This is a genomic window from Amycolatopsis xylanica (genome assembly GCF_900107045.1).
Taxonomy (GTDB): domain Bacteria; phylum Actinomycetota; class Actinomycetes; order Mycobacteriales; family Pseudonocardiaceae; genus Amycolatopsis; species Amycolatopsis xylanica.
The window spans coordinates 629949-745291 of the sequence record NZ_FNON01000005.1 but is presented as its reverse complement, the minus strand read 5'-3'; the positions used below and the strand labels follow the sequence as shown (position 1 = coordinate 745291).

The following is a 115343-nucleotide window of genomic DNA, read 5'->3' as shown; positions in this document are numbered from 1 at the left end:
GGGCTTGTCCGGGTCGAGCCGCAGCTTGGGGAACCGGGTGACCAGCTTGGAGAAGTACGTCTGCCCCTCGATCCGCGCCAGCGCGGCGCCGATGCAGAAGTGGATCCCGAAGCCGTAGCCGAGCTGCCCGTTCGGCTCGCGGGTGATGTCAAGCCGCTCCGGGTCGGGGAACCGCGCCGGGTCCCGGTTGGCCGCGCCGACGACCGGGTACAGCAGCTGGTCCTTCTTGATCAGCTGACCGCCGATGACCACGTCCTCGACCGCCTGCTGCGGGGTCATGATCGGGGCCGGTCCGTCATAGCGCAGCAATTCCTCGGCCGCGTTCGGCGCGAGCCCCGGGTTTTCCCGCAGCAACCGCATCTGGTCCGGATTACCGAATAATGCAAACGTTCCATTGGCGAGGTAATTCGCGGTGGTCTCCAGCCCCGCGTTGAGCATCGCCATGCAATTGAGGATCAGTTCCTCGTCGGTCAGTTTCCCGTCCGGACCGGTCAAGGTGACCAAGGTCGAGAGCAGGTCGTCCTTCGGCTCCCGCCGCCGCTCGCCGATGATCTCGATCAGCCGCTCGTTGAACTCGTTGAGCCCGACGTGCGCGGCCGAAGCGATGGCGGGCGCGTCCTTCGCGTACTGGGCGCCGAGCAGCTGCATCATCTCGGTGGACAGGTGCGTCATCCTGGCGTGGTCCTCGCGGGGGACGCCGATGAACTCCATGATCACCGTGGACGGCAGCGGGTAGGCGATCGCGGTCATCAGGTCACCGCCGCCGTCGGCCTCGATCCGGTCGAGCAGCCGGTCGGTGACCGCCTCCACCTGCGGCCGGTAGGACTCGATCAGCTTGGGGGTGAACGCCTTGCTCATCAGCCTGCGCACCCGCGTGTGGTACGGCGGGTTCGCGAACGGCAGCATCAGCCCGAGCTGCCGCTCGAAGTTCGCCATCCGGTCGCGCATCACCTGCGGCACGGAGGCGAACAGGTAGTCGGTCACCGGCGGCCGCAGGATCGCGTGGTTGCGCAGCAGCTTCGACACGTCGTCGTAGCGCGTGAAGATCCAGCCGCCGACGGTGTCCTCGTAGTGGATCGGCGCGCTCTCCCGCAGCGCGCGGTAGAACGGGTACGGGTCGTTGAGGAACGCCGGGTCGAGCGGGTTGAACGCGATCGTCGTCTCGGCTTTCGACCGGGCGGATTCGGCCTGGATCAACGTGTTCGCGCTGCGGCGCTCCTCATCGGACAGTGCGGTGTGGACGGCCGCGGCCACCTTCTCGTCGTTGGGCTCGACGAACATGGTGAAGTGGTCGCCGGGGATCTCGACGAGGTCCAGCTCGCCCAGTTCGACCTCTTCCCAGCCGTTGGCGGGCAGGTCGAGCTTGAGCGCGGTGTTGCGGTGCGGCTTCATCACCGGCGGGAAGCCGTCCATGGCCTTGAGCAGCGTGACCTTGAGATCGGACGGCCGGGGCTGGTACTTGACGTTGGCCTCGATGTTCGCCTGGTACACGCGGAGCATGTTGCCGATGTGCTCCTCGACCGGCAGTGAGCCGTTCGCGCCGAGGAACCGGCCGAGCCGCTCTTTCTGTTCCGACACGGCCAGTTCCGGGTCGATCTCGACGCCGGCAGGGCCGCCCGACTTGAACGCGAGCCGGTTCATGGTGAGCAGCTCTTCGATGGCGGCCGCGTCGTCCTCGGGCGGCAGCGGCTGGCCGGGGATCGGCACGTACGAGTCGAGCAGCACGATCCGCGTGACCTCTTCGCCCGCCTCGCGCAGCTGGCGGCCCATCTCGTAGGCGACCACGCCGCCGAACGAGTGCCCGCCGAGCAGGTACGGGCCGTACGGCTGGACCAGCCTGATCGACTCGATGTACCGCGCGGCCAGCTCCTCGACCGTGTCGAGCGGGTCCTCGCTGCCGTCGTACCCGGGTGCGCGCACACCGTAGAACGGCCGCGCCGAGCCGACATCCCTGGCCAGCTGCAGCAGGTAGTACGCCGCCCCGAGCGCGCCGCCGACGCAGAAGAACGGCCGCGCCGCGGTCAGTCCTAACAGGAGGGTGGAGTTCGTGGTCGTCGTGCTCTCGGCGGGTTCTTCCTTGACCGCCAGGTGCCGCGCGATCGAGTCGATGGTCGGGTGCTCGAGGAACAACGTGTGCGGGATCCGGAACCCGAGCCAGTCCGACAGCCCCGACTGCAGCGCGGCGACCGACATGGACTCCAGCGCGAACCGGTCCAGCCGGACCGTCGCGCCCACCTGGTCCGCGGGCAGCCGCAGCTCGGCGGCGACGTTCTCGATCAGCCAGTCGCGCAGAGCGTCCACAGTGGGCTCAGGCCGGTTGAGCAGCACCGGCTGTTCCGTAGGCGCGGCAAGGAAATGCCCGAAGACGTCGTCGCCGCCGTCGAAGTGCTCGCGCACGAGTTTCCGGCTGTACGCGACCGTGCACTCGACCAGCTCATAGGCGGGCAGGCTGCCCGCGTGGAACGTGTGCCGCTGACCCTGCAGGTGCTCGATCCGGTCGTACACGCCGTCGAGGATGTCCTCGCTGCCGAAATGCGGCAGGAATCGCCAGCGCCGCTGGGTGTGCACCTCGACGAGTTCGCCGCCCATGCGCTCGACGTTCTCGCGCAGCTTGATGACGATGTCGTCGCCGTCGAGCCCTGGCTCGCCATAGGAATAGCAGGCGTAGACGTCCTGGTCGGGATAGCGGTGATGGAACGCGACGGCGTGCCCGCGCGCGGCCGATGGCCGAGTGTGCTGATCGACCAGGTAGAACGCGGACCTGGGCAGGCCGGTCGCGGTGATGACCGTGGTGTAGTAGTCCATCACGCGCACGCGCCCGGCGAGGTCGCGCTCCTCCGGGGTCGCGTCGAGCACCGGCAGCAGCTGGTCGAGCGGGACGGTCAGCACGAGGTCGTCGGCCGTCACCACGCCCTGGTCGGTCGTGATCCGCACGCCCCCGGTCCCCGCGTCGAGGTCACGGTCGATCGCGGAAATCGTTGTCCCGCAACGGACATCGCTGAGCTGCGCGGCGACCTTCTCCCACAGGCCCTTGAACCCGCCGAGGATGGTGAAGCTGCCGGTGTGCCCGAGCAGCTCCGGCTTGGCCGACAGCAGGCCGGTCATCTCGGCGTACTTCACGAAGTAGAGCGCGGGCAGATCACCGGCGAGGTAGCCGTACCCTGCCGAGGTGTAGCCGATGCCGAGCGACTCGGCCAGCGACTCGAGGCCCTGCTCGGTGAGCCACTGTGAGACGGGCTGCGCCAGCGACCGCGCCGAGTGCGCGAGGCCCGGTTCGGCGATCTGCGGGAACAGCCGGTCGCGCAGCTCCGCGTACTTGCCGAACGTCTCGCGCCGGAAGAAGGCCGTGCTCTGCGGCTTCGCCTCGCCGTCGTCGAGGTCGTAGACCCGGTGCGGGGTGGTGTCCTCGGTCGGCATGCCGAGCTCGGCCGCGAGCTGGGCGACGTTGGCGTACTGGGTGGTGCAGACATGCCCGCCGAGGTCGTACGCGCGGTCGTCGATGTCGACCGACTCGCATTTGCCACCGACCTCGGGCAGGGCCTCCAGCACGATCGCGCGGTGCCCGGCGCGTTCCAGTTCCCTCGCCGCGCTCAGCCCGGCAGGACCGGCGCCGATCACCGCGATGGTCCGCTTAGGACTGTCCTCTGTGGAGTGACCGGAGAACGGGCAGCCGATCATCTTCGGCGCCGGCTCGGCCGGTTCTTCCAGGCGCGCGGCCGCGCTGAGGCTGTACAGCAGCACGCGCAAGTGGTTCAGCGAGGCGTTCTCGTACGGCGAGGTCGCGAGCACACTGCCGAGCGACTCGGGCGCGACCGCCGGGCTGAAGCGCAGGCCCTCGATCTTCGCGTTGGTGACCAGCGAGTCGAGCTGCAGGGTCGCGAGGTCGATCCACGGCAGGTCCCATGGCCGCATGCAGTCGAGCGCGAGTTCGTTCTCCTCGTCCGACTCGGTGACCGGGTGCAGCTGGACCTGCAGGGTCCCGCCGATCGGGCCGCCTTCGAGGATCCGCTCCCGCAGTTCGAGGTGCAGGAAGTTCTTGGGCCTCGGGTCGTCGATGTCGCCGGGGTCACGCGGGTTCTCCGCCGGCGGCTCGGGCGGCAGGCCGCGGCCCTCGAAGTCGACGTGCCCGGTGTCGGGCGCGCCGGTCGCGGGCAGCAGCCGGTAGCGCACGAGGTACTGGGTGCCGTCCGCCGCGATATAGCCGGTCGGCGCCTGCGAGTAGTAGTGGTAGTCGGCGAAAGTGCTGGCATAGCGGTAAAGCCGCCAGCCGTTCCGCTTGAAGTCCGGCACCTCGCGGTCGATGTCGTCGGCCTCGCCGTTGGAGTACCGCAGGAACATGTCCGCGGTGCGCAGGAAGAACAGTTCGCCCGTGTTGAGCGACAGGTCGAGCAGGCCCTCCTCGGTGCCGGGATCGCGCAGCCGGAGCGTGATCCCGCGGATCGACGGCGCGATGTCGTCGCTCTCGACCCCGTTGCTGTACCGGGCGAGCACGTCGAATTCCCGGCCCGGGCGCAGGAAATCATGCGCGGGCAGGTCGAGCGTCTCGTTGAGCTTGAGCGTGCCCGCCGCTGTGGTCGCGTTCTTGTGGAACGTCCGCGCGCGCGTCATCCGGGCGGCGTCGACCAGCGGCGACAGGCCGTCGAGCACCGCCTGGAAGTCCGCGTCGACCTCGAGTAGACGCGGGTCGCCGACCCCGTTCGAAAACCGCATCACGCCTCCACACTCTGCTGAACCGAAACCCGGATCGTGGCGGGCGAGGAGGTGATCTCCCCGCTGACGAAAGCCTGCTTGCAGGCGAGCCGCCGCACCTTGCCGCTGGTCGTCTTGCGCACCGTGCCCGCCTTGCCGACCACGACCGCGTGACACGCGAGCTGATGGTCGTCGTAGACCTGACGCCGGACCGCTTCGACGATCCCGTCGACGTCGGCCGCGGTCACCTTCTCCTGCTTGGTCTCCACGAACAGCACGAGCTGCTCGCCCTGCTCGTGGTCAACGGCGAACGCCGCGACCCCGCCGGGGCGCACGAGCGGGTGCACGTCGCGGACGCAGTCCTCGATGTCGGACGGGTAGAGGTTGCGGCCACGCACGATGATCAGGTCCTTGAGGCGCCCGGTGATGAACAGTTCGTCCTCGTGGAAGAAACCGAGGTCGCCGGTGCGCAGGTAGTCGCCGTCCTCGCCGTCGACGCGGGCGTGGAACGTCTCGCCGGACTCCATGCCCCAGTAGCCGAGTCCCTTGGTCGGCGAGTCGACCCAGATCTCGCCGACTTCGTCCTCCCGGCACGGGACACCGGTCGCGGGGTCGACGATCCGGACCGCGCCCGGCTTGGTGATCCGGCCGCACCCGAGATAGGTGACACCGTCCGGCGCGGCGACCACCTTGCCACTCTCCAAAGAGGACTTGTCGACCGTCAGCACGGCGCGTCCGCCCATCGACACACTGACCGAGGTTTCCGCCAGCCCGTAGGCGGGATAGAAGACCTCGCGCTTGAGCCCGGTGTCCGCGAACGCGGTGAAGAACGCGTCCACAGTGGAGGGACGGATCGGCTCGGCCGCCGACATGACCACCCGCAGCGAGCCGAGGTCCCAGGCCGCGCGCTGCGCCGGGGTCGTCTTGCGGACCGCGAGTTCGAACGCGAAGTTCGGCGCGGCGGTGTGCGTGGCGCGGACGCGCGCCATCACGTCGAACCAGACGGACGGGCGCTGCAGGAACGTCATCGGTGACATCAGCGTGGTCCGCCCGTTGCCCGCGATGGTCGAGCAGATCACGCTGATCAGTCCGAGGTCGTGGTACTGCGGCACCCAGAACACCCCGCGCGTGTCCGGGCCGAGCCCGAGATCGGCGGCGTTCGCGGTGACCTCGTGGGCGAGGTTGCCGTGGGTCAGGATCACGCCCTTGGGCGTCGCGGTCGACCCGGAGGTGTACTGCAGGAACGCCGGATCACCGAGGCCGGGATCGTGCCAGGTCACCGGGCCGGACACGGTCTTCTTCTTGTCCGTGCGGTACCAGCCGAGACTCGGCCAGCTCGGCGCGTCCTTGCTGAAGAAGCTGGTCACCGTGCCCGCGGTGCGCGAGCGGTCGTAGAAACTGTTGGTGAGCACGCCACGGGCGCCGCAGTTGTCCACAATGGCCGTGAAGGTGGCGAGGTCCTTCTTGAGCTTGAACGGGTTCGGCGGGTAGACAGGCACCGGCAGCACCCCGGCCGCCAGGCAGCCGAGGAACGCGCCGACGAAGTCGAGCGAGGGCGGGTAGACCAGGATCGCCCGGTCGCCGGGCTGGAATCCCCACTCCCGCACCGCTTCCACGACGCGATCGGCCGCGTCGCCGAGTTCACGCACGGTCAAGCTGGCCTCGGGCTGGCCTTTCTCGTCGACGAAACTGAACAGGCGACGATCCGGATCGGTGGCGCGCAGCCTCTGGAACGCGGCGAGGATGTGCTCGGTCACGGGAGCCTCCGGGGGATGGGTCAACTGCGGACGGTCACGGCTTCGGGGCGTTGCTCCAGCTCAACGCGGTACGGGGTGCCCGCCACATGCGCGACGAGCAGGTCTTCACTGAGGTCGACGGCGGACGGGTGCACCCGCGCCTGGCGTGCCACGTGGTCGCGCACGGCGATCTGCGCGAGGTGGTCACGGCCGCGCGCGGCGGGCGGCAGGCCGTAGACCTGGGCGACCGTGCCGACGAGCCAGTCGCACTGCTCGACGTCGGACCGGGTGAGCGTGGTGCTGCCCGCCTTGGTGCGCGAGAGGCCGAGACCGTCCACATAGGTCCGATCGCGGAGGAAGGCGCGGCGGTGCTCCGGCGCGGCGGTGCCGAAGGATCCGGTCGGCATGAGCACTTCGACCAGCCGCATCGCGACCAGCACCCGGCCCGCCCTGATCAGCTGCAGGTCGATGATCGGGAACCGGCCGTCGAGCCCGGCGAACCTGGCCTCGACTTCGATCTCGCCGCTGTCGGGCAGCGGCTCGAACTGCTCGAACCGGCTGATCCGGCACGGATACGCGACCTGACCGCTCGGAATCGAACTTACCCATTGCCACAGGCTGTCGTGCGGGATGACATGCGTCGCCGCGTCCAGCAGGCCCTGGTTCAACCGTCCACGGGGGACACTTCCCAGGCTCGCGTCCAGTACGCCGGACGCGCCGTTCGACCCGCGCCGCAACGACTTCAGGTACTGGAAGGCGGGACCGTGGAACAGCGACCCCGAGGCGTAGAAGCCGGTCACCGTTTCGACGTTCGCGAGCGGGGCAAGCGTTTGCGGCCGAGACCCGGGCGTTCCGATGGTCGCCGTCGCCACCGGTTCGAAGCGGGACAACGCCGGAGTGGTCGCGTCGCGCCACGCCAGCACTGTCGACTTCTCGCCGTCCTTTTCGGACTTGAGCCGGATCGGCCCGGTCGCGGGAATCCACCGCCGGAGTTCGATGTCCTCCAGCACGAACGCGTCCTCGGCAGGCGCGAGACGGTCCACGACGGACATCATCGGCAGCGCCGGGACCGTCCACGTCGGACGGTGGTCACCGAGCCAGGTGTCGGCGCGCACGTCGAGCACCTCTTCACCGGCGGGCTCACCTTCGACCACCCGCACACCGAGGTCGACCGCGCTGTAGATGCGCTTGCCGTCGACCCACAGCCAGGCCTTCGCGCGGGCGTGGTTCCCGCCGAACTCGGTGATCTCCAGCTCGGTGCCGATCACGCCGTGCGCGGGAACGACCTGGCCACGGTATTTCCAGACCAGCGGCCGCTGTCCGGTCAGCACCTCGAACCTCGGCGCGGTCATGCCCGCGCCGGCGCCGCGCTCGATCAAGTAGAACTGCAGGAGCTGGTACATCGCCTCGATGCCGAGCGAGCCGGGCTGGACGGGGTCCTGGAAGAAGTGGGCCTTGAAGAACCACTCCCCCGCGTCGACGTCCTTCTCCGCGGTGAGCCGCCCGAGCCCCGCCTCACCACCGGCCGGGTCGTATCCGGTGACCCGGTCGAGCATGAGCAGCATCGGACCGGCGAGCCGCAGCGGCCCGGCGCAGTACTTCGCCGGGCGCGTGGTCAGGTCGGTCACCGGCCCCGGCGGCGCGGCGATCGCGGCCCGTTCCGCGTCGGACGCGCGCAGGCCCTGCTGGTCCTCGAAGGCCGATTTCGGGAAGAAACCGAAAACGGTGTCCATGGTGAACACGGTCGTGTCATCGGCGAAACACTCGACGGCGAACGAAACAATGATCATCGTCCCGGTCACCGAGATGTCCCGGAGAGTGGCATGTGTGCGGATCACCTTTGTCTCTGGCGTGATGTAGCCGGAGACTATGCCTTCACCGTCGAGATTTCGGAAGAGCAGATCGTCGGCTATTTCCACGGCGCAGCCCACGAAGGAGGCGAGCCAGCCACAGGGTTGCAGCGCGACCTCCATCAGCACGGCGAGCGGCATCGTGCCCTTGTTCTCGTCGAAATACCAGACCCGATCGGGCACTTCGTAGTCGGCGACGACGGAACTGCCGACTTCCATACCCCCCAATTTACCGGTGGTTTCGGTAATCCGCGTCATGAAGTGGTAGGGCGGTCCCGGCAAACGGGCCACCCGGCGATGCCCGTCGAATCGGGAATACAGCTCGCCGAACGCACCGGACGGTTTTCCCCAAGCACAGGAAAGCAACGATTCATAACCGAACCGGACACCGTCCACCTCGGCGACCAGGCCGGTCTCGGGCTCGGTCTCGGCGAGCAGCCGGTCACGCCACTGCTCGAGCGGCCAGTCCGGCACCAGCCGCAGGCCCACCCGCTTGGCGTGGAACGCCTTCACACCATCCACAGTGCAAAGTACGTCGGCGAAGACGGTCGGGTTCGGTCCGGCGGAAAGTTCGGTAACGAAGACCTCGTAGGCGAGGTTCTTGCTGGCAGGGGTCACCTGGCCGCGGCACCGGAGGTCGTAGGCCGCGCCGGGCACCGGCTCGAACCGCCACGCGTCGTTGCCGAGGGTGAAGCCGCACGCCGCGAGGTAGAACGCCATGGCTTGCAGGCAGCCCTGGAACATCAGCGTGCCCGGCATGCACGGGTCGTTCTTGAAGTGACCCTCGAAGAACCAGTCGTCCGGAGTGATCGGAGTCTCGGCGCGCAGGTAGCCACGGCGCCACGGTCCGCCCGCCGGCTCGAAGTCGGTGACCTCACGCAGGAACAGCAGGTCACCTTCGTCGATCCGGGGCGTCCGGCTGTGCGACCGGGTGATGTCCCAGGCCTTGCCGAAGCAGTCGGCCGGGCGGCCTTCGGCGAACGCTCGTATGGCATCGGCGTCGTAGCGGCGGGGCGCGCCGGTGATCGCGGGCGGGTCGAGCTGCCCGGCGGGCGGCTCTTCCCGGCCCGGGTCCCAGATGACCCCGGCGCTCGCCGCCAGCTCTTGATCGGTGAAGAACCCGGCTTGCCCTTTTCGGACGGACAGCCGCAGCTCGCCGTCGACGTGGCAGTCGTAGTGGAAGAAGAACAGCCGGACGCCGCCCAGTTCGGCGTGGTCGTCGATGTGGATCTCGTACTCGAGCTTCTCGCCGGGCTTCGGCGGGCTGCCGTGGAAAGTCAGCTCGCAGCCGAGCAGGCGGTAGACGCGCTCGCCGCGGTTGAGCAGGTCGGCGCCGAGCCAGCTGATCAGCAGCAGGTCGGCCTGGCCCGCCTCGACCAGGATGCCCGGCGGCATGCGGCCGGTGCTGTCGAGATACCAGCTGCCCGGCTCGACGTCGGTCTCGGTCCGGATGGTGCCGGTGCCCATCGACCCTGCGACGGCGTCGATGTCGATCACCCGGTCGGCCAGCAGCATGGGCGGTGACGGCATCCGGGTCTGCCTGGCGTACCCGTCCTGCGCGGCGAACAGCTCGCCGAACAGCTCCGAGATCTTGCCGACGGCGAGCTGTTCGAGCTGCTTCCGGTCGAACAGCGGACCCTTTGTGTCCACTATGGACAACACGGATGGTAGGTGTGGCGCACGCGCCATGGTGGTCTCGGGCACCTTGATCTCCGGGAGGTGAGCGGGCAGCGTGACGACGCGGTCCGGTTCGCGGTCGGCGGGCAGCGACGCGGCGAGCCGGTCGAAAAGTGCTTGACTGTCAACGGAAACTCCGGCCGCGACGAGTTCGGCCGCGACCCGGGACAGCTGCCGGACACTGCGGCCGTCCTGCGCGTCGAGTGGGATGGCGAGGTGCTCGCGGTCGCCGAGGGTCCGGCGGATCCAGTCGGTGCACAGCGTTTTCGGGCCGTGCTCGATGAAGATCCGCACGCCGTCGTCCCAGGCCCGTTCGACGGTCCCGGCGAAATCCATGGTCCCGACGGCCTGCGCGGTCAGCGCGTCGGCAGCACGTTCCGCGGTCGGGAGGTAGGAACCCGTGGTGGCGCAGCTGTAGAAGCGGACGCCGTCCGGCGGCGTGGCGGGCCGGTTGTGCAGCCGCCACCACTGCCCGCGCACCTCGCCCAGTTCCGGGGTGTGCACGGCGAGTTCGTACGGGATCGGCAGTGTGTACGAGGGATCGAGCCGTGCGAGCACCCGCTCGCACGCGGGCACGTCGCCGCCGATGAGGCAGGAATCGGGCGAGTTGATCGCGATCAGGTGCGCGGCGACCTCACCGTCGAGCGCCTTGCGCGCGAGGTCGGGTTCGATGCCGACCAGGTAGTTCTTCCAGCGCGTGCCCGCGATCCCGGCGCGCGCCCACGCGCGGCGGATCGCCGCGAACTCGCCCGCGACCTCCCGCGTGAACATGCCGGAAGCGTTCATCTCGGCGATCAGCGCGCGCATGTCGGTCCAGACGCCGAGCGCGACGAGCGCGTTCGACTCACCCGCCGAGTAGCCCAGCGCCGCGCTGGGTTCGAGTCCGAGCAGGTCACGGCTGATCGCGGCGTGCACCTGGCTGAGCAGCGCGGTGCCCCAGATCTGGTCGAGCACGGTGCGCGGCGCGCTGTCCGGGCCGTCGAACGCCCAGGCCGCCGCCTCGCGCACGGAACCGGACCTGGCCTCGATCTCCTCGATCAGGTCGGGGAACGCGAGCAACAGCTCCCGGCCCATGCCGGGGTACGCGGAGATCCCGCCGGTGAAGACGAACCCGATCTCACCGGTCAGCGGGGTCTCGCGAAAGGCGACGCCCTCGGGTTTCGGGCCGCCGTGGGTGAGCCAGTGCTTGGCCGGTTCTTCGTCACCAAGGAGTACGAGTCGGGCTGGGCCCGTGTCGGACTCGCGACCGGCTTCGAGTGCTTGGATCACGCCTCGCTTGTCGGCGCCGGAGTAGACGCGGAGCTTGGCGGAGTGCTCGGCGACCCACGGCCTAGAGGTGCACGCTTTGACCAGCACGCGCTTTTCCTTGCCCGCCAGAGGTTTAACGGCAACCTCTGCCGCGCACACGTCGAACGCGGGGTCCGCGGGCGCACCGGCTCGCGGGATCGCCCGGTGGCGCAGTGCCAGCGCGGCCGTGGCGACGGCGAGCAGACCTTTGGCGGCGTGCGGGTTGCCGAACAGCTCTCCCGGATCGAAATCCAGATCATCGCTCTCACTGGTCACGTCGTCCAGCAGCGCGATAACGTCACTTTTGTCTACATCAGACAGTCTCTTGAGGACGAGCACGATCGCGGCGTCGCCGGGTTCCCTGTCCAGCCCGAGATCTTTGAGGGCTTGCCTATGTACCGGCTCGTGGGACAGATCGACCGCGCCGACGACGGCGGCGTCCGCCTCACCGGCGCCGATCGCACGTGCTGCGATCTCCAGCGCAACGAGGCCCGACGCCTCTTCTGCCGACACCGTGAAGCTGGGACCGGCGAGGTCGAGGTGGGAGTTGAGCCGGTTGGCGACGATGTTCGGCATGGTCCCGACGACACCCGCGCTGGTGAGGACCGGCGTGAACTCATCGCCGTCCTCCGCGCGCCAGCGTGCGCCGTAGCGGGCGACCTCGGGGTCGCAGCCCATGCCGACGAGCACCATCGTGCGTTCACGGGACAGCTCCAAGCCTTCGACGGCTTCACGAGCGGCCTCCAGGACCAGCAGCTGCTGGGCGAGAGTCCGCTTCAAGTCCAGCGGCGGGACACGCAGACCCGTGAGCTTGACGTCGACGGTCTCGCGTCGAGCCGAGTCACCGGCACCGCTGAACAAGGCCTTGCGCAAGTCGTGGCTGTTCTCGCCGTTGCCAACCCTCGCGCCGATCGCCACGATCGCGACCGGCTCGGACCGCTTGGGCGGCAACGGATCCACCGCCCCGCACAGGTCCACATTGTCCACGACCAGGTGGGCGTTGTTCCCGCCGAACCCGAACGCGCTGATCGCCGCACGCCGCGGGCCGTCCCACGGTTCAGCCTCCTGCAACAGCCGCAACGGGGTGCCATCAAGCGCGTCGATCGGGCTGTCCGCGTGCAGGGTCGCCGGGCGGACACCGGCCCGCATCGCGCCGATCACCTTGAGCAGCCCCGCCACTCCCGCCGCGGTGATCAAATGGCCCACATTGGACTTCGCCGAGCCCACTGCCAGTCCTTTGTGGTCAGCGAAGATCTTGGCCGCGCTCCGCACCTCGACGGCGTCACCGACCGGCGTGCCGGTCGCGTGACATTCGAGCAGCGACACGGTCTCCGGCGCGATCCCCGCCATCTCGTAGGCGAGCCGCATCGCCCGCTGCTGGCCTTCCTCGGCGGGCACGAGGAACCCCGCGCCGCGCCCGTCGTTAGACAGCCCGACCCCGCGGATCACGCCGAACACGTCCTGGTCGGTCACGTCGGAAAGCCGCATCAGCGCGACGAAAGCGGCGCCCTCGGCCGGGACGAGCCCGTCGGCTCCCCGGTGGAACGGTCGGCTCTGCCCTGTCCGGCTGAGCGCGGACAGCGCCGAAAACCCGACATGGATGAACAGGTCATCGGCGCAGTTGACCGCACCGGCCACCATCAGGTCGGCGCCGCGGTCGTGCAGCCGATCGCAGGCGAGCTTGATCGCGTAGAGCGAGGACGCGCACGCCGCGTCCAGCGAAAACGCGCCGGCGCCGAGCCCGAGCGCCTGCGCCGCGAGGTGCGCGGGCAGGCCGGACATGAACCGATTGCGGGCGTCTGAGCGCGGGGCGCCGCGCCAGACCTGCTCGGCGTACGCGGCCATTCCCGCGGTCGGGAAGGACAGGTTGCCCAGCACGAGCCCGGCCCTGGGCGCGGGGCCTTCTTGCCCGGCCTCGCGCAACGCCGCCCTGACACCATGCAGCACCCACTCGACCTGCGGATCGAGCCCGCGGACGTCGATCGCGAGCCCGGCCGGGTCGAACTCGAAGCCCCGGACGTACCCGCCGATGTCGCTCCAGGTGCCGTCCTCCGGCGCGTCCGGCGTGGTCATCATCCGCTCCCGCGGCACCCGCCACCGGCCCTCGGGCGCGGGCCCGAGGCTGGTGCGGCCGTGCGCGAGGTTCGCCCAGAACGCGTCCGGGCCGAGCGCGCCGGGCAGCACGGCTCCCCGCCCGACGATCGCGATCGGTTCGAAGCGCATGCCCACTCCCCTACGGCCGCTTGACCAGCGAAACACCGACCAATTCGGCCCGCACGTCACCGCTGTCGTCGACGAAGACGAGGTCACACTCGGCACCGTCGGCGTGCACCGCACGTGCCGTGAGAACACACCGGACCGGCCCGTCGGCGAGCCCCTTCCGGTACGTCCGGCACTCGGCGACCCCCATCGGCAGGCTCGCGCCGAGCACCTGTTCGGCCCAGAGCAGCGCGAGCTGCAACCCGCCGTCGATCACCGCGGGGTCGGTGTGCCAGATCCCGCCGGGCCACCCCAGCTCCCGTGCTCCGGCGAGAATCGCGGTGCCGCCGTCCGTGCCGAGCCACGGAACCTCTTGGATGGCTTGAAAACTCGGCCCATGGAAGAGCGTGTGCCCGTCGTAGACGTCGGCCTTGGCAGGCTTCAGTCCATCAGGGACAGTCGGCTGCGACGGCTTGTGCGTGATGCGTGCCGCCTTCGCCCGGTAGTACTTACCCTCGATCTCAAGGGTTTCGCCGTCTTTGCGCACGGTGACCGTGTCATCGCCGGTGAGGGCGATCTTGCGCAGCACGCTGAGATCCTTGATCACCGGCGCTCCGGTGGCAGCGAACCATTCCAGCACCATCGCCATCGGCACCACTGCCGAGCCTCCGATGGCGTGATCGTCCAGAAAGGACCGCCGCGGAAGCCGGACGTCTCCTTTCGTCGCCGGTTCCGGCGCGAACGCACCGGCGGAGATCACGACATGAGGCTCGCGCCGCCCGGTCAACTCGGCGACGAAGGCCCGCGCTCCCTGGCCGACCTCGATCAGCGGCACCCCTTGGGCCGCGAAGTGCTCGGCCAGCGCCGGGCTGACCATCCCGCCGTCCCACGGCCCCCAAGCGATCGACCGCACCACGCAGTCCGGCCGCTTCGCCTGCTCGGCACACGCGACCTGGTTGAGCACCTCGTTGGCCATCGCGTAGTCGCTCTGGCCCGGATTCCCTACATGCGCGGAGATCGACGAGAAGACACAAAGGACGGTCAGCGGATCCTGTTCGGTGACGGCGAGCAACGCCCTCAGCCCGTCCACTTTGGTCCCGTAGACCCGATCGAACTGCTCGTCGGTCTTCTCGGCGATCCGTTTGTCCGCCAGCACTCCGGCCCCGTGCACGATCCCCGTGATCGGCCCCCACTGTCCCCGCACATCGTCGAGCGCCTCACCGAGCGCCCGCCTGTCACGCACGTCGACGTCCAGGTACCGCACCTGGGACCCCGCGGCGCGGATGGCGTCCAAGGTCGCCCGGATCTCCCGAGCGCCGAGCACGGCCTTGACCCGCTCGTTGATCTTCGCCGGGGTGGGCTGGTCGGTGTGCTGCATGACCAGCCGCTTCAACTGGGCTTCGTCACTGATCCCGTTGAGGTAATCGGGTTCCTCGGTCAACGGCGTCCGTCCCAAAAGGACCAGCCGCGGCCGATATGTCTTGGCGAGTTCCTTGAGCGCCTCCGCCGTCACGCCACGGGCACCACCGGTCGCGACGATCACGGACTCTTCGGTGATCGCACCCTTCCCGGCCTCCACGGTGCTGGCCGTGGCTTCGACGGTCACCCGCGTCCCATCGGCACGCAGCCCGACGTCCACAGTAGACCCACCGGTCAGCAGCTCCTTGACGATCGCACCCGCGACGGCCGACGGAGTCCGGCTCCCCCGTTCACAGTCGATCGCCTTCACCGACGCATCCGGCCACTCCCGCGCGGCGGTCCGCGCCAGCCCGGCAACCCCGCCGTACCAGGCGCGCTCCGAGCCACCGTGCCCGAAGTCGCCCCCGGTGTCCTGAACGGTGACGAACACCCGGCACCCGTCCGCGACGACCCGCGCGGCCCGGAACGCCTCGCGCTGCACCTCATCCGGGTCGCCATCGCTCAGCCCGCCGAGGTGGATGAGCCCGTACGTCCCCTCGGCCGCCACCCCGACCTCGGCCTGCACGCCTTGGGCTTTGAGCCGCGAGACCACATGCGCCGCGATACCCCGGCCATCCCCGGTGACAACGATCTTTCCGCCCCACAGCCCGGAAAGCGCAAGCCCCGAAGCTTCCGCCGGAACCACCCGCACCGCACGCCGCGCCAGCCCATCCTCAGGCTTCGGCCTGCTGACGATGGCCGTGTCGGCGGACGCACGCAGCCAGTCGATGATGTCCCCCAGCGACCGCAGCCCACTCAGCGCGACAGGATCCACCTCGGGCAGCTCGATCTTCCCGGCCTGAATGGCCGACATGATCGCCACCCGCTTAACCGAGTCGATCCCCAAGTCCCCCGCGAGATCCATATACCCGGCCAGCGTCTCAACGGCATACCCGGTCTTCTCGGCCACAACCTTCAACACCAGCCGCTCAACATCAGTCTCCGGCTCAATAGCCCCCTCAACCCTCGTGAGTGTTCCGACCGGTTCTAACCGGCCCAAACACTCACGACCCCTCAGCCGCTCAACAATCTCCCCCAGCGAACGCAGCTTCCCCAACTCCACCGGATCCACCTCCGGCAGCTCCGGCTCAGCCCGCCGCACCGCCGACAGAATCTCCACCCGCTTGATCGAATCAATCCCCAAATCCGCCTCAAGATCCATGGCCGAGTTGAGCATCTCCACCGGATACCCAGTCTTCTCAGCCACCACCCCAAGCATCACCCGCTCCAGATCAGCCAGGCTCGTGAGCGTTGCGGGCGGTTCTAACCGCCCGCAACGCTCACGACCCCTAAGCCGCTCAACAATCTCCCCCAGCGAACACAACTTCCCCAACTCAACGGGATCCACCTCAGGCAGATCCGGGATCGCCCGCCGCACCGCCGACAGAATCTCCACCCGCTTGATCGAGTCGATGCCCAGGTCCGCCTCGAGATCCATGGTGGGGCTGAGCATCTCCACGGGGTAGCCGGTCTTGTCGGCCACCACGTCGAGCATGACGCGCTCTAGGTCGGAGGGGGTCGTGAGTGGTACGGCCGGTTCTAACCGGCCTAAACACTCACGACCCCTAAGCCGCTCAACAATCTCCCCCAAGGAGCGCAGCTTGCCCAACTCGACGGGATCCACCTCGGGCAAGTCGGGAGTAGCCCGACGCACCGCCGAGAGAATCTCTACGCGCTTGATGGAGTCGATGCCCAGGTCTGACTCGAGGTCCATGGTCGGGCTGAGCATCTCCACCGGGTAGCCGGTCTTCTCGGCAACCACCTCGAGCATCACCCGCTCTAGGTCGGACGGGGTCGTGAGCGTTGCGGGCGGTTCTAACCGCCCGCAACGCTCACGACCCCTAAGCCGATCGACGATCTCGCCTAGCGAACGGAGCTTGCCCAACTCGACGGGGTCGACCTCGGGGAGGTCGGGGGTGGCGCGGCGCACGGCCGACAGGATCTCCACGCGCTTGATCGAATCGATGCCCAGATCCGCCTCAAGATCCATGGTGGGGCTGAGCATCTCCACCGGGTAGCCGGTCTTGTCGGCCACCACCTCGAGCATCACGCGCTCCAGGTCGGACGGGGTCGTGAGCGTTGCGGGCGGTTCTAACCGCCCGCAACGCTCACGAGCCCCTAGCCGCTCGACGATCTCGCCCAAGGAGCGCAGCTTGCCCAACTCGACGGGATCGACCTCGGGCAGGTCGGGGGTAGCACGGCGCACGGCCGACAGGATCTCCACGCGCTTGATCGAATCGATACCCAGGTCCGACTCGAGGTCCATGGTCGGGCTGAGCATCTCCACGGGGTACCCAGTCTTCTCAGCCACCACCTCGAGCATTACGCGCTCTAGGTCGGAGGGGGTCGTGAGTGGTACGGCCGGTTCTAACCGGCCTAAACACTCACGACCCCTCAGCCGGGCGACGATCTCGCCCAAGGAGCGCAGCTTGCCCAGCTCGACGGGGTCGACCTCGGGCAGGTCCGGGGTGGCTCGGCGCACGGCCGAGAGGATCTCTACGCGCTTGATGGAGTCGATGCCCAGGTCTGACTCGAGGTCCATGGTTGGGTTGAGCATCTCGACCGGGTAGCCGGTTTTGTCGGCGACCACGTCGAGCATTACGCGCTCTAGGTCGGAGGGGGCGGTCTCCACTACTAGGCAGTGGCCTTGTACGTCTTCTTCGGGGGTGGGGGCGGGGATGCGGGCGGCAGCGGGGGGTGGGTAGGGCTTGCCGTAGTTGGCGCCTGAGAGCTTCTTGGTCATGCGGGGCTTCACGTCGGCCTCGGCGGGCGGGGCGTTGTGCTCCCAGAGGGCTTCGAAGTCGGCGGTGATGCCGTTGACCGCGAGCCTGCCCAGTGCCTCGTAGAGCGCCGTGACGCCGTGGCGGCCCTTGCGGTCGAGGCTGACCGCGAGGTGCGGGCGTCCGGACAGGATCTTGCCGACCAGGCCGGTGAGCGTCGCGCCCGCGCCGACCTCGACGAAGGTGCGGACGCCCGCCGCGTACATCGACTCGATCTCGTCGACGAAACGGACCGGGGCGGCGAGGTGGTCGGCGATGCGCGCGCGGATCTCCGGGACGGTGACCGGGTAGATGCCGGCGTCGGTGTTGGCGAAGACGTCAATGCGGGGTGTCGCGATCTCGACCGAGTCCAAATAGGAGCGCAGGACGTCCGCGGCCGGGGCCACGAGTGGCGAGTGGAACGCGGTCGCCGTTTCGAGACGGCGGGTGTCGAGACCTGCCGAGGCGAACTTGCGTTCTGCAGCAGCGATTCCAGCAAGAGAACCCGAGACGACGACCTGGGATGGGGCGTTGTGGTTCGCGACCCACACGCCTTCCGGCAGCAGCGGTGTGACGACATCAAACCCAGCCGAGACCGCGAGCATGGCGCCGGAGACGGAGGCTGCGTCACGCATCGCCTCGCCGCGCTTGCGGGCCAGGCGGACCAGGGTCGCGGCGTCGAACGCGCCGGCCGTGTGCAGGGCGACGAGCTCGCCGAAACTGTGGCCCGCGACCGCGTCCGGGGAGATCTTCAGCGCGTCGAGGAGGCTGATCTGCGCCAGTGACTGGACCGCGAGCGCGGGCTGGGCCCACTCGGTCGCGGTCAGCGCTGCCTGCTGGGCGTCGCGTTCCTCGTCCGTGAAGACCGGGACGGGGAACACGACAGTCTGGAGTGGACGGTCACCGATGCCGAGACCGGCCGCGGAGTCCCACACCTCACGCGCGGCGGGGAACTCCATGGCCAGGTCGCCGCCCATGCCGACGTACTGGCTGCCCTGCCCGGAGAACAGGAACCCCACCCGGCCCGAAGCGACCACGCCGAACTCGTACATCACGCCGGTCGGGGTGGTGAACGGCTTCTCCGGCGCCATCGTCACGAAAGCGCAAGCCTGCTTGAGTTTCGACGCGAGATCGTCCACAGAGGACGCCACGACCGCCAGTCGCGCGGTGTCGGTCGGCACGAACTCGCTCTGCGATTCGCGGGCGAGATCGGCCAACGGCACCGAGGAGTCGACTCGCTCGGCCTTGGCCAGCAGCTCGTTGGACGTCGCCGCACTCAGCAGCACCAGCTCGGACGGCGCGGTGTGCGAGCGCCAAGCAGGCCGCGCGTGACCTTCCCCAGGCATGTATTCCTCCAGCGTCAGGTGGAAGTTGCTGCCGCCGAACCCGAAACTCGACACCGAGGCGCGGCGGGGATGACTGGTGTCGCGGATCCACGGGCGGGCCTGCGTGTTCAGGTACAGCGGGCTTTCGGCGAGCCCCAGCTTCGGGTTCGGGCGGTCGACCTTGATCGTGGGCGGCAGGACTTTGTGGTGCAGCGCCAGCACGGCCTTGAGCATCCCGGCCGCGCCCGCCGCGGACTTCGTGTGGCCGATCTGCGACTTCACCGAGCCGAGCGCGCACCACTGGCTGTCCGCGCGGCCGCTCTCGGCGAACACCGTGCGCAGCGCCGTGAACTCCGCGAGGTCACCCGCGGTCGTGCCAGTGCCGTGCGCTTCGACGAGTTCGACCGTGTCGGGGCCGTAGCCCGCCGACTCGTACGCCCGGCGCAGCGCCCGCGACTGACCGTCGGCCAGCGGCGCGTAGATCGCGGTGCTGCGGCCGTCGGACGCGGTGCCCAGGCCACGCAGCACCGCGTAGACCTTGTCGCCGTCACGCTCGGCGTCGGCCAGCCGCTTCAAGGCGAACATGACCAGGCCCTCGCCGAGGATCGTGCCGTCGGCGGTGTCGGAGAACGGCTTGCAGTCGCCGGTCGGCGACAGCGCGGGCGTCTTCGAGAAGCACATGTACATGACGATGTCGTTGAGCGTGTCGACGCCGCCGGTGATCACCATGTCGGCCTGGCCGAGCGCGAGTTCGTTGACACCGGCCGAAAGCGCCGCCAGCGAGCTCGCGCAGGCCGCGTCGGTCGTGCAGTTCGTCCCGTGCAGGTCGAACTTGTTCGCGATGCGTCCGGCGACCACATTGGACAGCAGGCCGGGGAACGACGCCTCCTGCCATGGCACGTAGTTCCCGGCGATCGAATCGCACACCGCCTGCGCCGACGACTCCGGGATCCCGTTCTCCCGCAACGCCTTCAGCCACACGGGACGCTGGAGGCGGCTGGCCATGGTCGCGAGCAGTTCGAGCGGCGCGGTGCCCAGTATGACACTGACCTTGTCGCGGTCTATTTCGGACTGACCGCCGACGTCGGCGAGCACCCGGTCCGCGACCATCAGGCTCAGCAGCTGCGTGGTGTCGGTCGCTTCGAGCTGGTTCGGCGGGATGCCGTACGCCATCGGGTCGAAGTCGACGGGATCCAGGAAAGCCCCACGCTTCCCATAGGTCTTGTCCGGGGCCGACGGGTCGGGGTCGTAGTAGTCCTCGATGAGCCAGTGCGACTCCGGCACGTCCTTGATCAGGTCACGGCCACCGAGCACGGACCGCCAGAAACCGTCCACATCGGACGAACCGGGTAGCAGCGCGGAGACACCGACAACAGCGATGGGCAGCTGGGACATCTTGTCACCTCAGGTCAGTGGGCGCGGCGCGAACGCGAACGCCCGCGCGGGAACGGGAACTCCATACGTGCGAAGCTGGTGCGCGCGCGTGACGACGGCGGCACCCTCCAGCAGGTTCAAGGCGACCTCGACGACCGTGCGCCTGGCCGGTTCGGCGAGGAAGGTGCCCTCGGTCCACCGGTTGAACGCGCCCATCGCCGGGCCGCACCAGATCTGATAGTCGAACCGGCGCGCGGCGTCACCGTCGATCGCCCACCGGCTCGCCTTGCCCAGGTAGGACCGGAAAACAAGCGCCATCTTGTGTTTCGGATCCGCTTCCGCCTTGTCCACTTCGGACGGATCACGGTCACGCCAGAATGCCGCGGTCGACGCCCATGCCTCCTCGACCGTCGCCTGCAGGATGTCGCGCTCCAGCCGGGTGCGCGCGGCCGCAGGGATTTCGTCAAAGCTCCCGTACGACCGGTACATCTCGTAGAGCTGACCGGCGCGCGGCGCGAACATCGTGCCCCGCCGCAGCACTTGCAGCTTCACGCCCTGCTCGAACATGTCCGCCGCGGGCGCCATGATCACGTCGGCGACTTCGGCCTTGGCCAGCATCTCCTTGGCCGCCAAGGAAAGCCCGGACTCCACACAGGACTGGTTCACCGAGCCGGTGACCACATAGGCCGCGCCGAGCGCGAACGCCGCCGCCACCGCCTCTGGCGTGCCGAGCCCGCCCGCCGCGCCGACCCGGACCGGCCGCTCATAGCCGCCGGCCAGCTCGTCACGCAGGGAAAGAATCGTCGGCAGCAAGGCCATCAGCGGCCGGTTGTCGGTGTGCCCGCCACTGTCGGACTCGACCGTGATGTCCTCCGCGACCGGGATCCGTGCGGCCAAAGCGGCTTCCTCGGCCGTGATCTGCCCACGATCGAGCAGCACCCGCAGCAGCGAAGCCGGTGCTGGCGCCATGAACTTCGCGGCGACCTCGGTCCGCGACACCTTCGCGAACACCCGCCGCGCCCGCACGACCTGGCCGGACTCCAGCCGCAGCCCGGCCACCGCGCACCGCACGACGGCCGGGGTGAGATCCATGAACGCCGACGCCGACACGATCGGCACCCTGCGCTCGATCAGCAACTCCGCGACCCGGTCCTCGATCGCGCTCTCGTTCGGCGAGTGGATCAGATTGACACCCCAGTTGGGCAGCCCGTCCAGCGCGCGGACCAGCTCGTCGACACCCGCCTCGACCCTCGACGGCGCGAGCCCGCCCGCGCCGTAGAACCCGAGCATCTCCGCGCGCGCCATCGCGATGACCATCGCCGGGGTGGCGATCCCGTTCGCCATCTCCCCGGCGACATAAGGGAACCGCACCCCGTGCGTTTCGCAGAACGACCGGTCGCCGAGCCACTCCGGGTACAGCGGCGGCAAGGTTCCCAGTAGCCGGTAACCCTCACCGCTGTCGGTCAGCACGCCACCCAGCGCGGCGCCGACACCATGATCGTGCCCGGAGATCACGAAAACCGGTTCACGGACCTCACCGGTCACCCGGGCGACGGCATCCGCGCCGAACGCGGGCGGCGCCGCGCCGGGAATCCAGGAGGCGACCGGGTGGTGGACCCGGCGTAGGGGAATCACCTCGGCGGTGGACATAGGGCGAGCACCCTTCGGAAGGACGGTTTCCCTGATCTACGTCCTCAGATCGGTCGAGGTTCGCCCTCGGAAGGTATTTTTTCGCACGCTCCGTCGTACTGTCGGTGCGTACCGCAACACTGTTCAAGGAGGCCGACCTGTCCACCAGCGCCCGACCCGGCCTGCCGGTCGTCATGTGGTTGCTGCATCTGGCACTGCCGATGCTCGGGTTGTGGCTGCTCATCGCCCGTCCCGAGTTCGATCTGCACTGGGAGGACCACCTTTCCCACCTGTGGCTGGTCGCCGGGGTCGCGGCCGTCGGCTTCGCGCTCGCGGTGCGGATCAACCAGCAGGCACGGACCCGGTCGGACGCCAGGCTGGTGCTCGTCTCGCTCGCGTTCATGGCGGCGGCCGGGTTCCTGGCGGTGCACGCGGTCGCCACCCCCGGCGTGCTGGTGCACGGCACGAACCTCGGGTTCGCGATGTCCGCCCCGATCGGGTTATTCGTCGCCAGCGGCGTGGCGGCGTTGTCGGCGATCGACTTCTCGCAGACCGGCGCGGAACGCGTGCTGCGCGCGCAGGCCGCCGCACGCGTCACCTTGATCGTCCTGCTGGCCGCGACCGGCTGGGCGGGAATCGCCGTCCACACGCATTCCGCGACGGAAGCCCATGGGCCACTCGTGCTAGTGGCTTCCGCCGGATCACTGCTGTACGCGGTCGCCGCGCTCCGATTCTTCCTGATCCACCGCCGCCGCCCGGCCGCGATCCTGCTGAGCGTCATCACCTCGTACGTCCTGCTCGCCGAATCACTCATCGCGATGGCGTACGCGCGCAACTGGGCGGTGTCCTGGTGGGAATGGCATCTGCTGATGCTCACCGCGTTCGGCTTCGTCGCGTACAGCGCGCACATCCACTATCAGCGCGAGGGATCCCGCTCCGGGCTGTTCAACAGCGTCGCGCTCGAACAGACACTCGACGACGTCCGCCGCGAGCACACGGCCGCGCTGGAAGCGCTCACCGAGACGATGCTCGCCTCCCCCGACAGCGCCGCGGCCGGCCGGGTGACCGCCCGCCTCGCCGCGGAATTCGGCCTCACCGAACGCCAGGCCGAGGTGCTGGAACAGGGCGCCGTCGCCGTCGCGCGCGAACGTGAGCAGACACGGCGCCTCGGCGCGCTCGTGGACGTCGGCCTGCTGGCGCGGGTGAGCCTCGCCGAAGCGCCGCTGCTCACGTCCATCGCGGACCTGGTGCGCGGCGCGTTCGGCGGCGACCAGGTGCGGATCCGGATTGTCCGCAATGGACGGTTGCAGACCGCGGCGGGCGCGATGGAGTTCGACGAGGAGCACCTCGCGCAGAGCGTGCTCGCGTCGCGTGAGCCCGCCGAACCGGACGGGCGCGGCCTGATCGTGTTGCCGCTGACCGTGAAGGACCACGCGTCCGGCGTGCTCGAGGTGTACCGGCCACAGGGAACTTTCTCGCCCCACGACCGATTCGTGCTGCGCTCACTCGCCGGGCAGCTCTCACTCGCGCTCGAGAACGCGCGGCTGTACCAGCATCTCGACGGCCTGTTCCGCTCCTACCTTTCCCCCGACGTCGCGGGCGCGCTGATCGCCGACCCGGCGCAGGCGGCGCTCGGCGGCGAGACGGCCGAAGTCACCGTGCTCATCGCCGATCTCGCCGGGTTCACTGCCTTTTCGGAGCGTTCGGATCCGTCGGACGTCGTGACGATGCTCAATACCTATTACGGCGCGGTCGTTCCGTGTGTGCTCGCCGAGGGCGGGACCATCACCCAGTTCGTCGGCGACGCGGTGGTCGCGTTGTTCAACGCCCCGGTCCGCCAGTACGACCACGCTTTACGTGCCGCACGGGCGGGTTTGGCTTTGCAGGAGGCGGCGGGCGAGATCGCCGAAGACGGCTGGCCCGCGTTCCGGGTCGGCATCAACACCGGTCCCGCGCTGGTCGGCAACATCGGCAGCGAGGCGATGCGGCACTTCACCGCCATCGGCGACACGGTCAACCTCGCCGCCAGGCTGGAAAGCACGGCGCCGACCGGCGGGGTCGTGCTCAGCGCGGCGACCCGAGGCAGGCTGCCCGCGTCCGCGCGCGCCGAGCGGCTCGGCGCGATCACCGTCAAAGGCAAGAGCGAACAGGTCGAGGCGTACCTGCTCAAGGAGATCGAAGGGGGCCACGGTGCCGGAGTCCGTGACTGAGGTGCTCACCGCGCTGGCCGTGCTGGCGGCCGAGACCGGGCCGTCGCTGGCCCCGGTCGGGCTGGACGAGCAGCTCGCGGCGGTCGTCGCGACCGCGCAGCACCTGACCGGCGCGACCGCGGGCTCGGTCGCGCTCGTCGACGGCGGCGAGCTCGTGTTCCGGGTGGCGACCGGGCCTGGCGCCGAGCGCATCACCGGGGTGCGGATCCCGGTCGGGCGCGGGATCGCGGGCTGGGCGGTCAGTTCCGGCCAGGCGGTCGCGCTCGACGACGTGAGCCAGGACCCGCGGTTCGCGCGCGACGTCGCCGAGGCGATCGGCTATGTGCCGCGCGGGATCGTGGCCGTCCCGCTCGACACCGACGACGAGATACTCGGCGTGCTCGAACTGCTCGATCCCGCGCCGGGCAGGCTGGCGCTGTCGGCGCTCTCGCTGCTGGCCAGGCAGGCGGCGTTGTCGGTGGTGACCACGCGGGCGTTCACCGACTTCGGGCGGCTGCTGTTCACCGCGGCCGCCACCGCCGTCGACGGCACCGATCTCGCGCGGGCGCTCAGGGCCGCCGCCGCGCAGGCACCCGCCGGGCGCGCGGAACCCGCTTCGCTCGCCGCCGACCTCGCCGCGCTGAGCAGGCTCGGCGCGGAGGAACGCGAGACCGCGCACGCGCTGCTGCGCACCTTCCTCGGCTACGCGGCAGGGCGCGACCGATGAAGCCCGCGTGGTCCTGGCAGTTCGACCGGCCGTCGGCCGCGCCGGCCACGCGCCTGCCCGGCGAGATCACCCGCGACTGGGCGTGGGGATCGAGCACGGGGGCCGGTGTGAAGGTCGCGGTGGTCGACAGCGGGATCGACACCACGGCGGTCGGCCCGATCGCCGGTGGCGTCGCGGTGGAAGTCGTCGATGGCAAGCCGGTGCTGCTCGACGGCGATCACGAAGACCTGTTCGGCCACGGCACAGCCTGCGCTGGCATCATCCGCCGGGCGGCGCCGGAGGCGGCGCTGTACAGCGTGCGGGTGCTGAGCACGACGCTCAGCGGGACCGGCGTGGCGCTGCTCGCGGGCCTGCGCTGGGCGCTCGACCACGGCATCGGCGTGATCAACCTGAGCCTGAGCACCAAGCGCCGTGAGCATTTCGCCGCGCTGCACGAGATCGCCGACCGCGCCTACTTCCGCAACACGGTCCTGATCGCGGCGGTCAACAACGTGCCCGCGGTGAGCTACCCGGCCGAGTTCGCGTCGGTGTTCTCGGTCGCCGCGTGTGAGGGGACCGGGCCGTTCGTGTTGCGCTACAACCCTTCCCCGCCGGTCGAGTTCGGCGCGCCCGGCATCGCGGTCGAAGTGCCGTGGGCGGGCGGCGGCACGGTCACCGCGACCGGCAACAGCTTCGCGGCCGCGCACGTGACCGGCCTGGTCGCGCGCGTCCTGGGCAAACACCCCGGCATGACGCCGTTCCAGCTCAAGACGATCCTGCACGCCGTGGCCGACTGACCGTCGCCATCTCGATCAGCGGCGGCATGCCGCCCAGTCAACACCCGAAACTCGTGGCAAGCTGTCCACCGTGACACTCGCCCTGCTCGACTCCGCGAGCCTGTACTTCCGTTCGTTCTACGCGCTGCCGGAGTCCATGACCGCACCGGACGGCACGCCCGTCAACGCCGTGCGCGGCTTCACCGACACGATCGCGCGCATCCTCACCGACCGCAGGCCGACGCGGCTCGTCGCCTGCCTCGACGCGGACTGGCGGCCGAAGTTCCGCACGGACCTGCTGCCGAGCTACAAGGCGCAGCGCGTCGCCGAGGACGTCACCGACGGCTCGGAGGAGGTGCCCGACACGCTGACCCCGCAGGTCCCGATCATCCTCGACCTGCTGGAGGCGTTCGGGCTGGCCACCGCCGAGGCCGCTGGCTACGAGGCCGACGACGTCATCGGCGCGCTCGCGCACCGCGAGAAGAAGGACCCGGTCGAGGTCATCTCGGGTGACCGCGACCTGTTCCAGATCGTGCGCGAGGAGCCGACCACCGCCCGGGTCATCTACGTCGGCAAAGGCTGGGCGAAGGCCGAGGTGCTCGGCCCGCCGGAGATCGCCGAGCGCTACGGCGTGCCGGTCGAGCAGGCCGGTCCGCTCTACGCCGACATGGCCGCGCTGCGCGGCGACCCCTCCGACGGGCTCCCCGGCGTCGCGGGCATCGGCGACAAGACGGCCGCGAAGCTGATCACCCAGTTCGGCTCGCTCGCCGCGCTGGTCGAGGCCGCGAACACCCAGGACAGCCGCCTGCCGCTCAAGATGCGCCTCAAACTGCAGGACGCGGCGGACTACCTCGCGGTCGCGCCGACGGTCGTGCGCGTCGCGGTCGACGCGCCGGTCGAGCAGTCCCGTCCGGACACCGTGCCCTCGGCTCCCGCCGACCCGGACCGGGTCGCGGAACTCGCCGAGCGCTGGAACCTCGGCACCTCGGTCACCCGCCTGCTGAAAGCCCTCCCCAGCGCCTGACGTCGTGAGTGGTATGGCCGGTTCTAACCGGCCGGAACACTCACGACCCGGCTACGGGGTCTTGCGGAAGAACGTGGTCGGCTTCATGACGCCCGCCGGGTCGCGGGCGTAGTCGGGGACGGTGGCGACCTCGGTCCAGCCGGTGGCGCGGTAGAGCCGCTCGGCTGGGCTGCCGGTTTCGGTGTCCAGCAGCAGAAGCGTGATGCCGAGGTCGCGGGCGGCGTGCTCGGCCGTCGACAGCAGGACACGGCCGAGCCCGCGGCCGCGTGCCTTGCGGTGCACCACGAGCTTCGACAATTCCGCGCGGTGTAAGGCATTGGGGAGCGTCGCGCGTCGCAATTGGACGGTGCCGACGATCTCGTCGTCCTCACGGGCGGCGAAGACGATCACGTGACCGGCCTCGGTTCCCGGCACCAGGTCCTGCCACCAGGCGACCAGCTCGAGGTGCCCGGCCGGGTCGAGGAAGCCGATCGACGCGCCGTCTTCGACCGCGTCGACCAGCAACGCGGCGAGTCCGTCCACCGAGGCCGCGAGCTGGGCCGCGGTCAGTCGCTTGATCGTCGTCATCAGAAGTGCGTCCCGCACCACGGCTCGGCGGCCGTCTGGAAGAGCGCGTCCAGCCGGGCGGGCGCCTCGGCGTCGAAGACCTCGATCCGGCCCGCCCGGGCCAGCAGGCTCGGGCGCCAGCCACCGAGGTACAGCATCCCGAGCGTTTCGATGTCCAGCCGGACGTCGGCGGGCGCGTCGGTGCGGGACGCGCCGTCCGGGGTGACGCGGTAGGCGCCCGAGTTCGCGATCAGGTGACGGTCGGCGACCTCGATGACCACCGGCTCGGCCTGGCCGTAGGCGCGCGCGTCCAACGCGGCCGGCACGTCGAGCAGGCGCAGCCAGAGTTCGTCTTCGATGGCGGTCGTGCGGCAGGCGCGCGGGTCTTCGAGCATCGCGGGCAGCGTGTCGTCCATCGGCCTGACGTTCGCGTAGGCGGTCTGGACCAGGTCGACGCTCAGCAGGAATCGCCACAGCCCGGCCAGCGCGGCCGGATTCGCCGCGTGCAGCTCGCGCACCTGCATCGTCGTGCGCCACTCGGCCAGCACGGGCGCGCGCTCGGTGGCGGTGACGAACGTGGCGAACCCGTCGGCGCCGTCCCTGCCGTAGTGGACGGCCACCCGGTGGCCGTCGAGGACGCGTGTGTCGTGGTCGTTGAGCCACCAGTGATCGGGCCTGGCGATGTTGCCCGGCCTGAGCGAACCGATCGAGCGGAACAAAGCGGGCACGATCGTCAGCGCGTCGGCGTCACCGAGCAGCCGGACCCGGCCGGGCCGCGGCGCGTCCGCGCGCCAGCGCACCTTGGCGCGATCGATCGCGAAGATCTGCCCGCGCGCGGCCGCGCCATAACCGTATCGGCCGTAGATCGTGGCCTCGCTCGCGTGCAAGCCGGCCAGCACCTGCCCGCGGCCGACGAAGTCGGTCAGCTGCGCGGCCATCAGCTCGGTCAGCACCCCGCGCCGCGTCCAGTCCGCGCGCACGCCCACGCCGTCGACCGCCGCGAAGGGCAACCGGCGCCCGCCCGGCACGAGCATCTCGGTGGTGAACGAGCTGGTCACCCCGATCGGCTCGTCGCCGTCGAAGGCCGCGAACTTGCCTTCGGCGGTCCACGCCGGAGCGATCCGCGCCCAGTGCTCGTCACTGACCGGCGGGCGATGCAACGCGCGGCCCAGTACATCGCGGGTCGCCCGCTCTTCGCCTTCGGCCACCGCGCGCACCACGTACTCGCTCATACAGCCGATCTTGCCAAGGAAATCCGGGCGCGCCCACCCGTTTACTTCACGGGAGCGCCGACCTCGTAGTTGCCGTCGGTGCCCTTCACCGTGATCGGCACCCGCTTCGGCGCACCGCCGACGCTCGCCTCGCAGTCGAAGATCCGGCCGTCCTTGACTTCGAGGTCCGCCGGGCAGGTCACCTCGGCGACATCGGAGACCTTGTACGACTCGGTGAGGATCTGCTTGACCGAGCGTTCCATCGCGACGTGGTCGAACACCTTCGTCCGCGGTGTCGTCTCGACCGGCACCGACGCCAGCGAGGAGGCCGGAGCCGTGACCGTCGTCGTGGTGACCACCGGCGCCGGATCGCCACCGGAACAGGCCGTGAGCAGGACCACGCCCGACAGCCCGGTCAGGACCGTCCGCAGCACCAACCCGGAACCTCCCTGGCAGACAAGGCGGACAAGATCGCCCAAGTCAGAAGAAAGTACCGCACCAGGCCGCCACCCGCGTACTGAACAGCAGGTCCGCCGCTTCCGCCGCTCCCGGTTCGAGCACTTCGACCCGCCCCGCGGTCGCCAGCGCGGACGCCTGCCTGGCGCCGAAGTACAGCATCGCGAGCGCGACGACGTCCAGGCGCAGCGCGGCGGGTTCGTCAGTACGCGCGACGCCGTCCTCGCCGATCCGGTAGCGGCCGGAATTGGCAGGAAGGAAGGCATCGACCACCTCGAGCACGAGCGGCGGGCCGGTGTAGGTGCGCGCCGCCAGCGCCGCTTCGACGTCGACCAGGCGCGTCCAGCACTCCTCCTCGTACCGCGTGACCGTGCACTGGCGCGGGTCGGTGAGCAGCAGCTCGGCCGGTTCGTCGACGGGCCGGAACAGCGTCCTGATCTCGTCGACCAGGTCGACACCGAGCAGGTACCGCCACAGCCCCGCGAACGCGCCGGGGTTCGTGTATTCCAGCGCTTCGATACTGAGCACGGCCGGGTCCGGCCACCGGCGGCGCACGGAGTAGACCGCGAACCCGTCCGGCCCGTCTTCGCCGCGGTGGACCACGGTGATCATCGGGTCGTCGGACTGACGGCACATCTGCCCGAACCCCGCCCACCAGTAGGAGGTCCGCGTCATCATGCCCGCGCGCGTGTGCGGCATCGCCTCGTACAGCTTCGGCAGCTGTTCGAGCGCGGTTTCGAGCGGCAACCTGGTGATCTCGCCGCTAGCGGGCACGCCGTCATGCAGCTGGGCGCGGCGGGTGTTGATCGAGTAGCTCTTGGAGAGCGTGCTGATCCCGTAGCCGAACCGGCTGTAGATCAAGCCTTCGGAGGCGTAGAGGGTCGCGGCGACCACACCGCGTTCGGCGAAGTCGGCGAACTGCGCGCGCATGAGTTCGGTCATCAGGCCACGCCTGGTCCGATCGGACCGTACGCCGACACTGGTCACCCCGGCGAGCGGGACGCGGCGGCCGCCAGGCACGGTCAGCTCGGCATCGAGCGAGCGCAGCGTGCCGACCAGTTCGCCGTCGAACGCGCCGATCGACCGTCCAGGCTGGTAGCTCCCCCTGCCCCGCTCGGCCTCCTCGTCGGTGAGGTCCTTGAGGTGCAGCGTGCCGCGGAACAGGTCGGCCGCGGCGCGGTGCTCGGCGGGGTCCAGCGTCCGGATCTCGTACTCGCTCATGGAACGCATGATGGCCTGCCCGAAACCGGGCAGGCCATCCATTTAGCGCGTGTCACTACTTGGCGGGGATGCCGACCTCGTAGTTGCCGTCGGTGCCCTTCACCGTGATGGGCACCTTCTGGTCCTTGCCGTTGATGGTGGCGGTGCAGGTGAAGCTGCCGCCGTCCTTGACCTCCTGCTCGGCGGGGCAGGAGACCTTGGTGACGCCTTCGAGCTTGTACGTGCCGGTGAGGATCTTCTGCACGTCGTTCTGCATGGCGTTGTTGTCGAACACCTTGGTGTTGAAGAACCCGGGCGCGACGAAGCCGAGCACCAGCACGGCGGCGACCACGACGAGCGCCGCGCCGATGCCGATGAACAGGCCCTTCTTGGACTTCTTCTCCGCGGCGGGCGGCGCGGCCGGGTACCCCGGCTGCTGGCCGTACTGACCAGGCTGGCCGTACTGGATCTGCTGCGGCCCGCTCTGCGGGTACGCGCCGCCAGGCTGCTGCTGGGCCCATTGCGACGGGTCGTGCGCGCCGGTCTGCCCGGGCTGCTGCTGGGCCCACTGCTGCGGGTCGTGCGCGCCCGTCTGGCCCGGCTGCTGCTGCGGGGCCCACTGCTGCTGGGTCTGGTCCGGCTGCGCCCACTGCTGAGGCTGTTGCTGCTGCGGGTAGCCGGGCTGCTGACCGTAGGCGGGCGGCTGCTGGCCCCACTGTTGCTGCTGCTGAGCGGGGTCCTGGCCATAGCCGGGCTGCTGCTGCGGCCCGCTCGGCGGCGGCGGGTACGCGCCACTCGGCTCCTGCCCGTGCTGGGGCTGCTGACCCCACTGTTGCGGGTCGTTGCCGCCGTACGGCGTGCTCATCTGTTCGCCTCCGCCAAAGTCACCATGGATTACCGGATCGATCCAACCACAAGGTCCAAGCCCACACACGCACCATTCGGCCTAGGCACCACCCGCGGCGACCACGCCGCGTCGCAGCGCGCGCACCGCGTCGGCCGCGGCGGCGCCGATCGGATCGGACTTGCCGAGCACCTCCTTGATCTGGTCGAGCAGGTCGATGACCTGCCGTGACCAGCGCACGAAGTCGCCAGCGGAGAGTTCCTGGCCGTTCGCCTCGGCCGCGGTGAGCACCTTCTCCAGCGACTCGCCGCGCGCCCACCGGTACACCGGCCAGGCGAACCCGGCGTCCGGCTCGCGGGTGCGTTCGAGCTTGTGACGCCGCTCATCGTCGGCGATGTCGGCCCACAGCCGCATCATCTCGTCCCACGCTTCGGGAACCGCGCCCTGCGGCAGCCGCGCCTCCCCCGCGATGTCGCGGCGCGCCTCGAAGACCAGCGTCGACACGACCGCGGCCAGCTCGGGCGGCTTGAGGCCCTCCCACACGCCGTGGCGGATGCACTCGGCGGCGAGCAGGTCGGACTCGCTGTAGAGCCGCATGAGCCGCTTGCCGTCCTCGGTGACGTGCTCGCCGTCGGCCGCCTTCTTCACGGGCGTGAGGTAGCCGCGCTCGGTCAGCAGCGCGCGGATCCGGTCGAAGGCACGCGCCAGCGAGTGCGTGGTCGCGGCGACCTTGCGCTCCAGCTGCTCGGTCTCGGCGGACAGTCGCTGGTAGCGCTCGACCCAGCGCAGGTTCGCCTCACGTTCGGCGAGCCCGTGGCACGGGTGCGCGCGCAACGCGCGGCGCAGCGCGGCCAGCTCGCCGTCCTCGTTCGCGCCGGACCGCCGCTTTTCCCTGCCTGGCAAGGAAATCCCGGCGTTGCGCAGGCTGGACGCGATGTCGCGGCGGCTCTTCGGCGAGCGCAGTTCGACGTGCTTCGGCAGCCGGATGTGCCCCAGCGGCTCGACCGGCGACGAGAAGTCCGACGCCGACAGCGGGCCGGACCAGCGGTCCTCGGTGACCACCACGGGCCGCGGCTCGCGGATCGGGTCGAGCCCGGGGTCGACGACCACGGCGAGCCCCGACCGGCGGCCCGCCGGTACCGCGATCACGTCGCCCTTGCGGAGTTTCTCCAGCGAGGCGGCGGTTTCGGCGCGGCGGCTCGATGTGTTCTGCCGCGACAGCGTCTTCTCCCGCGCGGAGATCTTGGCGCGCAGCTCGACGTACTCGAGCAGCTCGTCGAAATCGCCGGTGGTGGCCTTCTTGTACCCGGCGAGCGCCTCCCGGTTGCGGTCGATCCGCCGCGCGGTGCCGACCACCGACCGGTCGGCCTGGAACTGCGCGAACGACAGTTCCAGCAGGTCACGGGCCTCGTCGGCGCCGAGCTGGGCGACCAGGTTGACGGCCATGTTGTAGCCGGGCCGGAACGACGAGCGCAGCGGATAGGTGCGCGTGGACGCGAGCCCGGCGACCTGCTTCGGGTCGACACCCGGCTGCCACGCGACGACCGCGTGGCCCTCGACGTCGATGCCCCGGCGCCCGGCCCGCCCGGTGAGCTGGGTGTACTCGCCCGGCGTGAGGTCGACGTGCGCCTCGCCGTTGTACTTGACCAGCCGCTCCAGCACGACCGTGCGCGCGGGCATGTTGATGCCCAGCGCGAGCGTCTCGGTCGCGAAGACGACCTTGACCAGGCCCAGCAGGAACAGCTGCTCGACGGTCTCCTTGAACGCGGGCAGCAGCCCGGCGTGGTGCGCGGCGACGCCCCGCTCCAGCGCGTCGCGCCACTCCCAGTACCCGAGCACCTCGAGGTCGCCCTCGGGCAGCCCGGCGGTGCGCTCGGCGACGATCCGGCGGACCTGCTCGACCTCGTCCGGCCCGTTGAGCCGCAGCCCGGAGCGCACGACCTGGCCGACGGCCGCGTCACAGCCCGCGCGCGAGAAGATGAAGTCGATCGCGGGCAGCAGCCCGGCCCGGTCGAGCCGCTCGACCATGTCCGCCCGCTGCGGCGGGCGGAACCGCGGCCCGCGCGGCGGCGGGTTGCGGCGGCCACGCGGCCCGCGCAGCCCCGGTCCGCCCTGGTAGCGGTGGTTCTCCTCAACCTTGCGCAGCAGCGTCGGGTTCATCCGCAGCTCGGTCTCGCCGTGCTCCTGGCCCGCGAACAGGTCGAGCAGCTGGTTGCCGACCAGCATGTGCTGCCACAGCGGCACCGGGCGATGCTCGTCGACCACGACCGTGGTGTCGCCGCGCACCTCGACCAGCCACTCGCCGAACTCCTCGGCGTTGCTGACCGTGGCGGACAGGCCGACCACCTTGACGTGCTCGGGCAGGTGCAGGATGACCTCCTCCCACACCGGGCCGCGGAACCGGTCGGCGAGGTAGTGCACCTCGTCCATGACCACGTACGCGAGCTCGTCGACGGTGGAGGACCCCGCGTACAGCATGTTGCGGAGCACCTCGGTGGTCATCACGACCACCTGGGCGCCGCCGTTGATCGAGGTGTCGCCGGTCAGCAGGCCGACCTTGTCCGCGCCGTAGCGGCCGACCAGGTCGGTGAACTTCTGGTTCGACAACGCCTTGATCGGCGTGGTGTAGAAGCATTTGCGGCCTTCGGCGAGCGCCAGGTGCACCGCGAACTCGCCGACAACGGTCTTGCCGGCGCCGGTCGGGGCGCAGACGAGCACGCCGTGCCCGCCCTCCAGCGCCTCGCAACCGCGGACCTGGAAGTCGTCGAACTCGAACGACGCCTCCGCCGCGAAGCGGGTCAGCTGCGGGTACTTGCCGCGGCGCTGTGAGGACGCATAGGCCTCGGCCGGTGATTGAGAAGGGCTATTGGCCACCTGATCAGGGTTCCACATGGCACCGACAGTTCGCACGCGGGAACCTGACGGCGGCCCGCGGGGTCTCAGTGCCGTACCGGGACGGAAGGAGAGGGTGAGCCGTGAACATCGCTTGTCCGCAGTGCGCGCAGGTCGACCAGGTGCAGAGCGTCCCGGCGGTCCACCAGGGCGGTTCGGTCACGCACAGCGTGGTCGGCGGCGCGATCCCGGTCTCCTACGGCGACGGGAATGTCACCTATCTGCAGGGCAACTACCGGGGCACGTCGATGTCGGCGCTCGCCCGCGAGCTGGACCCGACCCCGCCGCTGCGGGGCGGCGGCTGTTTCCTGGCGCTGGCGATGGTGCTGCTCATCCCGGCCGTCTTCATGACGATCATCGGCTTCCTGGTGCTCGGCGACCACCACCCCGAGATGGCCGAGTCGCCGATCATCTCGACGATCACCGTGTTCGCCCCGGCGGGCCTGCTGCTGGCGATGGTCGCGCTGTTCGCCGGGCTGTACGGCACGCGCGTCAAGAAGAACCGCCATCTGCGGCAGGGCACGCCGGAGTCGCGGGAGCTCTGGGCCGGCGCCTGGTACTGCCACCGCTGCGGTGGCGTCTTCCTGCCGGAGCAGACCCGGCACGCGGTCCCGGCGCGGCAGCTGATGTCCCCGTCGACCTTCCGTTCCTACGTCTGGCGGGCGGGCGGCTACCCGGCCGCTTAGGCGGCTGACCACCGGCGATATAGGGTAGGCATACCTTAGATCACCGTGGACAAGCGAGAAGACCTGTGCGAGCCAGAGCGACCCCGCTGACGGCATGGCTGCTGGTAGCGGCGGCGGCCGTGGTGTTCGCCGCGCTGCTGAGCATCTCCGTCGGCACCCGTGAGCTGTCCTTCGCGACCGTGCTCGACGCGCTGGTCCACTTCGACGCGGCCAATCCCGATCACCTCGTCGTGCGCGAGCTGCGCCTGCCCCGCACGCTCGCCGGGCTGCTGGCCGGGGTCGCGCTCGGCCTGTCCGGCGCGGTCATCCAGGGCGCCACGCGCAACCCGCTGGCCGATCCCGGGCTGCTCGGCGTCAACTCGGGCGCCGCGTTGTTCGTCGTGCTCGGCATCGGGACGTTCGGGATCAGCAGCGTCGGCGGGTACGTGTGGTTCGGCTTCGCGGGCGCGGCGGTCGCGGGCGGGGTCGTCTACGGGATCAGCTCGCTCGGACGGGCGGGCGCGACGCCGGTCAAGCTCGCGCTCGCCGGAGCCGCGGTCTCGGCCGCGCTGGCCTCGGTGACCAGCGCGCTGCTGCTGACCGACACGACCACGTTCGACCAGTACCGGTTCTGGCAGGTCGGCTCGCTGACCGGGCGCGACGCGGCCACCATCGCGGGCGCGGTGCCGTTCATCGTCGCGGGCGTAGTGCTGACGGTGATCGCGGCCCGCATGCTGAACGCGCTCGCGCTCGGTGAGGACGTCGCGCGGTCGCTGGGCCAGAACGTCGGGCTCGCCAGGGCCGTCTGCGCGCTGGCCGTGATCGTCCTTTGTGGAGCGGCGACGGCGATCGCCGGGCCGATCGCGTTCGTCGGGCTGACCGTCCCGCACGTCGCGCGGATGCTCACCGGGCCGGATCATCGCTGGCTGCTGCCGTTCTCGGCGCTGCTCGCGCCGTTGCTGCTGCTCTTGTCGGATGTCGTCGGCCGGGTGGTCGCGCGGCCCGCGGAGGTGCAGGTCGGGATCATCACGGCGTTGCTGGGCGCGCCGGTGTTCGTCTGGCTCGTGCGCCGCAAGAAGCCGGTGGCGGTATGAGCGCGCTCGCCGAAACCGTCGGCGTCATCCGGGCGGTGCGAAGGCGTGGTTTCGTCCGAAGCCGTTCCGTCTCAGTGGTTTTGCTACTGGCGGTCGCCGCGATCCTCGCGGCGGCGCTCGCCGTCGGGGATTTCGAGGTCCCGCTGGGTGATCTACCGGGCATCCTGCTCGGCGACGGCTCCGGGCGCGGCGCGCATGTCGTGCTGGAGTTGCGGCTGCCACGCGCGCTGACCGGGCTCCTGGTCGGGATCGCGTTCGGCATGGGCGGCGCGCTTTTCCAGCGCCTGCTGCGTAATCCGCTCGCCAGCCCGGACGTCATCGGCGTGACGCAGGGCGCGAGCGCGGCCGCGGTGACCGCGATCGTGCTGTTCGGCGCGTCGGGTGCGCTCGTGTCGGCCGCCGCGCTGGCGGGAGCGCTGCTCGCGGGCCTGACGATCTATCTGCTCGCGCGGCGGGGCGGGGTGAGCGGCTACCGGCTGGTGCTGATCGGCGTGGGCGTGGGCGCGGTGCTGAGCAGTGTCATCTCGTACCTCATGACCTGGGCGGACACTACGCTGGCGCAGCAGGCCCTGGTGTGGCTGACCGGCAATCTCAACGGCCGGAGCTGGGAGCACGTCGGGCCGCTCGCCGTCGCGCTGGCGGTGCTGGTGCCCGCCGCGCTGCTGGCGAGCCGAGCGCTGACCGGGCTGCAGCTGGGCGACGACACCGCCGCCGGGCTTGGCCTGCGTGTCGAACGGACCCGCTTGCTGTTGCTGCTGATCGCGGTCGCGCTGGCCGCGTTCGCCACCGCGGCGGCCGGGCCCGTGGTGTTCGTCGCGTTCGTCGCCGACCCGATCGCGAGCAGGCTGACCGGCGCGCGCGGCGGTCTCGTGCCCGCGGCATTGACCGGGGCGCTCGTGGTGCTGCTGGCCGATTTCACGGCCCAGCACCTGCTCGGGCCGCAGCTGCCGGTCGGCGTGGTGACCGGCGCGGTCGGCGCGCCATACCTGCTGTGGTTGCTCGCGACGGCCAACCGGGCCGGGCGGATCTGATGGGGAAAGCCGTGACACCGACGCTGCACACCGAAGACCTCGAACTCGGCTACGGGCCGCTGCGGGTGGTCAAGGACCTCTCGGTCCGCATCCCCGACGGCAAGGTCACCATGATCGTCGGCACCAACGCGTGCGGGAAGTCGACGCTGCTGCGCGGTCTCGCCCGCCTGCTCACCCCGACGGCGGGCGCGGTGTTCCTCGACGGCAAGGGCATCACCACCTTGCGCAGTAAGGACGTCGCGACCGTGCTCGGCATGCTGCCGCAGTCGCCGACCGCGCCGGAGGGCATCACGGTCGCCGATCTCGTCGGCCGCGGGCGGCATCCGCACCAGGGCATGTTCCGGCGCTGGAGCGAGGAGGACGACGCGGCCGTCGCCCGCGCGATGCTCGCCACCGACACCGTCCAGCTCGCGTCGCGCCCGGTCGACGAGCTGTCGGGCGGTCAGCGGCAGCGGGTGTGGATCGCGATGGCGCTCGCGCAGCAGACCCCGTTGCTGCTGCTCGACGAGCCGACCACGTTCCTCGACATCGCGCACCAGGTCGAGGTGCTCGACCTGCTCGCCGAACTCAACGCCGCGGACGGCCGCACGATCGTGATCGTGTTGCACGACCTCAATCTCGCCGCCCGCTACGGCGACCATCTCATCGCCATGAAGGACGGCCGCATCGCCGCCGAGGGCGCGCCCGCCGAGATCCTCACCGCCGAGCTGGTCGAGGAGGTCTTCGGCATGCCGTGCCGGATCATCGCCGACCCGGTCTCGGCGACCCCGATGGTCGTCCCGATCGGCAGGCACCGAGCTTTCGCCGCAGGAAAGGAAACACCGGATGCTATCTCGTCCTAAGTGGACAATCGCGGTCGCGTTGGTCTTGCTCGTGACCGCGTGCGGCCAGCCGGCGAAGCCGAGTTCGTCCGGCGTCGGCGACACCGAGGTCGCCACGGGCGGCCGTCTGTTCGCCACCGCCGACGCCGAGACAGCCAAGCTCGGATCGGACGCCGCGCCCGGCGTCTTCCCGCGCACGGTCAAGCACTCGCTGGGCGAGACAAAGCTTGAGAAGAAGCCCTCGCGGGTGGTCGTGCTCGACAGCGGTGAACTCGACGCAGTGCTCTCGCTCGGCCTCACCCCGGTCGGCATGGCGACCACCGCGGGCCAGAGTGGCGTCCCGTCGTACCTGGCCGACCGTGTGAAGACGGTCCAGACCGTCGGCGAGATCAACAACCTCAACCTCGAGGCGATCACCAAGCTCAACCCGGACCTGATCCTGGGCAGCAAGCTCCGCGCCAACGACCTGTACCCGCAGCTCTCGGCGATCGCGCCGACGGTGTTCAGCATCCGCCCCGGCTTCCCGTGGAAGGAGAACACGCTGCTGGTCGCGGACGCGCTCGGGCTGGAGACGCAGGCCGACACGGTCCTCAACGACTACCAAAAGCGCGTCAACGAGGTGAAGCAGGGCATCAAGGGCACGCCCAAGATCTCGCTGCTGCGGTTCCTCTCCGGCAACATCCGGCTGTACGGCAACCTGTCGTTCATCGGCGTGATCCTGAAGGACGTCGGCCTGGCGCGCCCGGCCAACCAGGACATCAACGAGCTCGCCGCGCAGATCTCCAAGGAGCGCATCGACCAGGCCGACGCCGACTGGATCTTCTACTCCAGCTACGGCGCCGGCCCCAGCCCCGACGAAAAGGCCGTCACGTCCAGCGGCCTCTGGACCGCGCTCGGCGCGGTCAAGGCCGGCCACGCGATCCCCGTCAACGACGAGGTCTGGTTCCTCGGCCTAGGCCCCGTCGGCGCGATGAAGGTCTTGGACGACCTCAAAAAGCACCTCGCCTGAGCGCTGGGGTCGTGAGTGTTCCGGCCGGTTCTAACCGGCCTAAACACTCACGACCCCGGGGTGCGCTCAACTGGCGATTCCCGGCAGCAGAAGGCATGAGCGCCTCGTTCACAACGTTCAGCGTTGTGAACGAGGCGCTCACAACGCTCGCGACGCCCGGTTCTGGGCGAGCCAACGGGCCAAGGGCTCGTGCGCGTTGCGGGCGGTTCTAACCGCCCGCAACGCGCACGACTCGCTCGGGCTCGCCCACGGCACGTGACAAGGGGCGCCCTTGCAACGCTCTGGGTGACAAGGGCCGCCCTTGTCACCCCTGAGCAGGGGAAATGCCGACGAGGGTCAGGGCGCCGGGGATGCAGCGGATGTCGGTGGGGACGTGGCCGAGTGGTTCGCCGTCGGCGTAGACGGGCCAGGCGTTGCCGTCCAGGTGGACCGACTCGGCCTTGAGCGTGCGGACGGCCGGGTGGTCGATGTGCTTGCCGGTGCGCAGGCTCGGCAGCATGCGCAGCAGCTGGCGGCGCGGGAGTTTCCCGACCACCGTGACGTCGAACGTCCCGCTGTCGGGACGCGCGCCGGGGCAGATCGGCACGCCGCCGCCATAGAACGGCGTGTTGCCGACCGCGACCAGTGTCGCGTCGAGCTGCAAGGTCTCGTGCTCGGTCCGGATCAGCACCGGCCGCGCCCGGAACGAGGCCAGCTCGGCCAGAATCGCGACGTCATAGCGCCGCGGCCCGGAAGGCCAGCGCAGGCTGTTCGCGCGCTCGTTGACCAGAGCGTCGAAACCCGAGCACAGCACCGTCGCGAACCAGGTGTCGCCGACGCGCCCCAGGTCGATCCGGCGCCGGGCCGTGAGGTCAAGCGCGTCAACGGCCGCCAGTGGATCGCTGGGCACGCCCAAAGCGCGGGCGAAGTCGTTGCCGGTCCCCGATGGGACCAGGCCCAAAGCCACGTCGGTGCCCGCGCAGAACTGGACGCCTTGGTGCGCCGCGCCGTCACCGCCGAGCACCACGAGGACGTCGAGTCCCTCGGCGGCCGAGCCCGTCATGAGTGCACGAGATTCGGCAACCGTGTTGGCGACCAGAACATCGAGACGGTCGACTCGAGCGCGGAGCCGGGCCGCGACCGCGTCCATGATCCTGGCGGCCGCGCCGTGCCCGGAGGCGGGGTGGACGGCCAGCGCCGCGTGGATGCCCAAGCTAGGTGATGTCGTCGGTGCTGGGCTTGACCTTGGGCTTGTCTGCGGCGTCGTCGTCGACCGTGCTCGGCGTGTACTCGAACGGCGCGGCCTCGTCGTCGGCGAGCTGGTCCCAGCCCTCAGCGTCACGAGCCTTGTCGAGCTTGCGGTCGTGGAAGCGAGCGATCTGGATCGACACCTCGAACAGCACGGTCAGCGCGCCAGCCAGGCCGATCATCGAGAACGGGTCCGAGCCGGGCGTCGCGAACGCGGCGAAGACGAACAGCACGAAGATGATGCCGCGGCGCCACTTCTTGAGCTGCTGGTACTTGACCACGCCGACGCGGTTGAGCATCACCACGAACAGCGGCAATTCGAAGCTGACACCGAAGATGACCAGCAGCGACAAGATGAACGAGATGTACTTGTCACCGGTCAGCGCGGTGACGAACTGGTCGCCACCGAAGTTCATCAGCAGCTGCAGCGCGTGCGGGATGAGGATGTACGCCAGCACCGCGCCCGCCGCGAACAGCACCGACGCGAACGCCACGAAGGTCAGCGCGTGCTTGCGCTCCTTCGAATACAGGCCCGGCGCGATGAACGCCCAGATCTGGTACAGCCACACCGGCGACAGCAGCACCGCACCGGCGGCGACACCGACCTTCAGCTGGATCATGAAGGCTTCGAACGGCACGGTCTGCAGCAGCTTGCAGTCGTTCGGGCCGGTCGAGCCCAGCCGCCGATGCCAGTCGATGCCGCAGTACGGGCCGTTCATGAGGTCGCCCAGCGAAACCCCGAACACCTTCGTCTGGAACCAGATGAAGCCGAGGATGCCGCCTACCACGATCGCGAGCAGCGCGTAGCCGAGACGGCGGCGGAACTCGTAGATGTGCTCGATGAGCGTCATCGTGCCGTCGGGGTTCAACCGGCGGCTGCGCCTGCGTCGCTTGCTGAAGCGGCCTTCGGCCTTCTCGGAGGCGGCATCCGCCACTGGACGATCCGTTCTCGTCAGAGCCGGCCGGGAACGGTCCCGACCGGCTGGAAGACCAACTACGTCAGCTGGCGTTCTTCTGCTCGGCCTGCTGCTTCTTCAGCTCGTCGAGCTGCTTCTGCAGTGCCGCGACCTGGTCGTCGGCCGAGGTGGCGGGCTTGGCGGCAGGCGGGATCTGCTTGGTGTCCGCGGCGACGACGTCGTCCGAGGAGTCCTTGGCAGCGTCCTTTTCGCCGTGGAGGTCCTTCGTCTCGGCCTTGAAGATCTTCATCGACTTGCCGATCGACCTGGCGGCATCCGGAAGCCTCTTGGCGCCGAACAGCAGCACGACGACAAGAACCAAGATGATCAAGTGCCACGGCTGCAATCCGTTCAGCATGGTGGCCTCCTATCTGCGTCTGGATGCGATGTTACTTGTTTTCAGGCTTGCGTCGACGGTCTTCGATCGCCACGCGCAAGGCCGCCGAGCGGGCGCGGATCATCCCCGCCCGATCTTGGGTGTGCGCAGTGACCATGCTCGCGGTCCGGCTGAACCGACGCAAGGTGCGAAGGGTGCGAACCAGGATGATCCCGAACACGAGCAGCCCGGCCGCGAGGAGCGCGAAGCTTGGGACGTACGACACGCCGTAACCCTACTGGTTCGAAGCGGACGCCAGGTGACGCGCCCGCGCCAGCGCGTCGACGGCTCGCTGACGGACAGCGGCCGCCAGTTCCGCCGGATATTCGACCACCGCGTCGCCGCCGAGCCCGAGCACCAGCCGCACCATCCACGACTCGTCGCCGTAGCGCATCTGCACCCGCAGCCGCCCGCCTTCGAGCTCGTCGAGCTCCTCGCACGGGTAGTACTCGGCCACCCAGCGCGCGTCGGGCGCGAGCACGAGCACGGCCTCCGGCTGCTGCGGCAGCGTCGAGTAGACGCCGCCGGAGATGTCGGTCGGCCTGGCGTCCGGCGGCGGCTGGGCGGGCTCGTCCAGCACGGTGACGTGCTCGACGCGGTCGAGCCGGAACAACCGGACGCCCTCGGCGCGGCGGCACCAGGCTTCGAGGTAGGCGACGGCGTCGACGATCAGCATCCGCATCGGGTCGACCGTGCGCTCGCTGATCTCGTCGCGCGAGGCCGAGTAGTACCGCATCCGCAGCGCCTTCCCGGCGTGCAGGCCCTGCTGGACGATCTCGCGGGTGCGCGCGGTCCGCTTGCCCTCGCGCACTCCCCCGCCGACGACCACGCCCGCGGGCTGCGCGCGCCCGGCGGCGGCCTCGATCTTGGCGATGGCGCGGCGCACGGCGTCGGTGTCGAGCACGCCGGGCGTCTCCGCGAGCGCGCGCAACGCGACCAGCAGCGCGGTCGCCTCGCCGCCGGTGAGCCGCAGCGGGCGGTTCATCCCGGCGTCGTGGGTGACGGTGATCGTCTCGCCCTCGAAGGACAGGTCGATCAGGTCGCCGGGCCCGTAGCCGGGCAGGCCGCACATCCACAGCAGCTCCAGGTCCTTGCGGAGCTGCTTGGGCGTGATGTCGAAGTCCTGCGAGGCCTCTTCGAAGCTGATCCCCGGCCTGGCCAGCAGGTACGGGACGAGCGCGAGCAGGCGCGGCATCCGGTCGTTCATCGGACCCCTCCGTGCACCACGGCCTCGAGCCGCTCGCGGACGGCCTTGGCGAGCACGTCCGGTTCGAGCACGAGCGCGTCGGGGCCCTGCGCGGCGATCCAGTCGGCCGCGCTCTCCGGGAAGTACAGGTTGATCTGGATGACGTCGCCCTCCGTGCCGCCCGCGGTGTCGCGCCCGACCACCCGGCCGCGGCGGCGGACGTTGGCGGCGCGACCGTCCGCGACCCAGACGCGCGCGGTCGCGACGGGCGACTGGTCGTCGGAGCCGCCGCTGGACCCGGCGACGAACTGCAGCAGGTTGACGTCGGCCGGGCGGCGGACCACGCCGGGCTTGCCGACGGTCTTGACCTTGCCGTTGAGCCTGGACAGCCGGAAGCAGCGCGGGGCGTCGCGGTCGCGGTCGTGCCCGACGACGTACCAGCGCGAGCGCCACGACACGACGCCCCACGGCTCGATGGTCCGCATGAGCCACTCGGGCGAGCCGGAGCGCCGGTACTCGAACTGCACGGCCTGGCCGTTCTGCACGGCCGCGAGCAGCGGGCCGAACGCCGATTCGGTGCGCACCTTGGGTTCCACCACGGTCGGCGCCTGGTCGTCGATCTCGACACCGGCCGCGCGCAGCTTCACGAGCGCGCCCTGCGCCTGCCCGGTCAGCTCCGGCGAGTCCCACAGCCGCACGGCCAGCCCGACGGCGGTCGCCTCGTCCGGGCTCAGCTCGATCTCGCCGAGCTCGTAGTCGCGGCGCGCGATGCGGTAGCCCTCGACCTGCTCGTAGACGAAGTTCCGGCCGTACTCCAACGGAATCCCGAGCTCGCGCAGCTCGGTCTTGTCCCGCTCGAAGGTGCGGTAGAACGCCTCGTCGGTGGGCGCGTCGGAGTAGCCGGGCACGATCTCGCGGATCCGGTCGGCGCTGAGGTACTGCCGCGTGGACAGCAGGGCGAGCACCAGGTTGACCAGGCGTTCGGCGCGGGCGGTGGACACCCGACCACCCTAGCCCGCCCGCGTCCGCCCGATCGGGAGGTACTGGCTTTTCCGGGCCTAGCGGTCCAGAACCCCGACCCTGCCCTTCGCCCCGGACGCCCAGCACGCGCCACGCGCGCAGCTGACCGAGTCGAAGCTGCCCGTGTCGAACTGCCGCCAGTGACGGCCGCCGTCCGGGCTGTAGTCGCTGCCGGTCGGCCCGACGGCGAGCACCGTGTTCCCGCGCCAGGCCAGCCCGGACCGGTAGCCGGCGGGCGACTGCGGCGGCGTGCGCCAGGTACGGCCGCCGTCGGAGCTCAGCGCGGTCGCGCCCGAGGTGGCCGGGACCTTGTAGTCGCCGCCGATCGCCACGCCGTGTCCCGGATCGCGGAAGACGACGGAGAAGACACCGGCCGCCTCACCGCTCGGGATCGGCGTGTCCGAGGCACGCCAGTGCCGCCCGCCGTCCCCGGAGCGCAGCACCCTGGCCTTGGCGCCGCCGCCGGTCGCGATCCACGCGTCCCGCCCGGACGTGGTGAGGCACTGCCCGCTGGCGGCGAAGGCGAATTCGCCGGGCAGCGCGTCCGGCATCCCGTCGCCGGGGTTGACCGCCCAGGTCCGCCCACCGTCCTCAGTGGACAGAACGCGGAACTTGCCGTCGACCGGATCGCTCAGCGCCAACCCCCGCCGGTCGTCAGAGAACGAGACGCAGTCGTAGAACGCCTTCTCGTCGGCGTTCTGGAAGCTCAGCCGCCAGTTCTTGCCACCGTCCTCGGTCCGGTAGATCCGCGAGTCGCCGCCGTTGCCGATCGAGAGGATGACGGCGCGCTCGGCGTCGAACGCCTCGATGTCCCGGAACTCGAGGGCCTCGGTACCCGGCGGGCCGACCTTCTGCCACGTCTTGCCCGCGTCGGTGGTGCGCAGGACGGTCCCCTTGCTGCCACTGGCCCACACGACCCGGCCGGAGACGACGTCGAGCCCGCGCAGCTGGGCGTCGACCCCGGACGGCGTGTCCCGCCAAACGGGAACGCAGTCTTCGGCGGCGCCCGCCGTGCCCGGCAGCAGGAGCGGGAGGAGGGCGGTCAGCAGCAAGAGCTTTCGCATCCCCGCATCCTTGCGGAGCCGCCCGCCCGGCGACACATCCGAACGTCTTGTTAAGCCAGGAGACTGAAGAACGCGCGCACCTGCTCTACGAAGAGCTCAGGCTGTTCGTAAGCCGCGAAGTGGCCCCCTCGCGGGACTTCGTCGTACCAGCGAAGGTCGGTGAAACGCTTCTCAGCCCAGCGCTTCGACGGCCGGACGATCTCGTGCGGGAAGATCGTCACCCCCGACGGCACGGCGACCTCACGGGCGTCGAGACCCGAGCTCTCCCAGCAGATCCGCGACGACGAGACCGCGGTCGCGGTGAACCAGTAGACCGAGATGTCGTCGAGGATCTCCTCGTCGGTGAGCGGATGGTCCGGGTCGGTCCAGGTCCAGAACTTCTCGGCGATCCAGGCGAGCTGCCCGGCGGGCGAGTCGGTCAGGCCGTAGCCCGGCGTCTGCGGACGGGTGTCCTGCAACGCGCGGTAGCCGGAGCCGGTCGTGCGATGCCTGGTCAGGTCGGCGAGCGCCTTGATCTCGAACGGCGTGGGGTCGTCGAAGGTGGTGTCGTCGAGCTTGACGCCCGCCATGGTGAAGTGGGCGCCGACGATCTTCTCGGGGAACTGCCTGGCCAGGCTGGCGGTGACGGTCGCGCCCCAGTCGCCACCCTGGGCGCCGTAGCGCTCGTAGCCGAGCCTGGTCATGAGTTCGTCCCAGGCTCGCGCGATGCGATCGACGTCCCAGCCGGTTTCGCTCGGCTTGTCACTCCAGCCGAACCCGGGCAGCGACGGCGCGACGACGTGGAAGTCCGCGCTGAGCGGCCCGAGAACCTTGAGGAACTCGACGACCGAGCCGGGCCACCCGTGCGTGACGAGCAGCGGGCGCGCCTCGGGGTTCGCCGAGCGGACATGCAGGAAGTGGATCCCGAGCCCGCCGATCTCGGTCCGGAACTGCGGGAAGGCGTTGAGCCGCTTGACGAACCCGAAGTCGTAGCCGTCCGCCCAGTACTCGGCGAGCGCCTGGACACGGTCGAGCTGCGCGCCCTGGGACGGGTCGGTCTCGCGCTCGGGCCAGCGGGTACGGGCGAGCCGCTCCTTGAGGTCGGCGATGTCGGCGTCGTCGACGGTGACGTGAAAGGGCGTGATTTCGTTGGTCATGCCAACGAACATTAGTTGGTCGCGCCAACGATTGCCAGTGGTTTCACTTTCCCGGCTTCGCCGAGCACGTCGCGGGCACCGGGGGCGGCTTCACCTCGATCAGGTAGCGGTTCACGTTCTCGTCCACACAAGGCGAGTCGCCGCCGTACACGGAGTGGCCGACGTCGACATTGGTCAGGAGGGTCCCCGACGTCAGTGTCTTGCTCAACGCCTCGGCCCAGCGGTACGGGGTCGCGGCGTCCACCGTGGTCCCGACCAGCAGGATGGGCGCGCCCTCGGCACGCACTACCGACGGCCGCGCGGTCGCGGCGGGCAGGAACGCGCAGTCGAGCAGCTCGGCGCCGTCGCCGAGCCACGAGGCCTTCCGCAACCGCTCGGCGGCGCGTTCGTAAGCGGACAGGTCGGTGGGGCTCGGATGGTCGAGGCAGTTCACGACCGAGGTCGCCGCGTCCTCGGTGTCGTCCTCGGTGTCGTCCTCGGTGTCTTCGGCGTCGTCGCCGGAGTCGTCCTGCTGCGACGGTTCGATCAGCAACTCCGACAGGTCGGCCCAGTCGGCGGGAAAGAGGATCTTCTCGCCGAACTCCGCACGCACGGCCTCGCCATCGGGCCCGTCGAACGCCCGCTTGACGGCGGCGAGGATCTCCTGCTCGTTCTTGCCAGGACAGGGCTTGCGGGTGCGCACCGCGCATTCCTTCGCGTACGCCTGTATCGCCTGCTGCTCACCCTCGGCCTGCTGAACCGCGTCGTCGTCCCACTCGAGGTACACGTTGTCGACGCCGTCGAGCACCATCGCGCGCACCCGGCCGGGGAACCGGTCCGCGTACCGCTGGCCGATCCGGGTCCCGTACGAGTAACCGAGGTAGGTCAGCTTCTCCTGACCGGTCACCGCGCGCAGTACGTCGAGGTCGCCGACCACCTCCGTGGTGCCGAGGTGACGCACGATCTGCTCGCCCGTGTCCGACAGGCACGCGTTGGCGAATCGCTTGGCCTTGGCCACCGAAGCCCCGACCAGCGGCAGGCCCGGCAGCGCCGCACCGGACGGTTCGTCGGAGACCTCGCACCGGAGCTTCGGCTCGCTCCCGCCGACCCCGCGGGGATCGAACCCGACGATGTCGAACCGCTCGCGCACCGCGGACGGCCAGGTCTCGGCGAGATCCTTGACCATGGCGACCCCGGACTGGCCCGGCCCGCCCGCGCCAGCCACCATCGTCCCGATCCGCCGGTCCGGCCTCGTCGCGGGCGCCAGCACCAGCGGCAGGCTGAACGTCCCGGCGTCCGGGCGTGCGTAGTCGACCGGCACTTTTATCCGGCCGCAGCGCAACCGCCCGCAGTCGGTCCAATTCACCCGCTGCCCGTAGAAGGCGGCGAGCCGCGGATCTGCCTCCGGCCGGTCCCCCGATACCGGCGCGGCCGGTTCCGGCGCCGGATCACACCCGGTGAGCGGGACGGCCAGCAACACCAACACCAGCCCCAGCCGCGTCAACACCCTCATCATCGCCCCTCGCTGCACATGCCCTGGAGATACATCCTCCCGCCCGGGATAAAGCCCGCTTTATCCCGCCCTTGACCTCAAGCAATCTGGAGGTTTTAGCGTCGGGGCATGCCACTCAGCGAAACCGAGCTCGACTATCTCGCCACCCAGCGCCTCGGCAGGCTGGCGACCGCGCGGCCCGACGGGACGTTGCAGAACAACCCCGTGGGCTTCGGGTACAACAAGGCCACCGGCACCATCGACATCGGCGGCTACAACATGGCCGCGAGCCGGAAGTACCGCAACCTCGCGGGCAACGACCGCATCGCGTTCGTGGTGGACGACATCGCGTCGGTCGACCCGTGGCGGGTGCGGATGGTCGAGATCCGCGGGCGCGCCGAGGCGATCGAGGCGCCCGAAGACTCGGCGGCGCCCATCGGCGGGCCGATCATCCGGATCCACCCCGAACGCGTGATCAGCTTCGGCCTGTGAAGCCGGGGTCGTGAGTGGCGTGGCCGGTTCTAACCGGCCACGCCACTCACGAGCCCTTAGAGGGACCCGATGAGGCGTTCGACGCGCTCGTCGACCGAGCGGAACGGGTCCTTGCACAGCACGGTCCGCTGCGCCTGGTCGTTCAGCTTGAGGTGCACCCAGTCGACCGTGAAGTCGCGCCCGGCCGCCTGCGCGGCCGCGATGAAGTCGCCGCGCAGCTTGGCGCGGGTCGTCTGCGGCGGGGTGTCCTTGGCGAGCTCGATCTCGCCGTCGTCGGTGATGCGGCGGACCAGGCCCTTGCGCTGGAGCAGGTCGAACACGCCCCGGCCGCGCCGGATGTCGTGGTACGCCAGGTCGAGCTGGGCGATGCGCGGGCTCGACAGGTCGAGGTCGTGCTTGTTGCGGTAGCGCTCGACGAGGCGGTGCTTGATCGCCCAGTCGATCTCGGTGTCGATCTTGCTGAAGTCCTGCTGCTCGACCGCGTCGAGCGCGCGGCCCCAGAGCTCGATCACCTTGTCGGCGGTCGCGCCGGAGCCGTTGTCCTTCACGTGCTGGACGGCGCGGGCGTAGTACTCGCGCTGGATGTCGAGCGCCGAGGCCTCGCGCCCGCCCGCCAGCCGGACCTGGCGGCGGCCGGTGAGGTCGTGGCTGATCTCGCGGATGGCCCTGATCGGGTTGTCCAGCGTGAAGTCGCGGAACTGGACGCCCTGCTCGATCATCTCGAGCACCAGGTTCGCCGAGCCCACCTTGAGCAGGGTCGTCGGCTCGGCCATGTTCGAGTCGCCGACGATGACGTGGAGCCTGCGGTAGCGCTCGGCGTCGGCGTGCGGCTCGTCGCGGGTGTTGATGATCGGGCGGGACCGGGTGGTCGCGCTCGAGACGCCTTCCCAGATGTGCTCGGCGCGCTGCGAGAGGCAGTACACCGCGCCGCGCGGGGTCTGCAGCACCTTGCCGGCGCCGCAGATCAGCTGCCGCGTGACCAGGAACGGCAGCAGCACGTCGGCGATCCTGGAGAACTCACCGGCCCGGCCGACCAGGTAGTTCTCGTGGCAGCCGTAGGAGTTGCCCGCGGAGTCGGTGTTGTTCTTGAACAGGAAGATGTCGCCGCCGATGCCCTCGTCGGCGAGCCTGCGCTCGGCGTCGACGAGCAGGTCCTCGAGGATCCGCTCACCGGCCTTGTCGTGCGTGACGAGCTGGGTCAGGTCGTCGCACTCGGCCGTGGCGTACTCGGGGTGGCTGCCGACGTCGAGGTAGAGCCGGGAGCCGTTCGACAGGAAGACGTTGGAAGACCGCCCCCAGGACACCACTCGCCTGAACAGGTACCTCGCCACCTCGTCTGGCGAGAGCCTGCGCTGCCCGTGAAAGGTGCACGTGACCCCGAACTCGGTCTCGATGCCAAAGATCCGCCGCTGCATTCCACAAGAGTAGGCGCAACACCCCCTCCTCCGGTGCGCCGTTCGGGCGGCGACACGCGGTGGGATACGTTGCTCTTCGTGAAAACGCGCCCGCTTTGGGCGATCCTCAGCGCGTCAGCTTCGGGAGTTGAGTACCGTGTTCGAGCAGCTCATGCGCCCTTTCCGCAAGGTCGGCCGCACCGACAAGCGGCTGATGAGGGCCAGTGCGGCCATCCCCGCGACACGCGCGGACGACGTTCTTACGAAGCTGTCTCAATCGGCCAACAAAGCACGCCTCTGGTGGGTCATCGCGATCCTGCTGGCCGTAAAAAAGGGCCCGGCGCGCCGTGGAGCGCTCCGGGGCGTGGCGGCGATCGCGGGCGCGAGCCTCACCGCGAACCTCATCGGCAAGCCGATCTTCCCCCGCCGCCGTCCCGCCGCCGAGCTCGTGCCGGCGCACCGGCGGCTGGTCAACCGGCCGACGTCCTCGTCGTTCCCTTCCGGGCACTCGGCCTCGGCCGCCGCGTTCGTGACCGCCGTGGCCATGGAGTCACCGAAGGCGGGGCTGGCGGTCGCGCCGGTCGCGGCCGCGGTGGCGTACTCGCGGGTGCACACCGGGGTGCACTGGCCCAGTGACGTCGGCGCCGGCATCGCGATCGGCCTCGGCGCCGCCGCGATCACCCGGCACTGGTGGCCGCTGCACGAGGACATCCCGGCCAGGACCGCGCACAGCGCCGACGCGCCGCTCATGGTCGACGGCGAGGACATGCTCGTGCTGGTCAACCCGCACTCCGGGGTCGACGGCCAGGACCCGACCGAGGACGTCCGCTACGCCTGGCCCAAGGCCACGCTGATCTACCCGGACCCCAAGCTCGACGTGCGTGAGCAGCTCGTGCAGGAGATCCACATGCGCGGCAACTCCATCCGCGCGCTCGGCGTCGCGGGCGGGGACGGCACGGTGGCCGCGGTCGCGGCCGTCGCGGCCGACTACCACCTGCCGCTCGCGCTGATCCCGGCGGGCACGCTGAACCACTTCGCGCGCGACGTCGGCGTCAAGGACATGCCGGACGCGGACGCCGCGACCGAGGCGGGCTCGGCCGTCGGCATCGACCTGGGCGAGGTCGAGATCGACTGCGCGGGCGAGACCGAGCAGCGCTGGTTCGTCAACACGGCCAGCATCGGCGGCTACCCGGAGATGGTGCGGCTGCGCGAAAAGCTCCAGAAGCGCTTCCCGAAGTGGCCATCGGCCGCGATCGCCATGGTCCGCGCGCTGCGGCACGCGAAGCCGCTGGAAGTCGAGCTCAACGGCAAGCACGCCGAGGTGTGGCTGCTCTTCGTCGGCAATGGCGTCTACGCGCCCAAGGGCCTGGCGCCGTCGAGGCGGCCCGCGCTCGACACGGGCCTGCTCGACGTCCGCTACCTGCGCGCCGACCTGCCGTACTCGCGGCTGCGGTTCGTGCTCGCGATGCTGACGAACTCGCTGTCCGCGAGCCACGTCTACGTCGAGCTCGACCTGCCCGAGCTGGAGGTCAACCTGCTGAACGGCAACCGCCGCGTCGCCACCGACGGCGAGGTCGGCCCGCTCGGCAACGTGTTCCGGTTCAAGTCACGGTCGAGCGCGCTGACGATCTACCGCACTCACTGAGCCCACTCCACCAGCTGGATGACCACGCCGTTGGGGTCGGTGACCTGGAAGAGCTTTTCGCCCCACGGCTCTTCGCGCAGCGCCATCGTGATGGCGACGCCCTCGTCGCGAAGCCTGCGCTCCTCGTCTTCGATGCCCTTGACGACGAGCGCGACGATGAGCCCGGCCGCGTGCTGGTCCCGAAAGCCTTCCGGGAGCACCTCGATCCCCCGCCGCAGGAAGATGACGTCCATCGCCGCGTCGTCCCGCGTCAGCGAGGCGAACCCCTCCGCGGCCATCTGCTCACGGAAGCCGAAGTGCTCGGCCAAGAACGCGCTCGAGGCCGGTACGTCGTCGACGTTCAATGAGATGGCCGAAGCTGTGACCTGCAAGTAAGTCCCCTAAAAGAGCTAACCGAAAACTTCGTACGTTGTACAGAGTACCTAGTACGAGGTTTCTGCGCAAGGATGGAGCCCATGCCGATCGACCGCAGCAGTGCCGGTGACCCCGCACGCACCCTCGAGCTGCTCTGGCGCGACCCCGGACACCGGCCCGCCGCGCGCGGCCCGAAGCAGGGCAAGACCGTCGACGAGGTGGTCGAGGCCGCCATCGAGCTGGCCGACAAGACCGGCATCGAGGCCGTCACCATGCGCCGGGTCGCCGAAGTGGTCGGCGTCGCGCCGATGTCGCTCTACACCTACGTTCCCGGCAAGGCCGAGCTGCTCGACCTGATGCTCGACCTCGTCTATCAGCGGATGCCCCGCGCCGCGCACGCCGGAAAGCCGTGGCGCGAGCGGGTGCGCACGGTCGCCGAAGAGAACCGCGCGCTGTACGAGCGGCACCCGTGGGTGGCGAACGTCTCAACCATCCGCCCGCCGCTCGGTCCCGGCCTGATGGCGAAGTACGACCACGAGCTCCAGGCGTTCGACGGCACGCCGCTCGACGAGGTCGAGACCGACGCCGCGCTGACCTACGTGCTCTCGTTCGTGAACGCCACCTCGCGCGCCGCGGCCGAGCAGAAGAGTTCCCAGCTCGACGGCCTGCTCAACGACGAGGAATGGTGGGCAGCCAACGAACCCTTGCTCACCAGGGTTTTCGACGCCGACGCCCATCCGACGGCCGCGCGGATCGGGTCGGCGGCCGGTGCGGCGCACCAGTCTTCCTACAACGCCGAGCATGCTTACGCTTTCGGACTCGACCGGGTGATCGACGGGCTCGGCGCGCTGATCGACGGGCGTCCTCACTGAATACTCATAGGCACCGAATAGAGTGATCGGAAGGGGCTGGCGCTGAGCAGCTGACGCAGGGTGGAGTTTCTCGATGCGGGTGAAGACCAAGGTGCGATTCGCCGTACCCGCGGCGGTTCTGCTCGCCGCCGGGTGTGCGACGGCGCAGAGCAGCGCGCCCGCGGTGCCGGTGCCACTGACCGGCACCCAGCAGGCCTCGCTGGCCGCGGGCGCCGTGTCGACCGTGCGCATCCCCGCCGCCAGCTCCGCGTTCCGCGCGCGGGACGCGAAGGTCTACCTCCCGCCCGGGTACGGCGCCGGATCGGCCAAGCCGCCCGTGCTGGTGCTGCTGTCCGGCGTGCCGGGCGATGTCTCCGACTGGTTCGACGAGGGCGAAGTGGTCCAGGCGCTCGACGAATACGCCACCGAGCACAACGGCCGCATGCCCGTGATCATCGCGCCGGACGACACCGGCGTCGACGACGAAGACCTGCTCTGCATGGACAGCCCGCTCGGCAACGTCGACACCTATCTCAGCCAGGACGTGCCCGCGTGGGTCAACGCGCACCTGCGCGTCGACGGCAACACCCGTTCCTGGGCGGTCGCCGGCGTGTCCTACGGCGGCACCTGCGCGTTCGAACTCGCCGTGCGGCACCCGAAGCTGTACCCGACGTTCCTCGACTTCTCCGGCGAGGACCGGCCGATGCGCGAGACCAGGGAAGCCGCGATCGACGAGGTCTTCGGCGGTGACGAAGCCGCCTACGACCGCCAGGATCCGCTGAAGATCCTGGAAACCAAGAAACTTCCCGAATCGGCGGGCGTCTTCGCGGCCGGCGACGACGACGAGCCGTTCACCAGCCAGATGCCGAACGCGGTCGAAGCCGCCGAGGGCGCGGGCATGCAGGTGAAGTCGATGGTCGTTCCCGGCGGGCACGACTGGGACACCTGGAGCACCGCGTTCCGCGACTCGCTGCCGTTCCTGAACGAGCGGATGGGCCTGGAGGCGGGCCACCCGTGATCGCCGACCCGGTGCTGCCCAACGAGATCACCGACCGCGCCCGTCAGCTCGGGCCACTCGAGTCGCCCCTGATCTGGCTGACCGCGGCGGCGTGGACGGTCGCCGCGGTGACGGTCGCCGTCTGCCTGTGGCGCAACCGCCGCGCCCGCCGCTGGAGCCTGACCGGCGCCGGCGTGTTCTTCCTGGTCGCCGCGATCACCGCGGTCAACACCTACGTCGGCTACGTCCGCACCCCCGACGACCTCGGCAAGCTGCTCCAGAAGGGCGGCGGCGTCCTCAACGCGGCCGGCCGTTTCCTCGACGACGGCAAGAACGACCCCGAGGCGCCGACCCCGGTACCCGGCGCCAGCGTCAGCCCGCCGGGCACCCCGCCGAAGAAGGGCGAGGCGCGCACGGAGACGGTCACGCTCGCCGACCCGCCCAACAAGATCCCCGCGGGCCAGAACCTCGTCCTGCTGCCGCCCGGCTACTTCGACCCCGAGAACGCGAACCGCCGCTACCCGGTCGTCTACCTGGTGCACGGCTACCCGTTCGGCGGCCCGCGCGACTGGCTGACCTCCGGCGACGCGCCCGGCAGCCTCGACTCGCTCGGCAAGGCGAAACTGATCTCGCCGATGATCGTGGTCAGTGTCGACATGACCGCGGGGCAGCCCAGCCAGGACTGGGAAGGCCTGAACATCCCCGGCGGCCCGCAGCTGGAGAACTACCTGGCGAACACGGTCGTCCCGGCCATCGACCAGCGCTACCGCACGGTCAACGACCGCAGCGGCCGCGCGCTCGGCGGCATGTCCGGCGGCGGTTTCGCGGCGCTCAACATCGGCCTGCACCACGTCCAGCAGTTCGGCACGCTCATCATCGCGCTGCCGTACGACGATTTGAACAACTCGATCAGCGTGCTCGGCGGGGACCAGGCGGCGATCCGCGCGGACACGCCCCGGCAGTATCTGCCGACCATGGACTTCCCGGCCCCCGTCGCGGTGATGCTCGCGGTCGGCTCGGGCGCGCCGACGGACGTCACGACGGCCAAGCGCATCGCGGACGCCCTGCACGCCCGCGGGCAGGAAGCGGTCGTGCACGTCGAGCGGGGCTTCAACCACACCTGGCACACCGCGCGCGCGACGCTGCCCTACTTGCTCGTGTTCGCGGACCAGCACTTCCACTCCCCCGGCTCTGCTGCGGGCCCCTCAACTCCCTGAGGCCCGGGATAAAGCGGGCTTTATCCCGGGTGCTTTCCCCGGGATAAAGCCCGCTTTATCCCGCTTTATCCCGGGCATGCCGCGAGGGTCTTCGCGAGCCGCGCCCCACGGCCCGCGAAGACCCTCACGTCCCCTCCTCTTACTTGACGGTCAGGCGATACTCGACGCCGCCGACGTCGACACCTTGCCCGTCCGTCTGGTTCACGCGGACCACGAACTGCCCGCCCGCCGCGGCCGTGCCCGCGGTGAAGACGATCTTCGCCGGGACCCGCTCGCGGCTCTTCAGCACCAGGCCGTCGATCCGGGCGAACTTGCCGTCCACGATCTCCACCGTCGTGTCACCCGCCGGCCGCACGCCGACACCGCGCTGCCCGGCCTGCTTCCACCGCGCCGCCAGCTCGGGGCCGAGGTCGACGACGATCCTTCCCGGGCCCACGAAGGGTTTCCCGTCCGCCGCGAGCACCAGGTTGGTCTTGAAGTCGCCTTCACGCCACGGGTTGCCGATCATGAACGGCTCCGGCTGCGGCTGCAGTTGGGGCAGCTCGACCGTGTTCACGTTGTGCCAGCCGATGTTGTTGTTATTGCGGGTGTTGGTCAGCGTGTTGGCGCCCTCGGCCGTGGTCATCGTGTCGGCCGCGGAATCCCATCTGGCCAGCAGGCAGTAGTGGCCGGGGCCGGGCACGCCGTTCCACGGCAGCACCAGCTCGGTGCCACCCGGCGGCACGATCACGCCGAACGCGTCGGTGATCTTGGTCCAGTCGTCGAACGGGTCCGCGTCGCCGCCCCAGTTCGCCGCGCCGCCCATGGCCGTGTAGTACAGCCGGAGCGTGCCGGTGACGTCGGTTTCGGCGCCCAGCTTGCGGTTGAGTTTGACGTGGACCCAGTTCAGCTGGCCGACGATCGGGTTGTGGTCGACGGCGCAGCCCGCGTCCCACGGCGGGCAGACCCAGATGTCCGGGCTGGACCAGACGGCGCCCGCGCTGGGCTCCGCGCCCGCCACGTCGGCGGCGTTGTCCCGGATGAACACGTCGCGGTACGACGGCGTCGCCGACGCCGGGACCGTGCCCAGCAGCATCGCCGCGAGCGCGGCCACGAATACGGTGGACCACCACCGCTGAAGTCGTCGCATGATCGGCTCCCCTTCGCCTTGGTTCGGTTGCCGGTCCAGCGTCGGCTCGGCGGGTTGTGAACCGGTTGTCGTCCGGTTGGCCGTTTTCGCACCGATCGCGCGTGGATACGCTCGCTCCACCATGGGAAGCGAGCTGCGCGTACTCGGCCCGGTCGAGGCGGTCGGCCCCGCCGGGCCCTGCGTGCTGCACGGCGCACGCCAGCGCGCGGTGCTCGGCGTGCTCGCGCTGCACGCGGGCAGTGTCGTGCCCAGCAGCAGGCTGGTGGACATGCTGTGGGGCGAGGATCCGCCGCGCACGGCCGTCAAGACACTGCACAGCCATGTCGCGCGGATCCGGCAGGCGCTCGACGCCTGCGGGTTCGGCCAGGTGCTGCACACCCGCAATCCCGGCTATCTGCTCGCGGCCGATCCGGACACGGTCGACGCGCTGCTGTTCGAACGCCGTGTCCGCGCGGCCAAAAAGGACCCCGGGCTCGCGAGTTCGGTCTCCGCGCTGCGCTCGGCGATGACACTCTGGCGTGGCGACGCCTTCGCCGACACCGCGCTCGCCGGCTGGGGCCGCCGCGAGATCGACCGGCTGCACGAGCTGCGGCTGTCGGCGATCGAGGATCTCTGGGACGCCGAGCTCCGGCTGGGAAACCACGAGGACGCCGCACCGGAACTCGCCCGGCTTCAGGCCGAGTATCCGGCACGCGAACGCCTCGCCGCCGCGCACATGCTCGCGCTGTACCGGTGCGGGCGCTACACCGACGCGCTGGAAGCGTTCGGTGTCGTCCGGCAACGGCTCGCCGAGGAGCTGGGTGTCGATCCCGGACCTGAGCTGCTCGCGTTGCACACCGCGATCCTGCGCCGCGATCCCGAACTCGAACCCGGCCAGCCGAGCACCGGGGTCCCCGCGCAGATTCCGGCCAGGGTCGGCCATTTCACCGGCCGCGACTCCGAATTGGCCGGTCTGGACCGGCTGCTCGACGAGCCAGAGCGCCCGATCGTCGTCGTCTCCGGCGCTGCGGGCATGGGCAAGACCGCGCTCGCCGTCCAATGGGCGCACCGGATCGCGGGCCGGTTCCCCGGCGGCAGGCTGTTCCTCGACCTGCGTGGGCACGACCCGCGCCGCGCGATGTCCGCGGCGGACGCGCTCGCGCATCTGCTGCGCAGCCTCGATCTGCCCGACGAGCGCATCCCCGGCGACCTCACCGAGCGCGCCGGGCTCTACCGCTCGCTGCTGCACGACCGGCGCTGCGCCATCGTGATCGACAACGCAGGCGACGTCGACCAGGTGCTGCCGCTGATCCCCGGCACCGACCAGGCGCTGCTGGTGATCACGAGCAGGCAGGCGCTCGCCGCGCTCGGCAGCAGGCACGCGGTGCACCCGATCGCGCTGGATTCGTTCTCCCACGCGGAATCGATGGCCTTGCTGACTCGCGTGCTCGGCGCCGAACGGGTGTCCCGCGAGCCGGGGCCGACCGCGCGGCTCGCGCATCTGTGCGGCGGGATGCCGCTGGCACTGCGCATCGCCGCGGCCAGGCTCGCGGGCGACCCGCGCCGGTCGATCGCGCAGCTCGCCGCCGAACTGGCGGGTGCGGGCAGGCTCGACAACCTCGCCGTGGAAGGCGATTCGCGCACGGTGCGCACCGTGCTCGCCAGCGCCTACCAGCCGCTGAGCCCCGACCAGATGACCCTGTTCCGCAGACTGGGCCTCACGCCGGGCGCGACATTCAGCACCTCGCTCGGCTCGGCGATGTGCGCGATGCCGGTGGCCGCCGCGCGGTCGGCGGCGGCCGAGCTGAGCACCGCGCATCTGATGACACCCGCGGGCACGGACCGTTTCCGTTTCCACGACCTGATCCGCGAATTCGCCCGCCAGTGCGCGACCGCCGACGAGTCACCGGACGCGCTCGCCGGCGCGGGTGACCGGCTCGTCGACTGGTACCTCTCCGTCGCCGCGGCGGCCAACAAGGCCATCGACCCGAACCGCGACCTGGTCGACCCGGCACCCGAACACCCAGTCACCGACCTGCCGTTCGAGCCGGAACGGCACGCCGCGCTCGCGTTCCTCGACGCCGAGCGCGACAACCTCCTGCCCGTGGTCCGCTACGCGCGCGAGCGCGGCAGGCTCGCCGCGACCTGGCAGCTCACCTACCTGCTGACCAGCTTCTACGACACCACCGGTCATTGGCAGGAACGCGTCGAGCTGTGCCGCGAAGGCGCCGCCGCGGCCACCGAACTCGGTGATCCGCTCGCCGAAAGCGAGATGCTGCGCGCGCTCGGCGTGTCCTACTTCATGACCAGGCGGCTCACCGATGCCTTGGCCACCAACGCCTTGGCGCTGCGCACCGTGCAGGCGGCCGGTGACCTCGACGGCGAAGGCCACGTCTACAACAACACCGCGAACGCCTACGCCGAGCTTCGCCGGTTCGACGAGGCGATCGTCGCGCACAAGCTCGCCGTCGCCCGCTGCGCCACCGCCGAGAACCACCTCGGCCGCGCGCTGTCGCAGCGCAACCTCGGCCACACCTACATCCAGATGGGCCGCGCCGGTGAAAGCCTCGCCCCGCTCACCGACGCGCTGACCACGTTCCGCAAACTCGGCAACGCCAGGCTCGAAGCGGCCACTTTGGACACACTCGGCGAGGCCTATCTCGAGCTCGGCGACCACACCGCCGCGCTCACCCACCTCGGCGAGGCACTCGCGGGCAGCCGCTCGATCGGCGACCGCTGGCAGGAATGGGAGTCGCTGCTCCACACCGGACTCGTCCACTTAGGACTGGAGGACTTCGCGGCCGCGCTCGCCGACTTCGAACAGGCGCTGCTGATCAGCCGCGACGTCGGTGACCGGCACGGCGAGGCCTCCGCGCTCGGCCAGCTCGGCCGGGCCCGGCTCGGCACCGGAAACCTCGGCGCCGCACAGGAAAACCTCGAACTGGCGCTGTCCGTGCGCACGGTCGTGCCGGACCCCTACGAGGAGGCCCGGCTGCACCGCGACCTGGCCGAGCTGGCAGACCGTCAGGAAAGGACGGCCGCCGCGGCCACCCACCGGTCCAGAGCCCGCGAACTGTTCCGGCAGGCGAACGCGACGGCCGAAGCCGAAGCCGTCAACGCCACGGCTTGATGGTCACCACCGTCCGCCGCATCCCGAGTTTCCCGCCGGCGGGTTCGAAGAACTCGATCTCGAACTTCACCTCCCGATCGATCGGCAGCAGCTGCACTTTCGCCTTCGTCAACGGCTGGCCCGCCCTCAGCGTGAGCACCGCGTCCCGCACCGGCACGTACCCCACCGGGCCGCCCGGTCCCTCGACCGTCCGATAGTGGACGGTCATCGTCTGCGAGCCGTTCGCGGCGGCCTGTGCGCCACCGAAGCCGAACCCGTACACCGGCACCTCGCAGTACTTCCAGCAGATCTTCCCGTCCGGCGCGACCACCACGGCGTCCGGCGGCGGCTTCCCGTCGTCGTCGTTCACCGCGTTCGGCACCCGGTCCTCGGCGACGACCAGCCCGCTCGGCTCGAACAGCTCGAGCCAGAACGCCTCGTTCTGCTCGGGCAGGAAATCCTGGTTCACGGCGACGTCGACGTACTGGGTCTCCAGCGAGCCCTTCCAGGACAGCTCACCCATCAACGGCATCGACGGATCGGCGCCGTAGTCACTGCCGTTGTCCGCGCTGAACTCGGGGAAGACCCCGTGCGCCTTGCCGTCGACCACGCGGTACCGGACGGTGCCGTTCGCCGTGCACCCCGCGGGCGCGGTGACCGTCACCGGGATCCGGTACTTACGCGGCGGCCCCGGCGCCGACCCCTCCGGCTGCGCCTGCCACTGCGCGCTCACCGTCGCCGCAGGACACGGCGCGGGCTCCTCGGCCTGCCCGACCGAGGCCGACGCGAACCCGCCGGCCGCCATGAGCAGCACCCCGAGCAGCGCGCGCACCTTCGCTCTCATCGACACCCCCGTGCGTGAGGCGCGGCGCACCCCGCGCCCCGCTCACTACCTGGGTAACGCACCCCGGTTGTCATTCGGTTGTGAGCACGATCGAAGACGTGACAAGGGCGGCCCTTGTCACCTCTAGCGTGACAAGGGCCGCCCTTGTTTACTTACCCGGAGCCTGAGCCGACGGTCAGTCCTTGGGCTTGTCCTCGTCCTTGGCGTCCTCGTCCTTCGGCGCCTCGGGCACGGCGGGCAGCAGTGCCTCGAGCGCCGCGCCGGTGAGCCTGCGGAACGAGCGGCGCGGGCGGTCGCGGTCGAGCACCGCGACCTCCAGCTTGATCGGGTCGGCCTCGGTCTTGCCGTTGGTGGTGGTCGAGCGCAGCGCCGCCACCGCGATGGCGACCGCCGGGCCCAGCTCCAGCTCGGCCTCGTACGACTCCTTGAGCTTCGTGGAGATCGTGTCGGCCTGGCCGCCCATCACCACGAACTGCGGCTCGTCGAAGATCGAGCCGTCGTAGGTCAGCCGGTAGAGCTGGTCTTCGGCCGACGAGGCGCCGACCTCGGCCACGCAGATCTCCACCTCGAACGGCTTGAGCTGCTCGGTGAAGATGCTGCCCAGCGTCGCGGCGTAGGCGTTGGCCAGCGCACGCGCGCTGACGTCACGCCGGTCGTACTGGTAGCCCTTGAGGTCCGCGTGCCGGATGCCCGCCACCCGCAGGTTCTCGAACTCGCTGTACCGGCCGACGGCCGCGAACCCGATGTGGTCGTAGATCTCGGACACCTTGTGCAGCGTCGCCGACGTGTTCTCCGCGACGAACAGGATCCCGCCGCGGTATTTCAGCGCGACAACACTGCGGCCCTTCGCGATTCCCTTGCGCGCGAGCTCGGACCGCTCCCGCATCAACTGCTCGGGAGAGGCGTACAGCGGCATCGTCACGGTCGTTGCTCCGTTCTAGAGATCAAAGAAGAGGGCAGGGTCAGCGTCCGCGTGCGGCTTCGGCGCGGCCGTTCACCACGGCCTCGGCCACCGCGGCGGCCTGCTCCTTCGGCAGCGCGACCGCACCGTGCTCGGCGGTGATGGTGACCACCGTCGGGTAGATGCGCCGCACCAGGTCCGGCCCGCCGGTCGCCGAGTCGTCGTCGGCCGCGTCGTACAACGCCTCGACCGCCACCCTGGTGGCGCCTTCGACGTCGGCGTCGGGGTCGAACAACTTCTTCAGCGACGACTTCGCGAACAGCGAACCCGAGCCGATCGCGTGGTAGCCGGCGTGCTCCTCGTAGCGGCCGCCGGTCACGTCGTACGACACGATCCGGCCTGCCCGCTTGGGGTCTTCGGCCTCGGTGTCGTATCCGGCGAACAGCGGCAGCACCGCGAGGCCCGCCATCGCGATCTCGAGGTTGGCCTTGACCATCGTGGACAGTTTGTTCGTCTTGCCGTCGAGCGAGAGCGAGACGCCCTCGATCTTCTCGTAGTGCGCCAGCTCGACCGCGTACAGCCGGACCATCTCCAGCGCCAGCCCCGCGGTGCCCGCGATGCCGACCGCGGAGTACTCGTCGGTGACGTAGACCTTGTCCATGTCCCGGGTGGCGATCAGGTTGCCCGAGGTCGCCCTGCGGTCACCGGCGATCAGCACGCCACCGGCGAAGGTGACCGCGACGATCGTGGTGCCGTGCGGGGCCTCCGGCGCCTGCATGCCCGGCGCCAGGCGCGCGCTGGGCAGCAGCTCGGGCGCCTGCGCGCGCAAGAAGTCGGAGAACGACGAGGTCGCCGACGAAAAGTAGGCAGCGGGCAGCGCGGAGCCCTGGTTACCAGCGGTGTTTCCCATACGTGCTCTCAGGTCCAATCTGTGAAACGGGCGGAGGAGGCTTACTGACCACCCTTTTGCACGTACGCGCGCACGAAGTCCTCGGCGTTCTCCTCCAGCACGTCGTCGATCTCGTCCAAGATCGTGTCCACGTCTTCGCCGAGCTTCTCGCGGCGTTCCTGGCCGGCCGAACCGTCGGCGCCGAGCTCCTCGTCGGAGTCGCCGCCGCCATGCTTTTCGATCTTTTCCTGAGCCATTTCGCCTCCAGGTGTAGCCGTCGTTTCCTAGCCTACCCAGCAGTCATGACATTTTCGCCACAGCCGAGCCGTGTCAGTCAGACCCGGTCAACGCCTCGACGAGCTCCTCAGCGGTCGCCGCGTCGTCCAGCAGCTTCCCGACGTGCGCTTTCGTGCCCCGCAGCGGCTCCAGGGTCGGGATCCGCACCAGCGACTCACGCCCGACATCGAAGATGACCGAATCCCACGAAGCGGCCGCGATCGAGGTCGCGTACTTCTCCAGCGCGCGGCCGCGGAAGTAGGCGCGGGTGTCCGACGGCGGGGTGGTGATGGCCGCCTGCACCTCCTCCTCGGTGACCAGCCGCTTCATCGACCCTCGGGTCACCAGGCGGTTGTAGAGGCCCTTGGCGAGGCGCACGTCCGAGTACTGCAGGTCGACCAGGCGCAGCCGCGGCGCGCCCCAGGCGAGCTGGTCACGGGCGCGGTAGCCCTCCAGCAGCCGCAGCTTGGCGGGCCAGTCCAGCCGGTCCGCGCACTCCTGCGGGTCGCGGGCGAGCGCGTCGAGGATCTCGCCCCACACCCGCAGGACCTCTTTGGACGCCTCGTCGGCGCCGGTACGGTCGAGGTTCGCCGCGGCGATCTCGTGGTAGGCGAACTGCAGGTCCAGCCCGGTGTACTTGCGCCCGTTGGCCAGCGCGACCTTCACCTTGAGCGTCGGGTCGTGGCTGATCTGGTGCACCGCGCGCACCGGCTCGTCCAGCTTCAGGTCGTCGAACCGGATGCCCGACTCGATCATGTCGAGCACCAGCGCGGTCGTGCCGACCTTGAGGTACGTCGAGTACTCCGACAGGTTCGCGTCACCGATGATGACGTGCAGCCTGCGGTATTTGTCCGCGTCCGCGTGCGGCTCGTCGCGCGTGTTGATGATGCCGCGCTTGAGCGTCGTCTCCAGGCCGACCTCGACCTCGATGTAGTCCGAACGCTGCGAGAGCTGGAAGCCCGCTTCCTCGCTCTGCGGGCCGACGCCGACGCGCCCGGAGCCGGTGACGACCTGCCGCGACACGAAGAACGGCGTCAGCCCGGCGATCACGGCCGTGAACGGGGTCGAGCGCGCCATCAGGTAGTTCTCGTGCGTGCCGTAGCTCGCGCCCTTGCCGTCGACGTTGTTCTTGTAGAGCTGCAGCTGGGGCTGGCCTGGCACGGTGGCCGCCTTCATCGCGGCCAGCTCCATCACCCGCTCGCCCGCCTTGTCCCAGATCACCGCGTCGCGCGCGTTGGTGACCTCGGGCGCCGAGTACTCGGGGTGCGCGTGGTCGACGTAGAGCCGCGCGCCGTTGGTGAGGATGACGTTCGCCGCGCCCAGGTCCTCGACGTCGGGGTCGTGGCCCGGCCCGCCGGGGCCCGCCAGGTCGAAGCCACGCGCGTCGCGCAGTGGCGACTCCACCTCGTAGTCCCACCGTGCGCGCCTCGCCCGCGGTATGTCCGCCGCGGCCGCGTAGGCCAGCACCACTTGAGTCGAGGTCAACACCGGGTTCGCCGTCGCGTCGCCCGGCACCGAGATGCCGTACTCGACTTCGGTTCCCATGATCCGCCGCATGCACACACCCTACGGGTTGAGCCACTGCGATGATGGCCGCGTGTCTGCCAGTGACGAACTCGTTGCCCTCTATGACCCCGCTGGAGCAGTGGTCGGAAGCGCACCCAGGAGGGTGATGCGGGCCGAAGGCCTGTGGCACGCCTCGGGCGTGGTGCTGGTCCGTTCGGGCGATGGAACCGCCGTCTACGTCCATTTGCGAGCCCCTGACAAGGATGTCTATCCCGGTACGTGGGACTGCTGGGCGGGCGGCGTGGTCGCGGCCGGTGAGACCCCGGCCGAGTGCGCGACCCGTGAACTCGCCGAAGAACTCGGCATCTCAGGAGTAAGCCCGGTCCCGCTGTTCGTCGACGTCTACCAGGACGGGACGATCCGCTGCCACAACTTCGCCTTCGAAGTGCGCTGGGACGGGCCGGTGGTGCACCAGCCGGAAGAGATCGTCGACGGCCGCTGGATGCCGCTCGATGAGCTGCGGGCCTGGGTCGACGATCCGGACAGCCCGTTCATCCCGGACGGCCGCCAGGGCATCAGGGAGTGGTTCCGCCGCTACACCTGATCGAGCTTCTCCGCCGCGAGCGGCGCGAGCCGCTTGGCCGCGTCGAGCGCCCGCGCCGCCGAGCCCGCGGTGACCTGCACGGCGGACAGCGTCGCGCCCTTCGCCAGCAGGACCGTGCACGTCGGTCCGGTGCACCAGACCCGCTGGGCGTCGACACCGGGCTGGGCGGGGATGGTGTGCTGCTGGCCGTCGCATTTGACCGCCTTGAGCGCGGCTCCGGCGCCCTTCGGCGGGAACGAGACCACACGCTGGTTCAGCGAGGCGCCAGTCGGATACCACCACGCGGCTTCGCCGATCACGTTGTCGGGCAACTCGGCCAGGCAGCCCTTCGCCGGTCCGACGGAGGCGCGCTCGACGCCCTCCTCCGCGAGGTCCGCGGCGGTCAGCAACACGGGCCGTTCGACACTGGCCGAAGCCGACGGCCTGGGCGGCGGCGGGACGGGCGTGGCGGACGGCGACGGCGGTTTCACCGAGGTGGTCGGGTCGTCGTAGTAGGTGTCGAGATCGTTCGGCCGGTCGGCGCAACCCGACAATCCCAGCAGCGCGACCGCGGCGACTACGGCCGCTCCCCGACGAGGCATGCGGAGCAGACTAGTCGAGTCATTCAGTGCCACCGCAGGGAGGATCGGCTCGCCCAATAGTCCGTGGCGGATTCACGGAAACCACACAGCAGCGCCAAATCCCCGGCGCCGAGCTCGAGTCCGGCGCCGCCGAGATTCGACGCGAGCTGGGCCGTGCTCGCCGGTCCGACGAGCACGGTCGACGCCCACGGCTGCGCCAGCACGGCCGCCACGGCGACCGCGTCCGGCGTGACGTTCCGCTCGCTCGCGAACGCGGCGATGGCGGGTGGCGGCTCGACGACGAGCCTGCCGTTGGCGAGGGTTTCCTTGACCAGCACGGAATTCCCGGCTTCGGCGGCTTCCGCGAGCGCGTCGCCCGCCGATTGTTCGAGCAGGTTCCAGGTGGATTGGACGGAGGTGAACACCGGCCGTCCCTGCGCGGTCAGTTCGAACGCGCGGCGGATCGTGTCGGCCTGCGCGGGCCCTGACGTGGAAAAACCGACACGCACGCCGTCATCGGCCAGCGCCGCCAGCGCATCCAGCAGCGCCCGGTCGCCGAAGAGCGGGCTGTCCGCGGTCAGCGAATGCACTTGGTAGAGCGCGAGCACGCCGCCGAGCCGCTCGCGGCTTTCCGTCCACTGTGCACGGAACCGGTCGAGCGAATGCTCTTTCGCCTCGTGCACCTCGGCGTCGAGCCGCCACCCGCCGACGTAGGCGTAGCCCCATTTGCTCGACACGGTCACGTCTTCCGGGCGCCGCTCGGTCAGCCACTCGGCCAGGAAGTCCTCGGCCAGCCCGTAGGACCGCGCCGTGTCGATCCAGCGGACTCCGGCTTGATAAGCGGCGTCGAGCACCTCGTGCGTCGCGCCCTTCATGGCCTCGATGTCGCGTCCGGGCGGGAGCTGGTCGGTCCGGCCGAGGTTGATGTACGCAGGGCGGCCGAGCGCGGCCAGGCCGAGGCCGACCCGAGGCAGTGGGTGCGTGGGAGTGGACACCCCACGCACCCTATGCGCCTAGATGCTGATCGACAGCTTCGCGGTGTACCCGGCCGACGGACTGCCGGTCAGCACCGGCATCTGCTTCGAGTAGCCGTCACGGAACACCATGTCCTGCGACAGCGAGGTGCGCCGGAAGATCGGCAGGCTCGACGCGTACGGCGCCGTCGAGTAGACCGCCGTGCACTCGGCCGCGGGGAAGGCGAGCTGGGAGGTGGCGATCGGGTCGCCGGCGGCGGTGGCCTCCGCGACCGTGCGGTAGACCTCGAAGTGGATGTGCGGCCAGCGGCCGGGATACGCGCCGGGGAAGATCGTCGTGAACGTGACGAGCCCGGTGGAACTCGCGGCCTGCACGCCGCGCAGGTAGTTCTGGTTGAGCACGCCCGAGGCGTACATCGAGTACTTGCCGTCCTTGTCGCACTGCCAGACGTAGACGGCCGCGCCGGTCAGCGGCGCGCAGGTGCCGGCCTTGAGCATGGTCAGCTCCATCCGCACCGGCACGCCGGCCGCGGTGCCGCTCAGCCCGCCGAAGCTGGACCGGATGTCGCTGCGGACGACCCCGGTCTTGGTGAGGATGTTCGGGCCGTTGGTGCCGTCCGAGGGGAACGGGCCGACGATCTCCTCGGGAACCTTGCCCGCGCAGGCGGTTTCGGCCGCGCTCGCCGTCGTGCCGCCGTCGGCGAGCGCGGCGCCGCCCGCGATGGTCGCGAGCCCGGCCGCGCCGAACAGCGCGAGCACCCGCCTGCGGTCGAGCATGGTCGCCATGTCGAAGGCCAGGCCTCGATCGTGGATTTCCGGTTCGTGGTCGTGGTGGGTCACGGTCGCCTCCGGCGGTAGTCGTTTGTGACCAAACAAACGATCCGCCGGACGCATGGTCTAGACCATGACGCTCACTCGATCGGCCGAGTCCGATCGTCGCTACCCCTCATGCCTGCGCAGAATTTCCAGCCACTGGCCCGAATTCTGAACCTGCCTGTGCAGTTTTTCCAGCCGCGCGGCAGGCGCCCGCACGTATCCCTTGCCGAAGACGGGCGCGATCTGCCGCAGGCTCGCCCCCTCCTCGCGCGCGGCGAGCAGCAGCCAGTCGGACGCGTTCGCGCACGCCGTCGACGCCTGCCGGAACTCGCCGAGCAAGCCGATGATCGAGTCCGCGTCCAGCTCACCCCGCCGGACCGCCTCCGTGGCGTTTTCCAGCCACGCCAGCACATCCGCGGACGTGATCGGCGCGCTCATCCTCTGCTCTGTCATGCCCCGCAGTATAGGTCGTTATACGGTCGTCTCGCCGCACGCCACGCCGGGGAGACCTTCGACACCCCTGTCCGAAATCCGCTGGCATCGGAAGTGCCTTGCCCCGTTGACTGTCCCCATGACCGGCAACATCGGGATCGCGCTGCGATTCAGCCTGCTCGCGACGCTGTGGGGCGCGAGCTTCCTCTTCATCAAGGTCGGCCTCACCGGCCTCTCCCCCAGCCAGGTCGCGCTCGCCCGCCTCGCGTTCGGCGCGCTCGCGCTCGCCCTCATCGTCGTGATCCAGCGCCCGCGCCTGCCCCGCGAACCGGTCATCTGGGGACATTTCGCCGTCATGGGCCTGCTGATGTGCGTGATCCCGTTCCAGCTCTTCGCCTGGGCCGAAACCCGCATCTCCTCGGGACTGGCCAGCATCTTCAACGCGACCACGCCGCTGCTCACCGTCCTGATCGGCGGCGTGATCCTGCGCCAGGAACGCCTCACCCGGGGCGCCACGATCGGCCTCGGCTTCGGTTTCGCGGGCGTGCTCACGATCGTCGGCGTCTGGAACGGTCTCGGCACCGCGGACCTGCTCGGCCAGCTCGCCTGCCTCGGCGCGGCGACCTGCTACGGCACGTCCTTCGTGTACATGCGCCACTTCCTCGGCAAGCGCCACATCGAGCCGACCGTGCTCGCCTTCGGCCAGGTCACGCTCGGCACGCTCATGATGCTCGCGCTCAGCCCGCTGGTGGCCACGGGGCCTGTCCACCTGTCGCTGCCGGTCGTGCTCAGCATGGCCGCGCTCGGCATGCTCAGCACGGGCGTCGCCTACATCTGGAACGCCCGCATCATCGTCGCCTGGGGCGCCACGAACGCCGCCGCCGTCACCTACCTGACCCCGGTCGTCGGCGTCGTGCTCGGCGTCGCCATCCTCCACGAGCCCCTGACCTGGAACCAGCCCGCCGGCGCGCTCCTGGTCATCCTCGGCATCCTGGCCGCCCACGGCCGCCTCACCCTGAAGCGCCGCCGCCCCGACCCCCTCGTGAGTGTTCAGACCGGTTAGAACCGGCCGCGTCACTCACGACCCGCGTACGCCAAGTCGCAGGGCCCAAGCCCCGCTCGGTCCGCGATCGCCGCCGCCTCAGGTCGACTGAACGCACCAACGCCACGTTGACCTTCGCGAGACCCGAGTTTGGGCCATTGGATGGCCCAAACTCGGGTCTCGCGCGCCCAGGCGTTTCGCCCAAGACAGGGTCGTGAGTGTTTAGACCGGTTCTAACCGGCCGCATCACTCACGACCCGCCGGGCACGCGCCGGGTCACCGACTACATGTCTGCCAGAGTCCCTTTCGTCGGGTTCGGCAGGGAAACAAGGGCGGCCCTTGTCACCTCTAGCGTGACAAGGGCCGCCCTTGCGGTGTCCAAGCCGCGCCCTAGACGTAATGAACGCCCCGTTCACAACGCTGAACGTTGTGAACGGGGCGTTCGTACGGGGTCTTACAGGTACTGGCCGGTGTTCGTGGCCGTGTCGATCGCCCGGCCGGAGTCCGTGTTCTTGCCGGTGACGAGCGTGCGGATGTAGACGATCCGCTCGCCCTTCTTGCCGGAGATACGGGCCCAGTCGTCCGGGTTGGTGGTGTTGGGCAGGTCCTCGTTCTCCGCGAACTCGTCGACGATCGCGTCCAGCAGGTGCTGCACGCGCAGGCCGGGCTGGTTGGTCTCCAGCACGGACTTGATCGCCGACTTCTTCGCCCGGTCCACGATGTTCTGGATCATCGCGCCCGAGTTGAAGTCGCGGAAGTACAGGACTTCCTTGTCACCGTTGGCGTAGGTGACCTCGAGGAACCGGTTCTCGTCGGTCTCCTCGTACATCCGCTCGACGGTGTGCTGGATCATCGCGTCGATCGTGGCCTTGGTGTCGCCACCGAACTCGGCCAGATCGTCTTGATGGATGGGCAACCCGGTGAGCAGGTACTTGGAGAAGATGTCCTTGGCGCCTTCGGCGTCGGGACGCTCGATCTTGATCTTGACGTCGAGCCTGCCCGGCCGCAGGATCGCCGGGTCGATCATGTCCTCGCGGTTGGAGGCGCCGATGACGATGACGTTCTCCAGCCCCTCCACACCGTCGATCTCCGAGAGCAGCTGCGGCACGATCGTCGTCTCGACATCGGACGACACGCCGCTGCCCCGGGTGCGGAAGATCGAGTCCATCTCGTCGAAGAACACGATCACCGGCGTCCCTTCGGACGCCTTCTCCCGCGCCCGCTGGAAGATCAGGCGGATGTGCCGCTCGGTCTCGCCGACGAACTTGTTGAGCAGCTCGGGACCCTTGATGTTGAGGAAGTACGACTTCGCCTCCGCGGCGCTGCCGGTCTCCCCCCTCGCCGCCGCGACCTTCTTCGCCAGCGAGTTGGCGACGGCCTTGGCGATGAGGGTCTTACCGCAGCCGGGAGGACCGTAGAGCAGCACGCCCTTCGGCGGCCGCAGCTGGTACTCCAGGTAGAGGTCGGCGTGCAGGAACGGCAGCTCCACCGCGTCGCGGATCTGCTCGATCTGCCTGCTCAGGCCACCGATGTCCTCGTACTGGACGTCGGGGACCTCTTCGAGCACGAGGTCCTCGACCTCGGCCTTGGGCACCCGCTCATAGGCGTAGCCCGCCTTCGAGTCGACCAGCAGCGAGTCGCCCGGCTTGAGGGGCTGATCCGCCAGTGGATCGGACAGGAAGACCACACGCTCTTCGTCGGCGTGCCCGACGACAAGACCGCGGTAGGGACCGCCGTCCTGCTCCGGGGCGAGCACCTCGCGCAGCGCGCACACCTCGCCGGTGCGCTCGAAGCCGCCGCCCTCCACCACGGTCAGCGCCTCGTTGAGACGCAGTGCCTGACCACGCTGCAGTGACTCGACCTCGACCGCGGGTGAGACCGACACCCGCATCCTGCGCCCGGCGGTGAACACGTCGACCGTGCCATCCTCGAACGCTTCCACGAAAACGCCGTAACCACTCGGTGGCTGGGCGAGCCGGTCCACCTCCTCACGGAGAGCGAGCAACTGGCCTCGAGCCTCACGGAGGGTCTCGACCAGCTTGGTGTTGCGCTCAGTGAGTTGGCTCACACGTTCCGACGCCTCGGCGAGTCGCTGCTCGAGAACGCGGTTCTGCCTCGGCGAGTCCGTCAGCTTACGACGCAGCAGCGCCACTTCCTCCTCGAGGAAACGGACCTGCCGCGCTTGTTCGTCCGACGTGATTCCAGCTCCAGTCGTTTCTGAAGGGTCGGCATCTTCATGCCGACCTCCGGGAAGGTCATGGTGCATCGGGCACCTCCTCGGAGTGCTTTTCAGTCCACGGTACCGGCGATCACCGACAATAAAAGTCCTTTCCGCATCACAGGATCGGCGCGTCGCCCTTTCGACCTTGCAACAGCACGGAGATTTCCCAAGCACAAGAGTCCAATACGGTGCACGAAGAACACCTCCGATCACTACCGTCCGTGCGACGAGATTGCGCACGATTCGCGAGATCGTCAGCCGGGACCCGGCCACCGGAACACTCCGCCGCCGGTGCGGGAACCGACGTGCCGCCCTGCGCGTCGCAGCAGTGATACCCAGCACCAGTGGCACCTAACCGCGCGGGCGAGCGCGCCCGTGGTTAGCATCGGGCCACGTTCCGCTTGGGGCCGACCAGGTGTTTCACGCCAGCAGTCAGGGAGCTTTTGATGACCTACCCGCCGCAGCAGCCAGGTCCGTACGGGCAGCAGCCGGGACCGTACGGGCAGCAGCCTGGTGGCGGCTACCCCCCGAGCGGCCAGCAGCCGCAGCAGGGCGGCTACCCGCCCGCCCAGCCGCCCCAGCAGCAGCAATGGGGCCAGCAGGGCGACCAGTGGGGCCAGCAGCAACAGCCCGCGCAGCAGCCCCAGTGGGGCCAGGAACAGCCGCAATGGGGCCAGCAGGGTGGTTACCCCGGCGGCACCCAGCAGTTCCCGCAGGGCGGCGACCAGTGGGGCCAGCAGCCGGGCGGCTATCCGGGTGGTTTCGGTACCGACCCCGAGCCGCCGAAGAAGAAGACCGGCCTGATCGTCGGGCTCGCCATCGCCGCGGTCGTCGTCATCGGCGGCGCGGCGGGCCTGATCATCTGGCTGAACAACGACGACGGCAAGACCAACGACGTCGCCACCAGCCAGACGCCCGGCCCGTCCTCGCCTGCTCCCGGCCCCGGTGGCAACTCCAGCTCGAAGAAGCCGTCCGCGACCGGATCGCCGTCCGCCACCAGCGGCTCGAAGCCGACCGGCTCCGCGGGCCCGGCACCCGGCGGCAAGCCGAGCGCGCAGGAGATGGCCGACGGTGTCGTCGCCGCCATCAACGCGCACGACGGCAAGGCGCTGGGCAGCGCGGCGTGCCGCAGCGCGAACCAGAAGGACGACCTCCCGGTGAACCCGACCGCGCAGGCCGAGTCCACCGGCGCGCCGGTGGAGACCGGCGACTCCGCGAAAGCGCCGATCAAGGCGAGCTTCGACGGCAAGTCCCGCAACGGCGTGATCAAGCTGAAGAAGGAAGCCGGACTCTGGTGCTACAACGGCCTGGCGGACAGCTGAGCCCAGCCCCGTCACCGGGCAGGAAGGGCCTCTACGCGGGGCTCGTCCTGCTCGGTGTCGTCGTGGCCGGTGTCGTCGCCGGCCTGCTGCTGATCGGCCCCCGCGAGCCGGAACCGGCGCCGGCGGCGCCACCGCCGCCACGCCCGGTGCCCACGTCGACGCTGACCAGCCCGTCGCTGGTCGAGAGCGAGCTCGTCGCGACCGGGCAGGCGATCGCCGCCGCCATCACCCAAGGCGACTCGGCGGCGTTCGGCAAACTCGCCTGCGAACCCCAGAGTCCCGCTGCGATGCAACAACTTCAGGACAAATGGGACGCCGCGGGCACCGTCACCGCGACCATGGTGCAGCCGGTGAAGGTCGCGGGGGAACGCGCGACCATCACCATCCACGTGGAAAGCCCCAAGGGCGGCAAAAAGGACACCGACTTCCCGATCCGCAAAAAAGCGGATCGGTGGTGCATTCCCGGCTAGGACACGCCCTTGGCGGGACGGCGCTGCACGCGCGGCGAGACGACACCGTCGGCGAGGCGGCGCGCGGTGAGCAGGAACGCGGTGTGCGCGACCATCCGGTGATCCGGGCGCACGGCGAGGCCGACGACGTGCCACGGCCGCATGAGCGTCTCCCACGAGTCCGGCTCGGTCCAGCACTGCTGCTCACGCAATGCCTCGGTGATCCGCGAAAGCTGGGTCACCGTCGCGACGTAGACGGTCAGCACACCGCCAGGCACCAGGTTCTTCGCCACGGTCGGCAGCTGGTCCCACGGCGCGAGCATGTCCAGCACGACCCGGTCGACCTGGCCCTCGTGCGACGACAGGTCGTCGACCGTCAGCGACCAGTTGTCCGGCTTGCTGCCGAAGAACCGCTTGACGTTGCGCTCCGCGTGCTCGGCGTGGTCGTCGCGGATCTCGTACGACTGGACGGTCCCGGTCGGCCCGACCGCGCGCAGCAGCGAGCAGGTCAGCGCGCCTGAGCCGGCACCGGCTTCGAGCACGCGCGCGCCGGGGAAGATGTCGCCCCACATGACGATCTGCGCGGCGTCCTTCGGGTAGATGACCTGCGCGCCGCGCGGCATCGACAGCACGTAGTCGGGCAGCAGCGGGCGCAGCGCCAGGTACGACGTGCCGCCGCCGGAGACCACGATCGACCCTTCCGGCAACCCGATGACCTCGTCGTGCAGCAGCGCGCCACGGTGGGTGTGGAACTCCGCGCCGGGTTCGAGCACCATCGTGTAGTGCCGCCCCTTCGGGTCCGTCAACTGAACCCGGTCCCCCACCTGAAACGGTCCACTGACCGACACTCGAACCTCCAACGACGAAACGTGACGCCTGATCGTCGCAGGTCGGCAAGTCAGCCGGGCAAGTGCCCCGACATCGCGGCACGCAGGTCCTCGCGGCGCAGGACACCGGCGGGCCTGCCCTCGTCGTCGACCACCAGGAACTGCCAGGCCGGGGTTTCCCGCACCCGCTCGGCGATCTCCTCGCCTGGCTCGGACGCGAGCAGCACCGTCTCGGCGCGGATCGGCTCCGCCGCGAGTTCGGCAGGCGAGAGCGGGCTTTCCGACGCGAGCCGCTGAGCGGCCGTTTCGTCGAGCAACCCGGCCGCGACACCGTCCGCGCGCACCAGCACGACACCCCGCCCCGCCGACGCGGCGAGCGCGTCCGCGACCGGGCTTTCCGCCGGCAGCTGGAGCACGGGCCGGATCAGCTGGGCGAGCGTGAGGCCTTCCGGCCAGCTGCGCCTGCTTTCGGCGGCGAGCTCACCGCTCGCGCCCATCGCGACGAACCACGCTGTGACGACACACACGCCGAGCCGCAGCCAGCGGTCTTCGCTGCCCGCGGCGAGCCCCCACAGCGCCCAGACCATCAGCCCGAACGCGACCAGCCCGCCGCCCACGACCGCGGCCCGGGTGCCCTTCGCGCGTTTGCCGGTGATCGCCCAGACGCCGGCGCGCAGCATCCGGCCGCCATCGAGCGGCAGCCCGGGCAGCAGGTTGAACACGCCGACCGCGAAGTTCGCGACCGCGCATTCGGCGACCAGCAGCCACGCCGAGCCGCCGGACGGGACGGCCAGCATGAGCACCGCGCAGAACGCGCCGAGCGCGAGCGAGACGATCGGACCGGCCGCGGCGACCAATCCCTCCTGGCCCGGTTTGCGCGGCGTGCGCGCGACTTCCGAGACGCCGCCGAGCAGGAACAACCGCAGCCGCCGGACCGGGATGCCGAGCCGCAGCGCGACGAGGCAGTGGCCAAGCTCGTGTGCCAGTACCGAAAGCCCGAGCAGGATCGCGAAGGCCGCCGAGAGCAGCCACGACGTCGCCATCGACGCGCCGGGCAGCAGCCTGCCGACCAGCGGCGCGTAGAGCACGACGACGACCAGCGAGCCGAGCCACCACGAGGGCGCCAGCAGCACGGGGACGCCGTCGACCCGGAACAGGAGCAGCCCGCCGTCCAGCGCGGATCGCCGATGCGAACCCGCGCCGTGCTGACTGGTGGCTGCCACGGCAGAAGCCTACGGGCCGCCGTGTAGGAGTCGAGTGATCTCGATGGGCGCGATCGGGTGAGGTGTTGCGGTCCCCGAACCTGTCGGTAGGCCGGGATACGCTCGCGGCATGTCGCAGAGCACCGAGGTGAGTGAACCGACGGCGGAACCGGTCGCCCGCAGGCGTCCGGCGCTGTCGCCGTCGCGTGCCAGCGACTTCAAGCAGTGCCCGCTGCTGTATCGCTTCCGCGCGGTCGACCGGTTGCCCGAGATACCGACGAAGGCGCAGCTGCGCGGCACGCTGGTCCATTCGGTGCTGGAGAAGCTGTTCGCGCTACCCATGCCCGACCGGGTGCCCGCGCGGGCGAAGGAGCTGCTCGAACCGGCGTGGGCGGAGCTGTCGGCCGAGCGGCCCGAGTGGAGCGAGCTGTTCGCCGACGACAAGCCGGAGCAGGTCGACAAGTGGCTGGAGTCGGCGCTCAAGCTGATCGACAGCTACTTCGGCCTCGAGGACCCGACCCGGTTCGAGCCGGAGGCGTGCGAGCTGCACGTCGAGATCGAGCTGGGCTCCGGGGTGCTGCTGCGCGGCTACGTCGACCGTGTGGACGTCGCGCCGACCGGTGAGCTGCGGGTGGTCGACTACAAGACCGGCGCCGCGCCGCGGGAGATCGGCGAGGCGAAGGCCTTGTTCCAGATGAAGTTCTACGCGGTGGTGCTGTGGCGGCTGCGCGGGATCGTGCCGCGCCAGCTCAAGCTGATGTACCTCACGGACGGGCAGTCGCTGGCGTACACGCCGGACGAGGCGGAGCTGCTGCGCTTCGAGCGGACGCTGGAGGCGATCTGGCAGGCCATCCTCAAGGCGGGCAAGACCGGCGACTTCCGGCCCAACCCGAGCAAGCTGTGCGGCTGGTGCGATCACCAGGCGCGCTGCCCGTCGTTCGGCGGCACGCCGCCGGAGTATCCGGGCTGGCCGGAGCCGGACGCGGGCGAAGAGACCCCGATAGACAGGGCGGACTGATGGCCGACGCGTTCTTCCTGCCGGTCGGCGACGGCCGGTTCCAGCCGACCGCGCACACGGCCGGGCCGTGGACCCCCGACGCCCAGCACTTCGGGCCGCCGTCGGCGCTGCTCGTGCGCGCGCTGGAGAACGTCGAAGGCGGGCAGGGCAAGCAACTCGCGCGGGTGACCGTCGAGATCCTCGGCCCGGCGCCGCTGACGGAGCTGACCGTCAGCGCTGGTCTGGACCGCCCTGGCCGGTCGGTCGAGCTGCTCTCGGCCGAGCTGCGCGACGGCGGCCGCGCGGTCGCGCGCGCGTCGGCGTGGCGTATCTCCACTTCGGACACCGCCGAGATCATCGCGAACCTGGCCGAGCCACTGCGGCCGCTGCCGGAAGACGCGCCAGAGGCGCACTGGCCGGAAGGCTGGCACGGCGGCTACCTCGAGGCGATGGAACTGCGTGCCGTGCGCGGTGGTCCGGACCAGCCGGGCGCGTGCGCGGTGTGGGGCCGCCCGCGCGTCCAGCTCGTCGACGGCGAGAAGATCAGCCCGCTGCAGCGGCTGTTCACCTTCGCCGACTCCGGCAACGGCGTGTCCAACTTCCTCGACCCGCGCCGCTGGTGGTTCATCAACACCGACCTCACGGTGCACCTGATCCGCGCCCCGGAGGGCGACTGGGTGGGCCTCGACGCGCGGACCACCGTCGGCGCGCACGGCCTCGGCACGGCGACCAGTACGCTGCACGACCTGTCAGGGCAGGTCGGCACGGGGGCGCAGGCGCTGTTGGTCCGAACCCGTGCGGGCTGAGCGTAGATCGAATACCCTTCGCGCCAACCACGAACCAGGGAGCACGCCCAGAATGCAGATCACCTCGGTGGTCAACCAGAAAGGCGGGGTCGGCAAGACCTCGCTCAGCGTCGGCGCGGCGGCGGCGCTGGCCGAACGCGGACGGCGCGTCCTGCTCATCGACCTAGACCCCCAGGGCCACGCCACCACGGAGATGCTCGGCCTGGCCGAAGCGCCCGCCGAGGCCCCGAGCCTGGCGAAGGCGCTGACCAAGATCTGGAAGGGCCCGGTCGAAGAGCTGATCGTGCCCCATCCCCGCAGCAACGTCGGCCGCGGCGGCTGTTTCGACGTCATCCCGACCTCGCCGGGCATGTTCGACCTCATCCGCAGGCTCGACCAGTTCCGCGTCCCCGGCTGGCAGCTCGCCAGGGTGCTCCAGTTCGCGAACTACGACCACATCGTCATCGACTGCCCGCCCGCGCTCGACGTGCTGACCAACAACGCGCTCGCCGCGTCGCACGGCATCCTGGTCCCGGTCCAGCCCGACCGCACCAGCATCCGCGCGCTGCGGCTGCTGAACGACCAGATCAACTACGTCCAGCAGACGGTCAACCGGCCCCCGATCGCCTACTTCGGCATCGTCCCCGGCCTCTACCGCCGCCCGATCTCGCACTACGCGGCGGCCGCGTTGCAGGAGCTCTACGGCTTCGGCATCCCGATGCTCTCCCACATCCCGCTCGGCGTCGTGATGAACGAGGCCGCGGCGCATGGCGTCCCGGTGACCACCTACGCCCCCGAGACGATCCAGGCGGTGTCCTTCCGCGAGATCGCCGAAACCCTCGACGGCTATTACGCCCAGCGCCCCCAGCCCGCGGTGATCCCGGCCGAAGAGGAATTCGTCTTCGAGGACTTCATCACCCAGGTCTCCCACGCCCGCAACGCCAACGACAACGGCGCCCGCAAAGGCCTTTACGACCTCATGCCCAAACGCCCGAGGCCGCCGCACTGAAAAGCTCGTGAGCGTTGCGGGCGGTTAGAACCGCCCGCAACGCTCACGACCCCAACTGTCAGGCGGAGCCGATGACCATCAGGTCCGCCCACAGGGTGACCACGCTCTTCCGGGTCCGGTGCAGCAGATCGTCGAGCAACGCGAGGCTGGCCGAGTCCCTGGTCGTCTTGCCCAGGCGCGCGGCTTCGCGAGCCGTGTCGTGCACGGACGCCAGCAGGTGCGGCTGGACGATGATCACCTTCGTGTGATCGCTGGGGACACGCACCTTCAGCTCGTCGAGGAAGTCCGCGCCCGCGACGCGCACGCCGTCATGCCATGCCGCGCGGGTCGCGAGTAGCGGGCCGTCGAACCGGGCGAGCAGGTCGTCGGTGCGCAGGCGACGGATGTTCTTCACCGTCTGGCTCACCACTTCCTCGAAGGCGGTGACCGCGATGCGCCGATCGGGGCTGTGGCTGCCGGCCGCCTTGACGTGGATCGCCGTCAGCGTGCCGTCTTCGGCGAGGTGGAGGAAGTCAGCGACCTCGCCAGCACCGTCGTCGCACAGGAGCCAGCCCTTGTCGAAGGTCTTGACCACCCAGGCGAACAGCGAGTCGTCGCCGGGCTCGCCGATGACGTCATGGAGTGACTTTCCCTTTACGAGCGCGGGCTTCTCCTTCGTGACGCGGTAGCCGGTGAAATCTTCGAAGACGAGATTGGGGAAAGCGTCGGACTTGAGATTCTCGCGGAACACCTGGCGGTTGTTGAACGCGTGCCCGGATTGGTAGTGCACGGTCAGCAGGTCGCCGTCGCCGATGGCCTCCTTGATCCGCCTCGCGATCGGTTCCGCGCTCGGCGCATCCGAGTAGCGCACGTCCAGCTGGACACCGTCGCCCACCTTGATCGGTTTGAGCAGCAGGGTGCCCGCGACCGCCCCGTCGAGTCCGACTTCGACGAGCACGCCCGACGAGTCCGGGACCTCGCGGACCGCCACTATCGCCGAGCGCAGTAGCTCCGCCCGCTCGGCCAGTTCCTCGTACTCGGCCGAGTCAGCCTGTTCCCCGTCCACGTCCGCCACCGAGATCTCGAAGGCGTCCCGCACCTTGCCGAGATCGGTCTCCGGGATGGCGAGCTCCACGAACGGCGGCTCCGGTTCGGCTTCGCTCACCAGCCCCAATTCCAGCATGTCCAACGCTTCGCCCGCCGCGGCCAGGAACATCGGGAAATCGGAGGTCCGTTTCCAGGAAATGGTCGACTTGGCCGGGTTCACCGTGATCACCTCACGCAGCAACGCCTTGTCGTCCACCGGCTCGTAGAAGAACTTGGCGGCGGCCAAAGCGAATGTGCTGTCGTCAAGACCGTCCAAGGTGTCCTGCACCCGCTGCCCGCCGAGCGCTTTGCTGTCCGGCTTGGTCAACCGCCGCCGGTGCATCCCGCGCATCCACACCATCCGCGCGTCGCCGTTGAACGTGGCGGCCAGCACCGGCTGCGAGACGAACCGGAACGTTCCGGTCCGCCGCACCCAGGTCTGCAGCCTTTCGGAACTCGGCACCTCGCCGTACACCGCTACCAGCCGATTCCGGCGCAGCGCCATCATCAGCTGCTGGCACACGTCGGCCAGCCCGGACTCCTTGCTCGCCCAGCCCGGCACGCGCACCAGCTCCCTGGCGATGAAGAAGAGCCCGTCGAACCCGAAGTCGCCGAGCACACCGACCTCGTCGACGACCTCCCTGGCGCCCACGGTCCGTTCCGACCAGACGTTCACCGCGTTCGCGCGGCCACGGTCGTTCGCCGTTTTCCGCAGAAAACGCTGGAACTCCTTGAAAGCGACATCGACATCGTCGCCGACACATTCGAGCACGGTGATCGACAGAAAGGGATTCACATCCGCCAGGTGAAGCTCGCGGGGTATCGAGAATGAGGTTGTCATAGCCCGGAGAACATAGCCCCGGTGAGCAGGTGAAACAGCATTCGAACAAAAGTGGCCAGCGACTGTCACACTGCCCCGGAATTGTCCTTTTCGTCGGCCGTCAGCGCCTGCAGTTTACCGACCAGCGTTCTGTTTCCGGCTCGTTCGGCCATTTCCTGGACATCGGCCACATCCAGCCCGTCGAAGCCGAGCTGCCGCGCGATCCGGCTGATCCGGCCCTCGACGTCGCGCGCGCGTCCACGAAGCCACGGCCCGAGGTAAGCCTGCAGTCTCGACAGCAACGCCTTCGTCCTGACCTGCTCATCCTCGCACCACAAATGAACGAGCGCGCTGTCGAACAGCTCGAATGACCCCAGCTTGTTCAGCTGGACAGAGCCGCCGGGCGCGAAGGCTGAAGAAGGCAGGACGACCTGCCATGACCCATGGCGCTGACGAACGGGCTTACCGTCGACGCCCTTCTTCTCCAGCCACGAGAGGATCTTGCGCTCCTCTTCATCGGGCCGCGCTCCGCGCTCCTCGTTGTCGAGAGCCGCGGCGATCGTGACGGTCCGTTCGACGATCGCGCCCAGGTCTGGGTCGGCTTCGTCCCCGGCCTGGCTGTAGACCAGCAGTCGTGCGCCGCGAGAGTCGACCGCGCGCACGACGTAGACCGGCAGGAAGACGCACTCCTCCCCCAAACTTTCCGGACCGTCGATCCGCACGGGCAGGTTGTAGTGCGCACGGTCGGGCAGCGCCGCCAGTTCGGCCAGCGCCTCACGCCGGAAGCCGGTGACCGTGGTCAGCGGCAGGAAACGGCTGTGTTCTCCGACTTCGTGCCCGGCGAGGAAGGTCACCGTGCCCGCGTCGTAGTACCGGCGGCTGAGCGGCCGCGAACCGAATCCGTCGAAGTAAAGCTTGCGCCGATCCTCTTTGGTGACGCGGTAACTCACCTGGTCGCGATGGGACCGGGCGCCGAGTTCGGTCAGCGTCAGCCTGCCGTCGGACACGTGCAGGTGCTCGATCGCGACCAGGAACCGCACCGCGCGGTCGACCACCGGCTCGTCCAGTCCGAAGAACCGGGCGAGATCTGCCACTGTGGACAGTGCGCCTTCGGCGATCCCGCGTTCCAGGTACCGGTCGATCAGCTCGTACGGCCGCCCCTCGGTGGTGGTCGACTTCACCTCGACCTGCCAGACCGGCAGGAACAGGCGGCAGGCTCTGGCCGGCTCCAGTCCCCTGCCGAACACGACGTCCTCGAGCGCGCGCTCGATCGGGTAGGGCATCACGTTCTTCTTCACGCGTGCTCGTCCTCCAGCCTGGTCAGCACAGCGGCGTAATGGCACACGTCACCGTGGCTCAAGACGTGATCGCGCAACGACTCCGCCAGCCGCCGGAAATTCAGGTCGGTCGCTTTGCTCAGGGTGTCCATGTCGCCGACCAGTACCAGCTGGTGCTTGGCTCGGGTGAACGCGACGTTGGCGCGGCGGAGTTCGTCGAGGAAGCCGACCTTGCGCAGCGCGTTGCTGCGGGTGAATCCGTAGAGGATCACGTCCCTTTCCCCGCCTTGGAACGCATCGACGGAGCCGACGTTGGCGTCGACCACCTCGTTGTCCGGGATCTCCCGGACGAGCAACTCCTTGATCAGCTTGACCTGTGCCTTGTAGGGCACGATCAGCGCCCACTCCTCACCACGTCGCTGGTAGTGGACCGCGAGCCTGGTCAGCAGGTGCGCCTCCGCCTGGTTGATCGTCCCGCCGCCGGGCACCGCCCGCTCCCGCCGCCGCGACTCGGGCAGCTGGGAGGTGTCGACGAACGCCAGCGGGCTCCGGAACAGCGAACTGTCGTGGATCCTGGTGACCATCGTCTTCAAGGTGCCGTCGTAGAACGCTTCCGAGATGAAGTCCGCGATCTCCCGGGGCATCCGCCGCTGACGTGTCAACGGCACGATGTGGTCCCGTGGCAGCTTCCCGACCAGTGACTCCAGCGTGCTGATCATCAGCATGTCGCGCACCTCGGGATCGCCCGTCTTGGTCGCGGCGTTCAGCTCGGTGTCGACCACGGGCGGCAGCTGGCGGTGATCGCCGACCAGCACGGCCCGCCTGCCGCGGACGAGGGGCACCAGCACGTCGGGGGTGGCGATCTGACCGGCCTCGTCGACGATGACCAGGTCGAAAGGCACCTCGGCGATCTCTTTGCTGGTAGCGGATCCGATGCACGTGGCGCCGACGACATCGGCGTAGCGGACCAGCTCGGTGCTGAGCTGCTCGGTCGCGCCCGCGACCTCCTTGTGCCATTCGCCGAGCAACTTCGCGCGACGCTCCAGCATCGCCAGCCATGGGCCGAGCCCGGCATGCAGCTCTGCCAGCTTGCCGAACACCATGCCGTTGTCCGGACCATCCACCACCGCCGGAAACGAGCCTGCCCGTCCGACCGCGGCCTGAATTCCCCGCACGGCTTGGAAAGCCGCCTTCTTGGTTTGGTCGCGGTGACCCACGGCCTGCTGGAACGCCTGCCGGGCCGCCTGGACCGGCGGCAGGTTCCCGGTGACCTCGTCCAGCGCCGATTCCGCCTCGGCGAGTGCGCCCCGCAGCCTTTCCCCCGCGGCTGTCAGCTCGTTGACCTCGGTCTGCCGCTTGACGATCCGCTTGCCGCGCGCGGTGGCCAGTGCGTCGGTGAGCGGGCCGAACAGCCGCCGCCCTCGTGCCCTGGCATCGCGCTCGATCAACCGGGACAGCTTGCCCTGCCGTCGCGTCAGCACTTGGCCGCTTGCCGCGATCTGGCCGGTCAGCCTGGTCACCGCGGCGGCCGCGGAGCCACCGCAGGCCAGTCGCACACGCTGAAGTTCAGCGGCGGCAAGGGATTCCGTCTCGATCGCGATCCGAAGGCCGCCGACGCGGATACCGAGTTCGCCGAGCCAGCGGTGGGCGGTCGGCAGTCCTTCGTACGACCGCAAGGCCGCGTTCGCCGTGGAAACGGCCTCACCGCGTACCTGCGCGACGAACTGCTCCAGCAGGAACGGCTTGCCTTCGGCGCCGACACTGCCTTCGTTGCCGACCCGCACGACCACGACATCACGGGGAAGCTTGCCCAGCACGTTGTCCACCGCGCGGTTCGTGTGCGAGGTGACGAGCACCGGTCCCGCCGCCGGATCCAGCGCGCACGCGCGGGCGATCTGGCTGATGACCCTGGTCTTGCCGGTTCCCGGCGGTCCCAGCACCACCAGCAGGTCCTCGACGGCCAGCGCGTGCCGGAACGCCGAGAGCTGATCTTCGTCGAGTGCCTCGCCCGGTGTCCGGGCATCGGCGCGGATCCGCGTGACCTGCTGGTCGACCAGTGAGGTCAGCAGACGATGGTTGCGCGCACGCCGGGTACGCAGCAGCTCGACGGCTTCACGGCGCTTGACCGTGACGATGTTGGTGGAACTCTCTTCCAGTACTCCTTGCTGCGCGAGCCGATCCCAGGCAACCGACTCGTCGAACCCGACCGTCACGCCGTCGTCGCCGGCACGCAGCACCCGGCCGCGCTGCTCGGATTCGCCCCGGATCTGGACGAAGGCCGCCCGTTCCGGCCGCCGGTCACCGAGCACCCGGAACACGTAGACGGATTTCGCGCTGTACCTCCGCTCACCCGCGGGTTCGACCGCGCGATACGGATACACCGGCGCTGACCTGTTCCGGTTCTCCTCGACCCGGTTGGTCACGGTGATCACCTGATCCACGGTGTCGAGGAACCGCGTGTGCGCCGGGGAGAGGGCGGGCACTTCACGCCGATCCGCGTGCTCGATGTCCAGTTCGTCCCATGCGCGGTTCATTTCCGGCCAGCGCGACGAGGTACCCGGCGGGATCTGCCTGATATCGGACACCGCGATCCATCGCGTGCGGATCAGCAGGAAGCCGTGCGACAGGCGCTCGTGGTCCCAAAGCCGCAGTGGGATGGTGGTCGACACCCAGTAGCCGTCGCCGTTCTTGCTCGGGTTGAGCAGGACGGTGTACGCGTCAGTGTAGAGCCGGAAGCTCAGCCCCTGGTTGGAGCGGGTGATCGTGGCGGGCACGCCGTCGCGGCGGGCGTTGAGATCGGTGATGATCTGCCCGAGCCCGGCAGGCAGGCCGAGATAATCGCGGGCGTAGCGGCGGATGTTGTCGTCGAGCGATCTTCCCGGCACCAGGAAGATCGCTCCGGGCAGCACGACGTCACGATGCACCCAGCACACTCCTCAGACGATGAACGCTTGTGCGGCTTTCAGCGCCGCGGCCAGGTCGGAAAGCCCCGGCCGCGCGGCCGGGGCGGGGTCGAGCGCGGCGTGCACGATGGCGGCGACGCGCTCCGCCAGCCAGGGCGCCTGGGTCCGCATCGGCAGCGGCGGATCGGGCGGGTACCCGGTCACCAGGTGATACACCAGCGCCGCGAGCCGGTAGACGTCGGTCCACGGGCCGGTGGCGGCGTTGTGCCTGCGGCCCTGTTCCGGCGCGCGGCAGAGATCCGGGCCCTCGCCCGGCCGCTGCGGCCAGGCAGCGAGCCCGAGGTCGCGCAGGGCGAGCCCGCCGTCGTCACGGCGGACGATCGCCGACGGGCCGAGCGCGCGATGCGCGACGCCGCGGTGATGCAGCTCGGCCACAGCGCCGCAGAGATCCGACAAGCCCCACAAGAGACGGCACGCCCACATCGGGTCGGCGGCTTCGCCGGGCCGCGGCACGTCAGCGGCCAAGGTGGCGCCCGCTGGTCCGGGCCACGCGGTGATCAGGGTGGTGACGTGCCCGTCAGGGACGTGGCCCAGTGCCCGCGGCAGCCCCTTGCGCCTGCCGTCGAAGGCGACGAGTTGCTTGTGCTCGCGCTTGAGAGCTTCGAACGCTTCCGTCGCCGCCGGGCTCTCGTGCTTGATCTCGAGCTGCCGCAGCCACACGTGTTCGCCTGGATCGGCGAGGTTCATGGCCCGCGCCCGGCGGAGCACCGCCGCCCCGTCGAGTGTCGGTTCCTCCTCGAAGTCCTCGGCGTGCACCAGGTAGTGGGTCGCACCGATCGCGGTTTCGGCGCCGACGGCCAGCACGCGTCCGGCGGGCGCGGCGGGCGCGGCACTGGCGATGAACAACGCGTCGGGTGGCGGCGGCCTGAACACGCCCAGCGGCGGCAGCACGTGCCGTGGCCGTCCGGCCAGCGCCTGCAGCAGGCTCGCCACGCCGTCGAGGGTGAACTCGGGGATCACGTACTTCGTGGTCGAGTTCGGGAACAGGAAGTGCGGGATCTCGCCGGTGCCGTGTCCCGGCAGCAGCACCGGCAGGATCCGGCGGGTCTGACCGGGCAGATCCCCACTGACGCTGTCCCTCAGCATAGCGGCGGCGACATGCGCGTGCCCGTGTTCGGCGGACACTCCGGTCTCAGCGAGGCGCTTGTGCTCGGGCGAGGCGATGAACAGCACGAAATCCGCGACCTTCAGCTGCTCGCCAAGCCAGATCACCCAGTCACGCCGCTCGGTTTCCTCCCATTTGTCGAGCCGTGCGTCGACACCGGCCCCTTTCCGCAGAAAGGTGGCGAATTCCAGCACTTGCCGTTCATGGCCCGGGCTGTCCGTCGCGTAGAACACGGACACCCTCGGCGCGCGGCGAGCCTCCCCCGGCTCCGGCACGTTCATGATCCTTTCGGAGATGATCACAGGAAGACGAAACCCTTCCACAATCGCGGACGCGCGCGCAGCCGAATCGGCAAGTTGTCGGGTATTTGTCAACTCCGCGCGGGCCATTGCTATCGTCTTCGGGTGCCGCAGAGCCCCCGGGTTTTCCTCTCGTACACCCACGACGACGACCGGCATTGTGCCGACGTTCTCGACTTCGCCACTTTTCTCACGCGGCACGGAATTGATGTCGTAATAGACGTATGGGCGGGGGTCGACCGGCAGGACTGGCAAGCGTGGATGGCACGGCACATACCGGAGATGGACTACGTCATCGTTGTCGCGTCGGCGGGCTACCGGAGAATGGGCGACGGGTTCGGCCCGAATGACCGGAATCGCGGCGGCCAGGCCGAAGCGGCGATCCTGCGTGACCTGCTGCAGGGTGATCGCGCGAAATGGACCGCGAAGATCCTGCCCGTGCTGCTACCCGGACATGAAATCGACGAGATCCCGTTGTTCCTGCAGCCCCGCGCGGCGGACCGCTACCCGATCACTTCGCTGACTCCCGCGGGCACGGAGTCCCTGCTCCGCGCGCTCACCCGCCAGGCCGCGCACATTCGGCCGCCACTGGGCACCCTTCCGGTGCTCCCGCCGCAGACAGGGCCGGGCGCGGTGCATGCCGAGCCGTCGCTGACGTGGACGCCTCTGCCAGAGCCGCTTCCGGTGATCTGGCGTTCCGAACTGACCGCCGCGGACTACCACCCACAGGGCGCCACCGTCGAACTTCACCTCGTGCCGGTCACTCCTGGCTTTCGGCATGGCGTCAAGGAACTCCAAACGATTTCGTTGCCGGCACTCGGGCGGGAGCAAGGGTTCTTCACACCGGCCGAAGGGCTCGAAGTCAGCTCGTCCGACACCGCGGTGTGGGCCAATTCCACCGATCGGGCGACAGGGACCGGCGTCGCGGTCCACCGATCCGGGCAACGATCGTGCTGGTTCCAGCTTCCCCTCGACCAAATCGGGTCTGTGCTCGACGAGGCGGACCTCACCGAGCACCTGGGCCGGATGCTCGGCCTACTCACCGGGATCGACCTTCCCCTCGCGGACTCGGTCGCTCCCACGATCGGCATGGACCCGGTCGGACTCGTCCGGCTGGGCCGTCCCGACCCGTCCGCGACAACAATCACTTTCCCGTTGCAGCAACGGGTCCGGATTCGGTTCGACGCCGAGGAATCCATTCCGTCCGAGGCACTGCGGCATTCGGCGGGCGCCGTCGCGGAGGAGCTCACCGCTCGGCTCGCCACCGCGCTGCAGGACTAGCTCAGGAGCGCGGCGACCATGGAAAGCGTTGCCATGGAAAGCAAAGTCGTGATCAGCACGGCGTCGCGGGTGAAGCGGCTGTCGATCGCGTACTGGCTTGTCGCGATGAAGATGTTCTGTGCCGTGGGCAAAGCCGAGCACAGGACCGCCGCGAGCATGACCGGCTGAGGCAGTCCCAAAGCCAGCCCGACACCCAAAGCGACCAACGGCTGCGCGATCACCTTCAGCAGCACGACCATCGTCAGCTCACCGCGGCGGGGTTCGCCCGCGACGGCGGATTTGCCGGGGTTCAAGGACATCCCCAGCGCCAGCAGGGCCGTGGCCACGCCGGCGTTGCCGAGTGTGTGGATCGGCTGCATCAGGAGGTCGGGCAGGTGCAGCCCGGTCGTGCCGACCAGGACGCCGAGCAGCGAGGCGGCGATGACCGGGTTCCGCACGGGCAGCATGAGCAACGCACGCAGGCGGGAGCCTTCGCCGCGGGGGACGTCCGACTCGAGCAGGCCGAGCATCAGGGGCATCATGCAGAGCGACTGGATCAGCAGCACCGACACGATGAACGACGAGCCGCCGAGTACCTGGAGCGCGACGGGGATGCCGAGGTTGCCCGCGTTCGTGTAGCAAGCGGCCATGCCCGTGACGACGCCTTCGCCGCGCTTGCGGCGGAAGACCCAGCGCGAAAGCACGGCGGCGGTGATGCCCACCGCCGCCGTGCCCGCGACGAACGCGATCAGTCCCGGATTGACCAGAGCCGAGAACGACGTGCTGGTCAGGGTGCTGAAGACCACCGCGGGCATGGCGACGGTGAACGCGAAGCGGGTCAGGACCTGGTCCGCGCGGTCGCCGAGCACCGAAAAGCGGCTCAGCAGGTACCCGAGCCCGGTGATCACCCAAATGGGGGCGAACGCCGGGAGGACACTCACAGGCGGCAGGAGCGGATGTCCGAGGCCAGTACCGCCTTGGCGCCGAGCTCGGCGAGCTCGTCCATGATCTGGTTGACCTGCTTGCGCGGGACCATCGCGCGGACGGCGACCCAGTCCTCGTGCGCGAGCGGGGCGACCGTCGGGGACTCCAGGCCCGGCGAGACCGCGATGGCCTTTTCGAGCAGGGAACGCGGGCAGTCGTAGTCGAGCATCATGTACTGCTGCGCGAAGACCACGCCCTGCAGCCGCGCCGACAGCTGGGCCTGCGCCTTGGTCAGCTCGCGGCCCGCGCGGTGGACGAGGACGCCCTCGGAGCGGCAGATGACGTCACCGAAGGCGACCAGGTTGTGCTGGCGGAGCGTGCGGCCGGAGCCGACCACGTCCGCGACCGCGTCGGCGACGCCGAGCTGGATCGAGATCTCGACCGCGCCGTCGAGGCGGATGATCTCGGCCTCGATGCCGCGCGCTCCGAGGTCCTTGCGGACCAGACGAGGGTAGGAGGTCGCGAGGCGCTTGCCCTGCAGGTCCTCGACCTTCCACTCGCGGCCGGCGGGCGCGGCGTAGCGGAACGTCGAGCCGCCGAAGCCGAGCGAAAGGGTCTCGTCGACGGGGGCGCCGGAGTCCATGGCCAGGTCGCGGCCGGTGATGCCGAGGTCGAGCTCGCCGGAGCCGACGTAGATCGGGATGTCCTTGGGCCGCAGGTAGAAGAACTCGACCTCGTTGTGCGGGTCGAGCACGGTCAGGTCGCGAGCCTCATGGCGCTGCCGGTACCCCGCCTCACCGAGCATCTCCGAAGCGGAAACGGCGAGCGCTCCCTTGTTCGGCACGGCAACACGCAGCATCGGACTTCCCTCTTTCACAGGTAGCGGTAAACGTCCTCGATGGACAGACCACGGCCCAGCATCAGCACCTGGAGCCGGTACAGCAGCTGCGAGATCTCCTCGGCGAGCCGCTCGTCGGATTCGTGCTCGGCGGCGATCCACACTTCGCCCGCTTCTTCGAGCACCTTCTTGCCCTGCGCGTGCACGCCCGCGTCCAGCGCGGCGACGGTGCCGGAGCCGTCGGGGCGGGTACGCGCGCGCTCGGCAAGCTCGGCGAACAGCTCATCGAAGGTCTTCACGCCCTCGATCCTTCCATCCGCGATTCCACCGGCTGGACCCGCCCTTAGAACAGCGCGACCGGGCCGCGTTCGAAGTCCAGCAGAAAGCGCTTCCGCTCGATTCCGCCCCCGTACCCGGTCAGGTCACCGGTCGAGCCGACGACGCGGTGACAAGGCACGATGACGCTGATCGGGTTCTTGCCGTTGGCCAGTCCGACGGCCCGTGACGCGCTCGGGTTGCCGAGCCGCTGGGCGAGCTCACCGTAGGAAATCGTCTCGCCATATGGGATTTCGGTGAGTTCTGTCCACACGCGACGCTGGAACTCGGTGCCCGCGAACGTGATCGGCAGGTCGAATTCACGCCGCTGACCCGCGAAGTACTCCTTGAGTTGGCTTTCGACACGCGCGAACAGCTCGTTGCCGGGCTCTTCCGGCCCGAAGGTCTCGAACTTCGGCAGGTGACGCTGCTGCTCCATGTACAGCCCGGCCAACGCGCCGTCCTGCGCGACGCAGGTCAGCTTGCCGATCGGGCTGTCGAGCACCGCGTGGGTCCTGGTCATGTGTTTCTCCTTACGCGGGAAGGTAGTTGATCGGGTGGTCGCCGGTCGCCCAGAGGTGCTGCACGGCGTATGCGCGCCACGGCCGCCAGCGAGCGGCGTGCTCGTTCAGCTTCTCGATGCCGAGCGCCTTGGCCGCGAGCTTCACGCCGAGGTCGTTCGGGATGAACGCGTCCGGGTCGCCGAGCGCGCGCATCGCGATCGTCTCGACCGTCCACGGGCCGAAACCGGGCAACTCGGTCAGCGCGGCGCGCGTGCGGTCCCAGTCGGCGCCCGCGCCGAGATCGAGATCACCCATGGCCTCGATCAGGCCGAGCAGGGTCCGGCGCCGCGATTTCGGCATCGCCAGCGTCTCGGGATCCAGGTCGCCGAGCGCTTCCCTGTCCGGGAAGAGGTGGGTCAGGCCGCCGTCCGGGTCGTCGATGGGCTCGCCGTGCGCCTGGACCAGCCGGGAGGCGTGGGTGCGGGCGGCGGCGGTCGACACCTGCTGGCCGAGCACGGCGCGCACGGCGAACTCCTCGCCGTCGACCGTGCGCGGCACCCGGCGGCCGGGTTCCTTGGCCACCAGCGGCGCGAGCAGCGGGTCACGGGACAGCAGCTCGTCGACGGCGACCGGGTCGGCGTCGAGGTCGAGCAGCCAGCGGCACCGGCTGATGGCCATCGAGAGGTCGCGCAGGTCGGTCAGGGTGAGCTGGCAGCCGATGTGGTCCGGCAACGGCCGCAGCGCGACCACGCCATGCCCGTGCGGCAGGCGCAGCGTGCGGCGATACGCGCCGTCACGCCATTCCTCGACACCCGGCACACCCGTCGCGGCGAGGTGCCCGAAGAGGTTGTCCGGGCACAGGGGCGCGCGGAACGGCAGCCGCAGCGCGATCGTGCCGGTCGTGGCGTGGGCTTTCGTCCGGCGCCGCAGCTCGGTCGGCGAGAGCGCGAAGACCTCGCGGACGGTGTCGTTGAACGTCCGGATGCTGGAGAACCCGGCCGCCAGCGCCAGGTCGCTCATCGGCAGCGTGGTCGTCTCGATGAGCAGCCGGGCCGTCTGCGCGCGCTGTGACCTGGCCAGGGCCAGCGGGCCGGCGCCGAGTTCGGCGATCAGCTGCCGCTCGACCTGCCGCACGCTGTAGCCGAGCCTGCTCGCGAGTCCTGGCACGCCGTCACGGTCGACGACACCGTCGGCGATCAGGCGCATCGCCCTGGCGACCAGGTCGGCGCGCACGTTCCACTCGGGCGAGCCGGGGCTCGCGTCGGGACGGCACCGTTTACAGGCCCGGAACCCGGCCTGCTGGGCCGCGGCCGCGCTCGGGTAGAACCGCATGTTCTCCGGCTTCGGCGGCACCACGGGGCAGCTGGGACGGCAGTAGATGCCGGTCGTCAGCACCGCGCCGAAGAACCACCCGTCGAAGCGGGCGTCCTTCGACTGGACCGCCCGCACGCACCGCTCGAAGTCCTCATGCACCCCACCAGCATCGCGGGTCCTCGGCCCGCACGCTGGCGAAAAAACGACATGGGCGTCAGGACCCCAAAAGCCTGCGCAGCTCCGGCACGTCCACGCCGACCAGGGAGTCGCGGAAGATCCGGCGCGGGCCCTGCTCGACCGGGACGTCGTTCGGGATGACCAGCACCGTGCAGCCCGCGGCGGCCGCCGACTCGGCGCCGGGCGGCGAGTCCTCGATGGCGACGCACAGCTCGGGGTCGACATCGAGGAGCTGCGCGGCGAGCAGATACGGCTTCGGGTGGGGCTTGTTGAGACCGCCGACCTCGTCACCGCAGATCGTCACGTCGAAGAACTCACGCCCGATCGTGTTCAGCGCGAGTTCGGTCAGCGAACGCTCGGTCGAGGTGACCAGCGCGGCCGGGATGCCCGCGTCGCGCACCGCCGCGAGCGCCTCTTGGGCACCGGGACGCCACGGGAGCGCGTCGTCGAAAAGCCCGGCCGTGCGGTCACGGATCCACTCCCCTGTCTCGGCGATCGCCTCCGGGGTGACGGGCTTGCCGCACACTTCGAGCAGGTAGCTCGAGGTGTCGTTCATGTTGGAGCCGACCAGCGTCATGCGCTGCTCTTCCGAGATGGTCCCGCCGAGCCATTCGGCGCACTCGTACAGCGCCACGTCCCAAAGCTTCTCGGAATCGACCAGCGTGCCGTCCATGTCCCACAGCACGGCGGACAATTCACTCACGTTTTCTCCTTGGTGTTCAACGACTCAGGTGTTGAAGTACTTGGCTTCGGGGTGGTGGCAGACGATCGCGTCGGTGGACTGCTCGGGATGCAGCTGGAACTCCTCGGACAGCTTGACGCCGATCCGCTCCGGCTCCAGCAGCTCGACGATCTTCGCCCGGTCTTCCAGGTCGGGGCAGGCGCCGTACCCGAGCGAGAACCGCGCGCCTCGGTAACCCAGCTTGAAGAAGTCCTCGACGTCTTCGGGGTCCTCTTCGGACACCGCGGCGCCGCTGGAGAAGCGCAGCTCCTGCCGGATCCGGCAGTGCCAGTACTCCGCGAGCGCCTCGGTGAGCTGCACGCCGAGGCCGTGCACCTCCAGGTAGTCCCGGTAGGAGTTGGCTGCGAACAGGTCGTTGGCGTAGTCGGCGATCGGCTGCCCCATGGTCACCAGCGTGAACGGGACGACGTCGACCTCGCCCGCCTCCAGCGCCAGCTCACGCGGGCGGTAGAAGTCGGCCAGGCACATACGGCGGTCGCGCTTCTGCCGGGGGAAGGTGAAGCGGGTGCGCTCGGGCGCGTCCGGCGACGGCTCCGTCAGCACGACGAGGTCGTTTCCTTCGGCCACGCAAGGGAAGTAGCCGTAGACGACCGCCGCGTGCTGCAGCAGGCCGTCGGTGGCGAGCCGGTCGAGCCAGTACCGCAGCCGCGGCCTGCCCTCGGACTCGACAAGGTCCTCATAGGACGGTCCGCTGCCACCGCGCGCGCCCTTGAGGCCCCACTGGCCCATGAACGTCGCGCGCTCGTCGAGCATCGACGCGTAGTCGGCCAGCGGCACGCCCTTGATCACCCGGTTGCCCCAGAACGGCGGCGACGGCACCGGCACGTCGGTCGCGACGTCCGAGCGGGCGGGCTGGTCCTCGATCGGGTCTTCGGCTTCCAGCTTGGCTTTCCGCGCTTCGGCGATGCGGAGCGAACGCTCGCGGCGCGCCTTGCGCTCGGCGCGCTTGGCCTCCGCCTCGGCGTCGATGATCGGCGACTCACCGCGCTTGGCCGCCATGATCGCGTCCATCAGCCGCAGGCCCTCGAACGCGTCTCGGGCGTAGCGGACGTCGCCGAGGTACATCTCGGTGAGGTCGTTCTCCACATAGGACCGAGTGAGCGCCGCGCCGCCCAGCAGCACCGGCCAGCGCGCGGAAACACCCCGGGAGTTCATCTCCTCGAGGTTCTCCTTCATGATCACCGTGGACTTCACCAGCAGGCCGGACATGCCGATCGCGTCGACGTCGTTCTCCTCGGCCGCTTCGAGGATCGTGGTGATCGGCTGCTTGATGCCGAGGTTGACCACCTCGTAGCCGTTGTTGCTGAGGATGATGTCGACCAGGTTCTTGCCGATGTCGTGCACGTCGCCGCGCACGGTGGCGAGCACGATGCGGCCCTTGCCGCTGTCGTCCTCCTTCTCCATGTGCGGTTCGAGGAACGCGACGGCGGCCTTCATCACCTCGGCCGACTGCAGCACGAACGGCAGCTGCATCTGACCCGACCCGAACAGCTCGCCGACGGTCTTCATGCCGGACAGCAGCGTGTCGTTGATGATCTGCAGCGCCGGGCGCTCCTTGAGCGCCTCGCCGAGGTCGGCGTCGAGCCCGTTGCGCTCGCCGTCGACGATCCGGCGCTCCAGCCGCTCGAACAGCGGCAGCCGCGCCAGCTCTTCGGCGCGTGAGGCCTTGCTCGACGCGGCGCTGACACCCTCGAACAGGGCCATCAGCTCCTGCAGCGGGTCGTAGCCCTCGCGGCGGCGGTCGTAGACCAGGTCGAGCGCGACCGCGCGCTGGTCGTCCGGGATGCGCGCCATCGGCAGGATCTTCGACGAGTGCGCGATCGCGGTGTCCAGCCCGGCCTGCACGCATTCGTGCAGGAACACCGAGTTCAGCACCTGGCGGGCGGCCGGGTTGAGGCCGAAGGACACATTGGACAGGCCGAGCGTGGTCCGCACGTCCGGGTAGAGCTTCTTGAGCTCGCGGATCGCGTTGATGGTCTCCAGCGCGTCGCGGCGGACCTCCTCCTGTCCGGTGGAGATCGGGAAAGTCAGGCAGTCGACGATGATGTCCTCGACCCGCATGTCCCAGTTCTGGGTGAGATCCTCGATGAGCCGCTTGGCGATCCGGACCTTCCACTCCGCGGTCCGCGCCTGGCCCTCTTCGTCGATGCACAGCGCGACCACGGCGGCGCCGTGCTCCCGCACCAGCCGCATGATCCGTTGGAAGCGCGAGTCCGGCCCGGCGCCGTCCTCGTAGTTGACCGAGTTGACCGCGCACCGGCCGCCGAGCTGCTCCAGCCCGGCCTGCAGGACGGCGGGCTCGGTGGAGTCGAGCATGATCGGCAGCGTCGACGCGGTCGCCAGGCGCCCGGCCAGCTCGGCCATGTCGGCGACACCGTCGCGGCCGACGTAGTCGATGCACAGGTCGAGCATGTGCGCGCCGTCGCGGGTCTGGTCGCGGGCGATCTCGACGCAGTCCTCGAAGCGGCCGTCGAGCATCGCCTCGCGGAACTTCTTGGAGCCGTTGGCGTTGGTGCGCTCGCCGATCATCAGCACGCTGGCGTCCTGCTGGAACGGCACCGCCTGGTACAGCGAGGACACGCCGGGCTCGGGGCGCGGGCGCCGCGCGGCGGGCTGGAGGTCGGCGACCGCCGCGACCAGCTGGCGGATGTGCTCGTCGGTGGTGCCGCAACAGCCGCCGACCAGGCCGACGCCGAACTCGCGGACGAAACCGGACAGCGCCTCGGCCAGGCCTTCCGGGCCGAGCGGGTAGACCGCGCCGTTCGGCCCGAGCTCCGGCAGGCCGGCGTTCGGCATCACCGAGAGCGGGACGCGGGCGTGGCGGGAGAGCTGGCGCAGGTGTTCGCTCATCTCGGCCGGGCCGGTGGCGCAGTTGAGGCCGATCAGGTCGATGCCGAGCGGCTCCAGCGCGGCGAGCGCGGCGTTGACCTCGGTGCCGAGCAGCATGGTGCCGGTGGTCTCGACGGTGATCGAGGCGATGATCGGGACCCGGCGGCCTTCGGCGGCCATCGCGCGGTGCGCGGCGATGATCGAGGCCTTGGTCTGGAGAATGTCCTGGGTGGTCTCGACGATCACCGCGTCGACGCCGCCGGCCAGCAGGCCGCGGACTTCCTCTTGGTAGGCGTCACGCAGCGTGACGAAAGGGGCGTGCCCGAGGGTCGGCAGCTTGGTGCCGGGGCCGACCGAACCGAGCACGAACCGAGAACGATCGGGCGTGGAGAACTCGTCCGCGACCTCGCGGGCAAGCCTGGCGCCCTCGACCGACAGCTCGAAGATCCGCTCCGGGATGTCGTATTCGGCGAGGTTGGCGTAGTTCGCCCCGAACGTGTTGGTCTCGATCGCGTCCGCGCCGGCCGCCAGATAGCCGCGATGCACGCTCTTCACGACGTCCGGCCGGGTCACGTTGAGGATCTCGTTGCAGCCCTCCAGCCCGGCGAAATCGTCCAGCGAGAGGTCGTGGGCCTGCAGTGCGGTCCCCATCGCACCGTCGGCCACCACGACACGGGTTCGCAGTGCGTCGAGAAGCGGTGACGAAACACGATTGGACATGCCCACCAGCTTACGGTGGCCTGGTCGTAGGCTGGTCAAGTGAGTGAGCCCGTCGACGAGACCCAGCAGCGCGAGAACGAGGACGCTGAGCGCCCAGACTTCACCGGCCCGATCATGATCATCGCCTTCGAAGGATGGAACGACGCTGGTGACGCGGCCAGTAGAGCCGTCGAGCACCTGCAGCTCAACTGGGATGCGACGCCGCTGGCCGAGCTGGAGCCAGACGACTACTACGACTTCCAGGTGAGCCGGCCCACAGTCCGCATGGTGGACGGGGTCACCCGGAGAGTGGACTGGCCGACGACCCGGCTGTCGACCTGCCACCCGGAGGCACTCGACCGTGACGTCGTGCTGGTGCAGGGACCCGAGCCCAACATGCGGTGGCGCGCGTTCTGCGCCGAGCTGCTGGAGCACATGGAGCAGCTGAAGGTGTCCACCGTGGTCACGCTCGGCGCGCTGCTGGCCGACACCGCGCACACCCGGCCTGTCCCGGTGACCGGGACGGCCTACGACGCCGAGGCCGCGGCGCGGTTCGGCCTCGAGCGCAACCGGTACCAGGGCCCGACCGGCATCGTCGGGGTGCTGCAGGACTTCTGCGTACAGGCGGGCATCCCCGCGGTGTCCGTCTGGGCCGCGGTGCCGCACTACGTCTCGCACCCGCCCTCACCCAAGGCCACGCTCGCGCTGCTGCACAAGCTCGAGGACGTACTCGACGTCGAGATCCCGCTCGGCGCGCTGCCCGAGCAGGCCGAGGAATGGCAGCGGACGGTCAGCGAGATGGCCGAGGAGGACGACGAGATCTCGGAGTACGTCCGGTCGCTCGAAGAGCGCGAGGACGAGAACAACGAGGTCAACCCGGAGGATGTCAGCGGCGACAAGATCGCCGCCGACATCGAGCGCTACCTGCGGCGACGCCGCCCCGGCCAGGAGGGCTTCGGTCCTAAGTAGCCCGGTCCTCAGTAGCCCAATCGAACGCACGGGCGGGGTTGCCGACGAAGAAACCCTTCACGGCGGCCTCGCCCAGTTCTTTCTCCAGGCCCGGTTTGATCACCCTGAGCAGGTGCGGCATCCCCGGGTTGCCGCGCGCGGCGGCCGTGGTCGTGTCGCCGCCGAGCAGCACCTGGCCCGCGTGACCGGCCTCGGCGAGCGCGATGAGGGCGTCGAACAGCCGCCAGTCGGTCGCGTGGTTGGCCCGGCTGGGGCCGTCGAAGGCCAGGAACGCGCCCGCCTCGGCGGCCTGGCGGTGCACCCGGAAGTCGGGCGACCGGTTCAGGTGCCCGAGAATCACCCGATCGGGTGGAACTTCCAGCCGTCCACAGAGGAGCTCGAGCACGTCGAGCGCGCCCGTGCCGAGTTCCAAGTGGACACCGATGGGCGAGCCGGTGGCCTTCTGCGCCTCGGCGGCGGCGGTCATGGTCGCCCTGGCGTGCTCGTCGAGGCCGTGGAAGCCACCGGCGACCTTGATCATGCCCGCCTTGACGCCGGTGCCCTCGATACCCTGCGTGAGCTCGCTGGTGAAAAGCTCGCCGAGCTGATTTTTCACCCGGGCGACGACGTCCGGCGGCGTGAACTCGGCCTGATGAAGACCGGTCGCGGCGATCACGTGCACCCCGGCCGCCTTGGACACCCAGGGCAGGTCGTCGGCCCGGCGCCCGAGCCCGTGCGGCGTCCACTGCGCCACGGCTCCCCCGCCGAGCGCCCCGAACGCCTTGAGTTCGGCGGTCGCGGCGTCGGGGTCGTCGAGCTCTTGCCCCGGCAGCTTGGGCGTCGCCATGAAGAGATGGTCGTGCGCATTGCAGATGCCGAGCGTGTCGGCCGGAATGTCCCCCAAGACGGTCCTGATCACAAGCCCGAGCCTACCGGGATAAAGCGGGCTTTATCCCGGGTGCTTTCCCCGGGATAAAGCCCGCTTTATCCCGGTCCGGCCTCAGGGGAAGACGCGGATGACGTGGTTCATCCAGCTCGACTGGCCGTAGAGGGAGCGGATGTGGACGCTCTTGCCGTCGCGGGGCGGGGCCGACTCGAGGAGCTGGTTGCCGCCGAGGTAGAGGGCGACGTGGGTGGTCGACTCGGAGTCGTCGCCGTCGCCCCAGAAGATCAGGTCGCCCGCCTTCATCTGGCTGACCGGGACGCGCGTGCCCGCGTTGTACTGCTCGCCGGTCCAGTAGCCGAGGTCGACGCCCGCGCCCTTCCAGAACGCGTACAGCGTCAGGCCGGAGCAGTCGAAGCCGAAGCGGTTGTAGTCGTCGCCCTGGCTGGGGTCGTTGTCCGGGTAGTGGTGGATGCCGTAGGACGGGCCGCCTTTGCCGCCGCCACCCCAGGCGTAGTCGTAACCCTTGCCCACCATGGACTTCGCGGCCGCGATCACGCGGGCGATCTTCTCGGCGGACGTGCCGGTGGTCGGGCCCGCCGGGCCGGTGTTGCGGCCGTGCTCGCCGGTGTTGGACGGCGACTCGCCGTCGGTGTCGCAGCGAGGAATGCCGGGGACGTAAGCGTTCGCGACGTACTGGTCGGGCACCCACAGCGCGTCGGTCGTGTAATCCCAGATCGTGCCGCCCGCGGTGGCCTGGCAGACGACCGGCACCGGCGCGCCCGCGAGGTACTTGTCGGCGACCGCACCGGGCGCGGTGGCGGCGTCACCCTTGTGGACGCGGCCGTTCAGGTCGGCCTTGGCGGGGAACGACTTCGGCAGCACGCACCGCGGCTGCGCGACTCCGCCCGTCTCGACGTAGGCGCCGGGAATCCAGTAGCCGTCGGACGTGAGGTCCCAGACGGTGCTGCCGCCGTAGGACGGCCCGGTGTCCTGGCACACCAGTGAGACCTGGCTTCCCGCCGGATACTTGTCGGCCACGCGCTGCGAGCCGACCGGGACGGTCGGGTCCTTGACCGTGCGACCGTCCAAAGTGGTCTTGACCGAATAGGACTGTGCCGCCGAGGCACCCGGCACCAGCCCGGCCAGGCCGATGCCCGCGACGAGCGCCGCGAGCGCGATCTTCCTTACTGACATTTTCCTTCTCCTGTACTGAAAAAGGGGCCGATGACCTCGCGGTCACCGGCCCCCAGAGCGATCAGTGATTACCAGCTCGACGGGACGTAGGCCCAGCCGAGGTAGTCGCTACGGGACTCGTAGCTGCTGGTCTGGTAGACCGACGGCCCGGTGCTGATGGCCGTGCCGCCGCCGAGCGCCAGCATGATGTGCCCGGCGCTGGTGGTGCTGGTGAAGAACACCGCGGTGCCAGCCGGGGCGTGCGTGCCACGGTGGATGCGGCCGTTGTTCTTCTGCCACTGGTAGTGCGTCAGCGCGGTCGCGAACCGGCCGCTGGTGCCGAAGGCGCGCTCGACGAAGAGCTCGCACTGGTTGTTCCAGTCGGTGTGGCCGAGACGGGCCTTGGCGAACGCGATCGCCTCGTTGGCGCGCGGGTCGGCCGGGTTGGTCGAGGACGGCGGCTTGAGGCCGTCGGTGTCGCAGTGCGGCAGGCCGGAGACGAAGCCCTCGGTGCCCGTCTTGACGTATTCGTCCGGAACCCAGAGGTTGTCGGAGGTCTTGTCCCAGATCTCGTCGCCCGCGGTGGCCTGGCAGACGACCGGGACGGACGCGCCTTCCTTGTACTTGTCGGCGACACTGCCCGGCGCGGTCGCCGCGTCACCCTTGTTGGCGCGGCCGTTCAGGTCGGCCTTGGCGGGGAACGACTTCGGGAACGAGCACTTCGGCGCCACCATCGTGGTCGAGCCGGTCTTGACGTAGGTGTCGGCGACCCAGACACCGTCGGTGGTCAGGTCCCAGATGGTGCTGCCGCCGACCTCGGGGCCGGTGTCCTGGCAGGCCAGCGTCACCATGGTGCCCGAGGTGTAGAAGTCCGAGACGCGCTGCTTGCCGACCGGGACGTTCGGGTCCTTGACCGTGCGACCGTCCACAGTGGTCGAAACGGGGTAGCTCGACGCCGCCTGCGCCGTCTGCGCCCCCACACCGAGTCCCGTCACCAGCATGGCGAAACCGGTCGCCGCCACGGCAGCTCTGATGCTTGTCTTCACTTCTCGCTCCTTGAATTTCCGAGGTGCCAAGAGCTTCACAGCCGGTCGTACAAGAGGCGTACAAGCGCCAGTGCACGCACGTTGTACAGCTCTTGTACGAGTCCGTCCGACGCTGAGCGCACCCGACAAAGGAGTGAAAAGGTGAAATTCACGCGGACAGCGTTCGGCCTCGCGGCCGGGCTCGTCGCGGCGGCGGCGATGACCGCGGCTGTGGCGCCCGCCGCACAGGCGGCGGTCGGCAACACAGTGGTGTTCAAGCAGAATAGCGAGGGGTACGACTGTTTCCGCATCCCGTCGGTCGTGAAGGCGAAGAACGGCGACCTGCTCGCGTTCGCCGAGGGGCGCAACGGCGGCGCCAGCTTCTGCAACGACCACGGCGACATCGACCTGGTGATGAAGAGATCCTCCGACAACGGCAAGACCTGGAGCGGCCTGCAGATCGTCATCGAAGGTTTCGGTGACACCAAGGGAAACCCGACCGCTGTGGTCGTCCCGTCCACCGGGCGGGTGGTGCTGCTCTCCACCATGGAGTGCGTCAAGAACCCGTCCTGCGGCCGGATCCCGCGGGTGCAGCACAGTGACGACAACGGCAAGACCTGGACCGTGCCCAAGGTGCTGACCACCGAGCTGGGCTTCGACTCGGCGCCGGGCTGGCTGGCCACCGGGCCGTCGCACGGCATCGTGCTCACCAAGGGCGCGCACGCCGGGCGGATCGTGGCGGGCATGAGCTACGAGATCGGCACCAAGGACACCGGCTCGCTCATCTACAGCGACGACGAGGGCGTCACCTGGAAGCGCGGCGCCAGCGACACCAGCACGACGACCGCGATGAACCCGCAGGAGATCAGCGTCATCGAGCTCGCGGACGGCCGGGTTTACGCCGCCGCGCGCAACGACGCGAACAAGGACAACAAGTGCCTCGCCGAAGGCACGCGAAACCGGGCGTACGCCATCAGCTCGGACGGCGGCGGGTCGTTCTCGACGAAGTTCACCTTCGAGAACGACCTCGTCACGCCGACCGTGCAGGGCTCGGTGATGCGGATGAGCGGCCCGTACAACCGGCTCGTGTTCGCCGGACCGTCCACTTGCGACCGTCGCAAGGAGCTGGTCGTGCGCTCGTCCTTCGACGAGGGCGGCAGCTGGCAGTCCAAGTCCGAGGGCACGCTGGTGTGGGGCGAGGACGCCGCGTACTCCGACATGGTGCAGCTCGGCACCGGCTCGGTCGGCCTGATGTACGAAGCCGGTCCGGCGAACAACGCCAACGAGACCATCCGGTTCTCCACGCTCACCGACACCGCGCTGGGCGCGCCCGCCTGCGGGAGCGGCTATGGCGTCATCGACTCCGCGCCGCTGGGCACCGAGGGCACCGTGTACCTGTCCTACAACGCGGCGAACGGCAACAACTGCGTGAGCACCATGAAGAAGGCCAACGCGGGCACGCCCACGGCGACCTCGGCCTATCTGGAGGTCGCGGGTTCCGCACGGAACACCGACGCCGGCTCGTTCTCGTACTTCGCCGGGCCGGTCAAGGCGCCGGCGGGCAACAAGTGCGTGAAGTGGGGCGGCTCCGCGGGCGGCGTGAAGTACGACAGCCCGTCCGAGCACTGCGGCTAGAGGTTTGCTCCCTTCCGGCACCGGGTAATCCATGATCAAAGCCCGTGTCGGAAGGGAGCAGCCGTGCCTCAGCAGGCCTGGAGCGACAAACGTGAACGCCAGTACCAGCACATCAAGGACTCCACGAAGAAGCGCGGGGCGAGCGAGGACCGCGCCGAGGAGATCGCCGCGCGCACGGTGAACAAGAACCGCGCGCAGTCGGGTGAGTCGAAGACGGCGAGCAAGTCGTCGCTCAACGACAAGTCACCGCAGAAGCGCGGCGGCCAGCGCTCGCACAAGGGGCCGGGCGGCCCGACCAAGGACCAGCTCTACAACGAGGCGAAGAAGCGCAACATCAAGGGGCGCTCCAGCATGACCAAGAAGGAGCTCCAGAGCGCGCTGGGACGATGAGAAAGTGACGAAGCGGGCTCTGTCCAGTGCAGAGCCCGCTTCATCGGGTTCGCGTGCACAGCGCCGGGCACACCCCCGACGGGCGCCCGGTCTTCGTGCAAGCGAGGCTTAAGCGGCCACGGGGCGGAGCCAGCCGGGCACCGGCTGGTCGCGCTCGCCGCAGAGGTCGAGCAGTTCGAGGGTCCAGCAGAGGATGTGGACGAAGACCAGCCGCATCTCGGCCGGTCCCGGGATGGTGGCGACGACGTCGAGCTGCAGGTCGGCGTCGGCCGGGCGGTCATGGGCGTAGGCCAGCATGACTCTCGTGGCGGCGCGCTGCGCCGGTTCGAACTCGTCGATCGAGATGCGGCCGCCGTCGGCGTCCTCGCCGTCGATCACGAACAGCGGCATCCCCTCGGACGGCAGCTCGACGAGCGACCGCAGCATCTCGACGTTGGCCATGGCCAGCTGGCGGATCCCGTCACGGGCCAGCTGCTCGGACCCCGTGGTCAGGCAGTCGCACAGCAGCACGGCCTCCTGGTCGGCGCCGCGCCGGGCCGCGGCCACCGCGCCAACGAGCATGGCGCGGAGCTGTTCGTCGTTCATGGTCCCTCACCCGGCTTCCGTCGGCATCAAGCCGGTGGTGCCCAGAGACGCCCGATCGCAAACGTCCCCCGGCGAAAAAGTTGTCAAGATGCCTCGAGTACTCGTTCGAGCTCGGCGCGGCTCATCTTCGATCGGCCCTTTATAGCCTTCTCGCGGGCGAGTTTGTCCAGGTCAGCCTTGGTCAGGTCCGAAAGATCCGTGGATCCGCCCTTCCTGCCCCGCACACTGCGCGAAAGGGCGTCGAACAGGTCGACCACGCCGGTGGCCTCCCTCGGCGCCGCCTCCGGCTCGACCTTCCGGCCCGCCTTCTTGTCCTTGATCAGCTTGCGCACGCGCGCGGTGTAGCCGTCGCGGTAGTCCTCTGGCCGCCAGTCCTCGGTCATCGCGTCGATGAGGCTGACAGCCATGTCCAGCTCCTTGCCCTTGGGCTTGGATTTGGCCGGCTTCTTGGGCAGGACTTTGGCGGGGTCGCGCAGGTCGGCCGCGAAATGCAGGGTGTTGAGCAGCAGCAGCCCGTCCTGGGCCCTGACCAGCGCGAGGTACTCCTTGCCGCGCATGACGAACTTCGCGACGCCCGCCTTGCCGCTCTTCGCCATGGCCTGGGCCAGCAGCCCGTACGCCTTGCCGAACTCGTCCTTGGACGGCGCGAGCCAGTACGTCTTGTCGAAGTACATCGGGTCGATCCCGGCCAGCTCGACGAAGGTCTCGATGTCGAGCGTCTTGGACCGGCCCGGCGCGATGTCGTCCAGTTCGTCCGGCTCGATCAGCACGTAGCCGCCGTCCTCGAGCTCGTAACCCTTGACGATGTCCTGGTAGTCGACTTCCTTGCCGGTGCGCTCGTTGACGCGCTTGTAGCGGATGCGGTCGCTGGTGTCGCGCTCGAACTGCCGGAAGTGCACGGTGTGGTCTTCGATCGCGCTGTAGAGCTGGACCGGCACGGTCACCAGGCCGAAGTTCAGCGCTCCACTCCAGATCGGCCTGGCCATCGTTACCTCCCTGGGCGCTCCCGCACCACGTCCGCCGGCTTCTTGTCCGCGCGCAACCCCAGGTACCGCGGGTGCCGCAGCTTGCCCTCCGGGGTCCACTCGGCGAACTCGATCTGCGCGACCAGCTCGGGCCGCACCCAGTGCGCGCCCTTCTCGCGCACCGGATCGGCGAACGGCGAGCCGGTCTGCTCGAGTCCTTCGAGCTCGGCGTGCAGCGACCGCAGTGTCCGGTCGTCGAAGCCGGTGCCGACCTTGCCCGCGTACCGCAGCGCGCCATCCTGGTAGTAGCCCAGCAGCAGCGCGCCGAAACCCCGGCGAGCGCCCTGCGGGTCGGTGAAGCCGCCGAGCACGAACTCCTGGCCGGACGAGCATTTGAACTTCAGCCAGTCGGGTGACCGTCCGGGGCGGTACGGCGAGTCGGCGCGTTTCGCGATGACGCCTTCCCAGCCCTTGCCGCAGGCTTCGGCGAAGAACTTCTCGCCGTCGGCGTTGCGGTGGCTCGCGTACCGCAGCGGATCCTCGAAGTCGAAGGCATCCTTGAGCAGTGCCTTGCGCTGGCGCAGCGGCAGCGAGGTGGTGTCGTACTTGTCGAAGTACAGCAGGTCGAAGAGGTAGTAGTAGACCTTGATCCCGGTGGCGGCGGCGCGCTCGGGATCGGTGAGGTGGATCCGCGGCTGCAGCTTCGCGAAGCTGGTCTGCCTGCCGTCGAACGCGACGATCTCGCCGTCGGCGACGAAGCGGGGCCCGCCCTGCGCGGCGAGCGCCTCGACGATCTCGGGATACGCGCCGTCCATGACCTTCTTGTTGCGCGACCAGAGCACGGGGAGGCCGCCGTCGCGCGAGGAGATCGCGCGGACGCCGTCCAGCTTGCGTTCGAAGACCCACCCCGCCGACGAGAACCGCCGGTCGGTGAGGGTCGCGAGCACCGGTTCACGCCAGCCGGGACCGGTCATGCTGCCTCCCGAGAGTCCGTCCAGGTCAGTACACCACGTACCGCCCGCCGTGTCCTTTGTGCACATTCCCGAGATAAACCTCGCCAGGAAGTGTCAGGCCTCCGATGACTGGGTATAGCCACCGCATGGAGGCTAGGCATGAGAAGACCCCCGACGGTATCGACGAGCTACTCGACGAGGTTGTCGAACTGCGAGTCCCAGCGCACGCTGGTCAGCTGTCCTTGGTACGCATGCTCGCGCAAGGCATGGCGGCGCGAGCGGATTTCCATCTCGACGCCATCTCGGACGCCAAAATGGCGGTCGACGAGGCCTGCGCGGAGCTGATCGAGCAGGCCGACCTCGGCGCCTTCCTCAGGTGCCGGTTCCGCCCGGTGCCCGGCGGCCTGCACGTCACGGTCTCCACCACGACGCTGCACACCGAGGCCCCCAGCACCAGCTCGTTCGGCTGGCACGTGCTCACCACACTGACCGAATCGGCTTGGACGGCCATCGAGCCCGGCGACGGCGCCAGTTCCGCGGTGATCATCGAGTTCGTCGTCCGCGCGGGGACTGATGCGGTGTGAACGCTGACCGGGAAATGACCCATCAGCGTCGCGACGAGTACGCCCACTGTGTGCCACTGCTCGAGGAACTGGCCGCGCTCGACGCCGACGACCCCCGCCGTGACGCGGTCCGGCACCAGCTCGTCACCGAGTTCCTCCCGGTCGCCGAGCACATCGCCTACCGCTTCACCGGCCGTGGCGAACCGCGCGAGGACCTGCTGCAGGTGGCCAGGATCGGCCTGATCAACGCGGTCGACCGGTTCCAGCCCGACCGCGGCAGCGACTTCCTGTCCTTCGCGGTGCCCACCATCATGGGCGAGGTCCGCAGGCACTTCCGCGACACCGGCTGGGCCGTGCGCGTCCCGCGCAGGCTCAAGGAGCTGCACCTCTCGCTGAGCCAAGGCTCGAGCACGCTTTCCCAACGCCTCGGCCGCGCGCCGACCCCGACCGAGCTGGCCGAGCACCTCGGCCTCGACGTCGACGAAGTGCGCGAAGGCCTGCTGGCGGGCAACGCCTACCAGACGCTTTCGGTGGACAAGCCGATCTTCAGCGACTCCGAGACGATGTCGCTCGCCGACACGCTCGGCGAGGACGACCTGGATCTGGTCAACGTCGAGAACCACGAGGCACTGCAGCCGCTGCTGCGGGAGCTGCCCGCGCGTGAACGCTCGATCCTGGTGATGCGGTTCTTCGGCAACATGACCCAGACCCAGATCGCCGACAAGATCGGCATCTCGCAGATGCACGTGTCGCGCCTGCTGTCGCAGACACTGGACCAGCTGCGCGGCAAGCTCACCGGCGACGCCTAAGCATCGTGAGTGTTGCGGCCGGTTCTAACCGGCGAAAACACTCACGACTCCCCACTCGGCAGGCTCGCCCGACCATCCGCGTAACCCGGATTGAGTGAGGGAGGCCCTCACCCAATCCGGGCAGTCAGGGCCTCCCTCACCCAACCCGGGCAGTCAGGGCCTCCCTCACCCAACCCGGGCAGTCAGGGCCTCCCTCACCCAACCCGGGCAGTCAGGGCCTCCCCCACCCAAATATTCGGGTGAGGGACGCCCTCACCCACTCGGACTGAGTGAGGGAGGCCCTCACCCAGCTGCCCCGCGACACGCCATATTTGGCTTCCGCCCAATGACCGGCCGCAACACTCACGACCTCTTAGCTCTTGGGCAGGGCGGGGAGTTTGGCCCACTGGGCGCGGAACTCGCGTTGCTTTTCGTGCGCGAGTTCGGTGTTGCAGCCGTGCAGGAGCCCGTACGTGAACGAGTTGTCGCCGTCCCGGAAGGCGCCGATGCCCAGCCGGTACAGGGTTTCCCGGGTCACGACCGTGTCCTGGTGCTCACCCAAGGTTCCCTGCACCGCCTTGACCTTCTTACGCCACTTGCCGAGCTTCTTGCCCAGCACCGGCTTCACCGCGTCCGCGGCGTACCGCGCACGCTTCGCCTTCTTGCGCGTCTCGTGCAGGGCGACGTCCAGATCGGACGGATCGCGATCGGACGCGCCATGCGTCGCGGCCTCGGCGCGGGCGAGCTTGCAGCCCGCCTTGCGCACGGCTTTGCGCAACTCCTTGCGCGCGGGCCGACGGGCCCGCTTCGTCAGCGGCGGCGCGTCCAGCACGTCGTCCAAAGAGGACAGCAGCGCGAGATACCGCTTGCTGTTCAACGCTTCCACCGCGCGCGTCCGCGCTTCCTCGCCCTCACGCGAGAAGTGCCGGACGAGCAGCTGCCGCACCCGGCCGAGCACGAACTCCGGCGGCAGGCCGTCGAGCTGCTTGTTCAGCGTCGCGGCCATGACCTCGGTGTCCCTGGCCGGGCCCAGCTCACCGGCCAGCCACTTCAGCTCGGCGGCAAGAGACTCGGGGACGTCGATGATCTTCTTGAACGTCCGGAAGGCGCCGCGAAGCCTGCGGGACGCGACCCGCATCTGGTGGACGGCGTCGTCGGCGTCCCGGCGGACGCCGATGTCGTTGCGGCGCAGGTGGTCGAACTGCTCACGCAGGTACGCGAGCACGACTGTGCCCGCGTCCGGGTTCTTGCCCACCTTGACCGGCTTGCGTTTCGGGACCAGCTCGCCCACGAGGCGCCGCATCTTGGACGGGTACTTCGACGCGGACGCGCCCGAGGGCACCAGCGCCCGGTCGAGGTCGTCGAGCAGCCGGGGTTCGGCGTCCGCTTCGAGTTCGACCTCGAGTTCCCGCCAGCTGTCGATGTGCGCGACCGCTCCCCCTGCCTCGCCGGTGACGTGGTCGTCGGTGAGCGTCGCGAGGACGCGGCCGTCCGCGTCGGCCAGGCGGTACGAGAACCGGTCGGTCTTGAGATGCGCGATCGGCACCAGCCGTGAGCCCGCGGTGTACGCGGTCACCAGGCGGGCGAGCCTGCCCGGCACCTTCGAGGGATTGTTGCGGCGCAAGGGCACGTGGAGCTCTTCACGGGTGTCGGACGAGACCGGCAGCTTGAGGTGCCAGCCCGCGTCGTCGCCGCCGGTGCGGCGGCGCAGGGTGATACCGGCGCGCGCCAGCCGGTAGTCCGTGGTGTCGAAGTAGGTCGCGTCCAGCAGCTGCTCGACCGGACCCTCTTGCCGCGCCACGGCTCCGGCGCCGGCGAGTATCGGCACCTGGCCGCCCGCCCCGAGTTCGTACTTGCGCTCCCTTTCCAGCTGGCTGACGGGCGCTGCCATGGGACTCCTTTCCGTTGTCAGCGGCGGAACTGTCAGCGGCGGAACCAGGCCCTGATCACCGTGCTGCCCGGCACCGAGTAGACGCGGACCAGGTCCGCGAGCTGGTTGACCAGCAACAGGCCCCGCCCGCCCAGTTGACCGGGCCGGGCGGGCCGCTTGCCCGCCAAGGGGTCGGCCAGATGGCCGTGGTCGGCGGATTCGCACACGAGGTGCCTGTCCTCACGCCAGATCCGGATCGACGCGCGGTCGCGGGCGTGCACGATGCTGTTCGCGGCGAGCTCGCTCGCCACCAGCACGACGTCGCCGACGCGGTCCTCCCCGAGCCCGGCGAGCCGCGCGTGCTCGGCCGCGAAGACGCGCAACGCCTTCAAGCCGGTCAAGTCGACCGCCAGCGAAAAGGCCTCACCCGGTTCGGGCAGTGGCACGTTGTAGCCCGAGATGACCTCGTCCGGCGCGTAGTGGCCGCTCTCGTGCTCGCCGGAGACGTCGATGACCACGGGATGCGTGCGCAGCGCGTCGTCGAGCACGAGTGGCTTGAGCCGGTCCACGTCGTACGGGCACAGGATCGTCACCCGCCGCCCGGCGAACGCGTGGTTGATCAACGCCTCGTGCGCGGCGCAGGCCGGGTACTCGCTTTCGGACCGCTCCGGCCAGATCGGCTCGCCGATGATCCGCACCCGGGTGCCGGTGTGCCGGTCCGCGAACGCCCGCAGCACGCCGGGGATGATCCGGCCGGGGTTGCGGCCTTCCTCGGTCATGTCCAGCAGCAGCACCTCGCCCGCCGCGTCACCGAGTCCGCCGCGGATGAGGTCCAGATTGGGTCCCGGCACCGAAACGGCGACCGGCTCGCCGAGCGCCAGGCCGTCGAGTATGAACGGGATCGTTCCCGCCAGGTACTCCCGAGGCCCGCGATAGAACAACGCGGGATGGACGAACGGGTTCGCGGCCGCCTCCACAGTCGCCATGCTCGTCACTGATACCACCCTCTCTCTGCCCCTCGTGGTACCCCCGCCTGTGCGAGATCAACCGTGTGGCTTCCCACAGGCCGATGTGGTTCGCTGACGGCGATGGAGTTCGAGTCGGTGGTCGAGGAACTGTACGCGGGTGAGCCGTCGGCGTTCATCACCGCGCGGAACGCCCGCGCCCGCGAGGCGAAGACCGGCGGCGACCCCGATCTGGCCGAGCGGATCAGGGCGCTGCGCAAGCCGACCGCCGCGGCCGCCGTCGTCAATTGGCTGGCCAGGGCCCATCCCGAGGCGCTGGACGAACTCGCCGCGCTCGGCGAGCGGCTCCGCAAGGCCCATGCCGAACTCGACGGCGCCGAACTGCGCGTGCTCACCCGGCAGCGGCACGAGCTGGTCGCCCGCACGCTCAGGCTCGGGCCGTCGCTGAGCGACCCGGTGGCCAGGGACGTCGAAGCGACACTCGAAGCCGTCGTCGCCAACCCGGACGCCGCCGAAGCGGCCGCCGAAGGCAACCTCACCGCCGCGCTGCAACCGGACGCCGGCGATCACTGGCTGACCGCCGCGACCGTCAAGCTCCCCAAACGGCCCAAGCTCAAGCTGGTGCCGAAGCCGGTGGAAAAGGCACCCAAGAAGCCGCGAGCCGAGGACCCCGCCGCGAAACAGGAGCGCGAGCGGCGACGGCGCGAGGCGGAGGAACTGGGCAAGACCCGCGACAAGGCGCACGCCGAACTCACGCGTGCCAGGCGCAAGGCCGACCGCGCCGCCGAGGCGGCCGCGGCGCTGCGCGAACGGCTCGCCGAAGCCGAAAAGGCCAAGGCGGAAGCCGGGCGGGCGTTCGACGCCGCGCAGGCGGTGTACGACGCGGCGCAGGCGGCCGTCGACGCGCACTGACCGTCCATTCCGGACTGATCAGCCGGACGCCTGGTCCCTCGCTAGGATGACCCGCATGCCGATCCGCGTGGTGCTCGTCGAGGACCACGACATGGTGGCCGAGGCGATCGGGCTCGCGCTGGAGCAGTCGGGCATGGAGATCGTGGCCAGGGCCAAGTCCATCGCGACCGCGCTCACCGAGACCGCCCGCTGCCGCCCCGATGTCGTGGTGCTGGACCGGCGGCTCCCCGACGGTGACGCCGTCGCCGCCATCGGAGAGCTCGAAGCGGCCGGTTCCCGGGTGCTGGTGCTGACCGGCGAGGCGAGCGCGGCCGTCGCCGCCAGGGTCGCCGAAGCGGGCGGCGCCGGGCTGGTGCTCAAGTCGGCGCGGCTCGACGAGCTCGAATCCGCCGTACGCCGGGTCGCCGCCGGCGAGGTGGTGTTCGCGCCGAGCCTGCTGGGCGGGGTGCTCGACCGGCTGACCGGCCGGGTGCCCGGCGCGGCGCTGACCGCGCGCGAACAGCAGACCCTCGTGCTGCTCTCCGAGGGCTCGGACACCGCGCAGATCAGCGAACGGCTCGGCGTCGCCAGGAACACCGCGCGCAACCACGTCCAGCGCGTGCTGGAGAAGCTCGGCGCCCGCTCGCAGCTCGAAGCGGTGGCGATCGCGCGCCGCGAGGGCCTCGTCGACTGATGCAAATGCACTAGATGACGAGAGACCTTCGCATCTCGTGCGCGGGCACTCCCCTGTCGCACAGTGTCACCATGGACAACCGGTCGCTCACGCGAGAGGCGGAGCTGCGCCTGGCAGGCGACCAGACCGTGCTCGTCCGCGGCTTCGTCCGCGACACGCTGGCGGCTTGGCGCTACACCGGTGAACACGAGGACGTCGTGCTCGTCGCCTCCGAGCTGGTCACCAACGCGTTCCTGCACGGTGGCGGCACGCACCTGCTCCGGCTGAGCGGCACCGCCTGGCAGGTGCGGGTCGAGGTCGCCGACGCCACCACGCGCCCGCCCCGGATCCGCAAGTCCGGCAGCGACGGCGGCTGGGGTCTCAAGCTGGTCGAGAACCTGAGCGCCCGCTGGGGCTTCACACCCGCCGAACACGGGAAGGTCGTGTGGTGTGAGTTCACTCCGGCCCTGGTACCCGCCGAGGCCGAGGCCTGATCACCGCGTCGTGGGCTGCCACCGGGCCGCGGTCGTGCCAAGCTACGGTATGCCAGCGGACGGCCACGAAGCAGCGCTGAACCTGCTTGTGCAGAACGTCGTGGACTACGCCATCTTCCTGCTGGACCCGCGTGGTCACATCATCACCTGGAACGCGGGCGCCGAGCGCATCAAGGGCTACCAGGCCGACGAGATCATCGGCAGGCACTTCTCGACCTTCTATCCACCCGAGGACATCGCCGCCGACAAACCCGGCCGGGAGCTGGAAACCGCCATCGCCGAGGGCCGTCTCGAAGACGAAGGCTGGCGACTGCGCAAGGACGGCACCCGCTTCTGGGCCAACGTCATCATCACCGCGCTGTTCGACGAAACCGGTGCGCTGCAGGGCTTCGGCAAGGTCACCCGCGACCTCACCGAACGCCGCGACGCCGAGAACGCGCTCCGGGAGAGCGAGGAACGGTTCCGCCTGATCGTGCAGGGCGTGTCCGACTACGGCATCTTCATGCTCGATCCCGGCGGGCGGGTGGCCAGCTGGAACGCGGGCGCCGAGCGCATCAACGGCTACCGGGCCGACGAGATCATCGGCAAGCACTTCTCGATCTTCTATCCGCCGGAAGACAGCGGCAAACCCGCCCGCGAACTGGAAACCGCCATCGCGCGAGGCCGTCTCGAGGACGAAGGCTGGCGCCTGCGCAAGGACGGCAGCCGTTTTTGGGCCAACGTCGTCATCACTGCGCTGTTCGACGAGACCGGCGAACTCCGCGGCTTCGGCAAGGTCACCCGCGACCTCACCGAGCGCCGCAGCGCCGAGAGCGCGCTCGGCGAGCGCCGCCGCCTGCTCGCGCACCTGGTCGAGGCGCAGGAACGCGAACGCCGCCGCATCGCGTGGGACGTGCACGACGACTCGATCCAGGCGATGGTCGCCGTCGGCATGCGGCTGCAGCTGCTCGCGGCTCAGCTGCCGGAGCACGCCGCCCGGCTGGCCCGGCTCGACGAGGCCGTCACCGGCGCCATCGGCAGGCTGCGCAACCTGGTGTTCGGGCTGCGCCCGCCCGGCATCGACCAGCACGGGCTGGTGACGGCGCTGACCGGCTACCTGCACGAGGTGGTCGGCCCGGCGGGCCCGCGGTTCGGCCTGCGGCACACGCTGGCCGCCGAGCCGTCGGCCGAAACGGCCATCACGATCTTCCGCATCTGCCAGGAGGCGCTGGTGAACGTGCTCAAACACGCGGACGCGAGCAGCGTCGAGCTGACGCTGACCTCCGAAGACGGCGGCATCCGGGTGCTGGTCACCGATGACGGCGTCGGCTTGACCGGCCGGGAACCGGCTGCCGCGAGCGAACATTTCGGGCTGATCGAGATGCGCGAGCGGGCCGAGGCCGTGGACGGCTGGTGGACCATCCGGGGCGCACCCGGCGAGGGCACCACGGTCGACTTCTGGGTGCCGGCTCCGGGAGGCCTCGCGTGAAACGGCTCAGAGTGCTCGTCTCCGACGACGACCCGATGATCCGCGAGGCGCTGCGCGACGTGCTCGAGGCCGAGCCGGACTTCGACGTGGTCGCGACCGCGGGCGACACCGACGAGGCGATCGAGCTCACCGAGCGGCTGACCCCTGCGGTCGTCGTGCTCGACGTCCGGATGCCGGGTGGCGGCGGCCCCAGGGCCACCCGGGAGATCCGGCTGCGCTCCCCGCGCACGCGGATTCTGGCGTTCTCCGCCTACAGCGACCTCGGCATGGTGCGCGAGATGAAGCAGCTGGGCGCGGCCGAGTACCTCGTCAAGGGCGTGACCAACGCGGAGATCGTCGCCGCCGTGCGGCGGCTGGGGACGGCTAGTCCGGCGTAGCGATGGCCCGCACGGCTTCGTCGACGGTCGGATGGACCGCCAGCAGCTCGTCCAGCCCGGTCACCCGCAGCGGCACCAGCACCTCGCGGCGCGCCGCGACCGTCGCGAACGACACGCTGAGCTGCTTGGCACGTTCGTCGGCCTCGACCAGCGCGCTCAGCCCGCTTGAACCGAAGAAGGTGACCCCGGACAGGTCGGCGACCAGGCCGTCGGGGGCAGGCTCGAGCTCTCCGACGAGCGCCTGGCGCACGGTGCCCGCGCTGACCAGGTCGACCTCCCCGAAGATCGCGACCACGCAGACCGCGTTCACCCGGCTGACCTGGATGAGCACCTCGTCGCCCAGCGGCGGAACCGGCTCGGTGGGCATACCTGTCTCCTCCCGGCTGAGGGCACGATAGCGCCGCCGCGTTCCCGCCACAACCAGCGCGGTCACGACTCGGACACGCATGGTGACACCGGACAGGGTTTGCCGCGCGGCCGGACGGGGAACCTCCGAAGGAATGGACATCGAACGCGAAGGCGCGCTGGCCGCCCGGTTCGCGGAGCTCACCAGGACACTGCTCGACGCCACGACCGTGGCGGGCGCGCTGGAACGGATCGTGGTGGCCGCGGGTCAGTTCGTGCCCAGCGCCGACCTGGTGAGCGTGACACTGCGCGGCTCGGACGGCACCTTCCACACCCCGGTGGAGACCGAGCACGCCGCGAGCGAACTCGATCAGCTCCAGTACAAGTTCGACGAAGGCCCGTGCCTGGACGCGGCCCGCGAACCGGGGCCCGCCGTCGGCTACAGCGGCGACCTCGGCACGTCCGCCAGCTGGCCCCAGTTCGGGCCCGCCGCCGCAGAGCGCGGCTATCACTCGGCGCTGGCGACCGCGCTCACGCTCGACGCGAAGCCACCTCGGCTCGGCGGTGCGCTCAACATCTTTTCCTCGGGTAAAGCCTCTTTCTCGCAGTCGGACGCGAACGTCGCGCTGCTGCTGGCCACCCACGCCTCGCTCGCGCTGGCGCACACGCGGGCGCTGGACCGCGCCGAGCTGCAGGCCGAACATCTGCGCAAGGCGCTCGACAGCCGTGACGTCATCGGGCAGGCGAAAGGGATCCTGATGAACCGCCGGGGCGTCGACGCGGAAAAGGCATTCGACATCCTGCGCCGCACTTCGCAAGATCTCAACGTCAAACTCAGTGAACTCGCCAATACTTTGGCGACCCGGCATCTGGATCTCGATCTGTGAAGAAAGGTTTGAACTCCGGCGGAAGCGGGCATTCCGGTGCAGTCAGTCCCCACTGGAAAAGGACTCGTAAAGTGATCACTCTTGGAGTCATTCTTTTGATCATCGGATTCCTCACCGGGATCTCGATCATCTGGACGATCGGAATCGTTCTCGTGGTGGCGGGCCTCGTCCTGGCACTGCTGGGCCGCACCGGCACCACGGTCGGCGGCCGCGCGCACTGGTACTGACCGGTCACCACGCGGCCGAGGGCCGGCATCCCATCGGGGTGCCGGCCCTCGGCCTTGTCACGACCTTCCGGGGTGTACAGCGGCGATAGGCTGCGTCCCTGGACACGAATGCCGTTTGACCGGGCGGCCACGCGGGTAGCCCGGAATCCATGGAACCGAGAGGACCGGGCGCGCTGGCGATGGGCGGCAAAGGGCATGACTCGACGAGCACCTGGCCGAGCTTCGAGCTGACCAAGCTGGTGCCCGGCCAGCGCGGGCTGGAGCCACGGCTGATCGCGAACCGCTACGAGCTGGGGCCGCTCATCGGCACCGGCGCCACCGCGCAGGTGTTCCAGGCCAGGGATCGGCTGGAGAACCGGGAAGTCGCGGTGAAGCTGTTCCTGCCGGGCACCGCCACCCGCCAGATCCGCGAGGCCGCCATCCTGCGTGGTCTCGACCATCCCGGCCTGATCACGTTGTCCGGTTTCGGCACCCACGACGGCAGGCCGTACCTGGTCATGCGGCTCGTCGACGGCCCGACGCTCGGCGCCCGCCTGCGTGCGCGCACGCTGACCCCGGACGAGGTCACCACCCTCGCGGTGCGGCTGGCCGACGCGCTGGCGTACATCCACCGGCACGGCGTCACGCACCGGGATCTCAAGCCAGGCAACATCCTGCTCGCCGGGGACGAGCCGCTGCTCGGCGACTTCGGCATCGCGCATCTCGTCGACGCGACCGCCATCACGCAGACCGGCGAGGTCGTCGGGACGGCCGCGTACATGGCGCCCGAACAGGTGCTCAGCCAGGAGGTCGGGCCGGCCGCCGACATCTACGCGCTCGGCCTGGTGCTGCTCGAGTGCCTGACCGGGCACCGCGAGTATCCGGGCACCGCGGTCGAATCCGCGGTCGCGCGGGTGCACCGGCAGCCGGTGATCCCGCCGGACCTGCCCGGCGAGCTGTCCCCGCTGCTGCGGCGGATGACCGCCAGGAAGCCGGAGAAGCGCCCGACCGCCGCCCAGGTCGCGGCCATGCTCACCCGGCCGGTCGGCATCCCCGAGCAGCGCGGCGTGCGCCGTGGCCGGGTCGCGGCGGCGCTCGGGCTGCTCACCGCGGTCTCGCTGACCTTCGCCGTCGGCAAGAGCCCGGATTCGGCCCCTCGGCCGGTGACGCCCCCGCAGCAGATCGCCGATCCCGGCACGACCACCACCCCGCCGGACGTCCCCATTCCCCTTCCCGCGGTGGCGACCGCGGAATTGCCCGCCATTCAGCAACAACAGCAGCAAAAGGACCAAGCCGCACCGGTACGGACGGACGAAGGCAAGACGCCGAAAAAGGGTAAACCGGAGAAGGGCAAAGGACCCAAGGAATGAGCGAACCACTCACATTCGGGGTGGAAGAGGAATTCTTTGTGGTCGACGCGGCGGGTCACCTTTCCGAGCGCGGCGGCGAAGTCGTCGAAGACGCCGACGAACCCGACGGCGAGCTCCAGAAAGAACTCACCCGCGCCCAGGCGGAATCGGCCACCGCGATCTGCCACTCCCCCGACGAACTCCTCGATCAGCTGAAGTCGTTACGCGCCAAGCTGGCCGGAGCCGCCGCCAAACGCGGGCTGCGCCTGCTCGCGAGCGGCACCGCTCCCTTGCCCGAGTCCGGACCGCCCGGCATCACCCCCGGCGCCCGGTATCAGCGCATGGCCGAGCATTTCGGGGCCACCGCCCACAGCGGCGCCACCTGCGGCTGCCACGTCCACGTCGCCATCCCCGACAAAGAGGCAGGCGTCCGCGTCATCAACCAGGTCCGCCGAAGACTGCCCGCGCTTTTGGCATTGTTGGCCAACTCCCCGATCACCGACGGCGCCGACACCGGGTACAGCAGCTGGCGCTACCAGCAATGGACGCGCTGGCCGTCCGCCGGTCCTCCGCCCCGCTTCAGCTCACTCGACCACTACGAGAGCCTCATCGACGGCTGGCTGCGCGCCGGCGCGATCCTCGACCGCGGCATGGTCTACTGGGACGTAAGGCTTTCCGACAAGCAGCCGACCATCGAGTTCCGCGTCACCGACGTGGCCGCGGTCCCCGAGGACGCGGCCCTCCTCGCGGTCTTGGCCCGCGGCCTGGTCCAGACCGCCCTCAACGACGAGGAAGCCTTGCCGGAGCTACCGAACGAAGTCCTGCGCGGCCACCTCTGGCGCGCGTCCCGCGACGGCGCCGAAGGCCGCATCCCGCACCCCGTGCACGGCGACCTCGTACCCGCCCCGGCGGTCTTCGACGAGCTGTTCACCCACGTCTCGGACGCTCTCAAAGCGGCAGGCGACCATGAATTCGCCGAAGAAGGCCTCGCCAGGCACCGCGCGTCGGGCGGCGGCGCCCAGCGCCAGCGCGATGCGTTCGCGGACGGGACGAACCTGTGTGCCGTGGTCGACCTGCTCGCCGTTCCCCCACCCTCGTGAGTGTCGCGGGCGGGTTCCAGCCCGGGCACTCGAGGATCGGACGGGGTGTCGGCTGAACGTGGCCCTGCCTTCGCGAAACCCGAGTTTTGGCCATTGGATGGCCAAAACTCGGGTTTGGCTTTCCGCGCAATAGAACCTTGTCCTGGAGTGCCGGGTCGGATCTAAAGACATCCCGTATGGACATTTCCGCTCCGGGGTCGGGTGGTGTTTGGGGTCACCGCGGAAATATCCATACGGACCGAGGCACGGTGGTCAGTTTTCGTTGTGGCTCACCAGAAACCCCAGCTGGTACTTGCTGCGCGCCTGGGTGTGGGGTCGGCCAGCTCGGCGTGTCTAGTGGCATATGACTCTGGACGCTGGTAGTGTGGGATGCATGATCAGCACCGAATACCCCGACGCCGCAGCACCACCCGAGTGGTGGCGCTGCGACAAAGACACGCTGCTGCTCGCCTACGTCGCCCGCGAACGAGAAAAACGGCGCCTGGAGGCCGAGCAGGGACAAATCCTGGCCGAAATCGAATCCCGGGGTGTGAAGGAGGTGACCGGTTACGCCACGGTGCCGGGGATGCTGGTGGACTGGGTGCAGATCAAGCACTCCGAGGCGAAAGCCCGCGTCGATCGCGCCCGAGCGCTCAACCCACGCCAGGATGGCGGCACGCGGATCCCGGCGCTGGCACCACATGCCGCCGCAGCAGCACTGGCCGGTGATCTCGGGGCGGCGCAGCTGGATCCGATCATCGCCGCGTTGGGCGCACTACCACCCACGGTCTCAGCCGAGGATCGCGAGACCGGGGAAGAGATCCTGGTCAACCTCGCCCGCACCGCAGGACCCCGGCAGATCAGCCACGCCGCGAAGAACCTGCGCGACCGGCTCGACCCCGACGGACGCGAACCCAAAGACCCCGACCCAGCCGAACCCCGCCACGAACTCGGCTTCGTCACCCACCGCGACGGCACCCACGGCATAAAAATCAAAACCGACGCCGACACCATCGCCCGACTCAAAGCCACCCTCGACCCACTCGCCAAACCCCGCCCCACCACCGAAGAAGAAGGCCGCGACACCCGGTCGCAGTGGGAGCGGCTGGGGGATGCGTTCGCCACCTTTGTTCGCATCGGCATGGGCAACCCCGACATCCCCACCCAAGCCGGAGACAGCGTGCACGTCGTCGTCACCCTCGGCCTGGACGAACTCAAAACCGGCATCGGGCGGGCCTGCCTGGATTTGGTCGGGGATATCAGCGCCACCGAAGCACGCCTCCTCGCCTGTGACTGCAAAGTTATCCCGGTGACCTTGGGGTCTCATGGCGAGCCGTTGGATGTGGGCCGGGCTCAGCGCCTGGCGACACCGGCGCAACGACGCGCGCTGGCCATCCGCGATGGCGGCTGCGCCTTCCCCGGCTGCGACGCACCACCACAGCAATGCACCGCTCACCACATCGTTTTCTGGGCTCACCACGGGGAAACCCGCATCGATAATCTCGTGCTGCTCTGCGGCAAGCATCACCGGCTGATCCACAACAGCGACTGGGAAGTCCGCATCGCCAGCGACGGATACCCCGAATTCATCCCACCGGCGTTCATCGACCCCGCACGCACGCCCCGCCGCAACACCATGCACACCACCCGAACCTGAACCCCGCCGCAGGCGTGGGAAGCCCACCCGGCCGAGGCAGATCCTCTTTACTCGCTTCCGGCGCAGCAGCCGCGCCCTAAAGCACCAGAAGTGCCGCCGCCGCGTACTCAAGCTACGCCCAGGCCCACCGGCACTGGCACAGAAACCCGTCCGGTCTTCTGCAGGCTTTTCGGCCACTCAGCGGCCGAATATCCCACACAACAACCAAAATACCCAGGCCGAACGCTCAAAAGATCTCGGCCGGACCACCCTCCCTGCCGCCATCGCACACCACGACCACGACAGCCCGACCCAACGCCCAGGCGCGCAGCAAGTACCGGCCGAGGTTTCTGGCG

93 protein-coding genes (1 of these 93 only partly in view) are annotated in these 115343 nt (G+C 69.6%); 38 read left to right on the top strand and 55 right to left on the bottom strand.

What is annotated here, in order from left to right; all coding sequences use genetic code 11:
* The 5 genes in view from BLV57_RS26225 to BLV57_RS26205 are tightly spaced (at most 20 nt apart) and all read right to left on the bottom strand, a layout consistent with a single transcriptional unit that may run on beyond the window.
* Positions 1-4710: the 5' portion of a cytochrome P450 gene (locus tag BLV57_RS26225; protein WP_091293002.1), read on the bottom strand. 66 nt of this gene lie to the left of the window's left edge; the window shows 4710 of its 4776 coding nt (coding positions 1-4710); the start codon lies at positions 4708-4710; its stop codon lies off the left edge, out of view.
* Complete coding sequence (locus BLV57_RS26220) at positions 4710-6446, bottom strand: fatty acyl-AMP ligase (RefSeq protein ID WP_176968812.1); 1737 nt, start codon at positions 6444-6446, stop codon at positions 4710-4712. Before BLV57_RS26220 ends, BLV57_RS26225 begins: the two co-directional genes overlap by 1 nt.
* A gap of 20 nt (positions 6447-6466) precedes the next feature.
* Entirely contained in the window at positions 6467-13462 is a 6996-nt protein-coding gene (locus BLV57_RS26215; RefSeq protein ID WP_091292999.1) for a beta-ketoacyl synthase N-terminal-like domain-containing protein, read from the bottom strand.
* Positions 13463-13472: 10 nt separating this feature from the next.
* Positions 13473-20375, bottom strand: a complete 6903-nt coding sequence (locus BLV57_RS26210; RefSeq protein WP_091292997.1) for a type I polyketide synthase — start codon at positions 20373-20375, stop codon at positions 13473-13475.
* 9 nt (positions 20376-20384) lie between these two features.
* On the bottom strand, positions 20385-22004 hold the full coding sequence (locus BLV57_RS26205; protein ID WP_091292995.1) for a PfaD family polyunsaturated fatty acid/polyketide biosynthesis protein: 1620 nt from the start codon (positions 22002-22004) through the stop codon (positions 20385-20387).
* Positions 22005-22108: 104 nt separating this feature from the next.
* Between BLV57_RS26205 and BLV57_RS26200 the strand changes: the two genes are divergently transcribed.
* The 4 genes from BLV57_RS26200 to BLV57_RS26185 all read left to right on the top strand — a co-directional run bounded on the left by BLV57_RS26200 (position 22109) and on the right by BLV57_RS26185 (position 26678).
* Positions 22109-24193 carry an adenylate/guanylate cyclase domain-containing protein gene (locus tag BLV57_RS26200; protein WP_091292993.1) on the top strand — a complete coding sequence of 695 codons (2085 nt, stop codon included), beginning with the start codon at positions 22109-22111 and terminating at the stop codon, positions 24191-24193.
* Positions 24186-24899: a GAF domain-containing protein gene (locus tag BLV57_RS26195; protein WP_218134881.1), complete on the top strand. Its 714-nt coding sequence runs from the start codon at positions 24186-24188 to the stop codon at positions 24897-24899. Before BLV57_RS26200 ends, BLV57_RS26195 begins: the two co-directional genes overlap by 8 nt.
* Positions 24896-25675: a S8 family serine peptidase gene (locus BLV57_RS26190; RefSeq protein WP_091292989.1), complete on the top strand. Its 780-nt coding sequence runs from the start codon at positions 24896-24898 to the stop codon at positions 25673-25675. The genes BLV57_RS26195 and BLV57_RS26190 overlap by 4 nt, the downstream gene beginning before the upstream one ends.
* A 70-nt stretch (positions 25676-25745) precedes the next feature.
* Positions 25746-26678: a 5'-3' exonuclease gene (locus BLV57_RS26185; protein WP_091292987.1), complete on the top strand. Its 933-nt coding sequence runs from the start codon at positions 25746-25748 to the stop codon at positions 26676-26678.
* Between the two features lie 51 nt (positions 26679-26729).
* Here BLV57_RS26185 and BLV57_RS26180 read toward each other — a convergent pair whose 3' ends face one another.
* The 6 genes from BLV57_RS26180 to BLV57_RS26155 form a co-directional block, all read right to left on the bottom strand.
* Positions 26730-27245 carry a GNAT family N-acetyltransferase gene (locus tag BLV57_RS26180; protein WP_091292986.1) on the bottom strand — a complete coding sequence of 172 codons (516 nt, stop codon included), beginning with the start codon at positions 27243-27245 and terminating at the stop codon, positions 26730-26732.
* Entirely contained in the window at positions 27245-28456 is a 1212-nt protein-coding gene (locus BLV57_RS26175) for a GNAT family N-acetyltransferase (RefSeq protein ID WP_091292984.1), read from the bottom strand. Before BLV57_RS26175 ends, BLV57_RS26180 begins: the two co-directional genes overlap by 1 nt.
* A 41-nt stretch (positions 28457-28497) precedes the next feature.
* Entirely contained in the window at positions 28498-28869 is a 372-nt protein-coding gene (locus BLV57_RS26170; RefSeq protein WP_245757518.1) for a DUF4333 domain-containing protein, read from the bottom strand.
* Between the two features lie 46 nt (positions 28870-28915).
* Positions 28916-30112 (bottom strand): GNAT family N-acetyltransferase, encoded by a 1197-nt coding sequence (locus tag BLV57_RS26165; RefSeq protein WP_091293273.1) that lies wholly within the window; start codon positions 30110-30112, stop codon positions 28916-28918.
* A gap of 55 nt (positions 30113-30167) precedes the next feature.
* Positions 30168-30956, bottom strand: a complete 789-nt coding sequence (locus tag BLV57_RS26160; RefSeq protein WP_091292981.1) for a DUF4333 domain-containing protein — start codon at positions 30954-30956, stop codon at positions 30168-30170.
* Positions 30957-31037: 81 nt separating this feature from the next.
* Positions 31038-33809 carry a DEAD/DEAH box helicase gene (locus BLV57_RS26155; protein ID WP_091293271.1) on the bottom strand — a complete coding sequence of 924 codons (2772 nt, stop codon included), beginning with the start codon at positions 33807-33809 and terminating at the stop codon, positions 31038-31040.
* Positions 33810-33910: 101 nt separating this feature from the next.
* Here BLV57_RS26155 and BLV57_RS26150 point away from each other — a divergent pair, with 101 nt between their 5' ends.
* The 5 genes from BLV57_RS26150 to BLV57_RS26130 all read left to right on the top strand — a co-directional run bounded on the left by BLV57_RS26150 (position 33911) and on the right by BLV57_RS26130 (position 38447).
* Positions 33911-34513: a hypothetical protein gene (locus BLV57_RS26150; RefSeq protein ID WP_091292979.1), complete on the top strand. Its 603-nt coding sequence runs from the start codon at positions 33911-33913 to the stop codon at positions 34511-34513.
* 65 nt (positions 34514-34578) lie between these two features.
* Positions 34579-35586 carry a FecCD family ABC transporter permease gene (locus BLV57_RS26145; RefSeq protein ID WP_091292978.1) on the top strand — a complete coding sequence of 336 codons (1008 nt, stop codon included), beginning with the start codon at positions 34579-34581 and terminating at the stop codon, positions 35584-35586.
* Positions 35583-36617: a FecCD family ABC transporter permease gene (locus tag BLV57_RS26140; RefSeq protein WP_091292976.1), complete on the top strand. Its 1035-nt coding sequence runs from the start codon at positions 35583-35585 to the stop codon at positions 36615-36617. The genes BLV57_RS26145 and BLV57_RS26140 overlap by 4 nt, the downstream gene beginning before the upstream one ends.
* The gene (locus BLV57_RS26135; RefSeq protein ID WP_091292974.1) at positions 36617-37459 is read left to right on the top strand and encodes an ABC transporter ATP-binding protein; all 843 of its coding nucleotides are present in this window, start codon (positions 36617-36619) and stop codon (positions 37457-37459) included. The genes BLV57_RS26140 and BLV57_RS26135 overlap by 1 nt, the downstream gene beginning before the upstream one ends.
* Positions 37443-38447, top strand: coding sequence for an ABC transporter substrate-binding protein (locus BLV57_RS26130; RefSeq protein ID WP_091292973.1), 1005 nt, complete (start codon positions 37443-37445; stop codon positions 38445-38447). The genes BLV57_RS26135 and BLV57_RS26130 overlap by 17 nt, the downstream gene beginning before the upstream one ends.
* A gap of 304 nt (positions 38448-38751) precedes the next feature.
* Here BLV57_RS26130 and BLV57_RS26125 read toward each other — a convergent pair whose 3' ends face one another.
* From BLV57_RS26125 to BLV57_RS26085, 9 genes are all read right to left on the bottom strand, one after another.
* Positions 38752-39639 carry a diacylglycerol/lipid kinase family protein gene (locus BLV57_RS26125; RefSeq protein WP_091292970.1) on the bottom strand — a complete coding sequence of 296 codons (888 nt, stop codon included), beginning with the start codon at positions 39637-39639 and terminating at the stop codon, positions 38752-38754.
* A gap of 1 nt (position 39640) precedes the next feature.
* The gene (gene tatC / locus BLV57_RS26120) at positions 39641-40609 is read right to left on the bottom strand and encodes a twin-arginine translocase subunit TatC (protein ID WP_091292969.1); all 969 of its coding nucleotides are present in this window, start codon (positions 40607-40609) and stop codon (positions 39641-39643) included.
* 64 nt (positions 40610-40673) lie between these two features.
* Entirely contained in the window at positions 40674-40988 is a 315-nt protein-coding gene (gene tatA, locus BLV57_RS26115) for a Sec-independent protein translocase subunit TatA (protein WP_091292967.1), read from the bottom strand.
* 31 nt (positions 40989-41019) lie between these two features.
* On the bottom strand, positions 41020-41232 hold the full coding sequence (locus BLV57_RS26110; RefSeq protein ID WP_091292965.1) for a bacteriophage holin: 213 nt from the start codon (positions 41230-41232) through the stop codon (positions 41020-41022).
* Between the two features lie 9 nt (positions 41233-41241).
* Positions 41242-42213 carry a helix-turn-helix transcriptional regulator gene (locus BLV57_RS26105; RefSeq protein ID WP_091292963.1) on the bottom strand — a complete coding sequence of 324 codons (972 nt, stop codon included), beginning with the start codon at positions 42211-42213 and terminating at the stop codon, positions 41242-41244.
* Positions 42210-43193 carry a helix-turn-helix transcriptional regulator gene (locus BLV57_RS26100; protein ID WP_091292962.1) on the bottom strand — a complete coding sequence of 328 codons (984 nt, stop codon included), beginning with the start codon at positions 43191-43193 and terminating at the stop codon, positions 42210-42212. The genes BLV57_RS26105 and BLV57_RS26100 overlap by 4 nt, the downstream gene beginning before the upstream one ends.
* Before the next feature lie 57 nt (positions 43194-43250).
* Complete coding sequence (locus BLV57_RS26095) at positions 43251-44276, bottom strand: WD40/YVTN/BNR-like repeat-containing protein (protein WP_091292960.1); 1026 nt, start codon at positions 44274-44276, stop codon at positions 43251-43253.
* 50 nt (positions 44277-44326) lie between these two features.
* Entirely contained in the window at positions 44327-45412 is a 1086-nt protein-coding gene (locus BLV57_RS26090; protein ID WP_091292958.1) for an epoxide hydrolase family protein, read from the bottom strand.
* 43 nt (positions 45413-45455) lie between these two features.
* Positions 45456-46904 (bottom strand): alpha/beta hydrolase, encoded by a 1449-nt coding sequence (locus BLV57_RS26085; RefSeq protein ID WP_176968811.1) that lies wholly within the window; start codon positions 46902-46904, stop codon positions 45456-45458.
* A 108-nt stretch (positions 46905-47012) separates the two neighbouring features.
* Here BLV57_RS26085 and BLV57_RS26080 point away from each other — a divergent pair, with 108 nt between their 5' ends.
* Positions 47013-47375 carry a PPOX class F420-dependent oxidoreductase gene (locus BLV57_RS26080; protein WP_091292955.1) on the top strand — a complete coding sequence of 121 codons (363 nt, stop codon included), beginning with the start codon at positions 47013-47015 and terminating at the stop codon, positions 47373-47375.
* A gap of 56 nt (positions 47376-47431) precedes the next feature.
* Here the strand turns inward: BLV57_RS26080 and pafA are convergent, their stop codons facing one another.
* A complete protein-coding gene (gene pafA, locus BLV57_RS26075; RefSeq protein ID WP_091292954.1) occupies positions 47432-48790 on the bottom strand; it encodes a Pup--protein ligase in 1359 nt (452 codons plus the stop codon).
* A gap of 136 nt (positions 48791-48926) precedes the next feature.
* On the opposite strand from pafA, the gene BLV57_RS26070 reads away from it, so the two are divergent.
* Positions 48927-50414: a bifunctional phosphatase PAP2/diacylglycerol kinase family protein gene (locus tag BLV57_RS26070; protein ID WP_091292952.1), complete on the top strand. Its 1488-nt coding sequence runs from the start codon at positions 48927-48929 to the stop codon at positions 50412-50414.
* Here the strand turns inward: BLV57_RS26070 and BLV57_RS26065 are convergent.
* Positions 50408-50785, bottom strand: coding sequence for a VOC family protein (locus BLV57_RS26065; RefSeq protein WP_091292951.1), 378 nt, complete (start codon positions 50783-50785; stop codon positions 50408-50410). The genes BLV57_RS26070 and BLV57_RS26065 overlap by 7 nt on opposite strands.
* An 84-nt stretch (positions 50786-50869) precedes the next feature.
* Between BLV57_RS26065 and BLV57_RS26060 the strand changes: the two genes are divergently transcribed.
* The 3 genes from BLV57_RS26060 to BLV57_RS26050 all read left to right on the top strand — a co-directional run bounded on the left by BLV57_RS26060 (position 50870) and on the right by BLV57_RS26050 (position 53833).
* Positions 50870-51640: a TetR/AcrR family transcriptional regulator gene (locus BLV57_RS26060; RefSeq protein WP_091292949.1), complete on the top strand. Its 771-nt coding sequence runs from the start codon at positions 50870-50872 to the stop codon at positions 51638-51640.
* A gap of 73 nt (positions 51641-51713) precedes the next feature.
* On the top strand, positions 51714-52637 hold the full coding sequence (locus BLV57_RS26055) for an alpha/beta hydrolase (protein ID WP_091292947.1): 924 nt from the start codon (positions 51714-51716) through the stop codon (positions 52635-52637).
* On the top strand, positions 52634-53833 hold the full coding sequence (locus BLV57_RS26050; protein ID WP_342741219.1) for an alpha/beta hydrolase: 1200 nt from the start codon (positions 52634-52636) through the stop codon (positions 53831-53833). Before BLV57_RS26055 ends, BLV57_RS26050 begins: the two co-directional genes overlap by 4 nt.
* 139 nt (positions 53834-53972) lie before the next feature.
* On the opposite strand, the gene BLV57_RS26045 is transcribed toward BLV57_RS26050, so the two are convergent.
* Positions 53973-54962, bottom strand: a complete 990-nt coding sequence (locus BLV57_RS26045; RefSeq protein WP_143047151.1) for a hypothetical protein — start codon at positions 54960-54962, stop codon at positions 53973-53975.
* Between the two features lie 121 nt (positions 54963-55083).
* Here BLV57_RS26045 and BLV57_RS26040 point away from each other — a divergent pair, with 121 nt between their 5' ends.
* Positions 55084-58071, top strand: a complete 2988-nt coding sequence (locus tag BLV57_RS26040; RefSeq protein WP_091292944.1) for an AfsR/SARP family transcriptional regulator — start codon at positions 55084-55086, stop codon at positions 58069-58071.
* Here the strand turns inward: BLV57_RS26040 and BLV57_RS26035 are convergent.
* The 5 genes from BLV57_RS26035 to dop all read right to left on the bottom strand — a co-directional run bounded on the left by BLV57_RS26035 (position 58055) and on the right by dop (position 62517).
* Positions 58055-58894, bottom strand: a complete 840-nt coding sequence (locus tag BLV57_RS26035) for a hypothetical protein (protein ID WP_143047150.1) — start codon at positions 58892-58894, stop codon at positions 58055-58057. The genes BLV57_RS26040 and BLV57_RS26035 overlap by 17 nt on opposite strands.
* A gap of 175 nt (positions 58895-59069) precedes the next feature.
* On the bottom strand, positions 59070-59816 hold the full coding sequence (prcA, locus tag BLV57_RS26030) for a proteasome subunit alpha (protein ID WP_091292940.1): 747 nt from the start codon (positions 59814-59816) through the stop codon (positions 59070-59072).
* 40 nt (positions 59817-59856) lie between these two features.
* Positions 59857-60705 (bottom strand): proteasome subunit beta, encoded by an 849-nt coding sequence (prcB, locus tag BLV57_RS26025; protein ID WP_091292939.1) that lies wholly within the window; start codon positions 60703-60705, stop codon positions 59857-59859.
* A 41-nt stretch (positions 60706-60746) separates the two neighbouring features.
* Entirely contained in the window at positions 60747-60941 is a 195-nt protein-coding gene (locus tag BLV57_RS26020; protein WP_091292937.1) for a ubiquitin-like protein Pup, read from the bottom strand.
* Positions 60942-61014: 73 nt separating this feature from the next.
* A complete protein-coding gene (dop, locus tag BLV57_RS26015; protein ID WP_091292936.1) occupies positions 61015-62517 on the bottom strand; it encodes a depupylase/deamidase Dop in 1503 nt (500 codons plus the stop codon).
* Positions 62518-62557: 40 nt separating this feature from the next.
* On the opposite strand from dop, the gene BLV57_RS26010 reads away from it, so the two are divergent.
* Positions 62558-63070 carry an NUDIX hydrolase gene (locus BLV57_RS26010; protein WP_091292934.1) on the top strand — a complete coding sequence of 171 codons (513 nt, stop codon included), beginning with the start codon at positions 62558-62560 and terminating at the stop codon, positions 63068-63070.
* Here the strand turns inward: BLV57_RS26010 and BLV57_RS26005 are convergent.
* The 4 genes from BLV57_RS26005 to BLV57_RS25990 all read right to left on the bottom strand — a co-directional run bounded on the left by BLV57_RS26005 (position 63061) and on the right by BLV57_RS25990 (position 65873).
* On the bottom strand, positions 63061-63651 hold the full coding sequence (locus BLV57_RS26005; protein ID WP_091292932.1) for a hypothetical protein: 591 nt from the start codon (positions 63649-63651) through the stop codon (positions 63061-63063). The two genes, BLV57_RS26010 and BLV57_RS26005, sit on opposite strands and share 10 nt — an antisense overlap.
* A 23-nt stretch (positions 63652-63674) precedes the next feature.
* Complete coding sequence (locus tag BLV57_RS26000; RefSeq protein ID WP_245757517.1) at positions 63675-64625, bottom strand: aldo/keto reductase; 951 nt, start codon at positions 64623-64625, stop codon at positions 63675-63677.
* 18 nt (positions 64626-64643) lie between these two features.
* The gene (locus tag BLV57_RS25995) at positions 64644-65444 is read right to left on the bottom strand and encodes an intradiol ring-cleavage dioxygenase (RefSeq protein ID WP_218134879.1); all 801 of its coding nucleotides are present in this window, start codon (positions 65442-65444) and stop codon (positions 64644-64646) included.
* A 99-nt stretch (positions 65445-65543) separates the two neighbouring features.
* Positions 65544-65873 carry a hypothetical protein gene (locus tag BLV57_RS25990; RefSeq protein ID WP_091292931.1) on the bottom strand — a complete coding sequence of 110 codons (330 nt, stop codon included), beginning with the start codon at positions 65871-65873 and terminating at the stop codon, positions 65544-65546.
* A gap of 118 nt (positions 65874-65991) precedes the next feature.
* On the opposite strand from BLV57_RS25990, the gene BLV57_RS25985 reads away from it, so the two are divergent.
* Positions 65992-66915 (top strand): DMT family transporter, encoded by a 924-nt coding sequence (locus tag BLV57_RS25985; protein ID WP_091292929.1) that lies wholly within the window; start codon positions 65992-65994, stop codon positions 66913-66915.
* 433 nt (positions 66916-67348) lie between these two features.
* Here BLV57_RS25985 and arc read toward each other — a convergent pair whose 3' ends face one another.
* Positions 67349-69160, bottom strand: coding sequence for a proteasome ATPase (gene arc / locus BLV57_RS25980; protein ID WP_091292927.1), 1812 nt, complete (start codon positions 69158-69160; stop codon positions 67349-67351).
* Positions 69161-69561: 401 nt separating this feature from the next.
* Between arc and BLV57_RS43425 the strand changes: the two genes are divergently transcribed.
* A complete protein-coding gene (locus BLV57_RS43425) occupies positions 69562-70437 on the top strand; it encodes a hypothetical protein (RefSeq protein WP_091292926.1) in 876 nt (291 codons plus the stop codon).
* The gene (locus BLV57_RS25970; protein ID WP_245757516.1) at positions 70410-70907 is read left to right on the top strand and encodes a hypothetical protein; all 498 of its coding nucleotides are present in this window, start codon (positions 70410-70412) and stop codon (positions 70905-70907) included. The genes BLV57_RS43425 and BLV57_RS25970 overlap by 28 nt, the downstream gene beginning before the upstream one ends.
* Here the strand turns inward: BLV57_RS25970 and BLV57_RS25965 are convergent.
* A complete protein-coding gene (locus BLV57_RS25965) occupies positions 70904-71734 on the bottom strand; it encodes a tRNA (adenine-N1)-methyltransferase (RefSeq protein WP_091292924.1) in 831 nt (276 codons plus the stop codon). The genes BLV57_RS25970 and BLV57_RS25965 overlap by 4 nt on opposite strands.
* A 50-nt stretch (positions 71735-71784) precedes the next feature.
* Positions 71785-72936, bottom strand: a complete 1152-nt coding sequence (locus BLV57_RS25960) for a site-2 protease family protein (RefSeq protein WP_091292922.1) — start codon at positions 72934-72936, stop codon at positions 71785-71787.
* Between the two features lie 109 nt (positions 72937-73045).
* Between BLV57_RS25960 and BLV57_RS25955 the strand changes: the two genes are divergently transcribed.
* The 3 genes from BLV57_RS25955 to BLV57_RS25945 are packed head-to-tail and all read left to right on the top strand — an operon-like array spanning position 73046 to position 75706.
* The gene (locus BLV57_RS25955; RefSeq protein WP_091292920.1) at positions 73046-73933 is read left to right on the top strand and encodes a RecB family exonuclease; all 888 of its coding nucleotides are present in this window, start codon (positions 73046-73048) and stop codon (positions 73931-73933) included.
* Positions 73933-74718, top strand: a complete 786-nt coding sequence (locus tag BLV57_RS25950; RefSeq protein ID WP_091292917.1) for a thioesterase family protein — start codon at positions 73933-73935, stop codon at positions 74716-74718. Before BLV57_RS25955 ends, BLV57_RS25950 begins: the two co-directional genes overlap by 1 nt.
* Before the next feature lie 52 nt (positions 74719-74770).
* Positions 74771-75706 carry a ParA family protein gene (locus BLV57_RS25945; RefSeq protein ID WP_091292915.1) on the top strand — a complete coding sequence of 312 codons (936 nt, stop codon included), beginning with the start codon at positions 74771-74773 and terminating at the stop codon, positions 75704-75706.
* A 58-nt stretch (positions 75707-75764) separates the two neighbouring features.
* On the opposite strand, the gene BLV57_RS25940 is transcribed toward BLV57_RS25945, so the two are convergent.
* From BLV57_RS25940 to BLV57_RS25925, 4 genes are all read right to left on the bottom strand, one after another.
* Positions 75765-77567 carry a hypothetical protein gene (locus BLV57_RS25940; RefSeq protein ID WP_091292914.1) on the bottom strand — a complete coding sequence of 601 codons (1803 nt, stop codon included), beginning with the start codon at positions 77565-77567 and terminating at the stop codon, positions 75765-75767.
* A 110-nt stretch (positions 77568-77677) separates the two neighbouring features.
* A complete protein-coding gene (locus BLV57_RS25935; RefSeq protein ID WP_091292912.1) occupies positions 77678-78889 on the bottom strand; it encodes a hypothetical protein in 1212 nt (403 codons plus the stop codon).
* Positions 78886-81792: a DEAD/DEAH box helicase gene (locus BLV57_RS25930; protein ID WP_091292910.1), complete on the bottom strand. Its 2907-nt coding sequence runs from the start codon at positions 81790-81792 to the stop codon at positions 78886-78888. The genes BLV57_RS25935 and BLV57_RS25930 overlap by 4 nt, the downstream gene beginning before the upstream one ends.
* Before the next feature lie 12 nt (positions 81793-81804).
* On the bottom strand, positions 81805-83238 hold the full coding sequence (locus BLV57_RS25925) for an SEFIR domain-containing protein (RefSeq protein ID WP_176968810.1): 1434 nt from the start codon (positions 83236-83238) through the stop codon (positions 81805-81807).
* 102 nt (positions 83239-83340) lie between these two features.
* Between BLV57_RS25925 and BLV57_RS25920 the strand changes: the two genes are divergently transcribed.
* Entirely contained in the window at positions 83341-84516 is a 1176-nt protein-coding gene (locus tag BLV57_RS25920; RefSeq protein ID WP_176968809.1) for a toll/interleukin-1 receptor domain-containing protein, read from the top strand.
* On the opposite strand, the gene BLV57_RS25915 is transcribed toward BLV57_RS25920, so the two are convergent.
* Genes BLV57_RS25915 through metH form a run of 7 tightly spaced genes read right to left on the bottom strand, consistent with a single transcriptional unit; the run spans position 84513 to position 92857 of the window.
* Complete coding sequence (locus tag BLV57_RS25915; RefSeq protein ID WP_091292907.1) at positions 84513-85436, bottom strand: AEC family transporter; 924 nt, start codon at positions 85434-85436, stop codon at positions 84513-84515. The two genes, BLV57_RS25920 and BLV57_RS25915, sit on opposite strands and share 4 nt — an antisense overlap.
* Entirely contained in the window at positions 85433-86278 is an 846-nt protein-coding gene (hisG, locus tag BLV57_RS25910) for an ATP phosphoribosyltransferase (protein WP_091292905.1), read from the bottom strand. The genes BLV57_RS25915 and hisG overlap by 4 nt, the downstream gene beginning before the upstream one ends.
* A 14-nt stretch (positions 86279-86292) precedes the next feature.
* Positions 86293-86556, bottom strand: a complete 264-nt coding sequence (locus BLV57_RS25905) for a phosphoribosyl-ATP diphosphatase (RefSeq protein ID WP_091292903.1) — start codon at positions 86554-86556, stop codon at positions 86293-86295.
* Positions 86557-86600: 44 nt separating this feature from the next.
* The gene (locus BLV57_RS25900) at positions 86601-87095 is read right to left on the bottom strand and encodes a methylated-DNA--[protein]-cysteine S-methyltransferase (protein WP_091292901.1); all 495 of its coding nucleotides are present in this window, start codon (positions 87093-87095) and stop codon (positions 86601-86603) included.
* A gap of 10 nt (positions 87096-87105) precedes the next feature.
* Positions 87106-88548 carry an AlkA N-terminal domain-containing protein gene (locus BLV57_RS25895; RefSeq protein ID WP_091292899.1) on the bottom strand — a complete coding sequence of 481 codons (1443 nt, stop codon included), beginning with the start codon at positions 88546-88548 and terminating at the stop codon, positions 87106-87108.
* 55 nt (positions 88549-88603) lie between these two features.
* The gene (locus BLV57_RS25890; RefSeq protein WP_281244434.1) at positions 88604-89269 is read right to left on the bottom strand and encodes an HAD family hydrolase; all 666 of its coding nucleotides are present in this window, start codon (positions 89267-89269) and stop codon (positions 88604-88606) included.
* Between the two features lie 24 nt (positions 89270-89293).
* Complete coding sequence (metH, locus tag BLV57_RS25885) at positions 89294-92857, bottom strand: methionine synthase (RefSeq protein ID WP_091292898.1); 3564 nt, start codon at positions 92855-92857, stop codon at positions 89294-89296.
* Positions 92858-92896: 39 nt separating this feature from the next.
* On the opposite strand from metH, the gene BLV57_RS25880 reads away from it, so the two are divergent.
* Entirely contained in the window at positions 92897-93805 is a 909-nt protein-coding gene (locus BLV57_RS25880; RefSeq protein ID WP_091292896.1) for a PAC2 family protein, read from the top strand.
* On the opposite strand, the gene BLV57_RS25875 is transcribed toward BLV57_RS25880, so the two are convergent.
* The 3 genes from BLV57_RS25875 to BLV57_RS25865 all read right to left on the bottom strand — a co-directional run bounded on the left by BLV57_RS25875 (position 93798) and on the right by BLV57_RS25865 (position 96889).
* Positions 93798-94703 (bottom strand): phosphotriesterase family protein, encoded by a 906-nt coding sequence (locus BLV57_RS25875; protein ID WP_245757515.1) that lies wholly within the window; start codon positions 94701-94703, stop codon positions 93798-93800. The two genes, BLV57_RS25880 and BLV57_RS25875, sit on opposite strands and share 8 nt — an antisense overlap.
* 81 nt (positions 94704-94784) lie before the next feature.
* Positions 94785-95864, bottom strand: coding sequence for a C40 family peptidase (locus BLV57_RS25870; RefSeq protein ID WP_091292895.1), 1080 nt, complete (start codon positions 95862-95864; stop codon positions 94785-94787).
* Between the two features lie 68 nt (positions 95865-95932).
* Positions 95933-96889 (bottom strand): hypothetical protein, encoded by a 957-nt coding sequence (locus tag BLV57_RS25865; protein WP_143047148.1) that lies wholly within the window; start codon positions 96887-96889, stop codon positions 95933-95935.
* 141 nt (positions 96890-97030) lie between these two features.
* On the opposite strand from BLV57_RS25865, the gene BLV57_RS25860 reads away from it, so the two are divergent.
* Entirely contained in the window at positions 97031-98503 is a 1473-nt protein-coding gene (locus BLV57_RS25860) for a sialidase family protein (RefSeq protein ID WP_091292892.1), read from the top strand.
* A 63-nt stretch (positions 98504-98566) separates the two neighbouring features.
* Positions 98567-98893 (top strand): plasmid stabilization protein, encoded by a 327-nt coding sequence (locus tag BLV57_RS25855; protein WP_091292890.1) that lies wholly within the window; start codon positions 98567-98569, stop codon positions 98891-98893.
* 108 nt (positions 98894-99001) lie between these two features.
* Here BLV57_RS25855 and BLV57_RS25850 read toward each other — a convergent pair whose 3' ends face one another.
* The 3 genes from BLV57_RS25850 to ligD all read right to left on the bottom strand — a co-directional run bounded on the left by BLV57_RS25850 (position 99002) and on the right by ligD (position 101417).
* On the bottom strand, positions 99002-99478 hold the full coding sequence (locus BLV57_RS25850) for a hypothetical protein (RefSeq protein WP_091292889.1): 477 nt from the start codon (positions 99476-99478) through the stop codon (positions 99002-99004).
* Positions 99479-99561: 83 nt separating this feature from the next.
* Positions 99562-100464 (bottom strand): non-homologous end joining protein Ku, encoded by a 903-nt coding sequence (ku, locus tag BLV57_RS25845; RefSeq protein WP_091292887.1) that lies wholly within the window; start codon positions 100462-100464, stop codon positions 99562-99564.
* A gap of 2 nt (positions 100465-100466) precedes the next feature.
* Positions 100467-101417: a non-homologous end-joining DNA ligase gene (gene ligD / locus BLV57_RS25840; RefSeq protein WP_091292886.1), complete on the bottom strand. Its 951-nt coding sequence runs from the start codon at positions 101415-101417 to the stop codon at positions 100467-100469.
* Positions 101418-101542: 125 nt separating this feature from the next.
* On the opposite strand from ligD, the gene BLV57_RS25835 reads away from it, so the two are divergent.
* A complete protein-coding gene (locus BLV57_RS25835; protein ID WP_091293257.1) occupies positions 101543-101980 on the top strand; it encodes an ATP-binding protein in 438 nt (145 codons plus the stop codon).
* Positions 101981-101994: 14 nt separating this feature from the next.
* Positions 101995-102768, top strand: coding sequence for a SigB/SigF/SigG family RNA polymerase sigma factor (locus BLV57_RS25830; protein ID WP_176968808.1), 774 nt, complete (start codon positions 101995-101997; stop codon positions 102766-102768).
* A 352-nt stretch (positions 102769-103120) separates the two neighbouring features.
* On the opposite strand, the gene BLV57_RS25825 is transcribed toward BLV57_RS25830, so the two are convergent.
* Both BLV57_RS25825 and BLV57_RS25820 read right to left on the bottom strand, forming a co-directional pair.
* Positions 103121-104638 carry a CYTH and CHAD domain-containing protein gene (locus BLV57_RS25825; RefSeq protein WP_091292883.1) on the bottom strand — a complete coding sequence of 506 codons (1518 nt, stop codon included), beginning with the start codon at positions 104636-104638 and terminating at the stop codon, positions 103121-103123.
* 32 nt (positions 104639-104670) lie between these two features.
* Positions 104671-105603: a sensor histidine kinase gene (locus BLV57_RS25820; RefSeq protein ID WP_091292881.1), complete on the bottom strand. Its 933-nt coding sequence runs from the start codon at positions 105601-105603 to the stop codon at positions 104671-104673.
* A 102-nt stretch (positions 105604-105705) separates the two neighbouring features.
* Here BLV57_RS25820 and BLV57_RS25815 point away from each other — a divergent pair, with 102 nt between their 5' ends.
* The 5 genes from BLV57_RS25815 (at position 105706) to BLV57_RS25795 (ending at position 109485) form a co-directional block, all read left to right on the top strand.
* Positions 105706-106494 (top strand): hypothetical protein, encoded by a 789-nt coding sequence (locus BLV57_RS25815; RefSeq protein ID WP_091292879.1) that lies wholly within the window; start codon positions 105706-105708, stop codon positions 106492-106494.
* A gap of 55 nt (positions 106495-106549) precedes the next feature.
* Positions 106550-107167, top strand: a complete 618-nt coding sequence (locus tag BLV57_RS25810; RefSeq protein ID WP_425426034.1) for a response regulator transcription factor — start codon at positions 106550-106552, stop codon at positions 107165-107167.
* Between the two features lie 71 nt (positions 107168-107238).
* Complete coding sequence (locus BLV57_RS25805; protein ID WP_218134878.1) at positions 107239-107640, top strand: ATP-binding protein; 402 nt, start codon at positions 107239-107241, stop codon at positions 107638-107640.
* Positions 107641-107689: 49 nt separating this feature from the next.
* Positions 107690-109108, top strand: coding sequence for a PAS domain-containing sensor histidine kinase (locus tag BLV57_RS25800; RefSeq protein WP_091292876.1), 1419 nt, complete (start codon positions 107690-107692; stop codon positions 109106-109108).
* Positions 109105-109485 carry a response regulator gene (locus tag BLV57_RS25795; RefSeq protein WP_091292874.1) on the top strand — a complete coding sequence of 127 codons (381 nt, stop codon included), beginning with the start codon at positions 109105-109107 and terminating at the stop codon, positions 109483-109485. Before BLV57_RS25800 ends, BLV57_RS25795 begins: the two co-directional genes overlap by 4 nt.
* Here the strand turns inward: BLV57_RS25795 and BLV57_RS25790 are convergent.
* Complete coding sequence (locus tag BLV57_RS25790; protein WP_176968807.1) at positions 109472-109852, bottom strand: STAS domain-containing protein; 381 nt, start codon at positions 109850-109852, stop codon at positions 109472-109474. The two genes, BLV57_RS25795 and BLV57_RS25790, sit on opposite strands and share 14 nt — an antisense overlap.
* 133 nt (positions 109853-109985) lie before the next feature.
* Here BLV57_RS25790 and BLV57_RS25785 point away from each other — a divergent pair, with 133 nt between their 5' ends.
* The 5 genes from BLV57_RS25785 to BLV57_RS25765 all read left to right on the top strand — a co-directional run bounded on the left by BLV57_RS25785 (position 109986) and on the right by BLV57_RS25765 (position 115008).
* Positions 109986-110717, top strand: a complete 732-nt coding sequence (locus BLV57_RS25785; protein WP_245757514.1) for a GAF and ANTAR domain-containing protein — start codon at positions 109986-109988, stop codon at positions 110715-110717.
* 71 nt (positions 110718-110788) lie between these two features.
* A complete protein-coding gene (locus BLV57_RS43420) occupies positions 110789-110944 on the top strand; it encodes a DUF6131 family protein (RefSeq protein ID WP_091292871.1) in 156 nt (51 codons plus the stop codon).
* Between the two features lie 149 nt (positions 110945-111093).
* Entirely contained in the window at positions 111094-112293 is a 1200-nt protein-coding gene (locus BLV57_RS25775) for a serine/threonine-protein kinase (RefSeq protein WP_245757513.1), read from the top strand.
* Positions 112290-113372, top strand: a complete 1083-nt coding sequence (locus tag BLV57_RS25770) for a carboxylate-amine ligase (RefSeq protein WP_091292867.1) — start codon at positions 112290-112292, stop codon at positions 113370-113372. The genes BLV57_RS25775 and BLV57_RS25770 overlap by 4 nt, the downstream gene beginning before the upstream one ends.
* A gap of 373 nt (positions 113373-113745) precedes the next feature.
* Positions 113746-115008 carry an HNH endonuclease signature motif containing protein gene (locus BLV57_RS25765; RefSeq protein ID WP_091292865.1) on the top strand — a complete coding sequence of 421 codons (1263 nt, stop codon included), beginning with the start codon at positions 113746-113748 and terminating at the stop codon, positions 115006-115008.
* Positions 115009-115343 lie beyond the last annotated feature (335 nt).

Bases quoted from the DNA above. Each gene is read 5' to 3' on its own strand.
- BLV57_RS26215 (WP_091292999.1), bottom strand. From the start codon at position 13,462: ATGCGCTTCGAACCGATCGCGATCGTCGGGCGGGGAGCCGTGCTGCCC.
- BLV57_RS26210 (WP_091292997.1), bottom strand. From the start codon at position 20,375: ATGTCCCAGCTGCCCATCGCTGTTGTCGGTGTCTCCGCGCTGCTACCC.
- BLV57_RS26205 (WP_091292995.1), bottom strand. From the start codon at position 22,004: ATGTCCACCGCCGAGGTGATTCCCCTACGCCGGGTCCACCACCCGGTC.
- BLV57_RS26190 (WP_091292989.1), top strand. From the start codon at position 24,896: ATGAAGCCCGCGTGGTCCTGGCAGTTCGACCGGCCGTCGGCCGCGCCG.
- BLV57_RS26180 (WP_091292986.1), bottom strand. From the start codon at position 27,245: ATGACGACGATCAAGCGACTGACCGCGGCCCAGCTCGCGGCCTCGGTG.
- BLV57_RS26175 (WP_091292984.1), bottom strand. From the start codon at position 28,456: ATGAGCGAGTACGTGGTGCGCGCGGTGGCCGAAGGCGAAGAGCGGGCG.
- BLV57_RS26165 (WP_091293273.1), bottom strand. From the start codon at position 30,112: ATGAGCGAGTACGAGATCCGGACGCTGGACCCCGCCGAGCACCGCGCC.
- BLV57_RS26160 (WP_091292981.1), bottom strand. From the start codon at position 30,956: ATGAGCACGCCGTACGGCGGCAACGACCCGCAACAGTGGGGTCAGCAG.
- BLV57_RS26140 (WP_091292976.1), top strand. From the start codon at position 35,583: ATGAGCGCGCTCGCCGAAACCGTCGGCGTCATCCGGGCGGTGCGAAGG.
- BLV57_RS26135 (WP_091292974.1), top strand. From the start codon at position 36,617: ATGGGGAAAGCCGTGACACCGACGCTGCACACCGAAGACCTCGAACTC.
- BLV57_RS26130 (WP_091292973.1), top strand. From the start codon at position 37,443: ATGCTATCTCGTCCTAAGTGGACAATCGCGGTCGCGTTGGTCTTGCTC.
- tatA (WP_091292967.1), bottom strand. From the start codon at position 40,988: ATGCTGAACGGATTGCAGCCGTGGCACTTGATCATCTTGGTTCTTGTC.
- BLV57_RS26105 (WP_091292963.1), bottom strand. From the start codon at position 42,213: ATGAACGACCGGATGCCGCGCCTGCTCGCGCTCGTCCCGTACCTGCTG.
- BLV57_RS26095 (WP_091292960.1), bottom strand. From the start codon at position 44,276: ATGCGAAAGCTCTTGCTGCTGACCGCCCTCCTCCCGCTCCTGCTGCCG.
- BLV57_RS26090 (WP_091292958.1), bottom strand. From the start codon at position 45,412: ATGACCAACGAAATCACGCCCTTTCACGTCACCGTCGACGACGCCGAC.
- BLV57_RS26085 (WP_176968811.1), bottom strand. From the start codon at position 46,904: ATGAGGGTGTTGACGCGGCTGGGGCTGGTGTTGGTGTTGCTGGCCGTC.
- BLV57_RS26080 (WP_091292955.1), top strand. From the start codon at position 47,013: ATGCCACTCAGCGAAACCGAGCTCGACTATCTCGCCACCCAGCGCCTC.
- pafA (WP_091292954.1), bottom strand. From the start codon at position 48,790: ATGCAGCGGCGGATCTTTGGCATCGAGACCGAGTTCGGGGTCACGTGC.
- BLV57_RS26060 (WP_091292949.1), top strand. From the start codon at position 50,870: ATGCCGATCGACCGCAGCAGTGCCGGTGACCCCGCACGCACCCTCGAG.
- BLV57_RS26055 (WP_091292947.1), top strand. From the start codon at position 51,714: ATGCGGGTGAAGACCAAGGTGCGATTCGCCGTACCCGCGGCGGTTCTG.
- BLV57_RS26045 (WP_143047151.1), bottom strand. From the start codon at position 54,962: ATGCGACGACTTCAGCGGTGGTGGTCCACCGTATTCGTGGCCGCGCTC.
- BLV57_RS26040 (WP_091292944.1), top strand. From the start codon at position 55,084: ATGGGAAGCGAGCTGCGCGTACTCGGCCCGGTCGAGGCGGTCGGCCCC.
- BLV57_RS26035 (WP_143047150.1), bottom strand. From the start codon at position 58,894: ATGAGAGCGAAGGTGCGCGCGCTGCTCGGGGTGCTGCTCATGGCGGCC.
- prcB (WP_091292939.1), bottom strand. From the start codon at position 60,705: ATGGGAAACACCGCTGGTAACCAGGGCTCCGCGCTGCCCGCTGCCTAC.
- BLV57_RS26020 (WP_091292937.1), bottom strand. From the start codon at position 60,941: ATGGCTCAGGAAAAGATCGAAAAGCATGGCGGCGGCGACTCCGACGAG.
- dop (WP_091292936.1), bottom strand. From the start codon at position 62,517: ATGCGGCGGATCATGGGAACCGAAGTCGAGTACGGCATCTCGGTGCCG.
- BLV57_RS26005 (WP_091292932.1), bottom strand. From the start codon at position 63,651: ATGCCTCGTCGGGGAGCGGCCGTAGTCGCCGCGGTCGCGCTGCTGGGA.
- BLV57_RS25990 (WP_091292931.1), bottom strand. From the start codon at position 65,873: ATGACAGAGCAGAGGATGAGCGCGCCGATCACGTCCGCGGATGTGCTG.
- BLV57_RS25985 (WP_091292929.1), top strand. From the start codon at position 65,992: ATGACCGGCAACATCGGGATCGCGCTGCGATTCAGCCTGCTCGCGACG.
- arc (WP_091292927.1), bottom strand. From the start codon at position 69,160: ATGCACCATGACCTTCCCGGAGGTCGGCATGAAGATGCCGACCCTTCA.
- BLV57_RS43425 (WP_091292926.1), top strand. From the start codon at position 69,562: ATGACCTACCCGCCGCAGCAGCCAGGTCCGTACGGGCAGCAGCCGGGA.
- BLV57_RS25955 (WP_091292920.1), top strand. From the start codon at position 73,046: ATGTCGCAGAGCACCGAGGTGAGTGAACCGACGGCGGAACCGGTCGCC.
- BLV57_RS25950 (WP_091292917.1), top strand. From the start codon at position 73,933: ATGGCCGACGCGTTCTTCCTGCCGGTCGGCGACGGCCGGTTCCAGCCG.
- BLV57_RS25945 (WP_091292915.1), top strand. From the start codon at position 74,771: ATGCAGATCACCTCGGTGGTCAACCAGAAAGGCGGGGTCGGCAAGACC.
- hisG (WP_091292905.1), bottom strand. From the start codon at position 86,278: ATGCTGCGTGTTGCCGTGCCGAACAAGGGAGCGCTCGCCGTTTCCGCT.
- BLV57_RS25900 (WP_091292901.1), bottom strand. From the start codon at position 87,095: ATGACCAGGACCCACGCGGTGCTCGACAGCCCGATCGGCAAGCTGACC.
- metH (WP_091292898.1), bottom strand. From the start codon at position 92,857: ATGTCCAATCGTGTTTCGTCACCGCTTCTCGACGCACTGCGAACCCGT.
- BLV57_RS25870 (WP_091292895.1), bottom strand. From the start codon at position 95,864: ATGTCAGTAAGGAAGATCGCGCTCGCGGCGCTCGTCGCGGGCATCGGC.
- BLV57_RS25850 (WP_091292889.1), bottom strand. From the start codon at position 99,478: ATGAACGACGAACAGCTCCGCGCCATGCTCGTTGGCGCGGTGGCCGCG.
- ku (WP_091292887.1), bottom strand. From the start codon at position 100,464: ATGGCCAGGCCGATCTGGAGTGGAGCGCTGAACTTCGGCCTGGTGACC.
- ligD (WP_091292886.1), bottom strand. From the start codon at position 101,417: ATGACCGGTCCCGGCTGGCGTGAACCGGTGCTCGCGACCCTCACCGAC.
- BLV57_RS25835 (WP_091293257.1), top strand. From the start codon at position 101,543: ATGGAGGCTAGGCATGAGAAGACCCCCGACGGTATCGACGAGCTACTC.
- BLV57_RS25830 (WP_176968808.1), top strand. From the start codon at position 101,995: ATGACCCATCAGCGTCGCGACGAGTACGCCCACTGTGTGCCACTGCTC.
- BLV57_RS25825 (WP_091292883.1), bottom strand. From the start codon at position 104,638: ATGGCAGCGCCCGTCAGCCAGCTGGAAAGGGAGCGCAAGTACGAACTC.
- BLV57_RS25820 (WP_091292881.1), bottom strand. From the start codon at position 105,603: ATGGCGACTGTGGAGGCGGCCGCGAACCCGTTCGTCCATCCCGCGTTG.
- BLV57_RS25815 (WP_091292879.1), top strand. From the start codon at position 105,706: ATGGAGTTCGAGTCGGTGGTCGAGGAACTGTACGCGGGTGAGCCGTCG.
- BLV57_RS25810 (WP_425426034.1), top strand. From the start codon at position 106,550: ATGCCGATCCGCGTGGTGCTCGTCGAGGACCACGACATGGTGGCCGAG.
- BLV57_RS25805 (WP_218134878.1), top strand. From the start codon at position 107,239: ATGGACAACCGGTCGCTCACGCGAGAGGCGGAGCTGCGCCTGGCAGGC.
- BLV57_RS25800 (WP_091292876.1), top strand. From the start codon at position 107,690: ATGCCAGCGGACGGCCACGAAGCAGCGCTGAACCTGCTTGTGCAGAAC.
- BLV57_RS25790 (WP_176968807.1), bottom strand. From the start codon at position 109,852: ATGCCCACCGAGCCGGTTCCGCCGCTGGGCGACGAGGTGCTCATCCAG.
- BLV57_RS25785 (WP_245757514.1), top strand. From the start codon at position 109,986: ATGGACATCGAACGCGAAGGCGCGCTGGCCGCCCGGTTCGCGGAGCTC.
- BLV57_RS25775 (WP_245757513.1), top strand. From the start codon at position 111,094: ATGGAACCGAGAGGACCGGGCGCGCTGGCGATGGGCGGCAAAGGGCAT.
- BLV57_RS25770 (WP_091292867.1), top strand. From the start codon at position 112,290: ATGAGCGAACCACTCACATTCGGGGTGGAAGAGGAATTCTTTGTGGTC.
- BLV57_RS25765 (WP_091292865.1), top strand. From the start codon at position 113,746: ATGATCAGCACCGAATACCCCGACGCCGCAGCACCACCCGAGTGGTGG.